Here is a 115,343-nt window from a genome sequence, read left to right on the forward strand (position 1 = left end):
CACGATCACGGCAGCCTGAGGACTGGGCACGGCCTAGTTTAACAACTGAGCCGTAATTAATGACTCAGGACACTAGCCGTTCGGAGCCAAGCTGGGTTGCACAGGAACCAGCACCGGTGGCGGAGCGGACGGCGCCACCTGTAGATCGCCGCGGGGCACGAGGCCCTCGGGAACCCGACCGGCGCCACTGGCTTCGCCCGGCGGCGCCTCGCACTTCTGCTGTCCCTCGTTCCACACCCCGCCGCTGTGCCGGCAGCAACCTTTGGTGTCGTCGATCTTCTCCTGCAGGGATTCATCGAGACCGTCGTTGAGTATCTCGGTGCAGGAGTCGAAGTCCTCAATATCCCAGACGCCGGGCTCAGCCTGCGAAATTCCGCTCGGCGTCACGGCGACGAACATGGCCGCTGCGGCGAATAAGGTTGCGCTGGAGGCCATGCGCCACGCGAAAGTGCTTGCCGGCCTTGATGCATTTGTCGTTGCTTCTGGCATTGCTGTGTCCCCAGAGGTCGGACGCCCGTGGCCGGACATGTCTCGGGCACAGGCGCATCACCTGTACTTGATGCAGATAGTGTGCGCTCGGCCCTGCGGTGGGACAACCGTGGTGGTCGCGCATGTTTGCCGTGGCAACGTTCTGGGAACCTGGAGAGGGTCGAGCTGATGCTGACTGAACATTCCCGATGGGGTCACCCAGATCTGGTCCCGGTAGTAGTCGCTTTGGCGAGAGACGGTGGCTTGACGGCCAGGGGGTCGGGATTGGCAAGTGGCAGGCCCATGAACCGTCGGGCGTTGTCGCCCATGAAGTCATACGTGCGGCGGATATCCATGCCCTCGGCGTACTTCCAGAATCCCTTTGGCTCTGCCAGACCCTCCGGATGCGGGTAATCCGAACCGAACAGCACCTTGTCCCAGCCGACCGTGTCTACCACGTCGGACACGCAGCCCTCCCAGAACGGGCTGACCCAGATATTGCGACGGAACACATCGTGGGGGTGTTCCGGAAAGTTCTGCGGCATCTTCTTGTATAGGTCGGCGAAATCGTGGAACAGCGGGAAGATCCAGCCGCTGCCGTTCTCGACGCTGGCGATCCGCAGTTTCGGAAAACGGGTCAGCGTGCCGTGGCAGATCAGGGCGGTGATCATGTCGGCGATCTCGCGGTGGCCCAGCACCATCCAGCGGAATGCGCTCTGCGCCATGAAGTTCTGGGTGTTGGCCGGTTCCCATGTGTTGACGTAGTCGTCCAGCGGGGGATAGCTGGCGTGCAGCACGATCGGCAACCCGGCTGCCTCGACGTCCCGCCAGAACGGGTCGAATTCCGGGAGTGCCGGGGAGCGCCAGCCGTGCAGACCGTTGACGGGGCCGGGCTTGATCAGCGCCACCTTGGCGCCGTTGGCCAGGACATAGTCCAGTTCACGCTGCGCGGCAGCGACTTCGGAGAGGTTGATGATCGGCGTGGAGAACACCCGGTCGTCGTAGTTGTAGGTCCAGTGTTCGAGTATCCATTCGTTGAGGGCGTGGACGATCGCCACCGTCAGCTGTGGATCATCGGCGCTGGAATGTTCGACCAAGCTGCCCAGCGTTGGGTAGTTGAGCGCCTCGCGGACTCCTTGGCGGCCAAGTTCCTTGATGCGGTCATCCGGATTGCGCGTGGCAGCGGGCGCCTCGATGGCCTTGCCCTGCATCTCGCGCAGCGTCAGCCCGTCGGAGTTCTCACCGGCGAAGAACTTCTCGTGCGCGCCGGGAGCGGCCACCCGTTCGAACGTCGGGTTCGGGATGAAGTCGGTGACCCGGTTGTTGATCACGATGCGCGTCTGCCGGCCGATCTGCGCGTACTGCACAGCGCGCCTGTAGTGCTCGGGCAGGAACTTCGTGAGCGCAGCGCCGGTTTCGTACATGTGTTGGTCGGCGTCGAAGATCGGTGCGCCGGTGAACTGTTCGGTCATGGGGTGGTCTCCCTTCCCGGCGAGCAGACACTCAGGTCCCCTTTTTCTCGCTGTGCGGGGTACCTAAGTGTCTGCTCGGCCTGAAAATCAGAGGGTTAGGACGGTGGCGGCAGCCGTGCCCGGCGCGCCGTAGAGCTGTGCGAACCCGACCTTCGGCTCACCGGGAACCTGGCGTTCCCCGGCTTGGCCACGCAATTGGCGCACCAGCTCGTGGATCTGGCGCAGCCCGGACGCGCCGATCGGCTCGCCGTTGGCGATCAGCCCGCCGTCGGTGTTGACCGGTAGCGACCCGCCGATCTCGGTGGCACCGTCGGCCAGCAGCTTCTCCTGCTCGCCGTCGGCGCAGAATCCGCATTCGGCCATGTGGATGATCTCCGCGCCGGCGTCGGTGTCCTGCAACTGCACCACGTCGACGTCCTCCGGTGCCGCCCCGGCCTTCTCGAAAGCGGCGCGTGCGGCGTACACCGTCGGGGCGGCGTCCTCCTCGACCGGGGCACAGGTGGTGTTCACCTCGTAGGCGCCATACCGGCGGGTCCGGACTTCCACCGCCTTCAGATACACCGGTTTGGCCGTGTATCGATGGGCGATGTCGGCGCGGCACATCACCACCGCGGCCGCGCCCTCATCCGGCGCGCAGAACATGTACTGCGTCAGCGGATAGTTCAGCATCGTCGAGTTGAGGATGTCGTCCTCGTCGATCGGCTTGCGGCGGAACGCATTCGGATTCAACGCGCCGTTTCGGAAGTTCTTGGCAGCCACCCTGGCCAGGGTGCGCTGGGAAATGTTGTGATCGTGCAGATACCGGTTGGCTTTCATGCCGAAGAACTGCGTGGTCAGGTACTGACCGTTCTCGGCGTACCAGCTCGGCATGCCGACCAACGCCGGATCCTCGGTGAATGCGCCACGCGGGTGCTTGTCCAGGCCCACAGCGATGCCGATGTCGTAGTCCCCGAGCCGGATCCCGTCGGCGCACACCTTTAGGGCGCTGGCCGCGGTCGCGCAAGCGTTGAACACGTTGGTGAACGGGATGCCGGACAGCCCGACCATGCCGACGATGGCGTCCGGGTTGGCCACTGTCCAGCTGCCACCTGTGGCGGCGCAGATGTCGCGCCAGTGCACACCCGCGTCAGCCACTGCCGCGAGCATGGCGTCCACACCCATCTGCATCGCGGTCTTGCCCTCGAACCGGCCGAAAGGGTGCAGGCCGACGCCGATGATGGCTACGTCATGTGTCATGTGGCGGACCCTTCCGGGGTAAAGGCGAAGGTGACCACTTCGTCGTCGTGCCACGCCGACATCTCCGGGGCGAGTGCCTTCTGCATTCCTGCGGCTCCTCCGTGTTCAGACCAAAGCTCGTAGCAACTGTAACTCTTACAGTAACCTAGACTCGATGATCGAACACCAGGTGACATTCTGCCGGATCTGTGAGCCGTTGTGCGGGATGATCGCCACTGTCGAGGACGGTCGCCTGACCGCACTCAGGCCGGACAAGGACCACCCGTTGTCGGCTGGTTTCGCCTGCCAGAAGGGCATCGCGTTCACCGAGGTCGTCAACGACCCGGACCGGGTCACCACGCCCTTGAAGCGGACTGATTACGGCTTCGAGCCGGTTACCTGGGACGAGGCGCTCGACGACATCGCCACCCGCGTCACCGAGATCCACCGGCGGCACGGCTCGGGAGCGTTCGGCTGGTACATGGGGAACCCGGCGGCCTTCAGTTACTTGCACCTGTTCGCGGCGATGGTGTTCGCCAAGGGCATCGGCGGGGCTGGTCATTTCTTCAGTTCGTCAACCCAGGACACCAGTAGCAGGCTGCTCGCCAACCAGTTTCTCTATGGTGCGCCGTTTCCGGTGCCGATCCCCGACCTCATGCGGACCGACCTGTTGGTGATGCTCGGCGCGAATCCTGTGGTGTCCCACGGTAGCTTCCTGACCGCACCGCGGATCAAGGATCGGATGCACGACATCGTCAACAGGGGAGGGCGGGTCCTGGTCGTGGATCCGCGCCGCAGCGAGACGGCCGCGCAATTCGAATGGCTGGGCATCGTTCCGGATACCGACGCCTATTTCCTGATGTCGTTGCTGCAGGTCCTGTTCGACGAGGACCTTGTCGACCCGCGGGCCAGATCTCAAGCTGACGGGCTGGACTGGTTGCGTCGGCAGTGCGCGCCGTGGCCCCCGGAGGTCACCGCGCCGGATACGGGCATCACCCCGGAGGCGGTGCGCGCCCTGGCGCATGATCTCGCGCAGACCCGACGCGCGGCGGTTTACGGCCGACTGGGGACGTGTGTCGGCCGTAGCGGCACTCTGACCGCGTATCTGATCGACGCAGTCAACCTCGTCGCGGGCAACCTGGATGTTCCCGGTGGCAGCGTCTTCAGCACACTCGGTATGCCAGGACAGCATTGGGGCAGTGTGGCGATGGGGGCCTCGCTTCGGCGCAGCTACCGGCGCAAGCGAACCCGCGTCGGCGGCTTCCGGTCGGTGATCGGGGCGGAACCCGCGGCATTGATGGCCAAGGAGATCAGCACGCCGGGGCCGCGGCAGATCAAGGCAATGTTCATCGGCGCGGGCAACCCGGTGTTGTCGGTGCCCAACGGCGACGAATTGGAAGCAGCGTTCGATCAGCTCGACCTGTTGGTCGGGCTGGATCTCTACGTCAACGAGACCACCGCACATTGTGATTACGTGCTCCCGGTCACCACGATGTACGAGCGGGACGACTTTGCGGTCACGTTCCAGATGTTCCAGGCCACGCCGTTCCGCCAAGTCACCGAGGCTGTGGTCGAACCGGTCGGCCAGGTGCGCACGGAATGGGACATCATCGACGACCTGATCAAGCGAATGTCCGTGCGCACACCGGTGTTCACCGGTTTACGGCTGGCCGGGAAGGTGGCCGCGTGGCGGGGAACCCGGCTGACTCCCCGGCCGATCATCGACCTGATGATCAGGATGTCCGACGGCGGAGACCGATTCGGGCTGCGCCGCGGGGGCCTGACGTTCCGCAAGCTGGCCCGGCAACTTCCACACGGTGTGGTTGTCAGCTCGGGTATCCGGACCGGCGTGCTGAGGAACGTGGTCGTATATCCGGGGCGCCGGGTCAAGTTGGCGCACGAGGACATTGCGGCGGAGATCGCCAACCTGTCAGCGCGCAGTCAACCCGACGGTTATCCGCTGCGGATGATCGGAATGCGCGAGCCTCGCTCGGAGAACTCATGGCTGCACAACTCACCGCTGTTGATGCGGGGCAACCGGATTCATCAGGCCTTGATGCACACCGATGACGCCGCGGCGCGGCACCTGACCGACGGCGACGAGGTGCGGGTGCGCTCGCCATACGGCCAGATTGCCCTCGCGGTGGCTCTCACCGACGACATCATGCGCGGGACCGTCGCCATCCCGCATGGCTGGGGACACAAGGGCAGCGGCGGTTGGAAGCTCGCGAACCGCGCCGGTGGAGCCAACGTGAATGAGTTGATGTCGAGCGATCCGGCCGATATCGAGGCACCGGCCGGCATGTCCTGGTTGACGGGTGTTCCGGTGCAGGTGGAACCTCATTGATCTCCCGCGAAACAGCATTCCGGCAGGCCGGTACTCGTAACTTCTCTGCTGGAATGCCGTTTCGGCGATAGAGGGCATTACTGTAACTGTTACAGTTGTCCATGTGAGTGAAGCCGTGAACAGCGTCGACATCGGGCAGCGTACGGCCGGGCGTGCCGAAAAGAGGATGCTGGTCGATGGTGAGTTGCGCGCCGCGGCATCCGGCGCTGAGTTCGACATTCTCAGTCCCGCAACGGGCCGCGTGTTGGGCACCACGGCGGCGGCGGGACCGGAGGACATGGACGCCGCCATCGGAGCCGCCCGGCGTGCATTCGACGAGTCCGACTGGGCGACCAACCGGGTGTTGCGCCTACGTGCGCTGACGCAGCTGCAAGATGCTATCGAGGCCGAAAAAGAAGATCTCCGTGAGGAATTGATCGCAGAGGTCGGCTGCCCCGTGATGACAACCCGGAATGCACAACTGGACTGGCCGCTGGCCGAGGCGTTGCGGTACCCGGCCCGGCTGATCGACGAGTTCGAATGGGAGCGCACGCTCGACGGCGGCGGGCTGTTCGGCGAGCGAAACGCGCGCACAGTCGTCAAGGAGCCGGTCGGGGTCGTCGCTGCGATCACCCCGTCGAACTTCCCGGTCGAGGTCATCCTCAATAAACTCGGGCCTGCCCTGGCCACCGGTAACACCGTGGTGCTCAAGCCCGATCCGAATACCCCGTGGAACGCCACGCGGCTGGGCAGGTTGATCGCCGAGCGCACTGACATCCCGGCAGGCGTGGTCAACGTGGTGCCGACACCGTCGAACGAGGTGGCCGGCCGGTTGGGCACCGACCCGCGGGTGGACATGGTGTCGTTCACCGGCTCGACGGCGGTGGGCAAGCACCTGATGCGTGTCGGCGCTGACACCATGAAACGCACATTCCTTGAACTCGGCGGCAAGTCCGCCATGATCGTGCTCGACGACGCCAATCCCGCCCACATCATTCCCAGCGCGATCGGAGCATGCGTGCACGCCGGGCAGGCCTGCGCAGCCAACACTCGGATGTTGGTGCACCGCAGCCTGTTCGACGAAGCGGTCGCCAACGTGACGATGACATTCGAAGGAGTGCCGGTGGGGGATCCCGCACTCGAGGCCACGTTGGTGGGGCCGCTGATCAGCGCGGCGCAGAAGCAGCGGGTGCTCGACGCATGCGACCGTGCCCGTCGTGACGGAGCCGACATCGTGGTGGGTGGAAGCGCTGTCGGAGGGTTGCCGGACCACCTGGCGGGTGGTTATTTCGTCGCGCCTACCGTCATCGTCGGGGCGGATCCGAAATCGGCCATCGTCCAGAACGAGGTGTTCGGGCCGGTGTTGGTGATGCTGCCGTTCGACGATGACGACGAGGGGGTGCGCATTGCCAACGACAGTGCGTTCGGCTTGGCCGGTGCGGTGCTGTCCAAGTCTGCCGAGCGGGCCATGGGCATCGCACGGCGGATTAGGACCGGCGCAATTGGTATTAATGGCGGGATGTACTACGGCGCCGACGCGCCGTTCGGCGGGTACAAGAACAGCGGCATCGGCCGCCAGTGCGGCATCGAAGGTTTCGCACAGTACACCGAGACGAAGACGATCGGTTGGCGGCTACCCCGGCCGCACATCTGATCCAGCGGTGCCGGTCCGTTGCTCGGCAGGATGACGGGCGGCGCGATCCAGAATGCTGTCGAGGATGTGGTCGAAGTTGGTGTCGTCGGCGACACCGATGCGGTACCCGTGGCCGGATATCGAGGCGATCATCGGCATGGTTTGGGCATCGATCACCTGTTCCCAGTACTCGCGGGAGAGCTCCGGCTGCGGCGTCCTGGTGTGAAGGCGTTGCAGCACCGACGAACTACGCACCAGTACCGCAATGGCGGTGTAGGTGTCGAACGCCTGCTGTGGTGTCAGACCGGCCTGCACCAGGGCGGCAACGGGTTGCTCGATCTTCTCCAGCGCAGCGCGGGCCCCGGGAGTGCCGCGGGTGCCGCGGATCAGGATGAGGTCGCACACAATCGGATTGCTCGTGAACATCTCACGCATCCGGTGGGCGTGCGCGCGCAGGGACTCCCGCCAGGAGCAGGCATCGATGGACAGCACGCCGAAGTCGTAGTCGAGCAGGACGCGTTCGGTCATCGCGTCGAGCAGGTCGTCCTTGCGACGGAAGTACCAGTAGATGCTGGTCACTCCCACATCGAGATGGCGGGCCAGCTGCGGCATGCTCAGGGTGTCGATCGAGGCTTCGCCGGCAATCTCGAAAGCGCCGCTGAGGATTTCGTCGACGGTGATGGACCCGCGTGGGCGACGCTGACGGCGGGGAGTGCCCGCGGCTCTGGCCATGGATCCGTCCTCTGCTCAGATGATGGGGTCGAAGGTGACCGGTATCGCGGTCGGCGACCGGAACGGCTGGCCGAAGATGTGCGGGTCGTCGTCGGTGACCAACTCGATGTCGGTGATCCGGTTGAGCAGGCATTCGACGGCCACCCGGGTTTCCATGCGAGCCAGGTGCAGTCCCATGCAGGTGTGCTCGCCCGCTGCGAAGGTGATGTGTGGAACGCGCTCGCGGAAGATGTCGAATTCGTCGGGGCGCTCCCAGCGCTTCTCGTCGCGGTTGGCCGATCCGATGCACACGTCGATCACCGCGCCTGCAGGCAGGTGCAACCCGTCGAGCTCGGTATCTTGATTGGCCGACCGCTGCACGGTGGTCAGTGGAGTCTCGTAGCGCAGACCCTCCTCGATCGCCTGGCCTATGAGCTCGTGATCCTTCTGCACGGCGGCGAACTGGTCGGGATGGGTCAGCAGCAGGTAGAGCAGGTTACCCGAGGAGCGATAGGTGGTTTCCAGTCCGGCAGGCAGCAGCAGCCGCAGAAACGAATAGATGGCTTCGTCGGTGAGCTTCTCGCCGTCGATCTCTGCGGTCACCAGATCACCGATGATGTCGTCGGTGGGCGTGGCCCGGCGCTGCTCGATCTGCTCGAGGAAATAGTCTTTCAACGCCGCAGAGGCCTCGAATGCCCGCTTGTATTTGACGGTGTAACTGATCAGTTCGATTGCACGCCGGCGAAACCAGGGCAGGTCGTCCTCGGGGAGGCCGAGCAGCCGCGAGATCACCCGTGTCGGGAATTCAACGGTGAAATCGCGGACTAGATCGGCGCTGCCCGACTCGATGAACTCATCGACCAACGCGTCACAGATCGGCCGCACGATCTCAGGTTCCCAGCGCAGCAGCGACTTTGACTTGAACGCCGCGGACACCAGGTTGCGATGCTCGCGGTGGGTTTTCCCTTCCATCGCCAGGATGGTCGGCCCGATGAACAGTCCGATGGTGCTGTCGTAGATCGTGGAGTTGAACCTTTTGCCGTCGCGGAACACGGTGTTGACGGCGTCGAAGGAGACCGCCGCGAACTGGTGCTCGGGCAGCATCGATTCCGGGGTTTTGGACCAGTCCATCACCGAGCCACGGAACACCCCGGCGGCGCCGGCGCGGTGCCGCGCGAAGATCGGGTACGGGTCACGCAACAGGTCGGCTGTGTCGCCGAACGTGGCGTCCTGCACGTGGCTTTCCACAGATCACCCCACAACTCGGAACGGTCCAAACCTTCCTGGACGATATTACTGTAAAGATTACAGTAGCGGTGACTTCCGATTCAGAGGGAGATGGGAGCTCCACTCGTCATCGCCGCGATGAACCCCGCATCCACCTGGATGTCCTGGCCGTTGATCCACCGCGCGTCCGGTGAGGCCAGGAACGCGATCACCGGTGCGATGTCGTCGACGGTGGCGTGCCTGCCCACTGTCGACCGCACCAGGTCGAGAACGTCTTTGCCCATGGTCTGTTCGAAGTCGGTCAGGATCGGTGTCTCGACAGGCCCGGGGCTTACGGTGTTGACCCGGATGCCGTACTTGGTCCACGCAGGCCCGGCGATCCGCTTGGCGAACAGGATCATCGCTTGTTTGGAGGTGGTGTACACGGGATAGTTCTGGTCCTGTCCGGCCTGCCAACGTTCCACCGCGTCGCCATCGTCGAGCTCGAGCAATCCGTCGAGTACGTCGATCCGCTGATCCCAGCCCAGGGCTGCCGTTGACGCGACGGCGACCACTGAACCGCCGGGTCGCATCAGTGGCAGCATGCCTTCGGTGATCAAGCGCATTCCGAGGTAGTTGACCTTGAGCACGTCGGCTGCCGGTGCGGTGCCGGGAACCCCGGCGACATGGGCGAGAGTGTCCCAGCCATCGCCGATCTCGGCCAGCAGCGCCTGAATGTCGGCGGCGTCGCGCAGATCGCAGGTCAGGTGTCGGGCTGCCGGTGTTTCGCCTGCGCGCAGGTCAACCGCCACGACGTGGTCGCCTCGGTGGTGAAAGTGCGCCGCCGTGGCCGCGCCGATGCCGGATCCGGCTCCGACGACGACGATTCTGCGCGGATCTGCAGACATCTACGGCCTCCAACTGACGGTACGACGGTAAGCATCACTGTAACTAACTCGGGCGAACCGGACAATCATTCTCGACGGCGGTAGACGGTGCTACCGTTAGCCTTACCGGAGGGGCTTACACGCGATGAGGAGTGCGGCCAATGACGGATGCCGTCGGGGTTATCGGGGCAGGCCGGACCGAGCATGACGGACCCGCCGCGACACTGGCCACCCAGCGACAGACGTTCCTCGCCGATGGTCCGCCGAGTGTCGCCCTGCGGCGCAACCGCATCGACCGGCTCGTGGCGATGGTTCTGGACAATGCCGAGGAATTCGTCACCGCCACTGCGGCCGACTACGGGTCGAGATCGCGTTCGGCGGCCTTCTTCGCCGAGATCCTCGGTATGGTCTCGGTCATCGAGCACACCAGATCGAATGTGCCGCAATGGATGCGATCCGCAAAGTTGATGCGGGCCGCGCGGCCGGCCGGATTGCGCGCGGAGGTGGTGCCGTCCCCGCTCGGCGTGATCGGCATCATCGGACCGTGGAACTTCCCGATCCAGCTGACCGTGTTGCCCGCTGCGGCGGCCTTCGCCGCAGGCAACCGGGTGATGATCAAGATGTCTGAGGTGACGCCACGCGCGGCCGAGCTGATGGCCGGTACTGCGCCGCGCTACTTCGACGAAAGCGAACTGGCAATCGTGACAGGCGGACCGGACGTGGCCGCCGACTTCGCCGGGCTGCCTTTCGACCACCTGTTCTTCACCGGCTCACCGGCGATCGGTGCGCTCGTGGGCCGCGCCGCCGCTCAGAACCTCGTTCCGGTGACGCTGGAACTGGGTGGCAAGAATCCGGTGGTGGTGGCACCGGACGCCGATGTCATCCGTGCGGCGACCCGAATCGCGCAGGCGCGCATGGTTAACGGTGGCCAGGTGTGCGTCTGCCCGGACTACGTGTTCGTGCCCGACGCGCACGTGGAGCTCTTCGTCGACATTGCCCGCCAGACCTTGCGTGACATGTTCCCGACCATCATCGGCAACGGTGACTACTGCTCCTCGGTGAACCAGGCGAATTTCGACCGGGTCGTCGGGCTCATCGAGGACGCGCGGGCACACGGTGCGCGGATCGACTCGGTCGGCCCCGAGGGGGAAGTGCTGCCCGATCCCGGTTCCCGCAAGATCGCACCGACCATCGTCCGCGACGTCGACGATCGGATGCGCATCGCCGAGGAGGAGGTGTTCGGGCCGGTTCTGGTGGTGCGGGGCTACTCGACGCTCAACGAGACCATCGGATATGTCAACTCTCGGCCGTCCCCATTGGTCGCGTACTGGTTCGGCCCGGACAACGCCGATTTCCGGCACTTCGTCAGCCATACCCGCAGCGGTGGTGTGGCCCGCAATGACTTTGCTGCACACATGATTCCGTCTTCGGCACCGTTCGGGGGAGTGGGGCGCAGTGGGATGGGGGCATATCACGGAAAGGCCGGATTCGACGCGTTCAGCCATTACCGCACGGTGGTAGGTAGCGATCTGCCGTTCAGCATCACCGGGCGTGCGGCGTTGCCGTTCACTGCGTCGATGCGGGTCAGCGCCGATCTCGCCCTGCGCCGGGCACGCACCCGAACCAGCAGCCGGCTCAGGAAGTTTCGCTGATCGCCTGCTCACGGGCCCAGCGGTAGTCGGCCTTGCCGGCCGGGCTGCGTTCGATGGCCGGGCGGAACACCACAGCCTTGGGCAGCTTGTAGCGGGCGATGGAGGCCTCGGCGTGCCGGATGAGTTCGTCGGCGTCGACCTGCGCATCGTCGGCAGGCGCGTCCTCGCTCAAGGCGACAATAGCGACCACCTCCTGGCCCCAACGGTCACTCGGCCGGCCCGCCACCACCACGTCGGCCACCGCCGGATGTGAGGCGATCGCCGCTTCGACTTCTTCGGCGAAGATCTTCTCGCCGCCGGAATTGATGGTGATCGAATCACGACCGAGCAGCTCGATGGTGCCGCCCTGTAGATGGCGGGCCCGGTCGCCGGGTACCGCATGGCGCTCGCCGTCGATGACCGGGAATGTCGCCGCGGTCTTTCCCGCGTCGCCTTTGTAGCCCAACGGCACGTAGCCGCGCTGCGCCAGCCAGCCCAGGCCGTCGTGGCCGGGCTCCAGCACCGCACTGAAATCCTCGGTCACCACACAGGTGTCGGGGCCCGCGTTGAACGTGCCCGTCGACACCGCACCCGGGGCCGACATGTGGCTGAGCTGGGCTCCGGTTTCCGACGAGCCGACGCCGTCCACGACGATCAGGTTGGTCTTGGAATCGATCAGCTGTTGTTTGACGTAGGGCGTGAGCTGTGCGCCGCCGTTGGCGACGACGGACAGCGTGGACACATCAGCGATACCGCTCTGGATCGCAGCGACCAGGGGCCGGGCCATGGCGTCACCCACCACGGTCGCCACCATGACACCCTCGCGCTCGATGGTCCGCACGACGTCGTCGGCGTCGAAACGGTCTACCACGCTTGGAAATACGAGGGTCTGGCCGGTGGTCATCGCCGTCATCGCGGTCCACTGCGCGGCACCGTGGATCAGCGGGGGCAGGATCAGTAGCTTGGTGCCGGGGTTGTCGGTGGCCCTGGCGACGATCTCGTCCACCGATTCGACTTTCTCACCGGTCACCATGTTCCGGCCGCCGAATGCCGTCATGAATATATCGTGCTGGCGCCACAACACACCCTTGGGCATACCGGTGGTGCCGCCTGTGTACAGGACGTACAGGTCATCGGGCGACGGTTGCACCGGCGGCGGCGCAGTGTCTCGTCCGACGATCGAGTCGTAGTCGACGGCTCCGTAGAGCAGCTCGTTGCCGGAACCGTCGGCGATCTGGATGAGGACGCGCAGCGCGGGGAGTTCGGGAAGAATCTCGGCTACCCGCGGCGCGAAGGCCGCGTGGTAGATCAACGCGCCTGCCCCGGAATCGGCCAACAGATACTGCAGTTCGTTCTTGACGTAGCGGTAGTTGACGTTGAACGGTGCCACCCTGGCCCGGAAGGAGCCCAGCATGGATTCGACGTACTCGGGTCCGTTGTAGGCGTATATGCCGAGCAGGTCCTGTCCCACCTCGTGGCCCGCCAGCGCCTCCCGCTCGGTGCGGGTACCCAGGCCCCGTGAATGCAGGTACGCGGCAAGGTGGTTCGACCGTTCGACGATCTGCCGGTAGCTGAGCTGACGTTCACCCTGTGCCACGAAGGTCCGGTCGGGAATCGCCGCGGCAACGGCGTCGGCTACTTCGGTGACAGTGAACAGCACGGGGTCTCCTAGGGTGGTGAATAGGTCGATGGTAGGCGTCACCGCTGCCAGGCGTGTAGTAGTTCGTCGGCCGTCGTGATGGTGGCCAGCAGGGACAGGGTGTTGTCGATGACGGCGTCGGCGTAGTCGGCGGGAATACCGGCGACCGCGTCGCGGGGCAACACCACGCGGTATCCCGCGTTGACCGCGTCCATCACGAGGTTGATGATCGCGACGTTCACCGAAACCCCGACCGCGACGATCGTTGACACTCCGAGGTTGCGCAACACGGGGTCGAGGTCGGTACCACCCATCGGGCCGATCCCATGCCATCGACTCAGCACCAGATCGTCTGGCTCCGGGCCCAATTCGGGTAGCAGGGCCGCGCCTGGCGTACCCGGTACGATCCCGACACCGCTGCGGCCGATGGCGAAGATCTTGGCATTGTGATTCGAGCCGAGACCATCGGGGCGGCGCTGCACCAGGCAGTGCACCACCTGAACCGAGGCGGCCCGGGCGACCGGGAGGAGTCGCTCGATGTTGGGCAGGGCCACGCGGCGTGCTTCGTCGGCGAGTGCGGCCAGGCCGGCGTCGGGACCGACGACCGCACCCTGGCATTCCTGGGTGACGATGGCGGTGTGCGCAGGGGCAACCAGCTCGGCCAGGTCGACTCTCATGCGTGCGCGGTAGCTCGGCCATCGGGGGTGGGCGGCACCTCGTAGAACTGCGTGGCCCACTTACGCATGGCCATATAGGGTTTCGCGTCGATCTTGGCCAACGGGGGATGCTCGACGTACTTCTGGTAGCGCCAGATGTCGCAGTCCTCCCACACGGTCTTGAGGAACTGCTTCTCGACCTGCGCGCGTACCTGGTCCGGTGGGATGTCGGAGGTCTCCCCGGCAAGCTTGGGCCACCAGATCGAATAGAACATGTCCGACACCTCATCGTCGACCGGGGTGCAGGCGAAGATCAGGCGATGGTTGGATGACCCTTCGAACGCGCTCATCGCGAAGCCCAGTCCGGAGAAGTGGCTGTGGATGCGAAGCGCCATCTTGTCGGGATCGTCGCTGCGGGCGTCGGGCCAGCCGGTCAGGAACCGCCATTCCTCGTCGACGTGTTCCCAGTCCAGGCACACCGGTGTCACGGTGGCGCCGTGCACATACCGGAAATGTGAACTGTCCGGGCCATTTTCGGCGACAATCTGCGGGTGCACCGGGATGGCGTCGGCACGGCTGGAGAACTCCGGGTACGGTCGGTAGTAGGCGTCCGGATCGGTGTCGAACTGCGGGAACTTGTGGAAGATGTCCGGCAGTTCCCATCGTGGTTCCAAGCCGTCGGGCTGGTGCCACACGAAGATGCAGCCGTACTGTTCCTTGACCGGATAAGAGCGGAGCCGCAGCCCGCGGTTGGGTCGGTCGGGCTGATACGGGATGTAGGTGTTGTTGCCGTCGGGGTCCCAGCGCCAGCCGTGGAACGGGCATTCGACACAGTCGCCGACGACCTTGCCGCCGTGGCCGATGTGGGCCCCGAGGTGTTTGCAGTGGGCCTCCAGGATGTGCAACTCACCGGACTCGTCGCGATAGGCCGCCAGATCCTCGCCGAAGTACTTGAGCGCACGCACTTCACCGACTTCGTACTCGGCGGACCAGCCGATCATGAACCAGCCGGTGACCTTCCAGGTGAAAGGCACTTTCATGCCAGTTGCCTCCTGCGTTCAGCGTGCCCACAACAGTACGGAAGACATTACAGTATAGGTTTCTGCAGGGGGAGCGCTTAGAACGTTTCGTGCGCGAGCAGACGCGGAGGTACCGGAAAAGTCGTCGCGACGGGTACCTCCGCGTCTGCTCGCCCGGGGGTGACGGCAGCTGTGGCCGGTACTGGCTGGAGTTCCGCTGCTGCTACACAAATGGGCAGACGCGCAATGCCACATACGCCAGGAGACGCGCGGCTGGCGAGACTGCAAGGACAGTTCTACGGCTGATTGGCTTCCAGTAGCTTGTCGGTGGTGCGCCGGATATGTGTGCACAGCAGTCCGGATGCCAGGTCCACATCGCGGGCGACGACAGCGTCGATGATCGCGCGATGCTCAGCGGCGATGTCTCGATCCCGGTCATGAAGCGGAGCCGACCAGCGTCGGTACAACTCAGCGGACTCACGTAAGGACAGTGCGGCCGTGCGGATCCGGCGGTTCGGACAGCCGTGCAGCAGGGCGTCGTGGAACGCTGCGTGCGCCTCGACCCACTGTTCGGAGAATCGAGCGGGGTCAGCTTCGTCGTACATGGGAGTTCGGTCGAGAATGTGGTGCGCGGACACTGCTTGCGCCTCCCATCCCACGTCAGCTTTGTTGATCGCGTACCGCAGTGCCAGTATTTCGATTTCACAGCGCGCATCGGTGAGGTCGGCGAGGTCTTCGGTGGAGATATCGGTGACTCGGAAGCCTTGCTGCCACTCGGTTACCACGAGCCCCTGTTCGGCGAGTCGCTGCAATGCCTCGCGGATCGCCCCGACGCTGCACCCGAATCTTGTCACCAGGCCGGCGAACGGCAGCTTGCTACCCGGCTCCAGCCTGCCGGCCAGGATGTCGCTACGAAGGTCATCGAACACGCTGGCCTTGCTGGCCCGGGCTGGAGACCGCGAGTCAAGGGCCTTGGTGGCCTTCATGTGGTGCTCTCCGTTCGTGCGGGACTGATCTGGTCTGAGATTGACAAGTACATGCCCTGATGGTTCGTCAGGCTAACACAATCAGAAAGTAGGGTGCGTTTTCGAAAACGGGGTTGACATTCGTAGATTGATGGCATGTGATGGGAACACGACAACATGTGGCGGGCGCCACAGCGCCGGTCGCAACACCAACCGATGGAGCAATCTCGTGCGTTTGATGAATTTGAATGGCCGTCTTCATGTTTCGACACCAAGCGGTGCTGTCGACGTGGCCAAGGCGTCAGACGGACGTTTCGGCCCGGACCCGCAGGCGATCTATGAGGGCTGGGACGCATTCGAGGGCTGGTATCAGACACACCGGGCCAAGCTGGCCGCGCTTCCTGCCGTCGACCTCGTGCCTGCCGAGTTGGGATCGCCGGTTCCGGCGCCGCGGCAGGTCTTCGCGGTCGGCCTCAACTACAGCGACCATGCCGCCGAGTCCGGGTTCAGCCGGCCCGAAGAGCCGGTGATCTTCACGAAGTTCACGTCTTCCATCACCGGACCGGTCACCACTGTGCCGCTACCCGCCGGGTCGGTCGACTGGGAGGTCGAGCTGGTGGTCGTCATCGGCCGCGGCGGCCGCAACATTCCGGTCGACGACGCGTGGCGGCACGTCGCCGGCCTCACGGTGGGCCAGGACCTCTCCGAACGGCAGCAACAACATTCGGGTCCGGCACCACAGTTCAGCCTCGCGAAGTCGCACCGCGGCTTCTCACCGATCGGTCCCGCCGTGGTGACCGTCGACGAGGTCGGCCACCCCGATGACCTCGAGATCCGCGCGAGCATCAATGGCGAGGTGGTGCAGGAGGGTCGAACCAGCCAGCTCATCTTCCCGGTCTCGGTATTGCTGTCGAAACTGTCGGAGACTGTCGAGTTGTATTCGGGTGACGTGGTTTTCACCGGCACTCCTGCCGGTGTTGGTGCCGGCCGGACCCCGCCGCGGTTCCTCGGCCCCGGCGATGTGCTACGCAGCTACGTCGAGGGCATCGGTGAACTCCAGCAGACATTCGTGGCTTCCGTCGAGGACGTCGCAGTGGCCGGACGCGGAGCCTGATATGGCGCTGCACCGGTTGGATTCGATCACCCTCGGTGTGCCGAATTTCGCCGCTGCCGTCGATTTCTACCGAGACTTCGGCCTCGCCGATCTCGGCGACGGTCGGTTCGCCACCGCCGACGGCGGCCACCAGTTGACGCTGACCACAGCGCCGACCCGCAGGCTGGTCACCGCGGTGTTCGCGGTCGACGATGCCGACGACCTGGCGAGGGCAAGAGCCGGTCTGGCCGCGATCGGCGTCGCGTCGACCCGGAACGATGACCGTTTGACCACCATCGAGCCCGGTACCGCGACGCCCATCGAGTTGGTGATAGCCCCGCGGCTGGAGCAGCCGCGATATGACGCACCGGCGGTGAACGGCCCGGGTCGAGCCGACCGGGTGAACGCTCGCGCCGCCGGGGTGATCTCCAGTGAACGGGCGCGGCCCCGAAGATTGGGCCACATCGTCTTGGGCAGCCCCGACTTCGATCGCTCCTACGTGTTCTTCGCCGACGCTCTGGGATTCAAGGTCAGCGACGTGGTGCGCGACGTGGGTGTGTTCCTCCGGTGCTCCACCGATCACCATAACGTCCTCGTCCAGCGTGCCCCGGTGCCGTTCATCCACCACAGCAGTTGGCAGGTCGACGACGTGGACACGATCGGCCGCGGCGCCATGGCGATGCTCGCCGAGCACCCCGAGCGTCATGTCTGGGGATTGGGTCGGCATTACGCGGGGTCGAACTTCTTCTGGTACTTCAAGGATCCTGCAGGCAACTTCGCCGAGTACCACAGCGACATGGACCACATCCCCGAGGACGCCTTGTGGACCCCCGAGATGCTCGAGGGTGCCAAGGGCCTGTTCCAGTGGGGTCCGCCCCCGCCACCGTCGTTCATCGACCCCGAAGATCTCGCTGACCTGATGATCAGCGGCCACCCCAGATAACCAGACTCACCACCTTCACCACTGAAACCGCAGACAGCGGAAAGGAATACCACCATGCCTCGAATCAAGCCCACCGATCGCAGCACCGACTCCTTCTACGCGGTGCTCGGCAATCGCCCCGAGATCGCCGATGCCTGGGCCGCCCTGGACAAGGTGCTGCTCACCGGTAACTCGTCGAAGCTATCGATCGCATTGAAAGAAGAGGTGCGCAGCGGCCTCGCGCAGGGTATCGGCTGCCAGTATTGTGCCACCGTCGGCGGCGACCACTCGACCGAGCACATCGACCCTCGGGCAAGCTTGGCGGGCGCCTTCGCCGAGCAGGTCGTCAACAACCTCGGCAGCATCGACGACTCCATGTTCGACGTGCTACGCGGCGAATTCAACGACGACGAGATCGTCGAATTGTGTGCCTGGATCTGCTTCAAGTTCGGGGCGAACGTGCTCGGTGCGCTGATGAAGCTCGATCGCGCCTCCGAGGAGCAGAGCAGCGCCTACCGGGAGCTGCTCGACGACACCGGCACGCGGTAAGGGAACTGGGTCAATGTCTTCGGTAACCGAATCGCCTGTGGCGACACAAGACCGGCCTGCTGTCGTCGCGGCGAGCATCCACCGTCAGCGGTTGCGCAAGATCGCCGATTTCAGCGCCCGGTACGGCATCCAGGTGGTCTTCTTCGTCATCCTGAGCATTCTGCTGATCAGCTCTCCGCTGTTCCGCAGCCCAGACAACCTGCTGGGTGTGCTCCAGCAGAGTTCGATCATCGGCGTCCTGTCCTGCGGGATGCTGGTGATCATCGTGGCGGGCGCGTTCGACTTGTCGTTCGGTGCGATAGGGGTCGGTGCGTCGGTCAGCGCCGCAGCGGTGATCGTCAGTACCGGCTCCATCGGCTACGGACTGCTCACCGCGGTGTTGGTGGGCCTGACCTGTGGGCTGTTCAACGGATTTCTGGTCACCCGGATCGGCATCACCCCGTTCGTTGCCACGCTAGGCAGCGGCACATTGATCACCGGGATCGTCCTCAGCCAAACCGGGGGGCGAGCCATTGCCGGCCTTCCGTTGGCGCTCAGCGAATTCGGGCTCGGACGCACGTTCGGGATACCGAATCCGGCGCTGGTGTTCGCCCTGGTCGTGCTCGTCACCTGGGTCATGCTGCACGTCACTCGATTCGGCCACTTCCTGTACGCGGTCGGTTCGAGCAAGGAACCAGCTCGCCTGGCCGGCGTACCGGTCGATCGAGTGATGGCGGGCGCCTTCGTCTTCGGCGGATTGTGCGCCGGGATCGCAGGTATCCTCCTGCTCTCGCAGACCAACGTCGGGCAGCCCACCGGGACCGAGAACTGGGCGCTGAATGCGATCGCAGCGGTGGTCGTCGGTGGGACGCCGTTGCGCGGTGGCATGGGCGGCGTGCGGTCGGTGGTGCTGGGCGCCCTGCTCCTCGGCGTGGTATCCAATGCGCTGAACCTTTACGGTGTCTCGCCGTACTGGCAGCCGGCGGTCACCGGCACCGTCATCCTGCTGGCCGTCGGCTTCGACGCCTACCAGCGCAAGTCTCGTGGCACGTCAGTATGACCGTCACAGTCCTTCTCGCAGTTAGGTATTGACATGTCTTCCAGTTGCGCACGACGACGTGTGACAGCATTTGCCACGGTACTCACCGGAGTGCTCACCGCGGGTCTCGTTGCGGCGTGCGGTCAGGGGGCGGGGGCGGTGGACGACCCGGTGCGGATCGGGGTGATGCTGTTCAACACCGACCTGCCCGCGTACGCCCCCCTGACCGCAGGAATGAAAGCCAAGGCCGACGAACTCGGTGTTGAAGTCGACATCCAGAACGGCCAGCTGGATCCGGCACGGCAAGCTCAATTGGTGCAGCAGTTCGTCACTCAGCGCAAAGACGCGATCGTGATCAGCGCCGGCGACGCCAACGCGATCGTGCCAGCCGCGCGGCAGGCCAACGCGGCCGACATCCCGATCCTTGGGGTGACCAACGATATCGGTGAAGGTGCCGAGCGGCTGACCTATGTCGGGTCAGACAATGTGGCATTCGGCGAGATCCTGGCCAAGGGCGCGCTGGAAGTCACCAAACCCGATGCCAAGGTGGCCGTGATCCTGGGTGCGCTGGGTTCAACCTCGGAGCGGCAGCGCACGGAAGGTATCGAGAAGTTCGTGGCTGCCAACCCAGGCATGCAGATCATCGCGAAGCAGACCGCCAACTGGGACAACGCCCAAGCGCTCAAGGTCGGTCAGGATCTGCTGGCGAAATACCCGCCGGGGACGCTGGACGCCATCATCTGCGAGGGACCCGAGGGGGCCACGGCAGCGAAATACGCTGCCAGCGCCGGTCGTACCGACGTCAAGTTCGTTGTCGGTGACACCTCGAAGGATGTTAAGGCGCAGTTGGAGTCGGGCACCATCGCTGCGACGGCGTTCCAGAACTTCTTCGACCAGGGCGGCACGGCGATCCAATACGCCGCCGACGCCGCTTCCGGCCGGGAGGGTGAGGTGCCCCAGCCCAACGCCTACGCCCCGATCAACTTATACACCGTCACCGACATTCAGAAGATCCCCGACAACTCCCTGTTCTGAGCGCACGTCCGGTCGACGCTGGCCAAGCACCCATCGCAGCAGTACAACCAGGAGAGCAGTCATGCCAGTCCATCGTTTCCAGCGGCGTGTGACACGCACCGCTGCAATAATTCTCGGCGCACTCACCCTGACGCTGGCCACCGCGTGCGGTCAGGCACCGGGTGGCGCCGACGACCCAATGCGGGTTGGAGTGGTGCTGTTCAACACCGATCTCCCGTCGTTCGCTCCACTCATAGCCGGGATCACGGCCAAGGGCGAGGAGCTCGGGGTCGAAGTGGACATCCAGAATGGCCAGCTGGATCCGGCTCGGCAGGCACAGTTGGTGCAGCAGTTCGTGACTCGACGCGTCGATGCGATTGTGATCAGCGCCAGTGATGCCAACGCGATTGTGCCGGCGGTGCGGCAGGCCAATGCGGCCGGCATCCCGGTGTTGGGTGTGACCAATGACATCGGCGAGGGCGGGCAGCGGCTGACCTATGTCGGGTCGGACAATGTGGCGTTCGGTGAGACCTTGGCCCGAGGTGCGTTGGTGGCGGCGAGACCGGATGCGAAGGTGGCCGTTATCCTTGGCGCGTTGGGGACGTCCTCGGAGCGGGAGCGCACTGAAGGTGTCGAGAAGTTCGTGGCCGCCCACCCGGGGATGCAGGTCATTGCCAAGCAGACCGCGAACTGGGACAACGCGCAGGCACTCAAGGTTGGTCAGGATTTGTTGGCGAAGTATCCGCCGGGGACTCTGGACGCCATCATCTGTGAAGGACCCGAGGGAGCGACTGCAGCGAAATACGCTGCCAGCGCGGGGCGTACCGACGTGAAATTCATCGTCGGTGACACATCGCAGGATGTGAAGGCGCAGTTGGAGTCGGGCAGCATCGCCGCGACGGCGTTCCAGAACTTCTTCGACCAGGGTGGCACGGCGATCCAGTACGCCGTCGACGCTGCTTCCGGCCGGGAGGGTGAGGTGCCCCAGCCCAACGCCTACGCCCCGATCGAGCTCTACACCGCGGCTGACGTCCAGAAGATCCCCGACAACTCCCTGTTCTGAGCCTGGAGAAACCGATGACGCACTCAGTGGAGCAGCGACCGCACACCGTACAGCACGAGGATGACGATCAGCCGCGCCTCGAAATGCGGTCGATCACCAAGGATTTCCCAGCCGGACGGGTACTCCATGGTGTGGACCTGACCGTCCATGCCGGCGAGGTCCACGCCCTGGTGGGGGAGAACGGTGCCGGCAAGAGCACTCTGATGAAGATCCTCGCCGGCGTACACGCCGACCACGGCGGCACCATTGCAGTGGACGGCGCCGAGCTGGAGGGCAGCTCGCCGGCAGCCATGCTGCGCGCCGGCATCGCGGTGATCTACCAGGAGTTCTCCCTGGTGCCGGACATGACTGCGGCACAGAACATCGCGCTGGGACGTGAACCTGGTGCGCCGATTCCCGGCCTGATGCGGCACCGGGTGGCTCGGCGGCGCAGCCTCGCAGAACTTGCCGAGATCGGCATAGAAATCCCTGCCGACATCCCGGTATCCGAGCTACCTGTTGGGCAGCAGCAGATGGTCGAAATCGCCAAGGCCGTGGCGCGTCGCGCCAAGATCCTGGTCATGGATGAGCCGACCGCGCGGCTCTCGGCCGCAGAGCGCGAGCGACTTTTCGGAATCATCGCGATGCTGTCTGCGCGTGGCGTGGCCATCATCTACATTTCACACTTCCTGGAAGAGATCCTGGCCGTCTGCGCGACGGTGACCGTGTTGCGGGACGGGCACCGGATCACGACCTGCGATCTCGACGGCCTGGACCAGGGCAAGATTGCCCACCTCATGGTCGGCGACAAGTTCGAGGCCATGACCGAAGGAGTCGGGCGAGGGGCACGGGCGATCGACTGCACTGACGCCGAGCCGGCACTTGAGGTGCGGGACCTTTCGGTCGAAGGTGTGCTCGCGCCGGTCACTTTGACGGTGGGCCGCGGCGAGGTGATGGGCTTCGCCGGCATTCAGGGCTCCGGCCGCACGGAACTGGCGCGTGCATTGGTGGGCGCGATCGAGGGAATCTCCGGGCAGGTCAGCATGAGCGACTACACCGGAAGGCCCAAGAATCCGCGCCACGCTGCCGATATCGGACTGTTGATGCTGCCGGGCAACCGTAAGAGCGAAGGCATCATCGAACAACGATCGATCAGAGCCAACATTGAACTGACCGCGCTTCGAGGTGCCTTCGCGCGACGCGGCTGCGTACGAACACGACACGTCAACTCCTCCGTCGAGGATCTGATGACCCGCTTCGCGGTGCATCCCAAGAACCCCGATCTGCAGATCACCGCGCTCAGCGGCGGAAACCAGCAGAAAGTCCTGTTCGCCCGGGCTGTCGCCGCGGCGCCGAAGGTCCTGATCCTCGATCAGCCCACGGCCGGAGTCGATATCGGTGCCAAGGCCGAGCTTTATGCCCAGATCGAGATGCTCGCCGACTCCGGGGTCACCGTCCTGGTGTTCAGCGATGATCTCGAGGAACTGCTCCAGCTCAGCGACCGGATCGTGCTGATGCGCAAAGGAATCGCCGCAGCACCCGCCCCAGCCGCGACGTTCGACAGGACAGCGCTGCTCGCCGCGATCACCGGAGATTCCGCATTGTCCACCAAAGCAGTTTCCTGAGAAGAGGAGAACACAGATGACAACACCCACAGCCACCGCCACCGCTCGGCTGACCGGAAAGGTTGCGATTGTGACCGGCGGCGCCGACGGTATCGGACGTGCCACCTGCCTACGGCTCGCCGAAGCCGGCGCCACGGTCGTGGTACTGGACCGGGACGGCGCCAAGGCTGCCGAAGTGGTGGCCACCATCGAAGCCGCAGGTGGTCGAGCTCTGGCCGTCATTGCCGACGTCACCGTGGAAACCGAAGTAAACAAAGCGGTTTCGGATGCCGTCGAGAAGTTCGGCCAGATCGACGTGCTGGTCAACAACGCCGCCATCCCCGGCGCGCAAAAGCCAACCCATGAAGTCACCGAGGCCGAGTTCGACGAACTGTTCGACGTCGATGTCAAGGGCGTGTTCTTCTGTACCAAACATGTCATTCCGCACATGCAGGCCGGCGGCGGCGGCAGCGTCATCCACATCTCGTCGATCAACGGCCTTGTCGGCAACAAGGATGTGCCGCTGTATCACGCCGCCAAAGGCGCGGTGCGCTTGATGGCCAAGACCGATGCCGTGGTCTACGCCGAGGACAAGATCCGTTTCAACTCTGTACATCCCGGATCGATCCGGACCGCGCTCAGCGAAAGGCTGGCCGCGGTCCACCCGGATGGACCTGATGCGTACTTCAAATGGTTGGCCGACATGCATCCGCTCGGCCATCAAGGCGAACCCGACGATATCGCTTACGGCGTCGTGTACCTGGCGTCCGATGAATCGAAATTTGTCACCGGCACAGAACTGGTGATCGACGGCGGGTACACGGCGCAGTGACGCCGCAGAACGCCGCTGACCCACAACACAAGGAGGAACTCATGTCCCACAACTTCGTTGCGCCACTGCTCGGCAAGGGGGCGGTTGTCACCGGCGCAAGTTCCGGCCACGGGCGCGCCATTGCGTTGGCGTTGGCCGCGGCCGGCGCCGGTGTGGTTTGCTCCGATATCCGCAAGTCCGCGCTGGCGGGCGGATTCGAGCCCGATCTCGACATCGACACCGACGACCTGATCCGTCAACGCGGCGGCAAGGCCGAGTACGTCCAGGCCGACGTCACCCGTGCCGAGGATCATGACGCCGCCGTCCGTGCCGCAGTGGAGGCCTTCGGCAGTCTGGACGTCTACGTCAACAACGCCGGCGCATTCCTGGGCAACTACTCGGTGGTCGACGAGCCCCGCGAAACCTGGGACAAGACCTTCGAGATCAACGTCACGGGAACGTGGTTGGGCTGTAAGGCGGCAATCCGCCAGATGGTTGTTCAGGAGGCCCGTGGCCGCTCACGCGGGAAGATCGTCAATGTCGGTTCGATTGCCGGTGACATCGGCCAGGCCGACCTGGGCGCCTATTCCGCATCCAAAGGAGCCATTCACAACCTCACCCGAGCGGTCGCCATCGAGAACGCCCCGCATCGGATCAATGTGAATGCCGTGGCGCCAGGTTACTTCCCGACGGCGATGAACCGTGCTGCCTTTGACGATCCCGAGACCCTCGCCAAGATCCAGGCCCTGCATCCCTGGCCCGAACTCGGCGTACCCGACGACGTCGCCGCAGCAGTGGCGTTCCTGGCCTCGCCCGGCGCCGACTGGATCACCGGTGTCATCCTGCCGGTCGACGGCGGGTTCCTGGCGACATGACGGTGATGTTCGTTGCACTGTCGACGTATACCAAGCCGCTCGAGAACGTCGACACCACCAGAGCACAGCACCTGGATTGGATTGCTCAACAGTATGAGTCGGGACGTCTGCTGGTGTCGGGCCGACAGAATCCGGCGGTCGGAGGAGTGATCATCGGCCGCGCCGACAGCGTCGACGCCTTTCGTGACCTGCTCGCCGACGATCCGTTCGTCCGAAGCGGTGTGGCCGAGTACCACGTCGTCGAGTTCGAACCCACCGCGGCCGCCCTGGAAACCCCCGGCTTCGCCGCGTTCGTCAACGCAGGGAGCGACAGATGAGGGCAGCAGTACTGCACGGCGCCGGGGATGTGCGCATCGAGACCGTCGCCGACCCGTCGGAGCCGCGCAACGATGAGGTGCTCATCGAAGTCATCCGCGCCGGCATCTGCGGTTCCGATGCCGCCGAATTCAGTCGCGGGCCGGTGGTCACACCTCTGGATACCCCCAATCCGCGCAGCGGTCACCACGGGCCCGTCATCCTCGGGCACGAATTTGTGGGACGCGTCGTCGCAGTCGGCGCCGGCGTCGGCTCCCTTGACATCGGACAACGGGTGGTGCCTGGGGCAGGTGTGTGGTGCGGCGCATGCTCGTGGTGCCGGCAGGGGCGTCCCAATCTGTGCGAGCGGTACTACACCCTGGGCCTGCAGACCCACGGTGGCATGGCCGAATTCGTGACCGCCCCGGCCCGCATCTGCCTCGAGGTGCCCGACGAGTTGAGTGATGACAGCGCGGCGATGACGCAGCCGTTCGCCGTGGCGCTACACGCACTGGACCGCGCCCGGCTCGCAGCGGCCGACACCGTGTGGATCAATGGCGCGGGAGGGATCGGCGGCTTCCTCGTCGCCGGAGCGGCAGCGCGCGGCTGCAGAACGATCATCGCCTCCGACATCTCACCTGAACGCCTGCAATTGGCGACGTCGCTGGGCGCCACCCATGTCCTCGACGCGACCGTCGACGATGTCGGCGCCGCGGTCAGCGAGATCACCTCGGGCGGAGTCGATGTGGCCGTCGAGGCGTCGGGCGCACCTCGCACCCTCGCCACCGTCATCGCGGCCACCCGCCGTGGGGGACGTGTGCTGCTGGTCGGGCTTCCCAAGCAACCGCCCACGGTCGATACCGCCGACATCGCATTCCGAGAGCTCGACCTGATCGGCACGGTGGCCCACATCTGTGACCGCAACATCCCCCAATCGCTCGATATCCTCCGGGCGACACCGTCGCTTGGGGGGGCCGCCGACCGCGTCATCGGCCTCGACCAGCTGGTCGACGACGGTCTGGTCCCGCTCTGCGCGGGCGCCGTCACCGGCAAGGTGCTCGTCGACGTGACCGCCAAAAGCACAGCAACAAAGGAAAAATGACGTGATACACGAAGTCATCATCATCGGATCGGGACCGGCGGGATACACCGCCGCCGTGTACGCGGCACGTGCCCAATTGGCGCCGCTGGTCTTCGAAGGAACCCAATACGGCGGCGCGTTGATGACCACCACCGAGGTGGAGAACTATCCCGGCTTCACCGACGGCATCATGGGGCCGGAACTGATGGACCAGATGCGCGAGCAGGCCATTCGATTCGGTGCGCAACTGCACACCGTCGATGTCGATGAGGTGCGGCTGGACGGTGATGTCAAAGAGGTGACTGCCGACGGTGTGACCTACCGAAGCCGCGCGGTCATCCTGGCGATGGGCGCGGCTCCGCGCTACCTCGGCGTGCCAGGGGAGCAAGAACTGCTCGGACGTGGTGTCAGCTCCTGCGCTACCTGCGATGGCTTCTTCTTCCGTGATCATGACATCGCCGTCGTCGGCGGGGGAGACTCGGCCATGGAGGAGGCCACCTTCCTCACCCGCTTCGCGCGGTCAGTCACTGTCATTCATCGCCGCAACGAATTTCGTGCCTCCAAGATCATGCTGGAGCGCGCCCGCAACGACCCGAAGTTGCGGTGGCAGACCGGTAAGGCCGTCGCCGAGGTCGTCGGTTCCGACGGTGTGACGGCGCTGCGATTGCGGGATACAGCCGACGGGAGCGAAAGCGTGATCGATGCGACGGCGATGTTCGTGGCCGTCGGACACGACCCGCGCAGCGGCCTGGTGCACGGCCAGGTGGAGGTTGACAGCGACGGGTATGTCCGCACCCGCACCAACTCGACCCACACCGACGTCGAGGGTGTGTTCGCCTGCGGCGACCTCGTCGACCGGACCTACCGGCAGGCGATCACGGCGGCGGGGTCCGGTTGCGCCGCTGCGATCGACGCCGAACGCTGGCTGGCCGGACACGCCGAGCCGGTCAGCGAGCGGGAACTGTCCGCTCTCGGTTGAGTTCGCCCTCGCCAATCACCCGAATAACCAAGGAGTTTCGTCATGACCGAATACCTGAAGTCAGCGCCGCCGACCACGACCGATGCCGAACACGCCCGTAGCGTGCGAGACACGGTGACGGCGGTGATCGCCGACGTACGGGACCGTGGTGATGCCGCGGTCCGTGACTATTCGCAGCAGTTCGACAAGTGGTCGCCGGAGAGTTTCCGCCTCAGCGAGGGGCAGATCACCGAAATCATCGACACCGTGCCTGACCAGGCGCTCGCCGACATCAAGACGGTACAGGACCGCGTGCGTACCTTCGCTGTGCACCAGAAGAACTCGCTGAGCGACTTCGAAGTGGAAACCGATCCTGGAGTGTTCCTGGGCCAGAGGAATATTCCGGTGGCCTCTGCCGGCGCCTATGTGCCCGGCGGCCGGTACCCGCTTGTCGCGTCGGCACACATGACCGTGGTGACCGCCAAAGTTGCCGGTGTCGAGCGCGTAAGCGCCTGCACGCCGCCGATCCGCGGCGAGATTCCGGCCGCAACTGTTGCGGCGCTGCACCTGGCCGGAGCTGACGAGATCTTCCTGCTCGGCGGCACGCAGGCCGTTGCGGCGCTGGCGATCGGTACCGAAACCATCGGGAAGGTGGACATGCTGGCCGGCCCGGGTAATGCCTACGTGGCCGAGGCCAAAAGGCAGCTGTTCGGTGAGGTCGGCATCGACCTGTTCGCCGGTCCCACAGAAGTGCTCGTCATCGCCGACGAGTACGCGGATCCCTTCGTCGTCGCGGTCGACCTCCTCAGCCAGGCAGAGCACGGGCCCGATTCCCCGGCCGTGCTCATCACCACGTCGGCGGCGCTCGGGCGAACCGTGATGGAAGAGATCGACAAACTCCTCGTCGACATGCCGACCGCCGACTTCGCCGAACCGGCCTGGCGCAACCACGGTGAGGTTGCCGTGGTCGAAAACCTCGACGCCGCATACGTGCTCGCTGACCGTTACGCCAGTGAGCACGTGCAGATCTTGACCCGCCACCCGCGCGAAGCGCTCGAGAAGATGCGCAACTATGGGGCGCTGTTCCTCGGGGAAGGCACGTGTGTGTCGTACGGTGACAAGGTGATCGGCACCAATCACACACTGCCGACGCGCGGCGCGGCGAACTACACCGGCGGGCTGTGGGTGGGCAAGTACCTCAAAACAGTCACTTATCAGGAGGTCACCGAACCGGGCGCCAGTGCCGCGCTCGGAACACTGTGCGGACGTGCCGCGCGTGTCGAGTCCTTCGAAGGTCACGCCCGTTCGGGTGACGTGCGCGCCCACAAATTCGGCGGCGCTGAACTCGCATGGGCGCAGCGGTGACCGGCTCAGCCTCGGGCTCGTCGGCGATCGAGGTGCTCCTGGAGTTCTACCGTGCCGAGCGGATCTACATGGCTGCCGGTGGGGTTGCCGCAGGGGTGAGTTTCGACGACATGGGTGCCGCCCTCGACCCCGAGGTGGTCCTACATCAGTCCCCGGACCTGCCGTGGGGTGGGGATTGGATCGGCTACGAGGGCTTCAAGGGCTGGTCGACAGAGATGAGCCGGCACTGGGACATGGTCGATGTGCAGGACCCGGCGTTCTTCGAGAACGGCGATCAGGTGATTGTGTCGTGCCGATTGGTGACCCGTTCACGACTGACGGGTGAGTCACTCGACTATCCGATGGCGCAGCTGGTCACCGTGCGAGAGGGCCGCATCACCGAATTCCGGGCGTTCTATTGGAACGTGCCGCACTATCGCCGCGCCTGCGGCCTCGGTGATCCGTCGTGACGGCATCGGGCGCCGGGTACGACGGTCTGAGTCTGGCGGGTAAACGCGCAGTGGTCACCGGGGCCGGCCGAGGGATCGGCCGGGCGGCGGCCGAACTGCTGGCCGCGAGAGGTGCCGAGGTCATACTGCTGGCGCGCAGCTTGCCCGAACTGCAGGAGGTGGTCGCCGGAATCATCGCTGCGGGAGGTCGGGCCGAAGCGATCGCGACCGACGTTGTCGAAGACGCCGCACTCACTGCCGCGTTCGAGAAGATCGGCACCGCCGACCTCCTGGTCAACTCAGCCGGAACGAACAGGCCGAAACCATTCGTCGACGTCACACCCGACGACCTCGACACCCTGATCGGGCTGAACCTGCGGGCAGTGTTTCGGGTGACACAATTCTTCGTTCGTCAGGCTCTGAGTCGACGGGCCCCCGGCGTGATCGTGAACATATCCAGTCAGATGGGACACGTCGGTGCACCGGATCGGAGCGTGTATTGCGCAACGAAGCACGCTGTCGAGGGAATGACCAAGGCATTGGCAGTGGAACTCGCACCACAAGGGATTCGCATCGTGTCGGTGGCACCCACATTTGTCGAAACCGCAATGACTCGCCCGTTTCTCACCAGCCCCGTCGAATCGGACGCGCTGCTCGCCAAAGTACCGATCGGACGCTTCGGCACGGTCACCGAGGTGGCCGAAGTGGTGGCGTTCCTGGTGTCACCCGCAGCGGCGCTCGTTACTGGAAGCAGCGTGCTTGTCGACGGTGGCTGGGTCGCTCAATAGCAACACAAGTAAGGAGAATCAGGCAGTGAATGACAATGCGATAGCGGTATTGCAGCGGTTCTACGAAGCAGAGACGGCATATCTGGAATCCGAACCCAAGGACTTCTCGGTTATCGCGGTGACACTGCATCCGGATTGTGTGATGCACCAGCCCGATGCTCTTCCCTATGCAGGTCAATGGCGTGGCCACCAAGGTTTTGAACAGTGGATGGCGGCATTCTCGGAAGTTTGGTCCTCGTTGACAGTCACTGCGCCCCAGTTCTTTCCGTCAGGATCGGATGTTGTCTTCGTCCGTTCGACGGTCGAAGCGACAGCACGCGCAAACGGAGCGAAGCTGACCTGGCCGCTGTTGCAAATGATCACGGTCAAGGACGGACTCATCCTGGAGATCCAGCCGTTCCACTGGGACACGGCGGCCATCGCTGCGGCGCTACGACCGCGAACATGATCGCAATTGGCCAAAGCCACCACAGTTGCCACTGAGTGGCAGTTCGTCGTGGCCGCCGTCACCAGTGCTGCAGTCTTATCTTCGAATTCGCTGATCGACCCGCAGGAACGGCGCCCGCCGGAGCACCCACCGAAACACCCTGGGCTGAAGTCAGGTTCGATATCCGACTGGTGCGAGATCAGGCAGGAGTGTCGAAGTGACACTGACCTGGCCAGCGAAACGATAGGTGCGCTGGCCAGGTGGCTTGATAGCAAGTTCAGTCGACCGATCGGGTGCCTAGTCTGGGTTCAGCCCAGGGGTGAGCAGGAGTCCGGCGTCCACAGGGAGCTCGATGCCGGTGACGTAGCGCGATTCTTCAGATGCCAGCCAGAGCACGGCATCGCTGATGTCTTGTGGATCCACCCACGGTACTGGCATCGCATTCATTCGTTCGAATGCTGTTATCGCGTCGTTGCGGTCGGCTGCGGCGAGGTCGGGCCGCAGCCGCCGATACATCGGGGTGTTGTTGATCGTCGGCGTATTGGTGTTGCCAGGCTCGACCACGTTCACCCGAATTCCGCATGGTGCAAGCTCGAGTGCGAACTGACGAACCAGGCCGAGCACGCCATGTTTCGAGGCTGTGTACGCGGTGAGACCGCGTTGCGCTCGTTGTGAACACACCGATCCGGTGCAGATAATCGATCCCGGTATCTCTTTCTGTACCATGATGCCGGCGCTGGCACGGATGGTGTTGAAGACACCGGTCAGGTTGACGGCGAGCGTATCAGCCCAGGTCGTGTCTGAGGTCTGCAGCGCCTCGGCGATAATCGTGATGCCCGCGTTGGCGACGCAGATGTCGATACTGTCGAACGTTGCCGCAGCATCGGCGGTGAACCGGTCCACTTGGGCAGAATCGCGGACGTCGACAACGGCGGCGACGCATTTTGCTCCGAGTGCTTCGACATCTCGCTGCGTCTGCCATAGCTCCGTGATGTCGCCCATCGGATATGCGACGTCATCGACGCTGCGGTCGGTATCGAGTATGGCAAGGGACGCGCCGGCGGCTGCTAGAGCCAACGCATGCGATCGGCCCTGGCCTCGGGCGGCACCGGTGACGAGGGCGACCTTTCCCTCGAGGTTTCTGACTTTCATGTGAGGTTCCCTTCAAGAGTGCCAATGCATCTCAAGCCTCATTGGCCATCTCTGATTCACCAACTGACGCCTGCCGCTCAGTGGGACGTGTGCTCAGACAGTGATGGGAACGAGGGTGGAACGTGATGCTCGACCACAACGTGTTCCGGAATGTGGCGGCTCAGTATGTGCTTGGCCTCGGCAAGCCCAACGACACGCCGCGGAAGCTATTACGGTATACATTTCCGTAACGACTGAGGGGACGCGACGTGACCGACGACATCGAGGCGATCAAGCAACTGAAGGCCCGCTACTGCCGATTTCTGGACACCAAGGACATCGACGCGTGGCGCGCGTTGTTCGCCGAGGATGTCGTCGTCACGTTGGACATGGCCGTGTCGACCGGCGGCGCCGACCCGCAGACCGCTCCGCCGCTGAACGGTTTCGAAGAATTCTTCCCCGTGGTGTGGGGCGGGGTGGAGCACGCGGCGACGGTGCACCACTGCCACACGCCCGAGATCGTGTTCACCTCCGACGCGACCGCCACGGGCATCTGGGCGATGGAGGACATGCTGTTCTTTCCCGACGGCAGCGAACTGCATGGGGCGGGCCACTACCACGAGATCTACGAAAAGCGGGACGGGGCATGGAAAATCACGAGCCTGCACCTCACCCGCACGCTATTGAAATTCAGTAAGCCCTAGACCCCTCGGACTGCGAGCACGACGAGCCCGTACGCCACGGCGAAGCGATGGCCCAGCTGCCCCCGGATGTTGCCACGCCCGACAGCGACCTGGTGGCCGAGCTGTTCGCTGACTGCGCGAACCAGTTCGTCGTCACCGGCTCCGCCGCCCACGAGCAGCACCCCGCCCGTACCGGGGGCCGCCTGCGCGATACCTCTCATCACATTGCCGCCGATGACCAACCGCTTGGCCGCGAGTCGCCAACTGCGCCATTCCGCACCGGAAAGCCGCGACGTGAACGGCAGCAGACCACTCGGCGCAGCGGTCAACAACCACCCGGTGCACCGGCCGTCGATCGGCTTGTCGAGAAACTGTCGGCGACTGTGCTCGTCCTCGATGAGCTGGACGGTGACAGCGGTGACGGCCTCCGCACGTTTCGCATATTCGGCCGCGCTTCTGGAGATGTCCAGTGCGGTGGCGGTGGCGGTGGTGAGAAGCTGCCCCGCGCCTGGCAGCACGACGCGGGAGTCCTCAGTCACGACGTCGACGGTTCCGCCTCCGACGTCCACCACGGCGACGTCGGACGTGACGCCGGGGGTGGTGAGGGCACCGACCCGGGCCGCGGCGGCTTCCGATCCGATCCGCGTCACCGGAACCCCCAGGGCGTGGCTGAGCGCATCGGTATCGGCGGGCGCTTCTTGCACGTCGCCCATTGTGGCCGTCACCAGACTGTCCACGGCGATCGACCCGCGTCGCGAGTTGGCCTGTGCGGCAATATCGGCCAGGTGGACGGTATAGGTCAGATCAGTCTCGGTGTCCGACGGCACGTCCGGCTGGGACGTCTGCCCGGGCGACGCGTCGCACAACGGTTTCGGGCTGTCGAGAGCGACCACCGCGCACGCACTGTCGAAAAGCTGATCGGCGACGACGCGGGCGTCGACACGTTCGGCATCGTCGAGGCCGAACACGTCGGCGAGCCAGAAGGGGTCGGTAAGCCGTTGCAGCGGTGTCAATCCCTGGCGCACCTCTACCGCGACCAATGTCGCCGACAGCAGGGTCGGCACGTCAATGTCATCAATGACCGGCAGGGCAGTCCGTAGTCGGTTGGAGACCAGCACGGCCTCGTCGTTGGTCGTCAGCACCGCGACCACGTTTCGGCCGTCGTCGACTGCCGCATTGACGAGCTCGGCCACCTCGCGGTACCCCTGATCTCGGCCCGCGCAGGCGACGATCGGGTTGCCGGGGTCGGCATGGCCGAGATGTTCGACGGGCACCGGAGTCCCGACACCGGCGGCATCGCCGGCGGTGGTCGCTGCCGACCGGGTGACTATGGTGAGCCGTCCGGTGTGTCGCGTCTCGAGTCGGACCTGTTGGACAGTGGAGTGGACGGGTGAGGTCGGGGCGAACGCGGCCCGTCCGATGACCAGTCCGTGCGCATCCGCCAGCCGGCGGGCGAGTTGTGCGGCTCCTTCAACGGCCCGTACCGATCCCTTGCCGCCGCGTGTCGGAGTACGGGCACTGGCCAGCACGTCGAGTCCGTCGGCCCCGCCGCATAGAACCACCTCGGTGGTGGCGTTGCCGATGTCGACTCCGGCCCAGATGGTCATCGCAACAAGCCGCGCCGCCGGTAGACCGCGGCGGCCTCACGCACGAACTCCGCGCAGATGTGTGCCTCCTGCGCGGCGAGTCGCTGTGCCAACTCCTCAAGCTCCGCGGACGTGGAACGCCCCGGTCGCAGCGCCTCATACGCCGCGAGCATGTCCTGGGAACTCAGCGCGGTCATCTCGGCTGCGCGTCGAAGGTTCAATGCCAGTTGGGCAGATCCGGTGCTCTCAGCGGTGTCTGCCTGAGTCAACAGCGTTTCCCGGCTGATTCGAATGTCGTCCAGGGTCAGGTCCCCGCCACGGGCAGCCTCGACAGTCACCTCGTCGACGCTGCGACCCGAGTGTGAAGAGGTGGTCATCGCTTGAACTCCATTTCTACGTTCGTGCCGACTTGGTCACCAGTGCGGAGGACGGACTGCTCACGCTCGATGGCAACCATCGCCACCACCTTGGTGTGGTAGCGAGCGGTGATCGCCTCTTCCGTGTAGGCGTTGCGCATCGGGGCGGGCGTGGCGCCCTTGGCATGCCGCCCGGCATTGATTCCGATCAGCCGATACATCTCCGGGGTGATCAGCGGCGCGATGCTGAGCAGTTCGAGGTTGGCCAACGGTGACAGGTCGCGGCGGTGGATGATCGTCGTGCCCTTGGCCTGCAGTCCGACCGCGATCCCGGACCCGGACAGCTGCGCCGCGGACTTCCCGATCGCGCCCAGGTCAACGCTGTCGGTGATCCGCACCAGCCGGGGCATGCACTGTTCCTCTTCCAGGCCGGCGAAGATCTGTTCCAGCACGTCGTAGATGGTCAGACCGGAGAGCGTGCGAAACAGCTTGGCCCCGAACGCGGCTGAGACGCCGACGACGACCTCGCGCGGATCCTCGCCGAGCAGCGCAGGGCCGACCACGGCCAAACGGTCCGGCTGAGCGAAAGTCGCCTGCTCTCTGACGAGGTCGGAAACCGACTGTGCCTGCCGCACGGTGTCGATCTGGGCTTGGCGCTCGGCCGACGGTCGATATCCCGTTCCCGGTCCGCGGTAGTCGTTGGGGTCCTTCAATGCCGACAACACGTTCATCTCCTCGTCGAAGATGGCGGCGATCTGCAGGTAGTCGCCGTTGACCCTGGCCCGGGCCATGCCGAGGACGCGGTCGGCGATGTCACCGAATCCGGTCTCGGCGAGCGCGCCGACCACGTCGAGCACCGTGAGCCCCGACTGCTCGATCATCCTGGCGGCGCTGAGCACCTTGACCCCGTCGGTCTCCGGAAGATCCTTCGAACCCTCGGCTCCGACAACGGCTTCCACATGTTCGTCGTCGAAATCCGCGAGGCCGAGGTACTCGAACACCGCACGGGTGGCTTCGGCGGCCTGGCGGCGCATGGACTCCAGCGTGGTCGGGTCGACCGACCGCAAGCCGCCATCGACCCCCCAGTCGCGCTGCAGCACAAGGTAGTCGTCGAGATCGGCGGCGTTGAAGTTCGATGGCCCGAACATGTTGTCGTAGGCCGCAACCGAGCCGAATCCGGAGAAGATGAAGTCCGATCCGGACAGCAGCACCGGCAACGTCCGGCTGGTCCGGCGCATCGTCGACTCGGACATCAAACTGTCGTTGCCGCTGCAGGATTCCAGGCCGCGAAGCATGACCATGAGGTTCTCGGCGATCAGTTCCCGAACACCTCCGGGCACCGATGCCGTGATGCCTGCACCGTCGATGCCGCCGTTCTGCACTCCTTGGGCGCCGATGCCCTTGGCTAGTGCTACGCACCGGGACTCCAGGTAGTTCATGGACTTTCGTTCGGCCTGGCCCATGAGCACCTCGGAGCCCGCCCCACTGGACAGCCGCATCTTGATTCCGCGCGAGGCGTAGGACGAGGTCAGGAATGCCTTCGACCATGGCGTGTCGTCGCCATCGGTGAAGACCTGCTCGGTGCCGTAGACCGACACGGTCTCGGCGTAGGAGACCAATCCGCGCACACCGAGCTCCAGCTCACGGGCTTCCTCGACCGAGCACTGGGTCAGTGCGCCGGGGGCAGGCACCTGGGAGCCGATCAGCAAACCCACGGCCACCGCAGGGGCGTCGTCCAGAACCGGGACGGTCGCCTCCAATTCGCGGAAGCCGTAGACCACGGCAGTGGCCGCATCGGCCGCTATCAGCAATGGATCGTCGAGACGATTGGTCACGTGAGCCTGGTTGGCGGGAGTCCGGCGGGCGCGCATCTTCATCATCGCCATCTGGATCTCAACGGGCTGCAACATCGCCACGACCCGGGCCATCTTGGCGGGGGTGAGTCCCGCACAGACTCGCAGCACCTGTTCGCGGGGAACGCTCGAGTCGACGATCAGCCGAGCCAGGTCGACCTCGTCCAGCGCCATCGACCGCGGCGCCTCGGTGTGGTCGATGGCATAGCGCACGACGAACTCGTCGATGGTGTCGAAGTCAGCGGCGGGGGTCGAGTCCATCTCCAGCACGGTGCCGTCGTCGGCCACTACCCAGGACGGTTCCGGGTCGTGGGGCGAAAGATGCGAGATCATTCCCAGGTCCGGGTCGGCCTCTGCGAACCCGTCGAGGTTGACGCGCTGCTCGTCCAACATCCGAATACGTCCCAGCCGGTGGTCCTGCTCGATCTCGGTGTTGCTCGGGTGCATGGCGCTCGCCGTACCTCTCTTGTTGCGTGACGGGCTCAGCATCGACTGAATGCCCGCGTCGGAACAACGAGGTGCGGGGACCTTCCAACAATCTGTTTGAGGCGGGTCCGGGTTCAGTGGGTCGGTGTGACCGGGCCTACAACAAGATGTTGGAAAGTGTCGTAGCGCTCTGGCAGATTGCTCGTCGTTCTCACAGACTTGCCCGGAACTCGACGGAGCCGGCGAACTGCGACTCCCTGGCAGAGGAGGATCAGCCACATGTCTGACGTCGTCAACGCGGACGACACAGGTGCCCGCGAAACGTCATCGGAAGGCCGTGCCGGCAAATTGCGCGGCAACCTCGGTGTCCCCGCCATCGTCCTGATGGTGGTCGCCGCTGCGGCGCCGCTTTCGACCATCGGTGGGAACGTCCCGATCGGGATGGTGCTCGGCGAGACCACGGGTATCCCGGTCGCCTTCCTGGTCGCGGGTGTCATCTTCCTGCTCTTCGCGGCCAGTTTCGTCGCGATGTCGAAATACGTCACCGACACCGGCGCCTTTTACGCCTACATCCAGAAGGGCCTTGGCCGTGCGGCCGGGGCGGGCGCGGCCGTGCTCGCGTTGCCTGCCTACATGGCGACCCTGCTCGGCGTGTCGGCCTACGACGGAGTGATCCTGGCCGGTCTCATCGAGCGATTCGACGGACCGGCGATCCCCTGGTGGGTACTCACCGGGGTGGTGCTCGCGATCGTCGGTTGGCTGGGCTACCGCGACATCGATCTCAGCGCCAAGGTGCTGGGCATCTTCCTGGTCTCTGAGGTGGCCATCCTTGTCGTCCTCGACCTGGTCATCGTCATCCAGGGAGGCGAGCAGGGCATCACCGGCGACTCCTTCACCCCACAAGGTATTGCCGGTGGGTTCGGCATCGCCCTGCTGTACGCCCTGTGGGGTTTCGTCGGTGTCGAGGCGACCGCAGTCTTCCGGGACGAGGCCAAGGACCCGGACCGCACGGTGCCGCGCGCCACCTACTGGGCTGTGGGAATCGTGGCCAGCTTCTACGCCTTCTCGAGCTGGGCCCTCATCGAGGGCAACGGCGGTCCGGACGCCGTCCAGGCGGCCAAGGACGATCCCGACAACTTCATGGTGAACACGGCGCAGCAGTACCTCGGCATGCTGGGGCGTGACCTCACCACCGGATTCTGGTTCATCAGCGTGTTTGCCTGCGCACTGGCATTTCACAACATCTGTTCGAGGTACGCGTTCGTGCTGGGGAGAAGCGGCGTCCTTCCGAAACGGTTCGGTCGTGTCCACGGGCGCCACGGTTCACCGGCGAACGCCTCGATTCTGATCAGTGTGTTGTCGTTCGTGATCATGGCCATCCTCGCGGGGCTGAAGCTGGACCCGGTATTGCAGATCTTCGGACCGCTCGGCGGCCTGGGGATCCTGGGGCTGGCGATCCTGTGGCTGCTGACGACGATCTCTGTCGTCATCTTCTTCAGCCGTCGCGGTGGTTCGCCGCGCATCGTCGTGCTGGCGTCGATCGCCACGCTGGCCCTGGCCGCGGCTCTGGTGCTGGTCGTGTCGAACCTGACCTTGGTCGTCGGTGGGAGTTTCACGCTCGCGGTGACCTTCGGGGTGCTGCCGCTGTTGCTTCTCGGACTCGGAATGTTGCTCAGTCGGCGCTCGTCGGAGGATCTGACCTCAGTATCCTGACGTTGACGCGGTCGCCGGCCGGCAACCACCTGCCCGCGCAGGTGGTTGCCGGCCAACCGTGTCTTACCGGAAGCGCTGATACCGTCGGGCCGAAATGGTCGATCAGGAGAAAGGTCCAAGATGTCTCGGGATTCGCCGCTGACCGTGGCGGCGGCCTTGACCGTTCCGCCACTGGATCAGGGTGCTGTCCTTGCCGGGCACCACGGACTGACGCGCGATGTCCTCTGGGTGGACATCATCCATGCGCCTGCCGAATCCTTTGTCCGTGCCGGCGACCTGGTGCTGACCACCGGAGTCGACGTTCATCAGCCGGGCGTGCGAGATTTCCTCACCTATCTTGTCTCCTCACCGGCGGTCGGCGTGGTGTTGAGCCCTCCACCCGGGATCGACATCCACAACCTCCTCAACTCGCTGATCCCGTTCGCCGATCGACATGGTTTTCCGGTGGTGCTGCTGCCCTGGGAGATCGCCTTCGCCGATGTCCAGAAAAGCCTGCTGCCCCTGGTTTCGCCGTCACCGCCCAGCACCACGGTCCAGATGGCCATCGGACGCCGCGAAGGTGACGACGGCAGGTGGAACGACGTCGCAGACGCCTTCGCCGACGCGCTGCACGAGTTGGCGCTGGCGACAGGCGTGACGGTCAATTCGTCTGTCACCGACGACCTCGTGATGAGTCATTTCTCGTCGGCGTTGGCGGAGTCCACGGTGTCCGGACTGGTCGAGTCAGCCCGGCAGGCCAGCGGCTTTCCGGAGCACCTCGCGAGCTGGGTGCTGCTGCCTCCCGAGCGCGGCCAGGCCGTCACCATGGCGGCGTCGGCGCCTTCGTCGGTACCGGACGGCCCGGTCGGTCCGCGTCAGTTCGCCGAGGTGCTCCGCCAGCATCCGCGAAGCATGGCGACAATCCTGCAGACGCTGCGGCCTCTCGTCGATTACGACCGGACGCGGCGCGGACAGCTCGTGCACACGTTGGAAATCCTGCTGAACGAGGCCACGAACATCAGCGCAGCTGCCCGCGCGCTCTACCTCAACCGGCACTCGTTGCTGTACCGGATAAAGCTCATCGAGGATCTCACCGGGCTTTCCCTCAAAAACCCCGCCGACCGCTTCCAACTGGAGGTGAGCGTGCGTGTTCACCAGATCAATGAGGCACGCATCGACGGCGTCCACTCGACTCCTTGACCGGCCTGCTGCAGGAAATCCGCGGGGGCCGTGGGGAGTTCAACGAGGTGATCCTGGTGGGCCTGCGTCCGGTTCGCCGTTCCGGTTAGCTACTGTAACGATTACCGTAACATCGATGGCCGAACGCGCGACGGGATGGAGCGGTAATGGTTGATCGACGCAGGGCGCTCGTCCTGGGCGCCAGTGGCAATGTGGGCGCAGCTGTCACCCGCCAGCTGGTCGAACGCGGGGACGATGTGCGGGTATTGCTTCGCCGGAGCAGTTCGACCAAAGGGATCGACGGCCTCGACGTTGAGCACTGCTTCGGGGACATCTTCGACGTCGACGCGGTGGCCGCCGCGATGGCCGACCGCGATGTGGTGTTCTACTGCGTCGTCGACACCAGGGCACACCTCGCCGATCCGGCCCCGTTGTTCGCGACCAACGTGGATGGCCTGCGCGGCGTGCTCGACATCGCACTCGAGGTGGATCTGGAACGCTTCGTGTTCCTCAGCACGATCGGAACAATCGCCATCGGGCGCGACGGCGAGACGGTCGACGAGGACACCCCGTTCAACTGGGCGGGCAAGGGTGGTCCCTACATCGAATCCCGCAGGCAGGCAGAGGATCTGGTGCTGCGCTATGCCATTGAACATGGGCTTCCTGCCGTGGCGATGTGTGTGTCCAATCCCTACGGCCCACCGGACTGGCAGCCCAAACAGGGCGCGCTGATCGCCATGGCCGCGTTTGGGAAGACGCCCGTCTACATCCGGGGTGTCGGTGCTGAAGTGGTGGGTATCGACGACGCGGCCGCGGCGCTGGTGTTGGCCGCCACGCACGGACGCAGTGGTGAGCGCTACATCGTGTCCGAAAGCTACATGTCCCAGCAGGAGATGTTCACGGTAGCTGCCCGGGCGGTCGGGGCATCCCCGCCCAGGTTCGGGGTGCCGATGGCGTTGGTCTACGCCTTCGGCTGGTTGGCGGGGTTGTCAAATCGGCTGTTCCACACTGACCTTCCGATGAACCTCACCGCGGTGCGGCTCCTGGCGCTGACCTCGCCGGCCGACCACGGCAAGGCCACGCGCGACCTCGGGTGGAAACCCGAGCCGACTGCGGAGTCGATCCGCCGCGCAGCTCGTTTCTACGTTGAACGCAAGAACCGCAACGAGAAGGTCATCGACCTGTGACGGTCGCTGCCGACTACGACGTCATCGTCATCGGTGCCGGATTCTCCGGACTGTATGCGCTGTATCGGCTCCGCGAACTCGGCCTGCGGGTGCGTGTGCTGGAGAAGGCCGACGGGGTCGGCGGGACGTGGTTGGTCAACCGATACCCGGGTGCGCGCTGCGATATCGAGAGCGTCGAATACTCCTACAGCTTCTCCGAGGAGATTCAGCAGGAGTGGGTGTGGACCGAGACCATGCCGGTCCAACCCGAGATCGAGGCCTACCTGAACTTCGTCGCGGACCGGCTTGATCTGCGTCATGACATCGGGTTGGGCGCCGAGGTGATCGCCATGGCCTTCGACCCGGACGGTGCTCGGTGGGACGTGAAAACCGTGACGGGACACGTGCTCACCGCCGCGTTCGTTGTGGCCGCCACCGGAATCCTGTCTGTACCACTGGAACCCGATATTCCCGGGATGGACGATTTCACCGGTGCATCGCTGTTCACCAGCAGCTGGCCCCGGGCGGGCTTCGATCTGCGCGGTAAGCGTGTCGGCGTCATCGGCACCGGATCCACCGGCGTGCAGCTGATACCCGTGGTGGCCCGGGAAGCCGCCCACCTGACGGTGTTTCAGCGCTCACCGGCGTTCACCCTGCCGTGGCAGGTGCGCGCGTTCGAACCCGGCGAGCTGGATCAGCTGAAGGCGAACTACGACCAGATCCGGGCCGCGCAACGGGAGCATCCGGTCGGTGCGGCACGCCTGAGTGCGTTCTCGGTGTTGCTGGACATGCTGGCCCGGCCACCGGTGAAGTCCGCGTCGCGGGCCGAGCAGCTGCGGGCCGTTGAGGAGCACGGCGTGATGGGCGCGCTCAACTGGGGAGACGTCTTCTTCGACATCGACGCCAACCGGCAGGCCACCGCGCTGTATGGCGAAGCGATCGCCCGCACCGTTGCCGACCCGCACACCGCGGCCGCCCTGGTGCCGACGCATCCGTTCGCATGCAAACGGCCGATCATCGACCAGGGCTACTACGAGACGTTCAACCGGGACAACGTCACTCTCGTCGATCTGCGCAACGGCGCGATCCGTGCGGTGACCCCTACCGGTATCGCCACTGCGCAAGGCGATGTCGACCTGGACGTCATCGTGTACGCGACCGGCTTCGACGCGATGACCGGCGCGTTGAGCCGAATTGATGTGCGCGGTCGTGACGGTATGTCGCTGGGTGACTACTGGGCCACCGAGGGGCCACTGTCGTATCTCGGCTTGGCCGTGGCGGGATTTCCGAACCTTCTCACCATCCAGGGACCCGGGAGCCCATCGGCAGAAACGAATTTCGTCGCTGCCCTGGAGCAACATGTGGAGTGGATCGCCGACTGCATCGACTACCTGCGGTCCAACAGCATCCGCACCATCGAGGCGACGGTGCAGGCCCAACGGGACTGGATCGATCACGCCACCGCGCTGGTGGCATCGACGGTGCTCGTGCATCCCAGCTGCAATTCCTGGTATAACGGCGGCAACGTGCCCGGCAAGAAACGGATGTATATGGGCTACACCGCAGGGATTCCGGAGTACCGACGCCGCTGTGACGAGATTTCGGCCGCCGGTTACACCGGGTTCATCCTTGCGTAGAGATTTTCCGGCGGACCGGCGAAGTGCGGAGTTACGGCGATGAGCAAGGGGTTTGGGCATGAGTGAACGCGTACTCGATGAGCTGGGCTACTACCTGCTGGCGGGGGCGGGGGGAGAGGGGCCGGCGACGCTGATGGACGAGGCCCGACGTGGCGAGGAACTGGGGTTCGGTACGGCCTTCATCTCCGAGCGGTGGAACGTCAAGGAGGCATCCTCACTCGTAGGGGCGGCCTGTGCGGTGACCAACCGCATGCAGATCGCCACCGCCGCAACCAATCACAACACCCGCCACCCGCTCATCACCGGATCGTGGGCCACCACGATGCATCGGCTGTCCGGCGGAAGGTTCACCCTCGGTATCGGCCGGGGCATCGCCGCCATGTACAACGCGTTCGGGGTGCCCGCGGTGACCACCGCCCAGATGGAGGATTTCGCGCAGGTCATGCGCAAGCTGTGGCACGGCGAGGTGGTCTTCAACCACGACGGCCCGATGGGCAACTACCAGGTGTTGTTTCTCGACCCCGACTTCGACGAGGACATCCGGCTGGCCATCGTGGCGTTCGGGCCGCAGACCCTGGCATTGGGCGGACGTGAATTCGACGACGTCATCCTCCACACCTACTTCACTCCGGAAACCCTGCAGCGAGCGGTGAAAACGGTGAAAGACGCCGCCGAACAAGCCGGGCGTGACCCCGACAGCGTGCGGGTGTGGTCCTGCTTCGCCACCGTTGGTGATCACCTGCCGGAGCAACTGCGGCTCAAGAAGACCGTCGCACGGCTGGCCACCTACCTGCAGGGCTACGGCGACCTCCTGGTGAGCACCAACAATTGGGATCCTGCGGTCCTGCAACGCTTCCGGGAAGACGCCGTCGTCACGTCCATCCCGGGTGGGATCGACCACAAGGCCAGTCCCGAGCAGATCGAACACATCGCGACGCTGATTCCCGACGCGTGGCTCGAACCGTCGGCGACAGGTTCGGCCCAGCAGTGCGTGGACCGGATCCGGAAGGAGTTCGACTACGGAGCGGACGCGGTGATCATGCACGGCGCCACGCCGGACGAACTAGCGCCGATCATCACCCGGTACCGCGCCACTGAGGCCTGAGCGTCGGCAGGGACGACAAAGGCAGGGTGCTTTCGTTCCCTGCCACTTTCAACATATAGCGCACCAGGGGTCTTGCCGCAAGACCCGGGTCATGCCGCACAATCTCCCAGCCGAGACCCGCACCTGCGGAATCAGGCTTGTCGAATGGGGGATTCATGATCGACGTGATCGTTGCCGGCGGTGGGCCGACCGGCCTGATGCTGGCCTGTGAGTTGCGGCTGCACGGGGTGCACACTGTCGTGCTGGAGAAGGAGACGGAGCCGACCAAGGTTGTCCGCTCACTCGGCCTGCACGCGCGCAGCATCGAGGTGCTGGATCAGCGTGGCCTGCTGGAGCGGTTTCTCGCGCTCGGCCGGCAATACCCGGTCGGCGGATTCTTCGCAGCCATCCCCAAGGCAGCCCCGGACCGGCTCGACACCGCACACCCGTACGTCCTCGGCATCCCACAGACCGTCACCGACCGCCTGCTGGCTGAGCACGCAGAAGAAGTCGGCGTTGACTTCCGGCGAGGATGCGAAGTGGTGGCGCTCAGCCAGGACGACGACGGGGTGACCGTGGAGTTGGCCGGCGGCACAGAGTTACGCGCGCACTACCTGGTCGGTTGCGATGGTGGCCGCAGCACGGTCCGCAAGCTGCTCGGCGTCGCGTTTCCCGGTGAGCCCGCAACGGTCGAGACGCTGCTGGGCGAGATGAAGGTCGGCGTGCCGCCGGAGACGATTGACGCCGTGGTGGCCGAAGTCCGCAAAACTCAGAAGCGGTTCGGCCTCGGCCTCCTCGACGACGGGGTGTACCGGGTCGTCGTGCCCGCCGACGGGCTGGCCGAGGACCGTGCCGTCGCGCCGACCCTGCAAGAAGTCCAGCAGCAGCTGCGGGCACACGCCGGTACCGACTTCGGCGTCCACTCGCCTCGGTGGCTGTCGCGTTTCGGCGACGCCACCCGGCTCGCTGAACGGTATCGGGTCGGCCGGGTACTGCTGGCCGGCGACGCGGCGCACATTCACCCGCCGACCGGCGGACAGGGGCTCAACCTCGGCATTCAGGACGCGTTCAATCTCGGCTGGAAACTGGCTGCGACGGTGAACGGCTGGGCGCCAGATGGCCTGCTGGACAGCTATCACACCGAACGACACCCGGTGGCCGCCGACGTCCTGGACAACACCCGGGCGCAGATGGAACTGATGTCTCTCGGTCCGGGTCCGCGGGCGGTGCGCCGGTTGATGTCGGAACTGATGGACTTCGAGGAGGTCAACCGGTACCTGACCGAGAAGCTGATCGCGATCGGGATTCGCTACGACTTCGGCGGGTTTCACGAACTGCTCGGGCGGAGACTCCGCGACATCACCTTGAGGCGTGGTCGCCTGTACGAGTTGATGCGCGACGGACGCGGGCTGCTGTTCGATCAGACCGGCCGGCTCGCGGTGGACGGTTGGGCGGACCGGGTCGACCACATCGTCGACGTCAGTGAGGAACTGGACGTGCCTGCGGTGCTACTGCGGCCCGACGGCCACGTGGCATGGGTCGGTCAGGATCAGGCTGACCTGATCGCCCATCTGCCAATCTGGTTCGGCGCCGCGACGCCCTGACGTTGCAGATCCGCACGCTCGCGTGGTTGGGGTTACGGCATGATCGCGGTGCGCGACACCGGCTCTGCTGCGGCCTGGCGACTGTAGATGCCCTGGTGCAGGGCGACGAGCAGGGCGTTGCGGGTTTCGGCGGGTGCGATGAGCTCGTCGAAGCCGAGGTGTCCCGCCGACCGGTACGACGCCTCGAGTTCCATGGTCTTGAGGACGTGGGCGACATCCTGGCCGGCATGCGCCGCGCGGCTCAGTGCCGCCGCGCCCATCGCGCCCATGGTTGCGCCGGGATAGGCGAACGTGGCCACCTGATCGTCGAACCCCAACAGCGACATCACCATCGACCCGAAGCCGAACGCCTTGCGCAGCGTCACGTGCAACTTCAACGTGGTCGCCGCGGTCTGGGCGACGAACATCCTCGCGCCGCTGCGCAGAACCCCGCGGTGTTCCGACTGGCTGCCCGGCAACATGCCGGGATTGTCGGCCAGGAAGACGATCGGCAGATGGAACGAATCGGCGACCGTGATGAAATGTGCGGCCTTGTCGGCGGCGTCGGCATCGATGGAACCGGCCAACACCTGTGGCTGGTTGGCCACGACCGCGACCGGGTGTCCGCCGAGATGGGCCAGCGCGCAAAGGATCGCGCGACCGAATTTGGGTTGCACCTCGAACCAGTCGGTGCGGTCGAACACCGCGTCGAGCACGGTGCGCATGTCGTAGATGCGACGGTTGTCGCGGGAGACGATGTCGAGAAGCTCCGGCGTGGCGCGGGGCTCGGCGGACTCGCTGCCCGCGGCGGCCGGGGGGTAGGACCACGCGCTGGACGGGAAGTACGACAGGTAGCGGCGGATGTCGTCGAGCACCGACTCGTCGTCCGCGCCATAGTTGTGGATCACCCCGCTGGCCAGCGCCATGCCGGGGCCACCGAGGTCCTCCTTTGAGACCTCTTCTCCCGTCGACTCTTTCACTACGGGCGGGCCCGCCGTGAAGATCGCACCGTGCGGACTCATGATGGTGAAATCGCAGACCGGGGCGACCAGTGCGCCATGCCCTGCCGAGGCGCCGAGCACTGCCGAGACCGTCGGGACCCGGCCGGAACACCGGGCCTGCGCGAGCAGGTCGGTCGGTGTGCGGCCGTAGTGCTCGCCGGCCGCCGCGCGAAAGCCCGCGCCCTCCAACAACATCACCAGCGGAATCTTGTTGCGCAGCGCCAACTCGGCCAACCGGTACCGTTTGGCATTGCCGCCCGGCCCGATGCTGCCCGCGTACGTGGTGAAGTCCTCGGCGCCGATCATCACCGGGGCGCCGTTGACCAGACCGGAACCGGTGACGATTCCGTCGGAGGCGATGTCGCCGCCCACCAGTGTCCCGAACTCCTGAAACGTCCCGGGGTCGAGTAGATGTGCCAGGCGCGCCCTGGCATCCAGCTTGCCTTTGGCGTGGTGCTTGGCGAGGCGTTCGGGACCGCCCATGCCGTACGAATTCGCGCGGCGCCGGTCGAGGTCCTCCAACGAGTCCTTCCACTCGTGGGCGTGCGTCACAGCGGCCTCCACTCCTCGAACCGGTCCACGGCTTGTAGCCTAACCCGTTGACCATACTGAATTGCTTACTGTAGCGTCGATCGGGTGACGACGACAGGCGGGCCAGGCCCCGCCGTCAAGATTGATCGCGGGATACCGAGCCAACTCCGCAGCGTTCCGGATACCGTCCGCGAGCTGGAGTTACAGGGATACGACGGGTGCTGGGCCGGGGAGATTAACCACGATCCCTTCCTGCCGCTGACGCTGGCGGCGGAGCACACCAGCCGGATCCAGATCGGGACGAGTATCGCGGTCGCGTTCGCGCGCAGCCCGATGACCGTCGCGCACCTCGGTTGGGATCTGCAGGCATATTCGCGGGGCCGTTTCATTCTCGGTCTGGGCACCCAGATCAAGCCGCACATCGAGAAGCGGTTCAGCATGCCGTGGAGTCACCCGGCACGTCGCATGCGCGAATACATTCAGGCGCTGCAATCGATCTGGTCGTGTTGGCGCGATGGCACCAGGCTGCGCTTCGAAGGCGAGTTCTACACGCACACGATCATGACACCGATGTTCGCCCCCGAACCATCACCGCAGCCGTCTCCGAAGGTGTTCGTGGCAGCCGTCGGCGAGCTGATGGCCGAGATGTGCGGCGAGGTTGCCGATGGTCTCCTGGCCCATGCCTTCACCACGCGGCGCTATCTCGACGAGGTCACTACACCGGCGCTGCAGCGGGGCATGCGGCGTTCCGGCCGTGACCGCCGCGAGCTCGAGGTGTCGTGCCCGGTATTCCTGGTGACGGGTGCCGATGAGTCGGAAATGGCCGCGGCCTCCGCGGTCATCCGCAAGCAATTGGCCTTCTACGGCTCAACGCCCGCCTACCGCCCGGTGCTTGAGCTGCACGGGTGGGGCGACCTGCACGCCGAACTGCACCGATTGTCGCTCGCCGGCGAGTGGGATGCGATGGCCGCACTGGTCGATGACGACGTCCTCGCCGCGTTTGCGGTCGTCGCGCCCATTCCGGAGCTGGCGACGGCATTGCGACGTCGCTGCGAAGGCGTGATCGACCGCGTACTACCGAGCTTTCCCGCCGCAATCTCTCCGATCACGGTGAACGCGGTGCTGCAGGAGTTCCGCGAATGCCCGCCCGTGAGGAGTGTCTTATGAGCGTCAGGACCATCGACGATGCCGCCAACGTCTTCGCCACCCCTGCGGCGTATGCCGATGAGACGAAATTCCATGCGGCGCTGACACACCTGCGGTCCAACGCACCGGTGTCGTGGGTGGACGTGCCTTCCTACAAGCCGTTCTGGGCGATCACCAAACACGCCGACATCATGGCCATCGAACGGGCCGACGACGTCTTCACCAACTCGCCACGGCCGGTGCTCATGACGGCCGAGAACGACGACAAGCAGGCCGCGGTCGGGGTCCGCACCCTCATCCACATGGACGATCCGCAGCATCGCGTGATGCGCGCTGTGGGGGCGGATTGGTTTCGCCCGAAAGCGATGCGGGCCTTGAAAATACGTGTCGATGAGTTGGCCAGGATTCACGTCGACAAGATGCTGGCGGCCGGGGGCGAGTGCGACTTCGTCCAGGAAGTCGCGGTCAATTACCCGCTGTACGTGATCATGTCGCTGCTCGGTGTGCCCGAGGCGGACTTTCCGTTGATGCTGAAGTTGACCCAGGAGCTGTTCGGCAGTGACGACGACGAATTCCAGCACGACTCCGGGGATTCCATGTCGGCGTTGCTGGAGATGTTCCAGTACTTCACCGCTCTGACCGCCTCCCGGCGGGAGAACCCCACCGAGGACCTGGCCTCGGCGATCGCCAACGCCCGCATCGACGGTGAACCGCTCAACGACATCGAGACAGTCTCCTACTATGCGATCGTGGCTGCTGCCGGTCACGACACCACCAGCGCCACCATCTCCGGCGGGATGCTGGCGCTGCTGGAAAATCCTGATCAACGGGAGCGGCTGGGCACCGATCCGGGGCTGATGGCCACCGCGACCGAGGAGATGATCCGGTGGGTCACACCGGTGAAGGCGTTCATGCGGACCGCGGCAGAAGACACTTCAGTGCGTGACGTATCCATCGCGGCAGGGGAGTCGGTGCTGCTGGCGTATCCGTCGGGCAATCGCGACGAAGAGGTCTTCGAAGACCCGTTCCGCTTCGACGTCGGCCGGGATCCGAACAAGCACGTGGCATTCGGTTACGGCGTGCACTTCTGTCTCGGCGCCGCCCTGGCCCGTATGGAGATCAACAGCTTCTTTACCGAACTGATCCCGCGACTCGACTCGATCGAGCTGGCCGGCACGCCCGAACACACCGCGACCACATTTGTCGGCGGGCTCAAGCACCTGCCTCTGCGGTATTCGCTGCGGTAGAAGTTTCTGTTCGCGGTCGAAAGTAGCTACTCGCTTTGTTCACCGGGCATGCCCCCATTCGCGACTGCCTTACCGTATGCCCAACAGTTTAGTCAGGGGTGCAGCCGATGAGCCAGGTGATGTGCGGATGCGCCAGTCAGCAGCACCGGGCGCCTGGATTGGCCTCGGTGTGGCGGTGCCGCATCTTCCAGTAGTCCCGTTCGGAGAGCACCGGCTCGCCCGGATGGGTGCGGTGGCGATGCTCCACGTACCGGCGGTAGTGGTTGTCGCCCATCAATGTCGAGAAGTACCAACTGATCTGGCGTGCTCCGCGGGCAATGCGTCCCATTGTTTCTGCACCTCCTTCTCGATGGACGTGGGGATGAGACCAGACGGCGCGAAGATCCGCGACGGCACCGGTTCGTCCTCGGTGGTCGGATGTCCCTTCCCCTGGATCGATCTCACCGCCATGATGACGCCTGCCACGAACACGATGACCACCACCAGCGCGAACAGGATCGAGAGGGTGCCCTGGATGAACGTGTTCCGGATGACGGCATCGATCTGGTCGGGATTCTTGGCGGCGCCGAACGCCGTCACACCCGCATCCCGCGCGTCGCGGTAGTTGAAGTGCTGCGTCCAGTACCCGACCCGGGAGTCGCCGGAGAAAATTTTCTGCCACGACGCGGTGAGCGTCACGACCAGGTCCCACAGCAACGGAATCGCCGGTATCCAGGCCCATTTCAGCAGGCCCTTCTTGATGACCACCACCATGACCACGGTCAGCGCGATCGCGGCCAGCAGCTGGTTGGCGATACCGAACAACGGGAAGAGGGTGTTGATCCCGCCGAGCGGATCGGTGACACCCATCAGCAGGATGCTGCCCCACCCGGCGACGACCAGCACGCTGCAGATCCACGCCCCGACGCGCCAGCTCGGGTCCTTCAACTTGCGCAGCGGGCCGCCGAGGTTGCTGACACCGTCCGACAGCATGAACCGCGCCACCCGAGTGCCGGCATCGACCGTGGTCAGGATGAACAGGGCTTCGAACATGATCGCGAAGTGATACCAGAATGCCTTGAGTCCGGCCCCGCCGAAGACCTGGTGCAGCACCTCGGAGATACCGATCGCCAGGGTGGGGGCACCACCGGTCCGGGAGACGATCGATTCCTCGCCGACGTCTTCGGCGGCCTGGGTGATCTGATCGGGTGTGATGTCCGGCCCGGACAGTCCGAGCCCGTTGACGTAGGCGGCGGCGGATTCTGCGGTGCCGCCGGTCTGGGCCGTCGGTGCGTTGAGAGTGAAATACAGGTGCTGGTTGAGGATGGCCGCGGCGATGAGCGCCATGATCGCGACGAACGACTCGGTGAGCATGCCGCCGTAGCCGATCAGCCGCATCTGGCTTTCCTTCTCCACCAGCTTGGGTGTGGTCCCCGAGGAGATCAGCGCATGGAATCCGGAGAGAGCGCCGCAGGCGATGGTGATGAACAGGAAGGGGAACAGGGATCCGGCGAACACCGGCCCGTCGCCTCGGGTGGCGAAGTCCGAAATCGCCGGCGCCTGCATCACGGGTTGGGCGATGAGGATGCCGATCGCCAGTAGTGCGATCGTGCCGACCTTCATGAACGTGGACAGATAGTCGCGGGGAGCCAGCAGTAGCCAGACCGGCAGCACAGAAGCGGCGAATCCGTAGATGATCAGGCACCAGGACAGCGCCACCTTCGACAGCGTGAACCAGTCAGCACCCCACGAGGTTTCGGCAACCCAACCGCCGGAGACGACCGCGAGAAGCAGCAGAGCGACACCGATCAGCGACACCTCCGATACCCGGCCCGGACGCAGGAAGCGCAGATACACACCCATGAAAAGGGCGATGGGGATCGTCATCGCAATGGAGAACACGCCCCACGGGCTTTCGGCCAGGGCATTGACCACCACCAGCGCCAGCACCGCCAGCAGGATCACCATGATGGCCAGCACGCCGACGATCGCGGCCGCACCGCCGATCGAGCCCAGTTCGTCACGGGCCATCTGTCCCAGGCTGCGCCCGCGGCGCCGGGTGGAGATCGCCAGCACCAGATAGTCCTGCACGCAGCCGGCGACCACCGCGCCGATGATGATCCAGATGGTGCCGGGCAGGAAACCCATCTGCATCGCCAGCACCGGCCCGACCAACGGGCCTGCGCCGGCTATCGCGGCGAAGTGGTGACCGAACAGCACCCGCCGATCGGTCGGCATGTAGTCGGTGTCATTCTCGAAAAGTTCTGCCGGCGTGGCAGTCTCGTCGCGGGGCTTGACGATCTTCATCTCGATCAGCCGCGCGTAGAACCGGAAGCCGATGACGTAGGTACAGATCGCCGCAATCACGAACCACACCGCGTTGACGGTCTCACCGCGGAAGAACGCGATCACCGCCCATGCCACCGCGCCGAGCAGCGCGATGATCGCGAAGATGACCTTGTGTTTGGTGGTGATCGGGGAACGGTCGATGATGGCGACCGGTGGCAGATCCTTGTCGGTACGGATATACGTGACGTCGCCGTCTTGCTCCTCGATGAAGTCCGCTGGTGGGGCCCCCGCTGTTGCCACGCTGTCTCCTCGCTCGGCCGATGTCGTACGCGTCGCCCCCAATCCTTGCATCGCACAAATCGGTGTGACAGCGAAACCCCGTATCGGACGTCAACCGCGGCGTTCGTCAATTGCCCCGCGCGAACCGTAGCGCCACCTCGCCGAGGTAGCGGTGGAGCCCCGGGATAGCGTCGAATGCGATGTCAAGCGGCTGTTCGGGCCAGAGCGTGACTACGCCGCCGGCGAAACGGGCAAACCCGTAGGGGTCCTGCGACGCACTCAGACTGACCGCGGACTGAATGCTGCGTGGCGTCAGTGGCTTTCGTAGAGGGCGCGGACGGTATCAACGGTATCGGCCTCGGCGGGGGTCTTGTCGTCGCGGTAGCGCAGTACCCGCGCGAAGCGCAGCGCCATGCCGCCGGGGTAGCGGGTGGAGCCCTGAATACCGTCGAAGGCGATCTCTACGACCTGCTCGGGACGGACCTGCACCACGTACCCCTCGGTGCCGTCCACCGCCAGCTCGGTGAACCGCTCGGTTTGCCAGTCCAACATGGCGTCGGTCATGCCCTTGAAGGTCTTGCCCAGCATCACGAAGCCGCCGGTGGCCGGGTCGCGGGCGCCGAGATGGATGTTGGACAGCTTGCCGGTGCGCCGGCCCGAACCCCACTCGACGGCGAGCACCACCAGATCCAGCGTGTGCACCGGTTTGACCTTCAGCCACCCTGAGCCGCGCCGGCCCGCCTCGTATGGTGCCGCAGGCGATTTCGCCATCACGCCCTCGTGCCCGGCGGCCAGGGTGCGGTTCAGGAATTCCGCGGCGGCGCCGGGATCTGCCGTGGACAGGCGATCGACGCGCGCAGCGGCAGGCACGATCGCGTCGAGTGCGGCGAACCGTTCGGAGGTGGGCAGGTCCAGCAGATCCCGGCCGTCGACGTGCAGCAGGTCGAAGAAGAACACGGACAGATCCTCGACGTCGGTGAGGTTTTTGCGGCCGAACCGCGCTGCGGTGACCTGGAACCGGTGCGGCCGACCGTCCGGGCGCAGTGCGATGGCTTCGGCGTCGGCGATCAGATCGGTGGCGGGCAGGGCAAGCGTTGCCGCGACCACCTCCGGCAGGCGTGCCGTGACGTCGTCGAGACTGCGGGTGTAGATCGACACCGCCGATCCCGAGCGATGGATCTGAACCCGGGCTCCATCGAGCTTGGCCTCCAGAATCGCTGTGCCACCGAGACGTTCGAGCGCATCCGATACGCTGGTCGCGGTCTGGGCCAGCATCGGCCCGACAGGCCGGCCCACCTGTAGCCGGAACTCGGCCAACGCGCTGCTGCCACCGATCAGGGCCGCGGCGGCCACCGACGGCAGGTCCCCGGCGAGCATCGCCGCGCGCCGAATCTCGGCGGCAGGCACCCCGGCGGACTTGGCCACGGCGTCGGCCATCACCCCGACCAGCGCGCCCTGGCGTAGCTCACCACCGAGGAGCCTGCGCAGGAACGTCTGCTCGCCGGCGGTTGCCGTGCTGAACAGCTCTGCAACCAGCCCCGCGCGCAGTGCCTGCGAACCCTTCCCGGCGACCTGCCCGATGCGGGTGAAGCGCGCATCGACCTCGGCGATGGTCAACGTCGCGGTGGACGCGGGTGGCGGCAGGGACCGCAACGCCGCCCAGCCGACGCCGATTTGGCGTTGTGGCAGCTCACCCGAGAGCCAGGACACCGTCACTGCGACCGACCGCGCGTCGTCGGCGACAGCGCTCAGCAGCGTGGCGATCCGGTTGATCTTGGCCAGGCGCGCGGACGTCGCGGCGACCTCCGCGGAGGCGGCGGCGACATCTGCAAGCAACACGCTCTCAGCGTGCCATGAGGTGCCGACACCAGGATCCCAGATGCGCCCCTACTCAGGTGGCGAGGATCTCCCGCGCTGCGCGTTCGCCGCTGCGAATCGCCCCCTCCATGTTGTTACCCGGCTGACGCGCATTCTGGCGCCGCTGTTGGCCCCTGGCTGATCAGCCGGGCGCCACGGCGCTCAGGCGTCGCGGAGCGCCTGGGTCAGCACCGCGGCCTGGGACCGCAGGTCGGATGCCCGCACGTGGTAGCCGTTGGCGACGTATTCGTCTGCCGCGTCGAGCCGTTCGTCGACCTCAGTCTGGATCAGGTCGCGTATCTGCGTGTCGGAGAGCACACGCCGCGCGACTTCGGTCGTGCCCAGCCCGCTCACGGCAGCGGCGATCGGCCCGTCCGGCAGCGTGGCGAGTGTGACGGCATGCGGCGTCTCGGCGTTGTCGATCGCGCTCAACGCCGACCGCAGTGCTGCGACGCGTGCGGTGTCGCGCAGTTTGCGCGCCGACAGCAGGGAACGGCGCAGAGTGTCGCGCCAATGCTGTGCGGGGGTCATGGCACACCAACCTATTCGGTTGCAGTCGATTCGTCGAAGGGATTTCTGCGCTTGCTGGGCAGGCAAGGTGTCAGGCAACGACGAACGACACACTGTGCCAACCGCTGGCGCCGTCGGGAACCGGATCGGCGCGCTCGGCTGTCTGCACGGCGCCGGTGTTGTCGGTGGCGCGCACCGTGATGGTGTGCACTCCATCGGTGGTGGGCGTCCAGTCGATGCTCCACAGCCGCCAGGTGTCGTTGGAATAGCTCGCGCCGAGTTGTGCTGGTAGCCAGTCACCTTGCTTGTCCGGGCCGTCCACCCGGACCTCGACGGCGCGCACCCCGCGGTTCTGCGCCCACGCGACGCCGCCGAAGCGCACCGGGCCGCGAGTGAGCTGTTGCCCTTCGCTCGGGACGTCGATGCGGGACTCGGTCTTGATCGTCCCGCGCGCGGACCAGCCGAGCCTGGTCCAGTACGCCTCGGCGCGGTCGAATCGGGTCAACTCGAGGTCGACGACCCACTTGGTGGCCGATACGTACCCGTACAGGCCCGGCACCACCAACCGCGCCGGGTAGCCGTGGGCGGTGGGCAGCGGTTCGCCGTTCATGCCGACCGCGAGCAGTGCGTCCCGGCCGTCGGTGAGCGCGGCGATCGGTGTGCCCGCGGTGAAGCCGTCCGTCGATGTCGAGAGCACCATGTCGGCATCGGGTGACACACCTACCTCGGCGAGCAGATCCCGAACCCGGTAGCCCGTCCAGGTGGCGTTGGATATCAGGTCGCCGCCCACCGGGTTTGACACACAGGCCAGCGTCACCACCTTCTCGATGACCTCGAAGCGGTCGAGGTCATCGAAGTGGTAGGTGACCTCGCGGTCGGTCATTCCGTGGATCCGCAACTGCCATTCGGCACGGCTGACCTGCGGCACGCTCAGCGCGGTGTCGATCCGGTAGAAGTCGGCGTTCGGTGTCACAAACGGCGGCAGCGTGACATTGGCCGGTTGCACCTCAGGCGGGATCGGCGCCGCGGCGACGGCGGGGCGGGGTAACACCAGCGCGGTCCGGTCGTCGGAGACCGAGGCGGCCAGCCGGGACAGCACTGCGCCCGCCACCCCGGTGACTGCTCCGGCGGCAAACAGCCCGAACGCGACCAACGACAGTCGCTTGCCCCGGTCGACACCGTCCTCGGTCGCAGGGGCATCGGAAAACCGGCCGGAGACCAACAGCCGCAGAACCGCGATACCGCACAGTGTTCCCGCGACGGTCGGCAGGATCGCCCACCACGTCGCGCCGGCGCGGGACAGCACCGCGGCGCAGCCGAGCAGGCCTGCGAACCCGATCGCGATACTGCCGATCGGCCTGGTCCGGGTTTCCACGGCAGCGCTGAGCGTGGCGATCAGCGCGATCACCGCCAGCACCAGAATCGACAGAAACAGTTTGTCGGCGGTGCCGAATGTGGTGATCGCCCATTCCTTGACCGGACCGGGCGTCAGATCGATCACCGCCGAACCCACGGCCGTGCGCGCGTCGGCCGCCGGGCCAAACGGAACGGCGAGTATCTCGGTCACACCGACGGCGACGGCCGCGGCCGCGAGCCCGGCCAGCGCGGGTGGTCGGGCGCGATCCTCCATGGGGAAAACCTACCGGCTGAACAGCCCGGTGGATCTTACGAAGCCGTGACGAAGTGAGATCGCCCGCTAACCGACAGGGGAGCTTCGGGAGGCCGCTTCATCGGATAGGTTACTTTACGAATTCGGTCGTTTTTGGAAAGGAAGCTAATGGAGATCGAGGGCAAGAAGGCCGTCGTCGTCGGCGGCGCGTCGGGCTTCGGCCGGGCCACCGCTGAGGCCCTGGCCAAGCGGGGCGCCAGCGTGGCGGTACTGGACCGGCCGCAGTCCAAGGGCAAGGACGTGGCAGCGGAGATCGGCGGCTCGTTCTTCGAGGTCGACGTCACCGACTTCGACGGCACCGAACAGGTACTGCAAAAGGCCGTAGACAGTTTGGGCGCACTTCATATCGCGGTCACCACGGCCGGCGGCGGCATCGGCGAGCGCACCATCAAGAAGGACGGCCCGCACAGCCTCGATTCCTTCCGCGCCAGTATCGACCTGAATCTCATCGGCACGTTCAACATCAGTCGCCTGGCCGCGTGGCACATGAGCAAGAACGCACCGGTCGACGCGGAGGCCGAAGAACGTGGCGTGATCATCAACACCGCCTCGATCGCCGCGTTCGAGGGCCAGATCGGTCAGATCGCCTACACCGCATCGAAGGCCGCGATCGCCGGCATGTGCCTGACCATGGCGCGCGACCTGGGCAGCCTCGGGATCCGAGCCCTGGCGATCGCGCCGAGCCTGTTCGCCACCGGTCTCACCGAGGGAATCCCGGACGAGTTCGCCGCAGTCCTGACCAAGGATGCCGCCTTTCCTAAGCGCCTGGGCCGCCCGGAGGAGTACGCCAAGCTCGCTGTGGCCATTGTGGAGAACGCCATGCTCAACGGTCAGTGCATCCGGTTGGACGCCGGCCAGCGGTTCGCCCCCAAGTAGAGTGACTTCGGCGTGATCGGTTCCGCTCAGCGCAACCGATCACGCCGAATTCGCACAACCGGGAGGCGCGATGGCCACGATTGCAGATCACGTCATTGACGCGCTGACGGTCAGCGGGGTGCGCCGGGTGTACGGCCTGCCCGGCGACAGTCTCAACGGATTCACCGACGCCATCCGCCGTAGCGGCGACCTCCGGTGGGAGCACGTCCGGCACGAGGAAACCGCCGCCTTCGCCGCCGCCGCGGACGCCGCATTGACCGGGCAACTGGCGGTCTGCGCCGGTAGTTGCGGCCCAGGCAACCTGCACCTCATCAACGGGCTGTTCGATGCGCAACGCAGCCGGGTCCCGGTTCTTGCGATCGCTGCGCACATTCCGCGCACCGAGATCGGCTCGGAGTACTTCCAGGAGACCCACCCGCAGGACCTGTTCCGCGAGTGCAGTGTGTACTGCGAACTTGTCAGCACCCCCGAGATGGCGCCACGCATCCTGGAGATGGCCATGCGCGCGGCCGTTGAGGAGAACGGCGTCGCGGTCGTCGTCATCCCCGGCGAGATCTTCCTGCAGCGCATGACCGGCGCGTGGACCGCACGGCCGGTGTTGCCGACGCAGTCAGTGCTGCGGCCCGACGACGAATCCCTGCAGCGGGCAGCGGAGATTCTCAACGGCTGCGAGCGCGTGACCATCCTCGGTGGGGCCGGCGTCGCCGGATCACACGACGCATTGCTCCAGTTGGCCGCGACGTTGCAGGCGCCGATCGTTCATGCGTTGCGCGGCAAGGAATTCATCGAGTACGACAACCCGTTCGACGTCGGGATGACCGGGCTGCTCGGGTTCGCGTCCGGATACAAGGCCATCAAAGAGGCCGAGACCTTGCTGATGCTGGGCACCGACTTTCCCTATCAGCAGTTCTATCCCGAGGCCGCCACGGTCATCCAGGTCGATATCCGCGGCCGCAACCTCGGCCGGCGGACCCCGGTCGACCTCGGGCTGCGGGGCACGGTCAAGGACACTCTGGCCACGCTGCAGCCGCTGCTGCGACCCAAACAGCAGCGTGAGCACCTCGACCGGTCGCTGCGCCACTATGCCAAGACACGCAAGTCGATGGACGCGTTGGCCGTCAACGATCGCGACCGCAGCCCGATCAGGCCGGAATATGTTGCTGCTCTTGCCGATCGGATCGCCACCGACGACGCGGTGTTCACCTGCGATGTCGGATCCCCGGTGGTGTGGGCGGCGCGGTACCTGAAAATGAACGGCCGGCGCAGGCTCATCGGATCGTTCAACCACGGCACCATGGCGTGTGCGCTGCCGCATGCCATCGGAGCGCAGACCGCATTCCCGGGCCGACAGGTGGTCGCGCTGGCCGGCGACGGTGGACTGACCATGTTGTTCGGCGAACTGGTGACGCTGATCCAGAACCGGCTGCCGGTCAAGGTGATCGTGTTCAACAATTCGTCGCTGAACTTCGTCGAGCTGGAGATGAAGGCCGCCGGGATCGTCACCTTCGGAACCGATCTGGTGAACCCGGACTTCGCCGCGGTGGCACAGGCGATGGGAGTGTTCGGGCGGCGTGTGGAGCAGCCGGGGGAGTTGGATCAGGCGCTGACCGATGCCTTCGCCTACGACGGGCCCGCTGTCGTCGATGTCGTCACCGCGCGTCAGGAACTGTCCATCCCGCCGGCGATCACCGTCGAGCAGGCGAAAGGTTTTTCGCTGTACGCGATCCGGACCATCTTGGCCGGCCGGGCCGACGAGCTGCTCGACCTCGTCACCACCAACGTGGCGCGCCGGATCCTCGACTGAGCGTGCTCAGGCCGGGCGGGCGATGAGTGCGGCCGGGCTCTGGCCGATCAACCTCGGGATCGCTCGCCGCATCTCGGCGGGACCCGACAGTGCGACGCTGCCGTCGAGCACGGCATGGGGCCATCCCACGTCGCCCCGCCAGATGCGGGTCAGTGTGCGCAGGCTGGTCTCGACCGTGCCTGCCGCCTCGTAGCCCGGGTCGACATCGCATACGTCGGCCTGTCCTTCGGCGACCACCAGCCACCACCGCGACGCCCTGGCCGCGACACCGTCGAGCACGAATGCCAGCGTGGTCCGCGACCGCGGCCAGAGATCAATGGGGATCGTGCGACGGATATCCCACATCAGTAGATGGGGATCGAGATCCTCATCGCCGAGTTCACCGACCCAACGAGCCCCCCATGCCCCCAGCGCTGTCACCACCCCGGCCAGTTCCTGACCGCACTCGGTCAGAGAATACGTTGCCCGGCCGTCGATTTCGATACGGTCGACGACGCAGGCACGGGTCAGTGACTTCAGCCGCTTGGACAGCAGTGCCGGCGACATCCGGGGCACTCCGCGACGGAGGTCGTTGAAATGGGTACTGCCCAGCAGCAACTCCCGGATCACCAGCAGCGTCCACCGCTCGTCGAGCAACTCCATGGCCTTGGCCATCGGGCAGAACTGTCCGTAACTCGACATGGTGATACCTCCGGCGAGAAGCGCTGTGCACAAGTAGACGCCTGTTGGTGCCAAGACGCCAGTACAGATCGTGTACTGGATCGGCCAGGCCGGCGGCGCGACGATGGTCGCAGCCTGCTCGAAAGGAGCCGTCCATGAACGCCGTCATCGCAGACCGCGAGCTTGAGGCCAAACACCGGGCCCTGTGGGCTCTCGGTGACTACTCGGCGATAGCCGCCCACATAGTCGCGCCGCTGGGGTCCATCCTCGTCGACGCCTGTGGCATCGGACCCGCTGACCGGGTGCTCGACGTGGCCGCAGGTACGGGCAATGTCGCGATCCCCGCGGCGGCCACCGGAGCGCGGGTCACCGCCAGTGACCTGTGTCCGGAACTGGTCGAGCAGGGTCGGCGACTGGCCGCCGAACGTGGTGTCACACTGGACTGGGAAGAGGCCAATGCCGAAGCATTACCGTTCGGTGACAACGAGTTCGACGTCGTCGTGTCCTGCATCGGCGTCATGTTCGCGCCACACCACCAGCAGTCCGCCGACGAACTGGTCCGGGTGACTCGCCCGGGAGGACGGATCGGGCTGATCAGTTGGACCCCGGAAGGTTTCATCGGCCGGCTGTTCGCCACGATGAAGCCCTACGTCCCTGCGCCACCGCCGGGAGTGTCGCCGCCGCCGTTGTGGGGCGACGAGGAACACCTGTGCTCGCTGCTGGCCGATCGGGTGGGCGACGTCGTCGCGCGGCGGCGCACCCTGGCGGTCGACATGTTCGACGACGGCGCCGCGTTCCGCGACTACTTCAAGGCGAACTACGGGCCGACGATTTCGGCTTACCGGGCGATCGAAGGCGATGCCGATCGCGTCGCGGCGCTCGATGCCGACATCGCCGCGCTCGGGGACCGGTACCTGACCGGATCTTCGATGGAGTGGGAGTACCTGCTGACTGTTGCGCGTAAGAGGTGATCACGGCTGGCACCATGACTGCATGTCCGATGACGTGCAGCAGCTGCCAACACTCAGTGATGCCGATCAAGCCGCGCTGCAGCGGTGGATACGGAGTCAGGGGATCGGTTCGACCCTCACCGATGTGGCGCCGTTGACCGGTGGAACGCAGAACATCGTGGTGGGCCTGCGTGTCGACGGGCGTCCCATGGTGCTGCGGCGTCCCCCCGCCCATCCCCGGCCGACCAGCGACAAGACGATGCTGCGTGAGATCGCGGTATTGCGCACGTTGGCCGGATCTCCGGTGCCTCATCCCGGCTTCATCGCCGGATGTCCCGACCTCGATGTCCTCGGGGTGGTGTTCTACCTGATGGAACTCGTCGACGGATTCAATCCGGGCACCGAGGTGGCGCCGGCGTATCAGGACGCCGATCTACGGCACCGGGTGGGACTGTCGTATGCAGGCAGCCTGGCCCAACTCGGCAACGTCGCCTGGGAAGACAGTGAGCTGGCTGCCATCCGGGCGCCCGGATCCTTTCTGGCGCGCCAGGTTCCGCAGTTCCTACGGCTGTTGGAGAGCTACCGGCACGAGAACTACGCGCCCGAATCGCTGCCCGCAGTAGGAGAGTTGGCGCAATGGCTGGAGACGAACCGCCCGCCCGAGAGTGAACCCGGCATCATGCACGGCGATGCGCATCTCAACAATGTGCTGCTGCGGCGGGAGACCCCGGAGTTGGCCGCGTTCATCGACTGGGAGATGTGCACGATCGGTGACCCGTTGCTGGATCTGGGCTGGATGCTGGTGTGCTGGCCCGACGAGCCCAATCCGATCAACGCGGGCTCGGCACTGGCCGAACTCGGCGGGCTGGCCAGCCGGAGTGAGTTACTGGAGGCCTATCGCGACGCCGGCGGGCGTGAGACGTCGACACTGCCCTGGTACCTCGCGCTGGCGTGCTTCAAGCTCGGCATCGTGATCGAGGGCACCTGGTCGCGCTATCTGGCGGGACGGGCGAGCCGGGAAGCAGGCGAGCAGTTGCATGCCTCGGCGGCGAACCTGATCGAACTCGGCACCCGGGTCACCAAAGGAGATAACCCCTTCGCCTGACGCCCTTCTTCTCACGCCGAGCAGACAGCTAGGTACCCCGCCGCGCTGGATTTTGGGTGCAGAAGTGTCTGCTCGCGGGGGGTCAGTAGGTGTCGACGGCCAGCTTGACCGCCAGCGCCACCCCGGCCACACCGATGAGCACCCGCAGCGGCGTGGCGGGTGCGTGGCGGACCACGATCGGGCCCAGCCGGGAGCCGATCAGGCATCCGAGTGCCAGCGGTATGACGGCGGGCCAGTACACCGGCGCGAAGACCACGAACGCCGCGGCGGCCACCGCGTTGGCGACACCGAGGATGACGTTCTTGCCGGCGTTGGCGTGGGCGAGCGTCGTGCCACTCGCACGCAACATCAGGGCCAGCAGCAGCACCCCGGCGGCTGCACCGAAATAGCCGCCGTAGATCGTGATCACGAAAATCGCGACGGCTTCGAGCGTGACCCGGATGGTGTGATCGCGATGCCTGGCGACCCTGGCCTCGCGGTGTTCCCTGCGGGGCAACAGGATTGCCACCGACGCGAATGCCAGCAGGATCGGCACCACCCGCTCGAATCCCTCGGCCGGCGTGGACAGCAGCAGCGCTGCACCGACCGCACCACCCAGCACGGCAACCGGGATGATGCGCTTGATCCACGGGCCCTGACCGGCCAGTTCTGGCCGCGAGCCCCATACCGATCCGACGCCGTTGAACACCACGGCAACGGTGTTGGTCACGTTGGCCGTCACGGGCGGCAGGCCGACCAACAGCAGCGCGGGATAGGTGGCCACCGAGGCCAGGCCGGCGATACTTCCGGTGAGTCCGCCGACGATCCCGGCGACGAAGAGCAGCGCAATGTCCCAGAAGGTCATGCGGCGTCCACGCCGCCGAGGTTACTGAGCGAAAGTGTTTGCCTAACCGTCGGGGGAGCGTCTAGCATCACCAACGTGCCGAGGCGACTCGTAGTAGCAACCCGCAGCGGGGTCTGATCAGGACCGACCCCTCGCTGTGGGTCTTGTGCTACCTCGTCGGTCAATCCCTCTGATCAAGAGAAGACCGGCACATGCACACCTCTTCGGCCACACAATCCGCGTCATTCGCCGCCAGCTTTGCCATGCCGCTGCCACGCGGGCTCCGCGAGGCAGGGCAGGTGACCTCCTGGGACGGGTTTCTCGCCACGTACGCACCCTGCTCTGGACCGTTGCGGCTGGGCAACTGGACCTGCACCGACGGTCAGGGCCCGGCCCGTCGGCTGGGACCGCAGGTCCGCAACTATCAGGCCACCCTGGCCATCGGTGACACCATCTGCACCTCGAGTGCCGCAGCCAGCGGTCCGGTGGGCGCACTCACCGCGATGCTCCATGAGCGCGGGATCGCGGTGGAAACCACGTCGTTCCACCAACTTCCGACCGGCGGGCAGACCGCCACATTTCTGCGGGGATCCGACGGCACGCGCACCGAGTGGGCGATGGGACTTGACGGCGATCCGGTGCAATCAGCGCTGCGCGCCGTCATCGCCTGCGCCAACCGGTTGATGTCCACCGCCGGAACCGCATTCCCGGTCGTCAATCGTCTGGATTAACGACCGGGAATGCAGTTCCGCGGAAGCGGCGGCGGCAGAAGTCGCGGGCCTCAGCGCAACGGGCGCAGCACCAACGGCATCCCGTCCATCGGCACGGGCATGCCGCCGTAGTCCCACCGCGGCTGGTAGCCCGGTCGGGCCAGTTCCAAGCGGTACTGGCGCAGCAGACGGTGCATCACGGTCTTGACTTCCAGCTGGCCGAACACCATGCCGATGCACTTGTGGGCGCCGCCGCCGAACGGGGCGAACGCATAACGGTGCTTCTTGTGCTCGTTGCGGGGTTCGGCGAACCGGGCCGGATCGAATTTGTCCGGGTCCGTCCACAGCTCGGGCAGCCGGTGATTCAGCCCCGGCCAGATCACCACATTGGTGCCGGCAGGCACGTAGTAGCCGAGCAGGTCGGTGTCACGCACCGTCTGGCGCATGTTGAACGGCAACGGCGTCACCATTCGCAGTGACTCGTTCATCACCAGGTCGAGGGTCTCCAACTTCTCCAGCGCTTCGATGTCCAGCGGTCCGTCGCCGAGCCGGTCGGACTCGTCGCGGCAGCGTTCCTGCCACTCCGGGTTGGCGGCCAGGTTGTAGGCCATGGTGGTGACGGTCGACGTGGTGGTGTCGTGGGCGGCCATCATCAGGAAGATCATGTGGTTGACGATGTCCTCGTCGGTGAAGCTGTTGCCGTCCTCGTCGGCGGTGTGACACAACACCGTGAGCATGTCGGTGCCCTCGGCCTTGCGACGTTCCCGCACACGCTCTTCGAAGTAGTCTTCGAGCACCTTGCGTGCCCGCAGGCCCTGCCACCATTTGAACGGGGGCACCGAGGCCCGGATGATCGCGCCGCCGGAACGGGTTGTGGTGGCGAAGGCCTGGTTGATCTTGGTGACCAGATCATGGTCGGTGCCAGGCTCGTGGCCCATGAACACCACCGACGCGATGTCGAGCGTCAGCTCCTTCATCGCGGGGTGGAACAGGAATCGGGGATCGTTGGCGACCCAGTCGTTGTTCACGACGTCGGTGGCGACCCGGTCGATGTGCTCGACGTAACCGGTCAGCCGGGTGCGGGTGAACGCCTCCTGCATGATGCGCCGATGGAACATGTGTTCCTCGAAGTCGAGCATCATCAGCCCGCGGTTGAAGAACGGGCCGATGACCGGATGCCAGCCCTTCTGCGAGTAATCCTTGTTCCGGTTGGAGAACACGGTCTGGGTGGCGTCGGGACCGAGCGCGACGATCGAGGGCAGCACCGGCGAATCGGCGAACGCCACCGGCCCGCGCGTTTCGTACAGGTGGCGCACGAACTCGGGGCCGCCGCGGAACAGTTCGATGATGTGTCCGAGCACCGGCAGGCCGGAATCACCCATGATCGGTTTGAGGCCGCTGCCGGCGGGCGGCTGGGCCAGCGCATGTTGCTTCCAGTCGTGCGCCAGCAACCTTTTCTCGATCGCGGCCATGCCCGGAATCGTGTTCACCGTCGGGGTGAACCGCCTCTTGGCCTGGTCGACCAGATAGTGCGGGGTGCTGATGGTGGCCATGTACCGCTCCTGACGCCGTCGGACTGCAAGTCTGTGGTGAACGTCACCTGACCCCATCCTGGATGGCAGACTTGACGCATGTCAAGTTTTGATCTGGCGGGCCGCGGTGCAAAGGTTTAACCCCATGACCGCCGAATCCGTACCGGAGGGCAGCCACCGCAGCGCCGGCTCGAGCGCACCTGCCCAGGAACGTCGCAGCCGCGGCGACCGTCAACGCGATGCCATCGTCACCGCGGTGCGGGAACTGCTGGAAGAGCGGTCATTCGCCGACTTGTCGGTCAGCGCCATCAGTGAGCGGGCCGGGGTCGCCCGCTCGGGCTTCTACTTCTACTTCGACACCAAATACGCCGTGCTGGCGGTGATCGTGGCCGAAGCGATGGAGCAACTCGACGCGCTGACCCACAACTTCGCACCCCGCGAGCCGGGCGAGTCGCCGGCGACGTTTGCCAAACGCATGGTCGGCAGCGCAGCCGCGGTGTTCGCCACCAACGATCCGATCATGTCGGCCTGCACCATCGCGCAGAACACCGACGCGGCGATCCGGGATCTGATGAACGACTACGAGGATGCGGTGATCGCCAAGATCGTCGGCGTGGTGGAGCAGGACGACGGCGCCCAACCGATCTCCGAGGACATCCCCGCGCTTGTCCGTACCCTGACCGCGACGACCGCCATGACGCTGTCGCATGACTCCGCATTCGTCGGCCGCGGTGATGACCCGCTACGCGCCATCGACGTGTTGGAGCGGCTCTGGCTCAACGCGCTGTGGGGTGGGGCGCCGACGGTACGGTAAGGTACCGCCATGGCGCAGGGGAGCGACTTCCAGGGGAAACGCTGTTTCATCACCGGTGCGGCCAGCGGCATCGGACGCGCCACGGCGCTGGCCCTGGCGGCTCAAGGCGCCGAACTGTATCTGACCGACCGCGACGCCGAGGGGCTCACCCAGACCGTCGCCGACGCCAGGGCGCTCGGCGCGCAGGTGCCTGAACACCGCGTGCTCGACATCTCCGACTATGACGCGGTGGCCGCTTTCGCCGCCGACATCCATGCCGCGCATCCCGCAATGGATGTGGTGCTCAACATCGCCGGGGTATCGGCCTGGGGCACCGTCGACAAACTCACCCACCAGCACTGGCGCTCGATGATCGACATCAACCTCATGGGCCCGATCCACGTGATCGAGACCTTTCTGCCGCCGATGGTCGAGGCGCGCCGGGGTGGACACCTGGTGAATGTGTCCTCGGCGGCCGGGATCGTCGCGCTGCCATGGCACAGTGCCTACAGCGCAAGCAAATACGGCCTGCGCGGGCTCAGCGAGGTACTGCGCTTCGATTTGGCCCGCCATCGCATCGGGGTGTCGGTGGTGGTGCCGGGTGCGGTGAAAACCGGTCTGGTGCAGACTGTTCAGATCGCCGGAGTGGACCGTGACGATCCACATGTGCAGAAGTGGGTGGACCGCTTCGCCGGGCACGCCGTCTCGCCGGAGAAAGCGGCCGCCAAGATTTTGGCGGGCGTTCGGCGCAACCGCTTCCTGATCTACACCTCGGTGGACATTCGCGCGCTGTATGCGTTCAAACGCGTCGCGTGGTGGCCCTACAGCGTGGCGATGCGGCAGGTGAACGTCCTGTTCACCCGGGCGTTACGGCCCAAATCTGCACGACGCTAACGCTTCCCCCAGTTCCAGGCCGGAGTGGACAGCATGCCCAGGCCGGTCACCCTGGTTTCACCCCACTGCTTGTACAGTTCCACCTCCACCGCGCTGCCACGGTCTTCGTCGGCCACCGGTGTGGTGTTCAGGAACTCCAACAGCGCGCGCGAATGCGTGACCACCAGGACCTGCGTGTGGGCTGCGGCGGTGCCGATCAGCGTGGCCAGTGGCCGGACGAGATCCGGATGCAGCGAGGTCTCCGGCTCGTTGAGCACCATGAACGACGGTGGCCGGGGACTCAGCAGGGCCGCCGCCCACAGCAGGAACCGCAGTGTGCCGTCGGATAATTCGGCAGCGCGTAACGAACGCAGCATGCCGCGCTGGCGCAACTGCAGGTCGAACAGGCCGTCGTTGACCGCGACCGAGACGGTGGCGCCGTCGAATGCCTCTGCCACCGCCCGGGGCAGATCGTCTCGTCCGGTCTCGATGATGGTCTGCACGGCCGCAGCGATGTCGGCGCCATCGTCGGAGAGCACCGGGGTGCGGGTGCCCACCTGCGGCCGGCGGGCCGGCGCGCCGGCATCGACGCGGAAGCCGTCGTAGAAGCGCCAGGCCCGCAACCGGTCAGAGACCGTCGACAGTTCCGGAAGAGCTTGCGGGTGCGCGTATTCGGCGAGCACGCTGCGGTACGACGGCAGCGACCGGCTCAGCTCGTCGAACCCGCGCCCCGATTCCGAGGCGGACTCGGCGAATTCTCTGGTGCGGCGCACCAAGGTTGAGCTGGGACGCAGCACCGGCCCGGCGAACACCACTTCACGTTTGATCTCCGGATCATGGGCGAAGGCCGACGGTTCGCCGCCCGAGCCGGCCATCTGCGGCAGACCCAGGTCCACCAGGTAGCCGAAATCATCACCGGCGAAGCCGAGTTCGAGTGACACCGGCCGAGTCCGGGTGGTGCCCTGCGCCTCGTCCGAGGGTTGTTCCGGCCCGGCCCACAGCACCGACTGCAGGCCGCCTTCCCCGGCGAGCGATCCGATCACCTGCCCACGGCCGCAGTCGGCCAGCAGTCGCAGCCCGCGGTAGAGCGAAGACTTGCCGGTGCCGTTGGCGCCGGTGACGACGGTGAGGTCGGTCAACGGCAGGATCAGCTCACGCAGGGAGCGATACCCGCGGATGGCGACGGTCTGCAGCATGGAGCGATGCTATTGGCCCGCGGTGACAACGGGGCCGGTGGTATCCGCCTGGTCCATCGCCAGCTCGAGCCGCACACCGAGCAACCGGATGGGCCGGTCGAGTTCGAAGAGGTCGAGCACGGCCAGCGCGGTATCGGTGATCAGTTCGGTATCGGTGCTGGGCGCGGGCAGCTTACGGATCTTGGTACGGGTGTAGAAGGTGTTGGTGCGTACGGTCACCGCGACCCGGGTCACGATGCGATTCTGTTCGACCACCTCGGCGAGGGTCTGATGCGCCAGTTCCCGGACCGCGGCATCGATCTCGGCGCGTTCGGTGAGGTCCCGGGCGAACGTGATGACGTGACTGCGCGACCGCGGCACCCACGGCTGTGCGCTCACCTCTGTATCGCCACCGCCTTTGGCCAACAACAGGATCCACAACCCGGTGCTGGGCCCGAACGTGGCGGTCAACGTGGTGGCGTCGGTGGCGGCGAGATCGGCCACCGTGGTGATTCCCAGCGACGCAAGATTTTTGGTGGTCTTGGGCCCGATGCCCCACAGGGCGTCGGTGGGCCGGTCGCCCATCACGGTCATCCAGTTCGCCTCGGTGAGCACGTACACACCTGGGGTTTTATCTGCTCCTCGCGTGCGCGCCGGTTCATCTGCTCCTCGCGTGCGCGCCGGCTTTGCCAGGCCGGTCGCCACCTTGGCGCGTTGTTTGTTGTCGCTGATGCCCACAGAACACGACAATCCGGTCTCGGCGGCCACCACGGTGCGGATCCGTTCGGCCAACTCGACCGGGTCGGCGACGTCGGCGCCGAGATAGGCCTCATCCCATCCCCACACCTCGAGCGGATGTCCGAGATCGCGCAGCAGACCCATCACCTGCTCGGACGCGGCGTCATAGGCGGCCGGATCCGATGGCAGAAAGGTGGCGTCGGGGCAGCGTCGTGCCGCGCTGCGCAGCGGCATGCCTGCGTGCACGCCGAACTCCCTGGCCTCATAGGAGGCGCAGGTCACCACCTTGCGGGGCTCGGTGGGATCGCCGTTGCCGCCGACGATGACCGGCAGGCCTTCGAGTTCGGGCCGGCGCCGCAGTTCCACCGAGGCCAGGAACTGGTCGAGGTCGACGTGCAGCACCCAGGCCGTCACGGGTCACCGACCACACAGCTTGCAGGCGGTGTCCGCCCATGCGGTGTCCAGTTCGTCGAGAGTGCGGCCGCGGTCGATGAGCTGGTGCGCAACATAATCGGCGTCCAGCAGTGCGGTTAGGGCGTCGGCCTGGGCGTCGAGATCGCCGGTGGTGCCCGCCGCGTGCAGCAGCATGCGCACGTGCGACCGGTGCAGTAACGCCGGACCGGAGAACCGCGTCTGCGGGTCGCGCCCGGCATCGGACAGCAGTGCGTGGTGGCAGTGGACGAATCGCAACCGGGCGCGACCGTAGGCCAGGAGGCGCTCCAGGGGCGGCGCGCCAGGGCCCAGGGGAGGAGGGCCGAACATGAACGCTTCCTGGTGAGCGTGCTCGTCCTCGTCGAGCAGCACCATCATCAGGGCGGCACGGCTGCCGAAGCGGCGGAACAATGTGCCTTTGCCGACGCCTGCAGCGACCGCGATATCGTCGGTGCTGACCGCGTCGGGGCCACGTTCGGCGATGAGCCGGCGTGCGGCATCGAGTAGAAGTAGACGGTTACGCGCTGCGTCGCCGCGCTCTGGTGGCCCCGAGTCGGTGACCGCGAGCTTGGCGGGGCGGTCGGAGGCTGCCACCCCTGCACTTTAGCTCAGCCGGAATTAATCGGACCACGGTCCGGTTGATTCGTGAGACCATCGCCTCCGACGAAAGGGATTGTGAACATGGCCGAGACCAAGGTGCTGGTACTGGTGGGGAGCCTGCGCGCAGCGTCGATCAACCGACAACTCGCCGAGCTCGCCGTGGAGGCGGCACCCGACGGCGTGGATCTGCGGATCTTCGACGGACTGGGAAATCTGCCGTTCTACAACGAGGACATCGATACCGAGGATGTGGCCGACTCGGTGCGCGCGCTGCGGGAGGCGGCTGCCGGAGCTGACGCGACGCTCGTGGTCACCCCTGAATACAACGGCAGCATCCCGGCCGTGTTGAAGAACGCCATCGACTGGCTGTCGCGGCCGTTCGGCAACAGTGCGCTCAAGGACAAGCCGCTGGCGGTCATCGGTGCCGCGCTGGGCCAGTACGGCGGTGTCTGGGCCCATGACGAGACCCGCAAATCGTTCGGCATCGCGGGGCCCCGGGTGGTGGAGGATCTCAAGCTGTCCATCCCGTCCAAGATCCTCGACGGTGCTCATCCGCGTGAGCACGCCGAGGTTACGGCCAGCGTGCGCGACGTCGTCGGCAAGCTCGCCGCCGAGGTTGGCTGAGAATTGTTCCTGAGGCCGCCGGCCGAGTCGAATTGGACTCAGCCGGCGGCCTTTGCTATTGGGCCGGCGCGGTCCGCGGGGACGGCAAGGTTGTCGGTGGCTGGTGGTAGACCTGGGAGTACATCGCGACACGCGCTCGGATGTGGCCTGCGACACGCCGGAGGCGGGGTCTCCGGCAAGCTTACGACCTGGGAATTTCAAAAATGTTATTCAGAACATCTTGTATGGCTTTAGCCCCCGGGGCACTAGGTGTAGTGTCTTGGAGACCGACAGGCCACCAGAGTTCGGAAGCCCGCCGGAGCGCAGCGAATCCGGCGAAGTCGGTTTCAGGACCGGTCGGGGAGCAGCCTCTCGGGTACGGGAATTTTGGCGGTCTGACGGTCGCTGAACCACAGCGATGCTCCAAGTCCGACCAGTTGCCAGTCAGTGTCTAGATTTCTTCACTTACCGCAAGAGGAGCCGTGCCGAGATGACAGTCACCGTGTACACCAAGCCCGCATGCGTGCAGTGCAACGCCACCTACAAGGCGCTGGACAAGCAGGGCATCGCCTACGAGAAGGTCGATATCAGCCTGGACGCCGAGGCCCGCGACTATGTCATGGCGCTCGGTTACCTGCAGGCTCCTGTGGTGGTGGCCGGTAACGAACACTGGTCGGGCTTCCGTCCCGATCGCATCAAGGCGCTCAGCGCGGTTTCGGTCAGCGCCTAGCGGGGGTCAACCGCGCCGGATAGGGGGCACGAATGAGCCATCTCGTCTACTTCTCCAGCGTCTCGGAGAACACCCATCGCTTCGTCGAGAAGCTCGGACTCCCCGCTACCCGGATCCCGTTGCACGGCCGTATCGAGGTGGATGAGCCCTACGTCCTCATCCTGCCGACCTACGGCGGCGGGCGGGCCACGCCGAACATCAATGACGGCGGCTATGTCCCGAAACAGGTCATCGCGTTTCTGAACAATGAACACAACCGGTCGTTGATCCGCGGCGTCATCGCCGCGGGCAACAACAATTTCGGTGCCGAGTTCGCCTATGCGGGCGATGTCGTCTCCCGCAAATGTGGCGTGCCCTACCTGTATCGCTTGGAACTCATGGGAACCCCGGACGACGTGGAAGCCGTCCGAGCGGGTTTGAAAGACTTTTGGAAGGACCAGACGTGCCACCAACCGTCACAGCTGCAGAGCCTGTAACCACCGGCGCGCACGCGCTGCCGGGGGAGACGGACTACCACGCGCTCAACGCGATGCTGAACCTGTACGACGCCGACGGCAAGATCCAGTTCGACAAGGACCGGGAAGCCGCCAACCAATACTTCCTGCAGCACGTCAACCAGAACACGGTGTTCTTCCACAGCCAGGACGAGAAGCTCGACTACCTGATCGAGAAGAATTACTACGAGCGTGAGGTGCTCGACCAGTACAGCCGCAACTTCGTCAAGTCGCTGCTGGATCGGGCCTACGCCAAGAAGTTCCGGTTCCCGACGTTCCTCGGTGCATTCAAGTACTACACGTCCTACACGCTGAAGACGTTCGACGGGAAGCGCTACCTGGAGCGCTTCGAGGACCGTGTGGTCATGGTCGCGCTGACGCTGGCCGCCGGGGACACCATCCTGGCCGAGCAGCTCGTCGACGAGATCATCGACGGCAGGTTCCAGCCGGCCACCCCCACCTTCCTCAACTCGGGCAAGAAGCAGCGCGGTGAGCCGGTGTCGTGCTTCCTGCTGCGCATCGAGGACAACATGGAGTCCATCGGGCGCTCCATCAACTCCGCTCTGCAGCTGTCCAAGCGTGGTGGCGGAGTCGCCTTGCTGCTGACCAATATTCGTGAGCACGGCGCGCCGATCAAGAACATCGAGAACCAGTCATCCGGCGTCATCCCAATCATGAAGCTGCTGGAGGACTCGTTCTCCTACGCCAACCAGCTCGGTGCACGTCAGGGTGCCGGCGCGGTGTACCTGCATGCCCATCACCCCGACATCTACCGGTTCCTGGACACCAAGCGCGAGAACGCCGACGAGAAGATCCGGATCAAGACGCTCTCGCTGGGTGTGGTGATCCCGGACATCACGTTCGAGTTGGCGAAGAAGAACGAGGACATGTACCTGTTCTCGCCGTACGACGTCGAGCGCGTCTACGGCGTTCCGTTCGCCGACATCTCGGTGACCGAGAAGTACCACGAGATGGTCAACGACGGCCGGATCCGCAAGACCAAGATCAAGGCGCGCGAGTTCTTCCAGACGCTGGCCGAGCTGCAGTTCGAGTCCGGCTATCCGTACATCATGTACGAGGACACGGTGAACCGGGCGAACCCGATCCACGGCAAGATCACGCACTCCAACCTGTGCTCGGAGATCCTGCAGGTCTCCACACCCTCGGTGTTCAACGAGGATCTGTCCTACGCCCAGGTGGGCAAGGACATCTCGTGCAACCTCGGTTCGCTGAACATCGCCAAGACCATGGATTCGCCGGACTTCGCGCAGACCATCGAGGTGGCGATCCGAGGGCTGACCGCGGTCAGCGATCAGACGCACATCTGGTCGGTGCCGTCAATCGAGCAGGGCAACAACGACTCCCACGCCATCGGGCTGGGACAGATGAACCTGCACGGCTATCTGGCTCGCGAGCGCATCCATTACGGCTCCGAAGAGGGCATCGACTTCACCAACATCTACTTCTACTGCGTGCTGTACCAGGCGTTGCGGGCATCCAACCGCATTGCGATGGAACGCGGTACGCAGTTCAAGGGGTTCGAGAAGTCCAAGTACGCCTCGGGTGAATTCTTCGACAAGTACACCGACCAGGCGTGGGAGCCGGCAACCGACAAGGTGCGGCAGATCTTCGCCGATGCCGACATTCGCATTCCGACGCAGGATGACTGGAAGCAGTTGAAGGAGTCGGTGCAGACGCACGGCATCTACAACCAGAACCTGCAGGCGGTGCCGCCGACCGGCTCGATCAGCTACATCAACCACTCGACATCGTCGATCCACCCGGTGGCGAGCAAGATCGAGATCCGCAAGGAAGGCAAGATCGGCCGCGTCTACTACCCGGCGCCGTTCCTCACCAACGACAACCTGGAGTACTACCAGGACGCGTACGAGATCGGTTACGAGAAGATCATCGACACCTACGCCGCGGCCACCCAGCATGTGGATCAGGGCCTGAGCCTGACGCTGTTCTTCAAGGACACCGCCAGCACGCGCGACGTCAACAGGGCGCAGATCTACGCCTGGCGTAAGGGCATCAAGACCCTGTACTACATCCGGCTGCGCCAGATGGCGCTGGAGGGTACTGAGGTGGAGGGTTGCGTCAGCTGCATGTTGTGATGCAGCCGCAGAATCACTGCTTGCGGGCCTGCTCCGCGCGCAGCGCCTTCAGGCGTCGCTCCTCGCGCAGGACGCTCTGGTAGCTCTCGCGTTCTGCGACCAGCCATTCCGGCTTCTCCTCGAGCAGCTGATCGATCTGCTCGGTGGTGAGCGCATCCCCGACCCCGCCGCGCGCGAGTCCGGCGATCGAGATGCTCAGCTTGGCTGCCACGAGGTTCTTCGGGTGCGGCCCGTTCTTGCGGAGGTCCTTGAGCCACTGCGGCGGGTCGGCCTGCAGGGCGGCGAGTTCGCCGCGGGTGATCGGGTTCTCCTGGAACTCCGCGGGCGTCGCCGGCAGGTACACGTCCAGCTTCTTCGCCGCGGTGGCGGGTTTCATGGACTGTGCGTTCGGCCTGCTCATGGCTTGAGCTTATCGATGAGGCCCGACGGTAGCCTGAGGCGGTGACCCCGCTCCGCCTCACCGTCGGGTACGTGCCCGGCGTGACGCCCGCGAAGTGGGCCCGGATCTGGGCGGAGCGCCACCCCGAGGTGCCGCTGCAGTTGTGCGCCGTCGCCGCGGCAGACGCGTCCGACGCAGTGCGGGCAGGCAACGTCGATGTCGCGTTGCTCCGGCTGCCGACCGACACGGCCGGGCTGGCCGCCATCCCCCTCTACGAGGAGACGACGGTGGCCGTGGTGCCGGCCGAGCACCTTCTCACTGCAGTCGACACGATTACCGCCGCGGACCTCGAGGGCGAGCCGATGTTGCACCCACTCGACCGCGTCATCGTCTGGGCGGACGCTCCCGGCGCCCCGGTCGATCACCGACCCGAAACCACCCAGGATGCAATAGAACTCGTCGCCGCAGGGATCGGCGCACTGATCGTTCCGCAGTCACTGGCGCGGTTGTATCACCGCAAAGATCTGACGTACCGCCCGATCGCCGACGCGCCCACCTGCCCCGTCGCGCTGGCCTTCCCGGAAGGCCCGCAGCCCGCACTGGTCGAGGAGTTCATCGGGGTTGTGCGGGGCCGCAAACCCGGTTCGTCCCGGGGACAGGCCCAGTCGGCACCGAAACGCACCGCACGGGAGAAGACCCTCGCGAAGCAGGCCGCCCGCGCCGCTGCGGGCAAGGTCGCCCGCAAGCCCGGGCGGACGCAGCGCGGTCGACGCTGACGCAAGTACGCAGGGCGGCGGCCGCGCGTCCGGCCCGTAGCAAAACCCACCGTGTTAGCGGTGCGTTTTGGACCCTGAGCCTGCGCGTATTGAAATCTATGAAACGTTTCAAAGCGGCCCCGGTTTCGCTAGTCTCCTTCGAGGAATCGCTCCAGGTGAGCCCGGCCACAGGCCGCGCTCGGAAGTGACGCTCGCGGTGGCAGCACGAGCGTCGTCCAGGTAATGAAAGGTCCGGGATGACAGCTGTGTCCACCGCGCTGACCACTGCGCCGTTTTTCAGCCGCGAACGCATCGTGGCACCGCCGGGCTGGAGCCGGTGGTTGGTGCCGCCCGCGGCGCTGTCGATCCATCTGTCGGTCGGCGCGGCCTATTCGTGGAGCGTGTTCAAGAAACCCCTCGAAGGGGCACTCGACATCTCCGGCACGCTCAGTGCCCTGCCGTTCACCATCGGCATCGTCATGCTCGGCCTGTCGGCCGCGGTGTTCGGCACCTGGGTCGATCGCAACGGTCCCCGGATGGCGATGTTCGTGGCGATGTGTTGCTTCTGCGGCGGCTGGCTTGTCGGCGCGGTCGGGTTGGCCACGGGTCAGTACTGGCTGGTGCTGCTGGGTTACGGGGTGCTGGGTGGGATCGGCTGGGGGATCGGTTACATCTCACCGGTATCCACCCTGATGAAGTGGTTCCCCGACAAGCCGGGGATGGCGACCGGGCTGGCCATCATGGGCTTCGGTGGCGGCGCCCTGATCGCGTCACCGTGGTCGACGGCGATGCTCAGCGCCTTCGGCACCGACACTGCAGGCATCGCGAAGACGTTCCTGGTGCACGGGTTGGTGTACGCGCTGTTCATGTCGCTGGGCTGGCTCCTCGTCCGAGTGCCCCGGCCCGATTGGAAGCCGCAGGGATGGACGCCGCCGCCGCTGCAGGCGAATTCGATCATCACGGGCGGACAGGTGTCGGCCGGGAATGCGATCAAAACCCCGCAGTTCTGGTTGCTCTGGGTCGTCTTGTGCTTCAACGTGACCGCGGGCATCGGCATCCTGGAGAAGGCCTCACCCATCTTCCAGGACTACTTCCCGGCGGCGGGGGTGGCGGCGGGCGCGTTGGCCGCCGCGGCTGCCGGATACGTTGCGATGCTGTCGCTGGGCAACATGCTCGGCCGTATCGGTTGGTCGAGCCTGTCGGATGTGATCGGCCGCAAGAACGCCTACCGGCTCTACCTGGGTGTCGGTGCGCTGCTGTATTTGACGATCACCTTGATGGCGAACTCCAACAAGCTGGTGTTCATGATCGCGACCATCGTGATCCTGTCGTTCTACGGTGCCGGCTTCGCCACCGCGCCCGCCTACCTGCGTGACCTGTTCGGCACCTTCCAGGTGGGCGCCATCCACGGCAGGCTGCTCACCGCGTGGTCGGCAGCGGGCATCCTCGGCCCGATCATCGTCAACGCGGTCGCCGACAGCGAGGAATCGGCGGGTAAGAGCGGTCCGGCGCTGTACACGTTGTCGTTCTCCATCATGATCGCCCTGTTGGTGATAGCGCTGGTGTGTAATGAGCTGATCCGCCCGGTCTCATCGAAATGGCATGAGCCCGCTACTGATTCATCCGAGCGCATCGCAGAAGGGGCCAACCGGTGACCGAGGTGTCTGTCGAGGACCAGGACTACGCGCCGACGGTGCCGAAGGGCTACATCGCGCTCGCATGGCTGTGGGTCGTGGTGCCGTTCGGCTACGGCGCCTACGAGCTGCTGCTCAAGGTCGGCCAGCTGTTCGGCTGAGGCCGGCGACGAGCAGATCGACCATCTGGCGCGCGTCGTACCGCGAGTCGCCGTCTGCGCCGACGCAGAGGTTTCCGATCGCCCGCATGAATCCGTAAGGATCTGTGCCGGAACGAATCTCGCCCGCCTTGGCCGCCGCTTCGAGAAGCTGCGCGGACACCGGCAACAGTCGGTCCAAGAAGTAGGTGTGTAGCGCCTCGAAGCGAGCGTGGTCGGACTGCAGGGCCGCGGCGAGTCCGTGCTTGGTGACGAGGAAGTCGACGAAGAGATCGATCCATTTCCTCAGCGCGGTGTACGGCGGATCGCTGTGCAGCAGGGCAGGTCCGGCCTCAGCGCAGGCGTCGACCTGGTGCCGGTAGACGGCGATGACGAGATCCGCCCGGGTGGGGAAGTGGCGGTAGATGGTGCCCACCCCGACGCCGGCCCTGGCGGCGATGTCCCGCACGGGTACCTCCACGCCGGAGGTGAGGAACGCGGCGGCGGCAGCGGCGAGCAGCGTCTGCTCGTTGCGCCGCGCGTCGGCCCGTTTCGGCGCCGCTGTGCCCTCGTTGTCCACCACTGAACCTCCTTGCGTGTTGCTAAACGGAACATTGCTCCGTATCGTAAATGGAGCGTCGTTCCGTTTGTTTATCATGCCAGGTTGGCGAGAGGAGTTGGAGCTCATGGCCCCACCGCAGTTCGGAATCATGACGGCCCCGATGCAGGTGGGTTACTCCGATCTGCAGAGGGTATGGAAGGAGGCCGACGCCATCCCCGAGATCGGGCACGCGTGGCTGTTCGATCACCTGATGCCGATCGAGGGCGACCTCAACGGGCCGATTTTCGAAGGCTGGACACTACTTTCTGCCCTCGCCGCACAAACCGAACGGCTACGCCTCGGGCTGTTGGTGACCAGCAATCGATTTCGACCGCCGGCGATGCTCGCCAAGATCGCGACGACCGTGGACATCGTCTCCGGCGGCCGGCTGGAATTCGGCATCGGGGCAGGGTCACGGCCAAGCCACCCGATCGCCCGCCGCGAATATGAGGCACATGGATTGCCGTACGACGATGCCGACGCTGCGGTGGAAAGCCTCGACGAGGCCTGCACGATCATCCGCCGGTGGTGGACTGAAGAGGCACCGTTTGATTTCGAGGGCAGCCATCATCGGTTGACCGGAGCGTTCGGAAGCCCGAAACCCGTCCAGCAACCGCATCCGCCGATCGTCATCGGAGGCCGGGCCAAAGCGACATTGCGGGTGGTCGCCGAGCATGCCGACGTGTGGAACATTCCAGGCGGAGACGTCGACGATGCCGTCAGCCGCAGTGCACTACTGGACCGGTATTGCGCCGAGATCGGGCGCGCACCAGGGGAGATCACCCGATCCATGGCACTGCCGGTTTCCTATGACCAGCCCGGTCAGACGCGGGATGCGATCGCCGAAGCCGTCGACGCCGGATTCCAGCACTTTGTCCTGATCCTGCCGGCGCCGTACCCGCGCAACGTCGCGCGCTGGGTTGCCGACGAATTCATCAACGGGTACGCCTAACCGCGAGCGTGCAATGTCTGCGAAAAATCACGCGATTTTTCGCAGACGTTTCACGCTCGCGGTGCAGTCCTATGACGGTGCGGCTACTTGGCGATGTGCTGCGGGCCCTGGGCCTTCTTGTACAGCGCCTTGAGCATCCGGTCGCGGAACGCGGCGTTGTCGATCAGCTTGACGCCGGCGTTCGCGAGCCTCGGCTGACCGATCAGCTTGTGCATGTAGCGCCCCCGCCGGTACTCCCGACCCCATGCGGCTTCCATGCGCTGCGCGTAGTTGGTGAAGTCGTCCGGCCCGCCGTTCTGCAGCGCCGCGACCGCGCATTCGCCTGCGGCCAGCCCGGATTCGAGCGCCTTGGAGATCCCCGCACCCGACGCCGGCTTGCCCGCACCCAGGGAGTCACCGGTGAACAGCACACCCGGACGCCATGGCGGCCAGGCCGTGAAACCCATCGGCAACCGCCACGCCCGCACGCTCTTGTTCTTCTTGAGTTCTTCGATCGGAGGCAGTTCCCACTCGGGAGGAAGCGTCCGAAGGAACTCGCCGAGGAACTGGGTGGCGTTGATGGACTGCCAGTTCTTATATGAGTTGACGTAACCGAGGCCGATGTTGAACCGGCCGCCGCCCATCGGGAACACCCAGCCGTAACCGGGTAACTGGTCGCCCTGGAACACCAGCTTCAGGTAGATGTCCAGCGAGTCGGAGTCCGCCCGGTTCGCGTTCATCTCGGAGCGGATGGCGATCGCGGAGTAACCGTTGTGCTCGGAGTCGATCTTCAGCGCCCGCTTGATCGGGGAGTAGGCACCGTCGGCGGCGATGACCGCATCACCGTAGACCTTCTCGCCACCCTTGAGCGTGACCCCGACCACCCGGCCGTTGGCGTCGAACTCCGGTCCGGCCACCTCGGCGCCCTGGCGCACCTCGGCGCCTGCCGACTCGGCGTGCTTGAGCAACACCGTGTCGAGGTGGGTGCGGCTGACGGTATGTCCGTGATCGGGCATACCGGGTCGCCGTGGGAACGACAGTTCCCACGCGCTCGGACTGAACACGGTCACCCGATTGACCCGGTGATAGGTGGCGACCTCGTCGGCCAGGCCCATCTTCTGCAGGTAGCTCACCGCGCGGGCGGTCAGCCCGTCACCGCACGGTTTGTCGCGGGGGAACTCCGCTTTGTCCAGAACGACCACCTTGGCGCCGGTCTGGGCCGCCTGCCATGCGGCGGCCGACCCTGAGGGGCCACCACCCGCTATGACCAGGTCGTATCGCTGCGTCATGAGCCTCGTCTCGTTGGTTGACTGTCGCAGTGATAGTACCGAAGTCGACGGTGCTCAGCGCGACGGGCGAACACCGTACCCATCGCGGCGATGGCGTGTTGCGGCGCGGTCTGGGCAGGTCAGCACTACCAGGGCGAGTACAGTATTGCCGTGCGACGAGCGTCGAGATCACATTCCAGCGGCGAAGCGGACGTCAAAGTTGACGCCCGCAGCGAGCGCTGGCGGGAGCACCGCAAGAAGGTGCGCTCGGAGATTGTCGACGCCGCATTCCGGGCCATCGACCGCCTCGGACCCGAGCTGAGCCTGCGTGAGATCGCCGAGGAAGCCGGCACCGCCAAGCCGAAGATCTACCGACATTTCGCCGACAAATCCGACCTGTTCCAGGCGATCGGTGAGCGCCTGCGCGACATCTTGTGGGCCGCCATTTTCCCGTCGATCAACCTTGCCGCCGACCCGGCGCGGGAAGTGATCCGCCGCAGCGTCGAGCAATATGTGAGCCTCGTCGATCAGCACCCGAACGTGCTGCGGTTCCTGATCCAGGGCCGGTTCGCCGAACAGAGTGAATCGACCATGCGGGCGCTCAACGAAGGCCGAGGGATCACCCTGGCGATGGCCGACATGTTCTCCAACGAGCTGCGCGAGATGGAGCTCGACGGCGCGGCGATCGAACTGGCCGCATTCGCCACGTTCGGGGCGGCGGCCTCGGCAACCGACTGGTGGCTGGGTTCCAAAGAGGACAGCCCCCGGCGCATGCCGACGGAGGAGTTCGTCGCGCACCTCACCACCATCATGGTCGGTTCCATCAACGGCACCTGCGAGCTCCTCGGCATCTGGATCGACCCTGACCTGCCGTTACATGAGGGTGTGCAGCGTCGCGAAGCGGTCAGCTGATCGTCTCGTTGACAGCCGCACCCTGGGCCCGGAGACTGGCAAATATCCGGTACCGGCGTTCCCAGAAAAGGATCTGACACCATGACGGCTGCTGAGCCCACGCAGAACCAGCAACCCGTGCGGACCCGTGCGCTGATCATCGGCAGCGGCTTTTCCGGCCTCGGTATGGCGATCGAATTGCAACGCCGTGGCGTCGAATTCCTGATCCTGGAGAAGGCCGACGAAATCGGCGGCACCTGGCGCGACAACACCTATCCGGGCTGCGCGTGTGACATCCCGTCGCACATGTACTCGTTCTCGTTCGAGCCCAAGGCCGACTGGCGCCACATGTGGTCGTTCCAGCCGGAGATCCAGGACTACCTGCTCGGGGTGACGGCCAAATACGGTCTACGTCGTTACGTGCAGTTCAACACGCACGTGGACCGCGCACATTGGGACGACGACGAGCTGCGCTGGCACGTCTTCACCGACACCGGCCAGGAGTACATCGCCCAGTTCCTGGTGTCCGGCGCCGGTGGTCTGCACATCCCGCTCATCCCCGACATCGAGGGTCTCGACGAATTCGCCGGTGTCTCTTTCCATTCCGCGCAGTGGGACCACAGCGTCGACATCACCGGTAAGCGCGTCGCGGTGATCGGCACCGGTGCCAGCGCAATCCAGATCGTGCCGGAGATCGTCAAAGACGTCGCCGAGCTGCACCTCTTCCAGCGCACCCCGGCCTGGGTGATGCCCCGGCCCAACAACGCATTCCCGCAGTGGATGCGTCGGGTGTTCAGCTACGTGCCAGGCACCAGGGCGCTGATGCGCGCGGGCATCTACTGGATCCATGAGGGTGTCGGGTTCGCGATGACCCAGCAGCCGCGGCTGCTCAAGATCGGCGAGCTGATGGGCAAGTGGAACATCAACCGCAGCATCAAAGATCCCGAGTTGCGCCGCAAGCTCACGCCGGACTACCGCGCCGGCTGTAAACGAATCCTCAACTCCGACACCTACTACCGCGGGATCGCCAACCCCAAGACCCAGGTCATCACCGAACGGATCCAGCGGATGACCCCCGGCGGCATCGTCACCGCCGACGGGGTGGAGCACCCGGTCGATGTGGTGGTGTTCGCCACCGGCTTCCACGTCACCGACTCCTATACCTACGTCGACATCAAGGGCGCCGGGGGTGAGGATCTGGTCGACCGGTGGAACCGCGAGGGCATCCAGGCGCACCGCGGCATCGCCGTCGCGGGCATGCCCAACCTGTTCTTCCTGCTGGGTCCCAACACGGCGCTCGGGCACAACTCGGTGGTGTTCATGATCGAGCAGCAGATCCGTTATGTCGGTCAGGCGATCGCCGCCGTCGACAAGGCCGGGGCCGACGCGCTGGCGCCCAGTCGGCGCGCCCAGGACGAATTCAACGCCGAGTTGCAGCACGACCTGGCCGGCACGGTGTGGAGCACCGGAGGTTGCCACAGTTGGTACATGGACGACCACGGCGTCAATCGCACCTTATGGAGCGGTATGACCTGGCAGTACTGGCTGGCAACGCGGTCCCTGGAGCCGTCTGAGTTCGATTTTCTGCACGCCGAGCACGACACGACAACACAAGGTGTTGCGGTCACCGCGGGTGGTTAACCCCAGGGGTAGTGTCGGTGGGACCGTCTGGCAAACACGACAACCTGGTGAAGTGGGGTTCTGGTGAGCGAAGGCATGAAATTGATCGACCGCGTCTCGGCGATCAACTGGAACCGGGTGCAGGATGAGAAGGACGCCGAGGTCTGGGACCGGCTGACCGGAAACTTCTGGTTGCCGGAGAAGGTTCCGGTGTCCAACGACATCCCCTCGTGGGGAACGCTGACGGCCCACGAGAAGCAGCTGACGATGCGGGTGTTCACGGGGCTGACGCTGCTAGACACCATCCAGGGCACCGTCGGTGCGGTCAGCCTGATTCCCGACGCGCTGACCCCGCACGAGGAAGCCGTCTACACGAACATCGCGTTCATGGAGTCCGTGCACGCGCGCAGCTACAGCAACATCTTCTCCACGCTGTGCTCGACCAACGAGATCGACGACGCGTTCCGCTGGTCGGAGGAGAATCCGAACCTGCAGCGCAAAGCCGAGATCGTCATGCAGTACTACAAGGGTGACGAGCCGCTGAAGCGCAAGGTGGCCTCCACACTGCTGGAGAGCTTCCTGTTCTACTCGGGCTTCTACCTGCCGATGTACTGGAGCAGCCGGGCCAAGCTCACCAACACCGCCGACATGATCCGGCTGATCATCCGCGACGAGGCCGTACACGGCTACTACATCGGCTACAAGTTCCAGAAGGGCCTGGCCCAGCACGACGAGGCGACCAGACAGGAACTCAAGGACTACACCTACGAGTTGCTCTTCGAGCTCTACGACAACGAGGTGGAGTACACCCAGGATCTCTACGACGAGGTCGGCCTGACCGAGGACGTCAAGAAGTTCCTGCGCTACAACGCCAACAAAGCGCTGATGAACCTCGGCTACGAGGCGCTGTTCCCCAGGGACGAGACCGACGTGAACCCGGCGATCCTGTCCGCGCTGAGCCCCAACGCCGACGAGAACCACGACTTCTTCTCCGGCTCGGGCAGCTCTTACGTCATCGGCAAGGCTGTCAACACAGAAGACGAGGACTGGGACTTCTAACGCCCGCGGTGACCGTTCAGCGAGTTGCCAGTTGGCGTTGATATGACATGAGCTGATGCACCAGCTCATTGCCCGGATCTCGCTGACCCACGGCTGGTTTCCAGTTGTCGCCCAGGTGAGTGCGGCAGTGCTGCTGGGGCTTGCGGTGGGTTGGCGCTCGCCCCGTTGGCGTCGTCGGATGCTGCCGGTCCTGGTCGCCGCGGCGGCGGTGCTGGCAGCGGTGACGTACTGGTACATCGACTCGATCGGGGTGGCCGGCAACGCCGGGCCGCCGCAGTTGTGGGCCTGGATCGCATCCACCGTGCTGGCTGTCGGTGTCGCAGTGCTGGGCTGGATGAGTGCCCGATGGTGGCGACGCATGGCCTCGGTGGCGGCGGTGGGTGCGTGCGCGCTGGCCTGCGCGCTGACGCTGAACGTCTGGGTCGGCTATTTCCCGACCGTGCATGCCATGTGGAATCAGCTCACCTCAGGCCCGCTGCCTGGACAGACGGACCGCCTGACCGTGACGAAGATGCAGCTGGCCCACGTCAGGCCGGCGAACGGTGTCCTGGTCCCGGTGACCATCGAGTCCGTATCAGGTTTCAGCCACCGCGGTGAACTCGTCTACCTCCCGCCGGCCTGGTTCGCCAGCAGTCCGCCCCCCGAACTTCCGGCGATCATGATGATCGGCTCGCAATTGAACACCCCGGCCGATTGGCTGCGCGCAGGCAACGTGCTGGGAATTGTCGACGGATTCGCGGCCGCGCACGGTGGCAACGCGCCGGTGCTGGTATTCGTCGATGCCACCGGCTCCTTTACCAACGACACCGAGTGTGTCAACGGCGTCCGAGGCAATGCGGCTGATCACCTGACCAAAGATGTTGTTCCGTACCTGATCTCGGACTTTGGGGTGCGCTCCGATCGCGATGGGTGGGGGATCGCGGGGTGGTCGATGGGCGGCACGTGCGCAGTGGACCTGACGTTGATGCATCCCGACATGTTCCGCTCATTCGTTGACATCGCGGGCGACCTGCGCCCGAACACCGGGGACAAGACGCAGACGATCAGCCGGCTCTTCGGCGGTGACGCCGACGCCTGGGCGGCCTACGATCCGATCACCATCATGGGTCGGCATGGCCCGTATCGCGATGTCACCGCGTGGTTCGAGGTTCCCACTGCTCAGCGTGGCCGTACGACACACGATCCAGCGGTCAACCCCGAGGCGCAGGACGTGGCGGCGACCACGCTGTGCGATGCGGCCAGGGCCGTGGCGATTGCCTGCTCGGTGCAGACCGCGCCGGGCCGCCACGACTGGGTGTTCGCCGCCAACGCATTTGCCAGCGCCTTGCCGTGGCTGGCCGGCCAGTTGCACACCCCAGGCGTGGACCGGACCCTGCTGCCGACGTCGACGTTGAGTCAGACCGCGTCAGTTCAGGCCGCGCCGCACTAGAAATCTCCCGCGAGCAGACGCGGAGGTACCCAAAATGCCACATTTTCGGGTACCGCCGCGTCTGCTCGGCGAGGTTTAGCGACCCCGCGCGGGCTGGGCGGCAATCGAGGCCGAGGAGGACGGCAGCGTCGACGGACGCTCGATGATCGTCGAGTTGGGACCTCCCACAAGGTAACTGGCACCGCGGTGCTCGTCGGCCAGACGATCGCCACGGCCCAACAACTTGTTGCGCAGACTGCCCGGCGCATAGCTCGACTGATAGGCGCCACGTTCGGTCAGAACCGGGACGACGTACTCGATGAAATCGGCAAAGGAGCCGGGCGTGATCGCATAGGCCAGGTTGAAACCGTCGACATCGGTCTCCTCAACCCACTCCTGCAGCGTGTCGGCAACATGCACACCGGATCCGACGATGCGTGGTCCCATGCCGCCGATCTCGCCCCATTCGGCGATATCGCGGACATTCCACTCACCGCCCTTGTCCGTTGCGGACTGAAATGCCTTGACCGCCGAGAGAATAGCGTTGGAATCGACGTTGCCGATCGGCTCGTCAAGGCCGTAACGCGCCAGGTCCACGCCCATCCAACCGGACATGAACACCAGCGCGCCCTCGGGATCGCCGTAGGCCAGGTACTCGGCGTGTTTGGCGTGGGCCGCGTCGTCGGTGTCGCCGGTGATGATCGTGGTCAGATTGAAGATCTTGGCTGAGTACGGATCGCGTCCGGCCAGCTCAAGCTCAGCGCGGATCGTGGAAACCGTCTCGCGCAGCAGGGCTTTGGTGGGGGCGGCGGTAAAGATCGCCTCGGCGTTCTCCGCGGCGAAACGGACTCCGCGCGGAGAGGACCCGGCCTGGTATATGACCGGTGTGCGCTGCGGCGAGGGTTCGGCCAGGTGTACACCCGGCACGCTGAAGTGGGTCCCGGAATGGCCGATGTGGTGCACCTTGGCCGGGTCGGTGAACACCCCGCGTTCGGCGTCGCGCACGACCGCGTCGTCCTCCCAGGAGCCTTCCCACAACTTGTAGAGCACCTCGAGGTATTCATCGGCGTGGTCGTAGCGTGCATCGTGCGCCGGCTGGTCGGTCTGACCCATGTTGCATGCCGCGGCAGGCAGATAGCCGGTGACGATGTTCCAGCCGATCCGGCCGTTGGTCAGATGGTCCAGCGTCGACATCCGCCGGGCGAACGGATACGGATGCTCGAATCCGGTGCCGGTGGTGATGCCGAAGCCCAGGTCCTCGGTGACCAGTGCCATCGCCGATACCAGCAGCATGGGATCGCCCACCGGGATCTGTGCGGCCTGGCGGACCGCCGCCTCATCGCTGGCCCCGTAAACGTCGTAGGTGCCCAGCACGTCGGCGATGAACAACCCGTCAAAACGCCCGTGCTCCAACAACTTCGCCAGTTCGGTCCAGTAGGTGATGTCCTTGTAGCGCCAGGACTGGTCTGAAGGATGGCGCCACAGGCCCGGCGACTGGTGGGCGACGCAGTTCATGTCGAAGGCGTTGAAGCGGATCACGCGGGTCACCGGGCCGAGGATGCCGGGACGGCGGCCGGTGGTCACCGGTTGCGTTCAGCGGGATTGTATCCGGGGAGGGAACCGTCGAGACTGGTCGATGTGACCGCCCAGTCTCTGTTGAGTTCCATTCTGAACTGGCTGCGCGCCGGCTACCCGGAGGGTGTGCCCGGCACCGACCGCGTGCCGTTGCTGGCGCTGCTGCGTTCCACGCCATTGACCGAGGACCAGATCAAAGAGGTGGTCGGCAAGATCGCCGAAGTGGCTGCGCCCGCCGATGTGGAGGACCCGATCACCCGCGATGTGATCGAGGCGTTCATCTCCGAGGTGACCCAGCATGATGCCGGGCCGGAGAATATCGCCCGGGTGGCGGCCAGGCTGGCCGCGGTCGGTTGGCCGCTGGCCGACTTCACCGGGCAATAGCCGTCAACGGCGCGGTTTCGGCCGTGGATCCTCGGCCCACGGCCGCTCGTTGCTGAGGCGTCGCTGCCTCTCCTCGTCGCGCTCGGCCGCCCAGAACTCCTCGAACCGCTGACCGGGGTGCACGTTGGGCGCGTGGTTCATGATGCCGCTCAGCCACTTCGGTGGCTGCGACGGCTCCCACTGGGGTAGCCCGAAACTCAACGCCGACAGGCTCTTGAGCACGACGAAAACCCCGAAGAAGGTGTGGGGCGCGCCGGTGACGGCGATCCCGACGAAACCGATGAGCAGGGTCAGGTGGATGACCATGACGCGCCCGATGGCCCGATTGGCAGTCTGTTCGAGTTGCCAGAACGACCACTGGCGCAGGCTGGTCAGGTCCACCAGGAAGTCGATGGCCAGAAACGCCAGGACATACACGCAGCCGAAACCGACACTGCACCAATCTATCTCGGCGAGATTTCCGACACCGTTGTGGTTGAGCATGAACAGGATGGTCCCGAGGAACACGCCGTGTGCGGCGCAGAAACTCAGGCTGATGAGGGCGAAACCGGCCGCAAACGACTGCTGCGAACCCCGGCGTCCTGCCCCCTTCATCTTGCGGGTGAACTGCGTTCCGTCGGGACCCGGTGCGTTGTACCGGAAATGCCCGCGGCGGGGAGACCACCGCTGATGAATGGCGATGCGCGCCAGGATGAACAGACATGCCGCGACCGTCTCGAACCAGTACACCGCGAGCGTGGTGGCCCCGGACCAGTCCTGGGTAAACCACCCGAGGGCCGGTACCGCGATGACCGCCAACGTGGTCAGTGCATGGACAATCCGTGTCACGTCGCGATAACTGCATCAAGTGGGCGCACGGCATGATCGTCGCACCTCGGGGGACGCTGCGGAGGCGGAAGCAGACAACATCGGGCGGCCGCTCGATCGCGGCCGCCCGATGTTGTTGTCGCTGGTTGTGGCTAGGCCCGCAACGAGGCCGTGTCGATGACGAACCGGTACCGGACATCACTGGCCAGCACGCGCTCGTAGGCCTCGTTGATGTACTCCGGTGCGATGACCTCGATCTCGGGCAGCACATCGTGCTCGGCGCAGAAGTCCAGCATCTCCTGGGTCTCGGCGATACCGCCGATCATGGAACCGGACAGGCTGCGGCGCAGACCGGCGAGGGGGAAGAACGGCACCACCAGAGGCTTCTCCGGAGCGCCGAGTTCGACGAGCGTTCCGTCGACCTTGAGCAGGCTCAGGTAGGCGCCCATATCGAGATTGGCCGACACAGTGTTGAGGATCAGATCGAACTGACCGGCCAACTGACGGAAGGTGTCCGGGTCGGAGGTCGCATAGTAGTGGCTTGCGCCCAGCCGAAGGCCGTCCTCCATCTTCTTGAGCGACTGACTCAGCACGGTGACGTCGGCGCCCATCGCTTTGGCCAGCTTCACGCCCACGTGGCCGAGACCGCCGAGACCGATCACGGCGACCTTCTTGCCGGGGCCTGCGTTCCAGTGCCGCAGCGGGGAGTAGGTGGTGATGCCGGCGCACAGCAGGGGAGCGGCGGCGTCGAGCGGAATGCTGTCGGGGATGCGCAGCACGTAGTTCTCGTCAACGACGATCGCGCCGCTGTAGCCACCGTGGGTGGGGGTGCCGTCGCGCTCGGTGGCGTTGTAGGTGCCGATCATGCCGCTGCCGGTGCAGTACTGCTCCAACCCGGCCTTGCAGTTGTCACACTCGCGGCAGGAGTCGACGAAACAGCCGACCCCGACGTGATCACCAACCTTGTACTTGGTGACATCCGAACCGACCTCGGTCACCACGCCGGCGATCTCGTGGCCGGGGACCACGGGATAGTTCGGCTGACCCCACTCGGCCTTGACGGTGTGGATGTCGGAATGGCAGATGCCGGCGAAATGGATGTCGAACGCCACGTCGTGCGGCCCTACCGCGCGGCGGGTGATGGTGGTCTTGGTCAGCGGCTCTGTTGCCGAGTTCGCGGCATACGCGGAAATGGTGCTCATGTCAGTCCTCTTTGTCGTCGTCAGGGCATGCTTGTGACTTCGGTCGACGGGCAAATTGAAGTTGCCGCACCGGGCAGCCCCACGGCACTTCAACTACATATGCGTCGACCTTAATCCCACAATCGACTGTGACCTTGCTTCCTGGGAATCCCCTGGGCGTAGGGGGCCATGTCCCCTGGCGATCAGGGGGCCGCCGGTCGGGAACCCCGGCGACCGGCCGACAGTATGCGGCCCGATGACCAGTGACAACCGATACCCGTCACATGGCAGACACACGTGACCCACGTTGTTAACGGCCTGACCGCGATCGGTTACACGGGGGCAACCACGGAAATGTCGTGATCCCGAAAACTGTCACTCGACAGAAATCAATCCGCCGAACGGCATCGTGACATCGGGAGACGTGTGACCAGCGACTTGACGAGCGGGACCGCCAACACCGCGGGAGCAAAGGCCCATGCGCGCGCGCAGCACGGTCGCACCACCGACTTCATGCGCCATGTGCCGGCGTCCGCCGGCCCCACGGCGCCCGACGGTGTGTCCGCCGATCGCCTCGTGTGGTCGGAGACCGTTGCGGCAGGCGGATACACCACGGCGGTACTCGCGCGGGGAACGCGGATCCGGCTGACCGACCTGGACGGCGATGCGTGTGCCCACCTCCTGCTGCACCGTGCCGATGGACCTCACGAGCGGCTGAACGTGGCCGACACCGTCAAGGTGCCGTGGCAGGCGTATCTCGGGACCGGGCATCCGCTGCTCAGTGGTTTCGGCCGCGTCCTGGCGACGATCGTCGCCGACACGTCGACGGTCCACGATGCGCTCACGGGCACCACCACCCGTTCGGGAAACGAGGCGAAGTACGGGGCCGCGGGGCCCCAGTCGGCGTCGCCCGCCGGGCGTGACCTGCTGTTACTGGGGGCGCTCAAACACGGCCTCGGACCACGTGATCTGCCACCCTCGCCGTCGCTTTTCAAGGGTGTGCGGGTCGCTTCCGACGGCACGCTGACGTGGATCGGATCTGCCGGGCCCGGCGCGATGGTCGACCTGCTGCTGCACCTGGACGTGATCGTGCTGCTCGCGAACACTGCGCACCCCTTGGATCCACGGCCCGACTTCACCTGTTCACCCCTTCGGGTGCACGCCTGGGCTGCCGCCGACGAACTCGATGCGCTGGTCGCGGGCGATCTCGTCGGACCACTCGGCCCCGAACACCGCCAGGCCATCGCCAACACCGACGCCGATCTTGCAGCCAGAGGAGTTCTGTGACCATCTCCGCGCTCGTCCCCGGCACCGTGTTGCTCGACCAGACCGTCGCAGCACGTGCCCCTTGGTCGGCCGTCGTCAGCCGCGGCGACGTCCTCACAATCGTCGATCTCGCCGGCAACCAGGCCGTCGACTGCCTGCTCTATTCGGCCGATGACACCGCCCTGCGTTACTCCGCTTCCGAGACCATCGGTCGGCAGGGCCGGATCGCCCTCACCACCGGATCAGTACTGCGCGCCGACACCGGGCTGGCACTGATGACGGTGATCGCCGACGAAGTCGGTGTCCACGACACGCTCGGCGGCGCGTGTTCGAAGGAGTCGAACACGCTGCGCTACGGGCAGCACACCCGGGCTCAGCACGGATGTATGGAGAACTTCCTCATCGAGGGGGTGAGACACGGGCTCGGTGTGCGCGATCTGGCCAGCAACATCAACTGGTTCATGAACGTGCCCGTCGACCCCGACGGCGCGCTCGGAATCGTCGACGGACTATCGGGGCCCGGCAAACGGGTCGCGTTGCACGCCGAGGTCGACACGCTGGTCCTGCTATCCAACTGTCCACAGATCAACAACCCGTGCAACGCTTTCGACCCGACGCCGGTCCGCGTTATCGTCAGCCGTCCCGACGAGGCCTCGTGACAGACACCGTCCTCGTCGCCAATCGCGGCGAGATCGCCGTTCGACTCGTGCGCGCTGCAAAGATTCTGGGGATACGCACCGTGGCCGTCTTCTCCGACGCCGACCGTGGCGCACCGCATGTGCACCTGGCCGACGAGGCCGTCAGGTTAGGGCCCGCCGCGCCGAGCGAGAGCTACCTGCGCATCGATAAGATCGTGGCCGCGGCAGTGGCGACGGGCGCGGGGATGATCCATCCCGGATACGGATTCCTCTCCGAGGACGCCGAATTCGCCGAGTCCATCGAGCGCGCCGGCATCACGTTCGTCGGCCCGACCCCGCATCAACTGCGCGTGTTCGGCACCAAGCACACGGCACGTGCCGCAGCAATGGCGGCCGGAGTACCGGTGTTCCCCGGGTCCGGCCTGCTGGACAGTGCCTCCGAGGCGGTGGCCGCGGCCGACGCGATCGGATATCCCGTGATGCTCAAGGCGACCGGTGGCGGCGGGGGAATCGGTATGCAGGTCTGCCGCGACGGTAACGAACTGCGGGTTGCTTTCGACCGCGTGGCGCGACTTGCCGAGCGCAGCTTCGGCTCCGCCGGGGTGTTCGTCGAGCGCTTCGTCGATCACGCCCGCCACGTGGAAGTTCAGATCTTCGGTGACGGCGCCGGCCGCGTCGTCTCCCTCGGGGACCGCGACTGTTCGCTGCAGCGCCGCAACCAGAAGGTGATGGAGGAGGCGCCCGCGCCCGCACTGCCGGAACACGTTCGGATGCAGTTGCACTCGTCGTCACGTGAGCTTGCCTCGTCGATCTCCTACCGCTCAGCGGGCACCGTGGAGTTCGTCTACGACCCGAGCCGGGAAGAAGCGTCGTTCCTCGAGGTCAATGCACGACTGCAGGTCGAGCATCCGGTGACCGAGGCCGTCACCGGGATCGACCTGGCCGGCTGGATGTTCCGACTCGCCCGTGGCGAGAACGATGTGCTGGGAGCGCATCTCGATGCCGGTATGCGCACCGGAGAGGTGCCGGTACGGGGTCACGCTGTCGAGGCGCGGATCTACGCGGAGGACCCGTCACGGGACTACCGCCCGAGTGCCGGCACGCTGACCGCCGTCAGATTCCCCGACGACGGTCATATCCGCGTCGACACCTGGATCGAGGAGGGCACCGAGGTCTCGGCGTCCTATGATCCGCTGCTCGCCAAGGTGATCACCGCCGGCACGGACCGCGACGAGGCGTTCGACCTGCTGGGCTCGGCGCTCGACGCAACGGTACTGCACGGTATCGAGGTCAACGTCGGCATGCTCCGCGCAGCGGTCGATCGTCCCGACGTACGCAGCGCCAGCCACAGCACCGCCACGCTCGCCGACATCGACGACCCGCGGCCACGGTTCACCGTCGAACGCGCGGGACTGATGACCACGGTCCAGGATCTGCCCGGCCGGGTGGGGCTGTGGGACGTCGGAGTCCCGCCGAGCGGACCCATGGACGACCTGTCGTTTCGGCTGGGCAACCGGGCACTGGGCAACCCCGAGGGGGCGCCGGGGCTCGAGTGCACCGCTTCTGGACCCGCACTGCGCACGAGCCACCCGATCACGGTGTGCGTCACAGGTGCGGAATGCCTTGTCACGGTGAATGATTCGCCCGTACCGATGTGGGAGCCGATCACCGTCCCCGCAGGCGCACTGCTCGACGTCGGGGCGGCCGAGACGACCGGCCTGCGGACCTATGTCCTTGTCGCCGGAGGGTTCGACGTGCCTGGGTATCTCGGCAGCGCATCGACATTCACGCTGGGCCGCTTCGGTGGCCACGGCGGTCGTCCGCTGGTGGTCGGTGACGTACTGCGGGCAGTGCCAACGACGGGCGCCGTGGGTGTGCCCAGCCCGGTCCCGTGGGATCAGCGCCCGGCGATGCCGTCGAACTGGGAGCTGGCGGTCACCGAAGGTCCGCACGGTGCACCGGAGTTTTTCACCCGCGCCGACATCGACACGCTGTACGGGGCGAGCTACCGCGTGCACTTCAACTCCGCACGCACGGGTGTGCGGCTCGAGGGGCCGAGGCCAGGATGGGCCCGTCCAGACGGTGGGGACGCCGGCCTGCATCCGTCGAACATCCATGACACCGCCTACTCCGTCGGCGCACTCGACTTCACCGGCGACACCCCGATCCTGCTCGGACCCGACGGGCCCAGTCTCGGCGGTTTCGTGTGCCCGGTGACCGTCGTCTCGGCCGACAGGTGGAAGCTCGGGCAACTGCGTCCGGGTGACACGGTCCGGTTCGTCGCTGTGCGCGCGGCAGAAGCGCCGTCGCGCAACCTTTTCGGCACCAGCCGCGGTGCGGCGAAACCCGTGCCGCGCACCGGAGGAGATCTCGACGACGGCGTCCTGGCCCGCCGCGACGGCATCCCCACCGTCACCTACCGGCGCAATGGCGACGACAACGTGCTGGTCGAGTACGGCGACATGGTGCTCGACCTGGCGCTGCGGGCGCGCGTGCACGCACTGCACCGAAGGCTGCAGGCTGACCAGCTCGACGGCATCCTCGACCTGACGCCGGGCATCCGGTCGCTGCAGGTCCATGTGGACCCTGACCGACTGCCGATCGACCGGCTGCTGGGCCTCCTGTTCGAACTGGAAGGCGACTTGCCCGCGATGTCCGACCTCCTCGTACCGAGCAGGTCGGTCCGGCTGCCGCTGTCGTGGGACGACCCCGCGACCAGAGAGGCCATTGCGCGCTACACCTCGGGTGTCCGCGACGACGCTCCGTGGTGTCCCTCCAACATCGAGTTCATCAGGCGAGTGAACGGTCTCGCGTCGCAGTCCGACGTGATGGACATAGTGTTCTCTGCGGAGTACCTCACGCTGGGTCTGGGCGACGTCTACCTCGGAGCGCCCGTCGCGACCCCCCTGGACCCGCGGCACCGGCTCGTCACGACGAAGTACAACCCCGCCCGCACGTGGACAGCCGAGAACTCTGTCGGCATCGGTGGCGCGTACCTGTGCATCTACGGGATGGAGGGTCCCGGCGGCTATCAGTTCGTGGGCCGCACGACTCAGGTGTGGAGCCGCTACCGGCACACGACTCCGTTCGAGCCGGGTAGTCCGTGGCTGCTGCGCTTCTTCGACCGGATCTCGTGGTACCCCGTGTCGGCCGACGAATTACTGGACCTGCGTGCGGATCTCGCCGCCGGGCGAGGGGCCGTCGACATCACCGAGGGCACCTTCTCGCTCGCCGAACACGAACGCTTCCTCGCGGACAACGCCGCATCGATTACGGACTTCCGCGCCCGTCAGACGGCGGCTTTCGATGCCGAGCGCACCGCATGGGAATCGGCGGGGGAGTTCGACCGCGCCGAGCGGGCGGAGTCCAGGGCCGCGACGGTGATCGCCGATCTCGTTCTCGACGAAGGAGATCAACGGGTGGACGCGCCGTTCGCATCCAGCGTATGGAAGGTCGAAGTCGAGGTGGGTGAGAGCGTGGTTGCCGGCCAGTCGTTGCTCGCGTTGGAGGCGATGAAGATGGAGACCGTGGTCACCGCACCGACCGATGGGATCGTCACCCAGGTGCTCGTCGAGGCGGGTAACCAGGTGGAGCCCGGCACGGCACTGGTCGTGGTGGGTCCGGCCGACGGCCGCGACGTGACTGGAATTCCGGCGTGACGGCCGTCGAGCGGGTCCGGGCCGCCTACGCCGCGATCGCCGAGGTGGATCGGCCCGAGATCTGGATCTTTCTGCGCCCCTTGGCCGATGCGCTCGCCGACGCCGAGAGCGTCGACGTCGCGGTCGCGGCGGGCGCCGACATGCCGCTGGCCGGACTCACAGCGGCGGTGAAGAACAACGTCGATGTCGCGGGTCTGCCCACCACCGCCGGATGTCCGTCCTATGCGTCGACTCCCGCGGTCACCGACGCACCGGTCGTCACACTTCTGCGGGCCGCGGGTGCGGTCGTGATCGGTGCCACCAATCTCGATCAGTTCGCCACCGGTCTGGTCGGGACGCGCAGCCCCCACGGTGCGGTACGCGATGCCCGGCGGCCCGACCGGATCTCGGGCGGATCGAGCGCCGGGTCGGCCGTGGCGGTGGCCCTCGGCCTGGTGGACGTCGCCATCGGTACCGACACCGCCGGATCGGGTCGCGTGCCCGCGGCATTGCAGGGCATCGTGGGAATCAAACCGACCTACGGTGTGGTGTCGACCGGCGGCGTCGTCCCCGCGTGCCGCTCCTATGACTGCGTCACGGTCTTCGCCCGCGACCTCGACACGGCCGATGCCGCGATGGGGGTGATGGCGGGCCCCGGTGCGCGACCGTTCCCGCCCGACGCGCCACTGGGTGCACCAGAGCGACCCGTGGTGGCGGTTCCGCGCGACCTGCCTGGTCTCTCGCAAGCGTGGCGGACGGGGTTTCTGAGGGCGTGCGACAGGCTCGCGGATCGCGATGTGACGCTCAGGGAGATCGATCTGACGCCGTTCCTCGAGGCAGCCCGGCTGCTGTACGACGGTGGTCTGGTGGCCGAGAGATATGACGCCGTAGGCGAGTTCATCGATGCCCACCGCGGTGAGGTCGACTCCACCGTGGGAGAGATCGTGTCGGCGGCCGGGACAGTGTCGGCGGCGACATTACTGCGTGACCGCAGGCGGCTCGATGAACTCACCGTGATGGCACTGGCGGCACTCGACGGGTGCGACGCCCTGCTCCTTCCGACGACGACCGAGCATCCGGGAATCGCCGACGTCGCAGGCGACCCGATCGCGGTGAACTCCCGGCTCGGCACATACACCAACTTCTGCAATCTGATGGATCTGTGTGCGGTGGCCGTGCCGTCGGGTATGGCGGGCGATGATCAGTTCGGGGTGTCGGTCATCGCACGTTCCGGCGCGGACGCGGTTGCGATGGACGTCGCGCGGCTCGTTACGGCACCGTCAGACCCGGTGGCCGCTGCGGGGGCCGTCACCTTGGCGGGACATTCCTGCGGAGTGCCGTGGCCGGCCCGCGCCGGCATCTCGACGACGGCACTGCTGGTGGTGGGTGCACACCTGAGGGGTCAGCCACTGGCCTGGCAGCTGACCGGCCGCGGCGCGCGGTGGGCCGGCCCAGCACTCACCGCACCGCTGTACCGCCTCACCCGCCTGGACACCACGCCGCCCAAGCCCGGGTTGATGCGCGTCGGGCCCGACGACGGTGTCGCGATCGGCGGCGAACTGTGGCTGGTGGGCACCGCGATGCTCGGCGATTTCCTTGCCGCCCTACCTGATCCGATGGCCCTGGGCCCGGTGACGCTGTCAGAAGGTACCCAGGTCGTCGGGTTCACCTGCGCGCTCGACGCGTGGCGCGACGGTGTGGACATATCCCGGCACGGAGACTGGCCGACTTACCTGCGCCACGCGGACTCTGCGGTGTCTGACACACCGTCGGCCGAGGCGCGAGCGTAACGGTCCACCTCCGTGCGACTGCGTGCGCGGACGGCCGGGATCTCGTCGCCTGCGATGCCGAGCACGCGCATACCGGCGTCGGCCACATGCACGGGCAGCGCGGACCGCTCGGAGCCCGGCGGCACAGACCACATGTTGACCAGCGACTCGACGAGGCGGAACGGCAGGTCGGCAGCGGCGTCGTCGACGCCGGTTTGAACAGTGACAGCTCGGCTCAACGCCAGATAGTGCAGTCGCAGCCGCTCGCGGTCCGACCAGAACGGCTCCAGCTTGGCGTCGCGCAGCTCGGGCATCAGATACAGCGCACCGAGATTCCAACGGCCGCTGAGTAACTGGTCACCGTCGAATGCCGCCAACGCGTGCAGGTGCTCGGCCGCGGTGAGGGCCGGTTGGGCGCCGAGCAGGCTCGGGATGAACGACAACGTCGGGGTCACCGTCTGGCTGAGGAGGGCGCAGAGGATGTCGTCTTTGGTCTTGAAGTAGTGGTACAGCGACGCCTGACGGATGCCGACTGCGTCCGCGATCATCCGGGTCGAAGTGCCCGTGCAGCCGAGTGTGGTGAACAATTCTCCTGCAGCATCCAGGATTTCGTCACGTGCACTGGTTCCCGGACGCCGTTGATCGTGCAGGCGCGGTCGTCCTGCTCTGGCGAGCGGCATGGTCCCATCGTGGACCATGGCGGGCTCCCAGCGGTAGCCATCCGGTTTCTGTCACACGATAGAAACGCGCGATACGAGTCGGTTACCTGCGCAGTCAATTGGTTACGCCGGCGACACCTGTCAGGCTCGCGGCCCGTGAAAACTGTCAACTGACAGGCCAGCGGGCACACCGACGTGCCGCGGTATCTCCAATCGGACCCTGGGAGCACATCGATGGGCATCGCCGTCTCCACAGTCGACGTTCCCACCGTGCATGCTGCGGTGCCGCCGATTCCAGATCCGGTCGCGGCCGTTGGCGACCTTCGAGTCACCTTCCGCCGCAACGGCCACGACGTGGCTGCCCTGCGCGGAGTATCGCTCACCATCGCACCGGGGGAGATCCTTGGGCTGGTCGGCGAATCCGGTTCCGGGAAGAGCGTGCTGGGGTTCACCCTTCTCGGGCTGCTGCCCAAACAGGCCAGGGTCGACGGGACCGTGCGCGTCACCGGTTCGGACATGGTCAACGGCGACGCCAAGTCACTGCGCAAGGTCCGCAGGCTCGACCTCGGCGCGGTGTTCCAGGATCCGATGACGTCACTGAACCCGACCATGCGGATCGGCCGTCAGGTCGCCGAGGCCGCAGGCAGCGAGGAGGAGGCGCTGCGTCTGCTCACCGCGGTCGGCATCCCGGACCCCAAGCGCCGCCTGCGGGCCTTTCCTCACGAATTGTCCGGCGGCCTGCGGCAACGCGTGATGATCGCCATCGCCATCGCGGGCGATCCGGAGCTGATCATCGCCGACGAGCCGACTACCGCGCTGGATGTGACGGTGCAGGCTCAGGTATTGCGGCTGTTGCGCCGACTGCGCGACGAACTTGGTTGCAGCATCGTGCTGATCACCCACGACCTCGGTGTGGCCGCTCAGATCTCCGACCGGATCGCTGTGCTCTACGCGGGTCGCATCGCCGAGACCGGCCCCACCGTCGACGTACTCGCCGCACCTGCTCACCCATACACCCACGGGCTGCTGCGCTCCCGCCTCACCCTTGGCACGGCCCGCGACCGCCACCTTGCCGCGCTCACCGGCTCGGTGCCCAGCCCGACGGCGCCACTGCCGGGATGCGCGTTCGCACCGCGGTGCGCACTGGCCACCGACGACTGCGCCAAGGCGCCGCCAGATCCGATCATGGTCGCGCTCGATCGGACGAGTGCCTGCATGATGCCGTTCGGCCAGGTCGCGGGCGCGCTCGGCGCCGCGTCGACCAATACGTCAGAGCCGTTTCCGACCGCCGTCGAGCGGACACCCCAACCGCCGTCGGTGCTGCTGAAAAACGTGTCCAAGAGTTTCACCGTTGCGCGACGGTGGCTGGACGGCTCAGCGGGCCAACGCGGCAAACTGCATGCGTTGCACAGGGTGTCGCTGAGCGTCGGCCACGGAGAGTCGGTCGCACTGGTGGGGGAGAGTGGGTCGGGCAAGTCCACGCTCCTGCGCATCATCGCCGGCCTGGAGACGCCGACCTCGGGAGCCGTCGAACTGACGGGCGGCGAACGCCCACAGATGGTGTTTCAGGACGCAGGCGCATCGCTGACACCGTGGCTGTCGGTCGGAGAGCTGATCGCCGAACGCCTCCGCGGCAACAAGTCGACCCGAACACAGCGCCGGGAAGCCGTCATCGAGGTACTGGAGCGCGTCGGCCTGCCCGCCGACATCGCGAAGTCCCGTGCCGGGGAGTTGTCGGGTGGTCAGCGGCAGCGGGTTTCGCTGGCCCGTGCCACGGTGGTGCCGCCTTCGGTGTTGTTGTGTGACGAGCCGACCAGCGCGCTGGATGTGTCGCTGGCCGCATCGGTGCTCAACCTCATCGGCGATCTGCGCCGCACCCTCGACATGTCGGTGGTGTTCGTCACCCACGATCTGTCGGTGGCGCGCGTGGTCGCCGACCGGATCGCGGTCATGTACCTGGGCCGCATCGTCGAGATCGGTCCCGCTGAACGGGTGATCGGCGACTCCGCCCACCCCTACACCCAGGCACTGGTCGACTCGGTTCCCGACCTGGGACGCGAATCCCGGGTACTGGCAGGTGAACCCGCGAGCCCGCTGTCACCCCCCACCGGCTGCACGTTTCACCCGCGATGTCCCGTCGCCATCGACACGTGTGGTGACGCGGAACTCGACGTCCGCTTGGAGGGTATCGCCGGCAACCCGCACCAAGTGGCGTGTATCGAGAGGCAGGCGGACTGATGGCGATTGCCGTACCTGCCACCGCCACAGCCCTGCCGCGCCGCCGGAAGGGCCGATTGGTGGCGCTCCCGCAGCCGAGTTCCACCGTCGTGAACTCGATCGGCGTCTCTCTGGTGATCGTCGTGACGCTGATCGTCATCGCGGTACCAGTGCTTGCGCCGCACGACCCCCTGCTGCCGGTCGGGATGCCGCTACAGGCCCCCGGTGAGAGCGGCTTCCTGCTCGGCAGTGACAGCGTCGGCCGCGATGTGTTGTCCCGCGTGCTCTACGGCGCGCGCTCCAGCTGGTTCGCGGCCCTGGTCGTGGTGGCGGTCGGTCTGCTCATCGGTGGCCTCATCGGTTTGATCGCCGGCGCGACGGGCGGCTGGGTGGACACGGTCCTGATGCGTATCACCGATGCGTTCCTGTCGCTGCCCGCACCGGTTCTCGCCATCGCGGTGGTCGCCGCCCTCGGCCCCAGCTTCGTGCACACGCTCATCGCGGTGTCGATCGTATGGTGGCCGTTCTACGGACGACTGGTCCGCGGTGAGGTGGCCAGGCTGGCCGCGCGTCCGCACGTGGAGGCCGCGAAACTCGCCGGGGTGAGCCGGTTCCGGCTCGCCGGACGGCACCTGATGCCGGGAGCGGTACCGAATGCGCTGGTGGCCGCAAGTCTCGATATCGGCACGCTCATCCTCACTCTCGCGGCGCTGTCGTTCCTGGGACTGGGGCAGGCCGCACCCGCGCCTGAACTGGGCGCCGACTCCGCGCGCAACCTCAGCTACTTCTTGCAGCAGTGGTGGATCCCCGTCATGCCGGGTCTCGGCGTGCTGGTGCTGGCCCTGATCGGAAACGTCGCGGGGGACTGTCTGCGCAACCTGATGAAGACGGGTGGCCGATGAGCACAAGCAAGGGGCAGCAGCGATGAAGACCTTCGTGGCGATCCGACTTGGCGCGATGGCGGCGATCCTGATCGCCCTGACCGGGGTGATGTTCGTCCTTCAGCACATCTCGCCGCTGGACCCTGTCAAGGCGCAGTTGGGGGCACAGGCCTCGGCTGATGCTGTGGCCGCGCGCCGGGACGCCCTCGGGTTGAACGAGCCGGTGCTGGTGCAGTTCTGGAACTACCTGACCGGCGCGGTGACCGGCGATCTCGGCACGTCCTATCGCACCCGACACCCGGTCCTGTCCGATCTCGGCGATTTCCTGCCCGCCACACTGGAACTCGCGCTGTACGGGCTGGCCATCGCGATCCTGCTGGCGGGTCTCCTGGCATTCAGCACGACTTTGCGGTGGCGTGGCGCAAACCTGTTGCGGGCGGTACTGTTCGCGGGTTCGTCGGCACCGATGTTCCTGCTCGGGATCCTCGGCCTGATCGTGTTCTACCAGATGTTGGGCTGGGTTCCGGCCAACGGGCGCACCGGAATACCGAATGCGACCGACGGGCCGACCGGGCTGCTGACCGTCGACGGACTGCTGCATGGCCGCCTCGATGTCGTCGGTGACGCGCTGCACCATCTGTTGCTGCCCGCGTTCGTCATCGCGATCGGGCCCGCCGTGGCGATCGGCAGAGTGCTGCGCAGCAGCCTGCTCGGTGACATCGACAGCGACTACGCCCGCACCGCCCGTGCCAAGGGGCTCTCCGAGGGCCGGATCCTGGCACGGCATGTACTGCGGAACTCCGTCGGCGCCGCACTCTCGATGACCGGTCTCCAGGTGGGCCTGATGTTCTCGGGTGTCCTGGTGATCGAGCAGGTCTTCGGCTGGCCGGGAATCGGCCAGTACATCGCGCAGAGTATCCCGGTCGCCGACTTCCCGGCGATCGCCGGCGTCACCCTGATGCTCGGCGCTCTCTACGTCTTCATCAACACCGCCGTGGACCTACTCCAGGCGGCCGCCGACCCACGCATCGCAGCAATAGGAGGATAGGTGCCCAAACAGCCACTCATCGTGGACAATCCCGTTCTGGTCGTCGTCGACATGCAGGAGTCAGGCGGTATGCCTGTCGACGAGGTGGGTATTCCTCACATGCCCGGCTACGACGAGCGGATCGAGCGCGCGCAACGGCTGATCGCCGCGGCTCGGGCTGCCGGGGTGCCGATCGTGTTCTTCCAGGAAGTGCACCGCGCCAGTGGAATCGACTTCGGTCGCGAACTGGACGGCACCGAGGGCGTGCATTGCATCGACGGCAGGCCCGGGACGGCACTTCATCCGGCGCTGCTCCCTGAACTGGACGGGCCGAACCAGGAGTTCCACATCGTCAAGCGCCGTTATTCGGGCTTCATCGGCACTGAGTTCGAGATCGTGCTATCTGGACTCAAGGCATCCACGCTGATCCTTGTCGGCGGACTGACGGACGTGTGTGTCCACTACACCTTCGCCGACGCCCACCAGCGCGACTTTTACGTCCGGGTGGTCTCCGACTGCGTGGGCGGCTCGTCTCAGTACCGCCACGACGCCGCACTCGATGCGATGGAGTACCTGCAGGCCGGCGCCCTGCGTACCACCGAAGAGATTCTTACCGCATTCCGCCAACTCAGCACCCCGATCCTCGAGGGAGTCGCACGATGACCAGGAGACTCCGCTCGCTGGCCGCGCTCAGCGCAGCTGCTGTACTTGCGTTGAGTGCGTGTGGAGGTTCTGATTCCGGCGGCGGCACACCGAACGCCGCGCCGACCGACAAGGTTCTGCACGTCTCGTTCCTGCAGGACCCCGGGCAGCCACCGGACCCCGACATCTTCTACGCCGGTCAGGGTCTGCTGCTGACCACCAACATTTACGAGGGTCTGCTGCAGTACAAGTCGGGCACTGACAAGCCGGAGATCGAACCGCTGCTCGCCACCGAGTGGACCGAGTCACCCGACCACCGCGTCTTCACGTTCAAACTGCGCGAGGGTGTCGTGTTCCACGACGGAACCCCGTTCACCTCGGCCGCGGTAAAGGCATCCTTCGACCGCCGGGCGGCAGTGAACCAGGGCCCCGCCTATATGGTCAAGGACGTCGAATCGGTGACTGCGCAGGGTGATTACGACGTCACGATCACGCTCAAGGCGCCCAACTCGGCGTTCCTCGACTACCTTGCGGCTCCATACGGGCCCAGGATGCTCAGCCCCGAGGGTTTGGCGAAGAACGCGGGTGGCGACAACACACAGACCTACCTGACCAACCACGATCTCGGGACCGGTCCGTACACACTGACCGCCGCGGAGATCGGATCCCGCTACGCGCTCGCGGCCTACCCCCAATACTGGGGTGAGAAGCCATACTTCGAGAAGGTAGAGATCCCGGTCATCACCGACGTCTCGGCACAACAGCTGCAGTTCAACAACGGTCAGATCGCCGCGATCATGCACGACCTTCCGTCCTCGGCGGTCGAGCAATATCTCAACGACGACAAGTTCGCCAATTACTCGTTGCCGACGATGATGTCGAACTACCTCTACCTCAACCCGCGCAAGGGCATGCTGACCGATGTCGCGAACCGAAACGCCGTCGTGGCGGCCATCGACGTCGACGCCCTGGTCAAGCAGACCTACTTCGGCCGCGGCAAGAAGGCCGAGCAGGTCTACCCGCCCAACATGATGGCACCGGAGTTCGCCAAACAGTCCGTCACACACGATCCGTCGGTGCTGACCAAGCTCGCCGCGAGCCTGCCCGCCGACCAGAAGTCGATCACCATCGGATACGACTCGTCCAACCCGGACAACCAGCTGATCAGTAATCTGATCCAGACCCAGCTCGCCGCGGCGGGGCTCACCGCCAAGGTGCAGAGCTATCCGACGTCGGAGATCTACGGCTGGATCGGCACCGACGGGCAGTCGGCGCCGGAGATCTACTCGGGGACCGGCTGGCCGGATGCCCCCTCGCCTTACACGTGGGGACACATCTCCTTCGACCCCGACGGCGGCCTGAACTATCTGGGCTGCTCTGCGCCGCCGATCACCACAGCTCTGGCCGAGGGATTGGCCACCGGTGAACCACAACCGTTCTCGACCGCGGCCGAGGAGGCAGTCAGGACGGGATGCTGGCTGAACATGGCCGACGTGGACGACTTCGTGGTCGCCCAGCCCTGGTTGAAGGGCGTCGAGCAGGCGCACGTGGTCACGAATCCGAACTCGCTCCGGCTGTTCAACCTCTCGGTCGGCTGATGTCGACCCTCATCCGCAAGGGCGGCGTGCGGCGGATCATCCTGCTGACACTGGGCTGGGAGGAACTGCCGAAGTCGGTGTCGGTGTACGGGGCGCCCGTCGAGGAACGCATGCGCGAACCGGTGCCCGGTGTACTGCTGCAGACCGACGGTGGTTGGGTGCTGCTCGACACCGGGTTCAACACCGCGCTGGTACGGGATCCCGCGCTGTACCGGCGGTTCTTCCCGACCGTCGAGTACCGGCCGGTGCTGCCCGGTCCTGGCGAGCCGATCGAGCAGCGGCTGGCCGAGGTCGGAGTTGACTTCGACGATATTCACACCGTCGCAGTGAGCCATTTACATCACGACCACGCGGGCGGACTGAAGCTGTTCGCGGGAAAGGTGCCGGTGCACGCCCAGCGTCGCGAGTTGGAGTACGGGCTGTCCAATCACCCCGAGCCGGAGCGCAACGCGATAGTCCGCGTCGACTTCGATGACCCCAACATCGAGTGGCGTCTCGCCGATGGCGAGGCCGAGATCGCACCGGGAATTACAGCGGTGCCGACGTACGGTCACACGCCGGGGCATCAGAGCTTCGTCGTTGAACTCGACCAGTCCGTTGGCGGTGACGGATTCGTGTTTGCGTTCGACGCCGCCGATCTGACCGAGAACATCGAACACGAACTGGCGATCGGCGGATTCATCGACGTCGAGCCCGAAGAGACGATCGAGCCCATCCGCAAGCTCAAGAAGCTGGCAGGCGACAAGGGTTATGAGTTGATCCCCGGCCACGATCCGCACGTCTGGCCGCAGCTGACGCAACACTTCCACGACCGGTTCGGAAACCCGTAGTGGATACCGTGACATCCGACCGCGCAGGGATGTGGCGGCGGACGCTTCTGGTCGACGCCGACGGCTCCCGGGACACGGGAACCGACGTCACCTGGTTGCAGGGCCCGACGGCCTACGTCGACTCCCGCGGATTCGCGGGCAGGCTGGGTGTGCGCGGCGACGTGTTCGAATGGCATCGCGACGTTGACCTGCAAGAGCCGGGTCCGTTTCCGGACGCGGGCAGGATGCATTGGGACGGTGAGACGTTGGTCGAGACGGGCATCCACGAGCAGTACGTGGAGCACTGGGTTCGCGAACCCGGGCCGACGACACCGTGCGGCGCCACGTTTGTGCGAGGGCCTGGCGGCGCATCCGGACTTCTGGTACGCGTCGGTGCGCGCTTCGGTTGGGGTGGTGGCGGAGTGGTCGTGATCGGCAATGTCGGCGGGTCGAGGTGGCGGGCGCTCGGGATCGGGTGCTCCGGAGGTCAGATCCAGACCAACGGCGTGCGCTGGACAGTCGAACATACCGAAGGGGAATTGAATCTATGAGTGGCACAACAGCATTCACATCGGTGCCGATCGTCGACATCAGTGGGCTGCGGTCTGCCGACCGGGTCGAGCGTGAGCGCGTCGCCGCCGAGATCGGACGCGCGGCAAGCGATGTCGGCTTCTTTTACATCAGCGGATCTGGTGTCGACGAGTCCGTGTTCGACCGGATGCTCGGGGCGACCAAGGCATTCTTCGCGCTACCGGCGGAGGAGAAGATGCGCACCTACATCGGCCTGTCGCGGTGCCACCGCGGCTACGTGCCGGTCGGCGAGGAGGGGATGGAGACCGGCCCGCCCGACCTGAAGGAAGCGTTCGACACGGCACTGGACCTGCCCGCCGACGACCCCGATCACCTGGCAGGCAATCCGATGCTCGGCCCGAACACATGGCCGGATCTGCCAGGTTTCGCAGCTGCGGTGACGGCCTACTACCAGGCTGTCCTCGGAGTGGGCCGGCAGCTGCTATGGGCGTTTGCGGTGGCACTCGGCGAGGACACCGACGTGTTCTCCAGGCACGCCACCAAGACGCCGAGCCAGTTGCGTTTGATCCACTACCCGTACAACCCCGACGCCGAGGACGCACTCGGCATCGGCGCCCACACCGATTACGAATGCTTCACGCTGCTCAAACCCACCGCACCCGGGCTCGAGGTCATGAACGGCGAGGGCGAGTGGATCGACGTGCCTCCGGTGCCAGGCACCTTCGTCGTCAACATCGGCGACCTGCTCGAACTGTGGACCAACGGCGCCTACGTCGCCACGAGTCACCGGGTCCGCAAGGTGCGTGAGGAGCGGTACTCCTTCCCGCTGTTCTTCAACGTCGACTACGACACCGAGGTGAAACCGCTGCCACAGTTCACCCCGGCCGACGGGGTGCAGCGGCCGTCGCTACGCGCGGGGGAACACCTGTTCGCGCAGACCGCGCAGACGTTCGCGTACCTGCGCAGGCGAATCGACAGCGGTGATCTGGTGCTGCCCGACGGCGCGCTGGCGGTGGGTCAGTTCGGCCGGCAGGCACTGCAGGAGGTCGGCTCCGCCGACCGGCTGTGATTCAGTTGATGGGCGCGTTGACCCAGCGCAGGTCCGCCAGGATGCCACGGGCCGCCACGATGTTCTGACCGGTCTGCCACACCTCGTTGTTGACCACGAACACCCGGTTGTCCTTCGTCGCAGACAGGGCCCGCCAGGCGTCGCTGTCAAGGATCTCGGTGGCATGGTCGCGGGCCGCCGGTGAAGCGAACGACACGTAGACGATGTCACCTTCAGCGATCGAGTAGTCGGCGTCGGCGGTGCCCAGCTCGATGTAGGGCTTGTCGGTGAACCGTTGTGCCGCAGGGCGGTCCAGCCCAACCGTGGCCAGCACGCTGGCCGGGAAGTTGTCGGCGCCGAAGACCCGCACGGTGTTCTCGGTCAGCTGCACCACCGAAGCCTGGAAGTGGGGTGCGTCGTTGTCGGCACCCGCCCGGCGGGCGTCCTGGTCGAACGTGTCGAGCAGTTCGGAGGCCGCATTATTGCGACCCGCCGCGGCGGCCACCGTGCGCAGCGTGTCCTGCCACCCGGCACCGGGAGCCCCGGTGAACACGGTCGGCGCGATCGCCGACAGCGCGCCGAAGGCCTCGGGCGTCAGCGCAGAGGAGCCCAGGATCAAGTCTGGTTGCGCGCGCTCGATCGCCGCCAGGTCCGGGGCGCTGCGACTTCCCGCAGGAGCCGCGTCATGGATGACCGTGCCCAGATATGACGGCTGGCCCGCGGCGCCGTCGGGCAGGGCGGCCGCGACGATGCGTGACTGCAGGCCCAATGCGCACAGGGCGTCGAGCTGATCGCCCGAGAGCACCACGATGCGCTGCGGGTCACCCCGAACCTCGGTGGTCTCCGGAACATCAGCGCCATCGACGCGCGCATTACGCACCTCGCGGGCCGCTTCATCGGCGGGGGCGGGGTCGGCCGCGCAGGATTCGTCGGGCCTGCGGTCATTGCCCAGGACACCCGCGTCGGCGATCTTGGTGACGCTCGTCGACATCGGCGGCGCCGTTGCAGGCGTCGCGCCGTCGGAACCGCACCCGGCGGCCAGCGTCGCGACCGCGACAATCAGCACTGCGCTCGCCAGCGGTCGGGTGATCAGCACGGGCCTGACGGTAACATTCGGCTGCTTCCTGGCTGGTCAGCGCGCCGCACGGCGAAGTTGCGCGCCATTTACGACACTTTGTAGGACCCAGGGGCGCCCAGGGTCCGGGGAGCGATAGGATTCAGTCCGATAAGCGGGAGTTTCCCGACGAATCTTTGGAGGATCTCTTGGTAGCCGAAGCGCCCCCAATCGGAGAACTCGAGGCACGTCGTCCGTTTCCGGAACGCATGGGCCCTAAAGGCAACCTGATCTACAACCTGATCACGACGACCGATCACAAGCTGATCGGCATCATGTACTGCGTCGCCTGCTTCGCGTTCTTCGGAATCGGCGGATTGATGGCGCTGTTCATGCGGACAGAGTTGGCGATGCCTGGTCTGCAGTTCTTGTCGAACGAGCAGTTCAACCAGCTGTTCACGATGCACGGCACAGTGATGCTGCTGTTCTACGCCACCCCGATCGTGTTCGGGTTCGCCAACCTGGTCCTGCCGCTGCAGATCGGCGCCCCCGACGTGGCGTTCCCGCGCCTCAACGCGTTCTCGTTCTGGCTGTTCCTGTTCGGCGCGCTGATCGCCCTGGCCGGCTTCATCACCCCCGGTGGTGCGGCCGACTTCGGCTGGACGGCCTACTCGCCGCTGACCGACGCCATCCACTCGCCCGGCGCGGGCGGTGACCTGTGGATCATGGGTCTGGCCGTCGGTGGTCTCGGCACCATCCTCGGTGGCGTCAACATGATCACCACCGTGGTCTGCATGCGGGCACCGGGTATGACGATGTTCCGGATGCCGGTGTTCACCTGGAACATCCTGGTGACCTCGATCCTGGTGCTGATCGCCTTCCCGCTGCTGACCGCGGCACTGTTCGGCCTGGCCGCCGACCGGCACCTGGGCGCCCACATATACGACCCATCCAATGGTGGCGTGTTGTTGTGGCAGCACTTGTTCTGGTTCTTCGGACACCCCGAGGTGTACATCATCGCGTTGCCGTTCTTCGGCATCGTCAGTGAGATCTTCCCGGTGTTCAGCCGTAAGCCGATCTTCGGTTACACGACGCTGATCTACGCCACCATCAGCATCGCGGCCCTGTCGATCGCGGTGTGGGCACACCACATGTACGCCACCGGCGCGGTGCTGCTGCCGTTCTTCTCGTTCATGACGTTCCTGATCGCCGTTCCGACGGGCATCAAGTTCTTCAACTGGATCGGCACCATGTGGAAGGGCCAGTTGACGTTCGAGACGCCGATGCTGTTCTCGGTCGGCTTCCTCATCACGTTCCTGCTCGGCGGCCTGTCGGGTGTGCTGCTGGCCAGCCCGCCCATCGACTTCCACGTCACCGACAGCTACTTCGTGATCGCGCACTTCCACTACGTGCTGTTCGGCACCATCGTGTTCGCCACCTACGCGGGCATCTACTTCTGGTTCCCCAAGATGACCGGACGGCTGCTCGACGAACGCCTGGGCAAGCTGCACTTCTGGCTGACGTTCATCGGGTTCCACACCACCTTCCTGGTGCAGCACTGGGTCGGTGACGAAGGCATGCCGCGCCGCTACGCCGACTACCTGCCGTCCGACGGGTTCACCACGCTCAACGTGATCTCGACCATCGGGGCGTTCATCCTGGGCATCTCCACGCTGCCGTTCGTCTGGAACATCTTCAAGAGCTGGCGCTATGGCGAGCCGGTCACCGTCGATGACCCGTGGGGCTACGGCAACTCCCTGGAGTGGGCCACGAGCTGCCCCCCGCCGCGGCACAACTTCACCGAACTGCCCCGGATCCGTTCCGAGCGACCGGCATTCGAGCTGCACTACCCGCACATGGTCGAACGCATGCGCGCTGAAGCCCACGTCGGCCGTGCGCACCATCCGGAGCTCGAGCCGGTGGACCAATCCAGTTGATGGTCGGCAACATTCGGGGAGTGCGTCGAAGGTGACTTGTTGATGAGCTCCTCGAACGAGCGCTCATCGCTCTTGATCACGGTCACCGGGGTCGACCAACCCGGCGTCACCTCAGCCCTGTTCGAGGTGTTGTCCCGGCACAAGGTTGATCTGCGCAACGTCGAACAGGTCGTCATCCGCGGCCGGCTGACGCTGGGCGTGCTGGTCGCGGCCTCGCGGGAGGCGATCGACGGCCCGTTGGGCGCCGACGTGGAGGCGGCGATCCATGGCGTGGGCCTGGACGTCACGATCGAGCGCAGTGATGACCTGCCGGTCATGCGGGAGCCGTCTACGCACACGATCGTGGTGCTGGGCCGGCCGATCACCGCGGAGTCGTTCGGTGTGGTGGCGCGCGCGGTCGCCGAGCTGGGCGTCAACATCGACTTCATCCGCGGCGTCTCCGACTATCCGGTGACCGGTTTGGAGTTGCGGGTTTCAGTCCCCGCCGGAGCGGCCTACGGCCAACTCCAGTCAGCATTGGCCCAGGTGGCGGTCAGCGAAGCGGTCGACATCGCGCTGGAGGACTACAGCCTGGCCCGACGTGCCAAGCGGCTGATCGTCTTTGACGTGGATTCCACGCTCATCCAGGGCGAGGTGATCGAGATGCTGGCGGCCCGGGTCGGCGCCGAGGCGGCCGTTGCCGAGGTGACCGAGGCCGCCATGCGCGGCGAACTGGACTTCGCCGAGTCACTGCACCGGCGGGTGGCGACGCTGGCCGGGCTGCCTGCCGAAGTGCTCGACGAGGTCGCCGAGCAATTGGAGCTGACGCCCGGCGCGCGCACCACCATTCGCACCCTGCGCCGTCTTGGCTTTCACTGCGGGGTGGTGTCCGGCGGCTTCCGCCAGGTGATCGAGCCGCTGGCGGCTGAGTTGATGCTCGACTACGTGGCGGCCAACCATCTGGAGATCGTCGACGGCAAGCTCACCGGCCGGGTGATCGGTCCCATCATCGACCGGCCGGGCAAGGCCAAGGCGCTGCGCGATTTCGCCAGCCAGGCCGGGGTTCCGATGGAACAGACCGTCGCGGTCGGCGACGGCGCCAATGACATCGACATGCTCGCCGCGGCGGGGCTCGGGGTGGCGTTCAACGCCAAGCCCGCATTGCGTGAAGTCGCGGATGCCTCGTTGAGCCATCCGTATCTGGATACCGTGCTGTTCATCCTCGGCATCACGCGCGGCGAGATCGAGGCCGCCGACGCGGTGGACGGTACCTTGCGCCGTGTCGACATCCCAGACGGCTGACCAGTTTCGCGCGCCGGGTGCCCTCACGTAGGGTGTGGGAATGGCTAAGGCGAGGCACGCAGTTCTGATCGGCGGCTTTGCGGTCGTTGCGGTTCTAGGGCAGCTGTCTGTCGCCGCGCCGGCCGAGGCGAAACGATGCCCGTCGGGCACGGTGCAGTCCAAGTTCGAAGGGGTCTGCGTCAAAGGCGCAGCCAGCGGTGTCGCGCCGCCGGTGCTGACACCCAATGCGGGTGGCAACGGCGCACAGATCGTCAATCAGCCGGGCCAGCTCCCGACGGTGAACGGCATCCCCTGCACCATCGAGCATTACGGCACCTGCCTGGCGATGAGCCAACAGCCCTAGCACCGGCTAGATGACGACTGCGTGCGCTTCGGGCGCCGTCGTCCCAGTGATCGAGTGCCACGCGCGCACCAGGAGCTCCACGGCCTCCTCCAGTTGAGGTTCGGGCAGCGCGTAGGGCAATCGGATGAAGCGCTCAAGGGTGCCGTCCACCCCGAACCGCGGGCCGGCGGGCAGATCCAGTCCGAGTCGTGACGCGGCCGCCGACAAAGCCGTGCTCATCGGCGCAGGCAGTTGCACCCACAGTGACATTCCGCCCCGGCCGGGCCCGGGCCGCCAGTCGGGTAGCTCGCGGGCCAGGAGCGAAACCAGAAACTCCCTGCGTGTTCGAATCAGCTCACGGCGCTCGGGAAGCACGGTGTCGCGTACCTCGAGAAGTCTTGCGGCGGCTAGTTGCTCGAGGATCGGGGTACCGAGATCCAGTGACGGACGGATGGCGGCGATCGCGGCCAAGGTGGCAGGCTCGGCCCGGATCCAGCCCACCCGCAGGCCACCCCAGAACGACTTCGACGTCGAGCCGATGGTCAGCACCAGGTCGCCACGTGGCACCGACGCGGCCAGTGGCGCGGGCGGCGCTTCATCCATCCACATGTCCATGATCGATTCGTCGACGATGGTGCGGGTGCGTGTCTCGGAGATGATCTGTCCCAACCGTTTCCGATCCGCGGTCGCCATCGTGAATCCCGTCGGGTTGTGACTGTCGGGCACCAGGTAGGCCAGGCTCGGCGCAAGTTGGCGCAGCGCGGCGTGGACGGCGTCGATCTCCCAGCCGTCTGTGGCGAGTGACACCGGCACCGCACGGGCGCCTGCGGTCGAGATCGCCGACAGCGCACCGTGGTACGTGGGCTGTTCGACGAGGACGCGGTCGCCGGGCTGAGTGTGGGTGGCCAGGATCAAACCGATGGCGTGTTGGGCTCCGCTGGTGATCATGACCTGGTTCGGACTGGTCGGCAGCCCTCGTCGGCAGTACCGTTCGGCGACCGCTGCACGCAGAGCGCCGACGCCCATCAGCTCGTGTCCGGGCTGCTGGAGATACGGGGCGATGTCGCGGGTGGCCTCGGCGAACGCCTCCAAGACGGCGGCACACGGCGCGGACAGGGCCGCGGCAGCCAGGCTGGCGCTCGGAGTGCGGCCCTCCACGATGGCCTCCGCGGGGCGTAAGGGCAGCGCGGCGATCCCGCGGGCGCCGCGGCGCGCGTTGAGGTAGCCGTCCTCGCGCAGCTGGGTGAACGCCGCGGTGACGGTGGTGCGGGACACGCGCAGTGCATCTGCCAGGGCCCGCTCACTGGGCAGTCGTGAGCCGACCGGTACGCGGCCGTCGACGATGAGAAGCCGAATCGCGTCGGCCAACCCGAGATAGGCGGGGCCGCTGAGACTGGATGTGCGCCAGTTGCCAAGTTCGCGGGCCAAAAGGTCCACATCGAGTGCGCGTGCCGCCATGTCGGTACTCATATTGATGCCAGTATCCGTCAACTGGCTATTGATGAGCAAGCCAGATGTCACGATTATCGAGTCATGCGGACAAATTGGATATCTCGCCTCGCTGATTCGCTCGCCGAAGCGTTCACCTGGAGAGCGCCTAGTAGCGGTTTCGACTACGTCGATCGGGACGAGGAACGCATACGTCGGGAACTCGAACTCATCCGGTTGCGCTTCCAGCACCATTCATGACCAGCGCGTTGCTTCGCGGCGCGATGCTGCTGGGCGGCTACGGCTCGTCCATGGCGATGATGGTGCGGGCCGGGCTGGGACTGGACCCCTGGGACGTGTTCCATCAGGGATTGACCCGGCACACTCCGATGACGATCGGCGCGGCCTCGGCCGTGGTCGGTGTGGTCGTTCTGCTGGCCTGGATCCCGCTGCGGAACCGGCCGGGTATCGGCACGGTCGCCAATGTGATCGTCATCGCCATCACCGTCGATGCCGTACTGGGAGTGCTGCCCGCGCCGTCGGCACTGCCGGTACGGATCGCGATGATGGTGGGTGCTGTGGTGCTCAATGCCATCAGCACGGTGCTCTATATCGGCGCCGGATTGGGGCCTGGCCCGCGCGACGGACTGATGACCGGCCTGGTGGCCCGCACGGGACTGTCGGTCCGACTGGTGCGCACCGGCATCGAAGCCGTCGTGCTCCTGGTCGGCTGGGTGCTCGGCGGAACGGTCGGCGTCGGGACCGTGCTCTACGCGTTCGGTATCGGTCCGCTCGTACAGCTGTTCCTTCGACTCACCCCGCGTTCCATGCTGTTCCACGATTTCGGGAACGGACGCGACCGAGCGCGCCAGGATCGCATCACTACGATGAGCGGGTGCCCGCAACCGGAGACGAAGCACCCGACCCCGACCTCCTGATCGACTTCGCCAGGGTCACCCTTCGACGTGGCGGCAACACCCTCGTCGGACCCGTCACCTGGGCCGTCGAACTCGACGAACGCTGGGTGGTCATCGGGCCCAACGGTGCAGGCAAGACCTCGCTGCTGCGGATCGCCGCGGCCACCGAACACCCGTCCTCCGGCACCGCCTATGTACTCGGCGAACGACTGGGCCGCACCGACATGTCCGAACTGCGGTCCAGAGTGGGGCTGAGCAGCTCAGCGCTGTCGCAGCGGATACCCGAGGACGAGGTGGTGCGCGATCTCGTGGTGTCGGCCGGATATGCGGTGCTGGGCCGGTGGCGGGAGAGCTACGAGGACGTCGACTACGCCCAAGCCGTCGACATGCTGGAAAGCGTCGGCGCCGAACACCTGGCCGAGCGCACCTACGGCACGCTGTCCGAAGGCGAACGCAAGAGGGTGCTGATCGCACGGTCGTTGATGACAGATCCGGAACTGCTGCTACTGGATGAGCCCGCCGCCGGACTCGATCTCGGCGGTCGTGAGGAGTTGGTGGCGCGGTTGTCCGACCTGGCCGCCGATCCGGACGCCCCGGCGATGGTGCTGGTCACCCATCACGTCGAGGAGATTCCGCTGGGCTTCAGCCACGGGTTGATCCTGTCCGAGGGGCACGTCGTCGCGGGAGGCCTCCTGGCCGACGTGCTGACCGCGGAGAATCTGTCGAAGGCCTTCGGGCAGGCGATCGCCTTGGACGTGATCGACGGGCGGTACTTCGCGCGGAGAATGAGAAGCCGTGCAGCGCACAGGAGGCGAGCATGACCGAGCCGAACGCCCCGGATCCGGTGGCGCCCTTGGCGCCCCGGCCTGCTGCGACGGTGATGTTGGTCCGTGACACTCCGGCAGGCATCAAGGTGTTCCTGATGCGCAGGCACGCGGCGATGGAGTTCGTCGCCGGTGTCATGGTGTTCCCGGGTGGCGGTGTCGACGATCGCGACCGCAACGCCGACATCGGCTGGTTCGGACCTGCCCCGTCCTGGTGGGCGGACCGGCTCGGCGTGGACACGGGCCTGGCCGAGGCCCTGGTGTGTGCCGCGGCACGCGAGACCTTCGAGGAGTCCGGGGTGCTGTTCGCCGGACCGGTCAATGATCCGGACGGCATCGTCAGCGACGCGTCGGTGTACGGCGATGCGCGTGCCGCGCTGGCCAGCAATTCACTGTCGTTCGCCGACTTCCTGCGGGATGAGAAGCTCGTGCTGCGAGCGGATCTGCTGCGGCCGTGGGCGAACTGGGTGACGCCCAAGGAGGAGCGCACCCGCCGCTACGACACCTACTTCTTCGTCGGTGCGCTGCCGGCCGGGCAACGGGCCGACGGTGAGAACACCGAGGCCGACCAGGCGTTCTGGAGCACGCCGCAGGAAGGGCTCGACGACTTCGCGGCAGGGCGGAGCTTTCTGCTCCCACCGACCTGGACTCAGCTGGAGTCGCTGAACGGGCGCACTGTCGCCGAGGTGCTGTCGGTTGAGCGCAAGATCGTCCCGATCGAGCCGAATCTCGCTGTCGGAGAAGGTAACTGGGATATCGAGTTCTTCGACAGTGAACGCTACAACGCGGCGCGCAATCATCGGGGACCATGATGATGACCGGTCACGAATTCGTCAGCGTCGTCACCAACGACGATGCGCCGGGCATCGCCACGTTGCTGTTGTCCCGGCCGCCGACCAACGCACTGACCCGGCAGGTGTACCGGGAGATCACCGCGGCCGCCGCGGAGCTTGCCGGCCGCCCCGACATCAAGGTCGTGATCCTGTTCGGTGGACACGAGATCTTCTGCGCGGGGGATGACGTGCCGGGCTTGCGCACGCTGAACGCCGAGGAGACCGCCGCGGCCGACCTGATGCTGCGGCAGTGCGTCGCGGCGCTGGCCGACATCCCCAAGCCCACCGTCGCGGCCATCACCGGCTATGCGCTGGGCAGCGGGCTGACCCTGGCGCTGGGCGCGGACTGGCGGGTCAGCGGTGACAACGTCAAGTTCGGATCGACCGAGATCCTTGCCGGTCTGGCACCGCGTGGGGGCGGCGGTTCCAGGCTGGCCGGCGCCATCGGGGCGAGCAAGGCCAAGGAGCTGGTGTTCAGCGGACGTTTCGTCGGGGCCGAAGAGGCGCTGACGCTGGGGCTGATCGATGAGATGGTGGCCCCTGACCACGTGTACGACGCCGCACTGGCTTGGGCCCGGCGTTTCGCCGATCAGCCGGTGGAGGTGCTGGCCGCCGCCAAGGCTGCTGTCGACCGGCCGTGACGAGCACCGGACGGCGGCCATTAGGCTGCCCTTCATGACGGATATCAAGGACGCCGAGCAGCCGGCTCCGAACCCGCACGCGACGGCCGAACAGGTCGAGGCTGCCCGCCACGACACCAAGCTGGCCCAGGTGCTCTACCACGACTGGGAGGCCGAGTCCTACGACGACAAGTGGTCGATCTCCTACGACCAGCGTTGTATCGACTATGCCCGCGGCCGGTTCGACGCCATCGTGCCTGACGAAGAGCAGCGGGACCTGCCCTACGACCGGGCCCTGGAGCTCGGCTGCGGTACCGGGTTCTTCCTGCTCAATCTGGTGCAGTCCGGGGTGGCGCGACGCGGATCGGTGACCGACCTCTCACCGGGCATGGTCAAGGTGGCCACGCGCAATGGGCAGTCGCTCGGCCTGGACATCGACGGGCGGGTTGCCGACGCCGAAGGCATTCCGTACGACGACAACACCTTCGACCTGGTCGTCGGCCATGCCGTGCTGCATCACATTCCCGACGTCGAGCTGTCGTTGCGTGAGGTGGTCCGGGTGCTGAAGCCGGGCGGCAGGTTCGTGTTCGCCGGTGAACCCACCAAGGTGGGTAACACCTATGCCCGCGCCCTGGCCGACCTGACCTGGAAAACGACCGTTCAGGCGATGAAGCTGCCCGGTCTGGGCAGCTGGCGGCGCCCCCAGGAGGAGCTGGACGAGAATTCGCGGGCGGCCGCGCTGGAGTGGATCGTCGACCTGCACACCTTCGAGCCCGCCGATCTGGAGAAGATGGCCGGCAACGCGGGCGCTGTCGAGGTACGCACCGCCAGCGAGGAGTTCACCGCCGCGATGCTGGGCTGGCCGGTGCGGACGTTCGAGTCGACCGTGCCTCCTGGGAAACTCGGCTGGGGCTGGGCGAAGTTCGCTTTCGGTAGCTGGACCACGCTGAGTTGGGTGGACGCCAACGTGTGGCGACGCGTGGTCCCGAAGGGCTGGTTCTACAACGTGATGGTCACCGGAGTGAAGCCGGCGGGAGAATAAGGCCCACGCTGTTCGATATTGGAGCCGTCGCCTATCTGCGTTCCGAGGCGGGGGCGCAGGCCCTGCGCGAGGTTGGCCGGTACCGGTTGGCCGGAGCCAGCCTGGTCAGTGACATCGCCTCGGTGCGAACGCAATTCGGGGACCGGGCCCCGGTGCTGGTGGAGACCGTGCAGCTGCGCCGTCGGGCCACCGCCAAGTTCGCCGACCCGTCGTCCTGGTTGTTCACCGACGAGGCGCTGCAACAGGCCACGGCCGCGCCGGTCGCCGCGCACCGTGCCCGCCGGCTGACCGGGGCAAGGGTTCACGACGCCACCTGCTCGATCGGCAGTGAGCTTGCCGCACTGCGTGCTTCGGCGGCCGATCTGGTGGGCAGCGATATCGATCCGGTGCGGTTGGCGATGGCGGCCAACAACCTCGACGGCGGCCGTGTGGTGCCGCTGTGCCGGGCGGACGCACTGCGCCCCATCACCGGTGACGCCGTGGTGATCCTGGACCCGGCGCGTCGCCAGGGCGGCAGGCGCCGGTTCGATCCGCGTGCGTTCACGCCGGCCCTTGACGCGCTGTTCGATGTCTACCGGGATCGGGACATCGTCGTGAAGTGCGCTCCCGGAATCGATTTCGATGCGTTGGCGCGGATGGGCTTCGACGGTGAAATCGAGGTGACATCACTTGCCGGGGGAGTGCGGGAGGCCTGCCTGTGGTCAGCGGGCCTCGCCGGTGCGGGGGTGCGCCGACGGGCCACCCTGCTCGACCGCGGCGAGCAGATCACCGACGCAGACCCCGACGACTGCCCGGTGGCGCCGGCAGGCCGGTGGATCGTCGACCCCGACGGTGCGGTGGTGCGGGCGGGGCTGGTGCGGCACTATGCGGCGCGGCACGGACTGTGGCAACTCGACCCCGACATCGCCTATCTGTCCGGCGACGAGTTGCCGGCCGGACTGCGCGGCTTCGAGGTATTGGAGCAACTCAGCTATCACGAGCGGCGGTTGCGCACCGCGCTGGCCGCCCGCGACGTGGGCGCGGTGGAAATCCTGATCCGTGGGGTCGACGTGGACCCCGATGTACTGCGGCCACGGCTGCGGTTGCGTGGATCACAGCAATTGACGGTGGTCATCACGCGGCTCGGATCCGGGGCACAAAGCCGTGCAACGGCATTCATTTGTCGGCCGTCCCGGTGACCGGCACGTACCCTGACAGTGATGCGCCGGCGTTCGAGCCGGCGCGAATTCATCGCCTGCGAGGACGACTGACGATGCGAATCTCCACAGTGACAGCGCTGCTGGCGGCCGGAGTGCTGGTCGCCTGGATGGGTACCACGGTCGCGACCGCGCAACCGGCATGTGCGGAGCTCGACGGCACCGTCGACGCCGACCAGACCTGCCAGGTCCACACCGCCAACGCGGCCTACACCCTGGACTACAACTTCCCGGTCGGTTATCCCGACCAGCAGGCCGTGGCCGGCTACCTCACCCAGACCCGCGACGGGTTCATCAACGTCTCGGAGATGCCGGGGTTGCGTGACCAGCCTTACGTGCTGGACGCCAAGGGCACCGAGTACACCTCCGGCACGCCTCCGCGCACCCAGAGCCTGGTGTTCGAGGTGTACCAGGATGTCGGCGGCGCCCACCCGCAGACCTGGTACAAGGCGTTCAACTACAACCTGGCCACCCGGGCACCGATCACCTATGACACCTACTTCAAACCGGGTGCCAAGCCGCTGGACGTCATCTTCCCGA

105 protein-coding genes (1 of these 105 running past the window's edge) are annotated in these 115,343 nt (G+C 65.8%); 70 read left to right on the forward strand and 35 right to left on the reverse strand.

All coding sequences use genetic code 11. The annotated features are described in order from the left end of the window. Positions 1-72 precede the first annotated feature (72 nt). From M1247_RS18910 to M1247_RS18920, 3 genes are all read right to left on the reverse strand, one after another. The gene (locus M1247_RS18910) at positions 73-435 is read right to left on the reverse strand and encodes a hypothetical protein (protein WP_317157921.1); all 363 of its coding nucleotides are present in this window, start codon (positions 433-435) and stop codon (positions 73-75) included. Between the two features lie 248 nt (positions 436-683). Continuing rightward, a complete protein-coding gene (locus tag M1247_RS18915) occupies positions 684-1,940 on the reverse strand; it encodes an amidohydrolase family protein (protein WP_317157922.1) in 1,257 nt (418 codons plus the stop codon). Positions 1,941-2,027: 87 nt separating this feature from the next. Then, positions 2,028-3,176 carry a thiolase family protein gene (locus M1247_RS18920; protein WP_317157923.1) on the reverse strand — a complete coding sequence of 383 codons (1,149 nt, stop codon included), beginning with the start codon at positions 3,174-3,176 and terminating at the stop codon, positions 2,028-2,030. Between the two features lie 154 nt (positions 3,177-3,330). Between M1247_RS18920 and M1247_RS18925 the strand changes: the two genes are divergently transcribed. Together M1247_RS18925 and M1247_RS18930 are read left to right on the forward strand one after the other, a co-directional pair. Further along, a complete protein-coding gene (locus M1247_RS18925; RefSeq protein ID WP_317157924.1) occupies positions 3,331-5,502 on the forward strand; it encodes a molybdopterin-containing oxidoreductase family protein in 2,172 nt (723 codons plus the stop codon). Between the two features lie 166 nt (positions 5,503-5,668). Next, positions 5,669-7,135 (forward strand): aldehyde dehydrogenase family protein, encoded by a 1,467-nt coding sequence (locus M1247_RS18930; RefSeq protein ID WP_317158268.1) that lies wholly within the window; start codon positions 5,669-5,671, stop codon positions 7,133-7,135. Here the strand turns inward: M1247_RS18930 and M1247_RS18935 are convergent. The 3 genes from M1247_RS18935 to M1247_RS18945 all read right to left on the reverse strand — a co-directional run bounded on the left by M1247_RS18935 (position 7,115) and on the right by M1247_RS18945 (position 9,939). Beyond that, positions 7,115-7,846 carry a TetR/AcrR family transcriptional regulator gene (locus tag M1247_RS18935; RefSeq protein WP_317157925.1) on the reverse strand — a complete coding sequence of 244 codons (732 nt, stop codon included), beginning with the start codon at positions 7,844-7,846 and terminating at the stop codon, positions 7,115-7,117. The genes M1247_RS18930 and M1247_RS18935 overlap by 21 nt on opposite strands. Positions 7,847-7,861: 15 nt before the next feature. Next, a complete protein-coding gene (locus M1247_RS18940) occupies positions 7,862-9,073 on the reverse strand; it encodes a cytochrome P450 (protein ID WP_317157926.1) in 1,212 nt (403 codons plus the stop codon). An 80-nt stretch (positions 9,074-9,153) separates the two neighbouring features. Continuing rightward, on the reverse strand, positions 9,154-9,939 hold the full coding sequence (locus M1247_RS18945) for a coniferyl-alcohol dehydrogenase (RefSeq protein WP_317157927.1): 786 nt from the start codon (positions 9,937-9,939) through the stop codon (positions 9,154-9,156). A 140-nt stretch (positions 9,940-10,079) separates the two neighbouring features. On the opposite strand from M1247_RS18945, the gene M1247_RS18950 reads away from it, so the two are divergent. After that, entirely contained in the window at positions 10,080-11,570 is a 1,491-nt protein-coding gene (locus M1247_RS18950; protein WP_317157928.1) for an aldehyde dehydrogenase family protein, read from the forward strand. Here the strand turns inward: M1247_RS18950 and M1247_RS18955 are convergent. The 4 genes from M1247_RS18955 to M1247_RS18970 form a co-directional block, all read right to left on the reverse strand. Beyond that, positions 11,554-13,209, reverse strand: coding sequence for a medium-chain acyl-CoA ligase Mig (locus tag M1247_RS18955; protein WP_317157929.1), 1,656 nt, complete (start codon positions 13,207-13,209; stop codon positions 11,554-11,556). The two genes, M1247_RS18950 and M1247_RS18955, sit on opposite strands and share 17 nt — an antisense overlap. 38 nt (positions 13,210-13,247) lie before the next feature. Next, the gene (locus M1247_RS18960) at positions 13,248-13,865 is read right to left on the reverse strand and encodes a cysteine hydrolase family protein (protein ID WP_317157930.1); all 618 of its coding nucleotides are present in this window, start codon (positions 13,863-13,865) and stop codon (positions 13,248-13,250) included. Beyond that, positions 13,862-14,884, reverse strand: a complete 1,023-nt coding sequence (locus M1247_RS18965; protein ID WP_317157931.1) for a Rieske 2Fe-2S domain-containing protein — start codon at positions 14,882-14,884, stop codon at positions 13,862-13,864. The genes M1247_RS18960 and M1247_RS18965 overlap by 4 nt, the downstream gene beginning before the upstream one ends. A gap of 275 nt (positions 14,885-15,159) precedes the next feature. Continuing rightward, positions 15,160-15,849 (reverse strand): GntR family transcriptional regulator, encoded by a 690-nt coding sequence (locus tag M1247_RS18970; RefSeq protein ID WP_317157932.1) that lies wholly within the window; start codon positions 15,847-15,849, stop codon positions 15,160-15,162. A gap of 208 nt (positions 15,850-16,057) precedes the next feature. Between M1247_RS18970 and M1247_RS18975 the strand changes: the two genes are divergently transcribed. The 16 genes from M1247_RS18975 (at position 16,058) to M1247_RS19050 (ending at position 30,118) form a co-directional block, all read left to right on the forward strand. After that, positions 16,058-16,942: a fumarylacetoacetate hydrolase family protein gene (locus tag M1247_RS18975; RefSeq protein WP_317157933.1), complete on the forward strand. Its 885-nt coding sequence runs from the start codon at positions 16,058-16,060 to the stop codon at positions 16,940-16,942. A gap of 1 nt (position 16,943) precedes the next feature. Next, positions 16,944-17,864 (forward strand): VOC family protein, encoded by a 921-nt coding sequence (locus tag M1247_RS18980; RefSeq protein ID WP_317157934.1) that lies wholly within the window; start codon positions 16,944-16,946, stop codon positions 17,862-17,864. A 54-nt stretch (positions 17,865-17,918) separates the two neighbouring features. Then, positions 17,919-18,392: a carboxymuconolactone decarboxylase family protein gene (locus tag M1247_RS18985; protein WP_317157935.1), complete on the forward strand. Its 474-nt coding sequence runs from the start codon at positions 17,919-17,921 to the stop codon at positions 18,390-18,392. A gap of 37 nt (positions 18,393-18,429) precedes the next feature. Continuing rightward, positions 18,430-19,431, forward strand: coding sequence for an ABC transporter permease (locus tag M1247_RS18990; protein WP_317157936.1), 1,002 nt, complete (start codon positions 18,430-18,432; stop codon positions 19,429-19,431). A 60-nt stretch (positions 19,432-19,491) separates the two neighbouring features. Continuing rightward, the gene (locus M1247_RS18995) at positions 19,492-20,445 is read left to right on the forward strand and encodes a sugar ABC transporter substrate-binding protein (protein WP_317157937.1); all 954 of its coding nucleotides are present in this window, start codon (positions 19,492-19,494) and stop codon (positions 20,443-20,445) included. A gap of 61 nt (positions 20,446-20,506) precedes the next feature. Next, entirely contained in the window at positions 20,507-21,487 is a 981-nt protein-coding gene (locus M1247_RS19000) for a sugar ABC transporter substrate-binding protein (RefSeq protein WP_317157938.1), read from the forward strand. A 14-nt stretch (positions 21,488-21,501) separates the two neighbouring features. Next, positions 21,502-23,091: a sugar ABC transporter ATP-binding protein gene (locus M1247_RS19005; protein ID WP_317157939.1), complete on the forward strand. Its 1,590-nt coding sequence runs from the start codon at positions 21,502-21,504 to the stop codon at positions 23,089-23,091. Between the two features lie 16 nt (positions 23,092-23,107). Further along, a complete protein-coding gene (locus M1247_RS19010) occupies positions 23,108-23,902 on the forward strand; it encodes an SDR family NAD(P)-dependent oxidoreductase (RefSeq protein WP_317157940.1) in 795 nt (264 codons plus the stop codon). Between the two features lie 41 nt (positions 23,903-23,943). Next, positions 23,944-24,756, forward strand: coding sequence for an SDR family NAD(P)-dependent oxidoreductase (locus tag M1247_RS19015; protein ID WP_317157941.1), 813 nt, complete (start codon positions 23,944-23,946; stop codon positions 24,754-24,756). Beyond that, positions 24,753-25,073: a YciI family protein gene (locus M1247_RS19020; protein WP_317157942.1), complete on the forward strand. Its 321-nt coding sequence runs from the start codon at positions 24,753-24,755 to the stop codon at positions 25,071-25,073. Before M1247_RS19015 ends, M1247_RS19020 begins: the two co-directional genes overlap by 4 nt. Then, entirely contained in the window at positions 25,070-26,152 is a 1,083-nt protein-coding gene (locus tag M1247_RS19025; protein ID WP_317157943.1) for a zinc-dependent alcohol dehydrogenase, read from the forward strand. The genes M1247_RS19020 and M1247_RS19025 overlap by 4 nt, the downstream gene beginning before the upstream one ends. A 1-nt stretch (position 26,153) precedes the next feature. Then, positions 26,154-27,110 (forward strand): thioredoxin-disulfide reductase, encoded by a 957-nt coding sequence (gene trxB / locus M1247_RS19030; RefSeq protein WP_317157944.1) that lies wholly within the window; start codon positions 26,154-26,156, stop codon positions 27,108-27,110. Positions 27,111-27,152: 42 nt separating this feature from the next. Then, the gene (gene hisD, locus M1247_RS19035) at positions 27,153-28,454 is read left to right on the forward strand and encodes a histidinol dehydrogenase (protein ID WP_317157945.1); all 1,302 of its coding nucleotides are present in this window, start codon (positions 27,153-27,155) and stop codon (positions 28,452-28,454) included. Next, positions 28,451-28,903 (forward strand): nuclear transport factor 2 family protein, encoded by a 453-nt coding sequence (locus M1247_RS19040; RefSeq protein ID WP_317157946.1) that lies wholly within the window; start codon positions 28,451-28,453, stop codon positions 28,901-28,903. The genes hisD and M1247_RS19040 overlap by 4 nt, the downstream gene beginning before the upstream one ends. Continuing rightward, a complete protein-coding gene (locus M1247_RS19045; protein ID WP_317157947.1) occupies positions 28,900-29,670 on the forward strand; it encodes an SDR family NAD(P)-dependent oxidoreductase in 771 nt (256 codons plus the stop codon). Before M1247_RS19040 ends, M1247_RS19045 begins: the two co-directional genes overlap by 4 nt. A 25-nt stretch (positions 29,671-29,695) precedes the next feature. Continuing rightward, positions 29,696-30,118 (forward strand): nuclear transport factor 2 family protein, encoded by a 423-nt coding sequence (locus tag M1247_RS19050; protein WP_317157948.1) that lies wholly within the window; start codon positions 29,696-29,698, stop codon positions 30,116-30,118. A gap of 276 nt (positions 30,119-30,394) precedes the next feature. Here M1247_RS19050 and M1247_RS19055 read toward each other — a convergent pair whose 3' ends face one another. Beyond that, entirely contained in the window at positions 30,395-31,249 is an 855-nt protein-coding gene (locus M1247_RS19055; RefSeq protein ID WP_317157949.1) for a mycofactocin-coupled SDR family oxidoreductase, read from the reverse strand. 248 nt (positions 31,250-31,497) lie between these two features. Here M1247_RS19055 and M1247_RS19060 point away from each other — a divergent pair, with 248 nt between their 5' ends. Next, on the forward strand, positions 31,498-31,932 hold the full coding sequence (locus M1247_RS19060; RefSeq protein WP_317157950.1) for a nuclear transport factor 2 family protein: 435 nt from the start codon (positions 31,498-31,500) through the stop codon (positions 31,930-31,932). Here the strand turns inward: M1247_RS19060 and M1247_RS19065 are convergent. Genes M1247_RS19065 through M1247_RS19075 form a run of 3 tightly spaced genes read right to left on the reverse strand, consistent with a single transcriptional unit; the run spans position 31,929 to position 36,153 of the window. Then, entirely contained in the window at positions 31,929-33,518 is a 1,590-nt protein-coding gene (locus M1247_RS19065; protein WP_317157951.1) for a diol dehydratase reactivase ATPase-like domain-containing protein, read from the reverse strand. The two genes, M1247_RS19060 and M1247_RS19065, sit on opposite strands and share 4 nt — an antisense overlap. Next, positions 33,515-33,874: a diol dehydratase small subunit gene (locus M1247_RS19070; RefSeq protein WP_317157952.1), complete on the reverse strand. Its 360-nt coding sequence runs from the start codon at positions 33,872-33,874 to the stop codon at positions 33,515-33,517. Before M1247_RS19070 ends, M1247_RS19065 begins: the two co-directional genes overlap by 4 nt. Next, a complete protein-coding gene (locus M1247_RS19075) occupies positions 33,871-36,153 on the reverse strand; it encodes a propanediol/glycerol family dehydratase large subunit (protein ID WP_317157953.1) in 2,283 nt (760 codons plus the stop codon). The genes M1247_RS19070 and M1247_RS19075 overlap by 4 nt, the downstream gene beginning before the upstream one ends. A 258-nt stretch (positions 36,154-36,411) precedes the next feature. On the opposite strand from M1247_RS19075, the gene M1247_RS19080 reads away from it, so the two are divergent. The 6 genes from M1247_RS19080 (at position 36,412) to rox (ending at position 44,494) form a co-directional block, all read left to right on the forward strand. Beyond that, the gene (locus tag M1247_RS19080) at positions 36,412-37,845 is read left to right on the forward strand and encodes an APC family permease (protein WP_317157954.1); all 1,434 of its coding nucleotides are present in this window, start codon (positions 36,412-36,414) and stop codon (positions 37,843-37,845) included. Between the two features lie 120 nt (positions 37,846-37,965). Further along, positions 37,966-39,024, forward strand: coding sequence for a PucR family transcriptional regulator (locus M1247_RS19085; RefSeq protein ID WP_317157955.1), 1,059 nt, complete (start codon positions 37,966-37,968; stop codon positions 39,022-39,024). Between the two features lie 146 nt (positions 39,025-39,170). Next, the gene (locus M1247_RS19090; RefSeq protein WP_317157956.1) at positions 39,171-40,190 is read left to right on the forward strand and encodes an NAD-dependent epimerase/dehydratase family protein; all 1,020 of its coding nucleotides are present in this window, start codon (positions 39,171-39,173) and stop codon (positions 40,188-40,190) included. Further along, the gene (locus M1247_RS19095) at positions 40,187-41,806 is read left to right on the forward strand and encodes a flavin-containing monooxygenase (protein ID WP_317157957.1); all 1,620 of its coding nucleotides are present in this window, start codon (positions 40,187-40,189) and stop codon (positions 41,804-41,806) included. Before M1247_RS19090 ends, M1247_RS19095 begins: the two co-directional genes overlap by 4 nt. Positions 41,807-41,864: 58 nt before the next feature. Next, positions 41,865-42,911 (forward strand): TIGR03857 family LLM class F420-dependent oxidoreductase, encoded by a 1,047-nt coding sequence (locus tag M1247_RS19100; RefSeq protein ID WP_317157958.1) that lies wholly within the window; start codon positions 41,865-41,867, stop codon positions 42,909-42,911. Between the two features lie 155 nt (positions 42,912-43,066). Beyond that, positions 43,067-44,494, forward strand: a complete 1,428-nt coding sequence (gene rox, locus M1247_RS19105; protein WP_317157959.1) for a rifampin monooxygenase — start codon at positions 43,067-43,069, stop codon at positions 44,492-44,494. A 32-nt stretch (positions 44,495-44,526) separates the two neighbouring features. On the opposite strand, the gene M1247_RS19110 is transcribed toward rox, so the two are convergent. Next, positions 44,527-46,026 (reverse strand): acyl-CoA carboxylase subunit beta, encoded by a 1,500-nt coding sequence (locus M1247_RS19110; protein WP_317157960.1) that lies wholly within the window; start codon positions 46,024-46,026, stop codon positions 44,527-44,529. Positions 46,027-46,110: 84 nt separating this feature from the next. Here M1247_RS19110 and M1247_RS19115 point away from each other — a divergent pair, with 84 nt between their 5' ends. Together M1247_RS19115 and M1247_RS19120 are read left to right on the forward strand one after the other, a co-directional pair. Next, on the forward strand, positions 46,111-47,172 hold the full coding sequence (locus M1247_RS19115) for an LLM class F420-dependent oxidoreductase (protein ID WP_317157961.1): 1,062 nt from the start codon (positions 46,111-46,113) through the stop codon (positions 47,170-47,172). Next, positions 47,169-48,398 carry a cytochrome P450 gene (locus M1247_RS19120; RefSeq protein ID WP_317157962.1) on the forward strand — a complete coding sequence of 410 codons (1,230 nt, stop codon included), beginning with the start codon at positions 47,169-47,171 and terminating at the stop codon, positions 48,396-48,398. The genes M1247_RS19115 and M1247_RS19120 overlap by 4 nt, the downstream gene beginning before the upstream one ends. Before the next feature lie 136 nt (positions 48,399-48,534). Here the strand turns inward: M1247_RS19120 and M1247_RS19125 are convergent, their stop codons facing one another. The 5 genes from M1247_RS19125 to M1247_RS19145 all read right to left on the reverse strand — a co-directional run bounded on the left by M1247_RS19125 (position 48,535) and on the right by M1247_RS19145 (position 54,942). Continuing rightward, on the reverse strand, positions 48,535-48,726 hold the full coding sequence (locus M1247_RS19125; protein ID WP_317157963.1) for a YbdD/YjiX family protein: 192 nt from the start codon (positions 48,724-48,726) through the stop codon (positions 48,535-48,537). Beyond that, complete coding sequence (locus tag M1247_RS19130; RefSeq protein WP_317157964.1) at positions 48,672-50,966, reverse strand: carbon starvation CstA family protein; 2,295 nt, start codon at positions 50,964-50,966, stop codon at positions 48,672-48,674. Before M1247_RS19130 ends, M1247_RS19125 begins: the two co-directional genes overlap by 55 nt. A 291-nt stretch (positions 50,967-51,257) precedes the next feature. Then, positions 51,258-52,784, reverse strand: a complete 1,527-nt coding sequence (locus tag M1247_RS19135) for an ATP-dependent DNA ligase (RefSeq protein WP_317157965.1) — start codon at positions 52,782-52,784, stop codon at positions 51,258-51,260. 180 nt (positions 52,785-52,964) lie between these two features. Further along, positions 52,965-53,333 (reverse strand): GatB/YqeY domain-containing protein, encoded by a 369-nt coding sequence (locus M1247_RS19140; RefSeq protein ID WP_317157966.1) that lies wholly within the window; start codon positions 53,331-53,333, stop codon positions 52,965-52,967. A 70-nt stretch (positions 53,334-53,403) separates the two neighbouring features. Further along, on the reverse strand, positions 53,404-54,942 hold the full coding sequence (locus tag M1247_RS19145; RefSeq protein WP_317157967.1) for a molybdopterin-dependent oxidoreductase: 1,539 nt from the start codon (positions 54,940-54,942) through the stop codon (positions 53,404-53,406). Between the two features lie 147 nt (positions 54,943-55,089). Here M1247_RS19145 and M1247_RS19150 point away from each other — a divergent pair, with 147 nt between their 5' ends. Together M1247_RS19150 and poxB are read left to right on the forward strand one after the other, a co-directional pair. Further along, positions 55,090-55,857 (forward strand): SDR family NAD(P)-dependent oxidoreductase, encoded by a 768-nt coding sequence (locus M1247_RS19150; RefSeq protein WP_317157968.1) that lies wholly within the window; start codon positions 55,090-55,092, stop codon positions 55,855-55,857. A gap of 70 nt (positions 55,858-55,927) precedes the next feature. After that, the gene (poxB, locus tag M1247_RS19155; RefSeq protein WP_317157969.1) at positions 55,928-57,661 is read left to right on the forward strand and encodes a ubiquinone-dependent pyruvate dehydrogenase; all 1,734 of its coding nucleotides are present in this window, start codon (positions 55,928-55,930) and stop codon (positions 57,659-57,661) included. Between the two features lie 6 nt (positions 57,662-57,667). On the opposite strand, the gene M1247_RS19160 is transcribed toward poxB, so the two are convergent. Further along, entirely contained in the window at positions 57,668-58,342 is a 675-nt protein-coding gene (locus M1247_RS19160) for a winged helix-turn-helix transcriptional regulator (RefSeq protein WP_317157970.1), read from the reverse strand. Between the two features lie 134 nt (positions 58,343-58,476). On the opposite strand from M1247_RS19160, the gene M1247_RS19165 reads away from it, so the two are divergent. Further along, entirely contained in the window at positions 58,477-59,292 is an 816-nt protein-coding gene (locus tag M1247_RS19165; RefSeq protein ID WP_317157971.1) for a class I SAM-dependent methyltransferase, read from the forward strand. 22 nt (positions 59,293-59,314) lie between these two features. Then, positions 59,315-60,376 (forward strand): phosphotransferase family protein, encoded by a 1,062-nt coding sequence (locus tag M1247_RS19170; RefSeq protein WP_317157972.1) that lies wholly within the window; start codon positions 59,315-59,317, stop codon positions 60,374-60,376. An 82-nt stretch (positions 60,377-60,458) separates the two neighbouring features. On the opposite strand, the gene M1247_RS19175 is transcribed toward M1247_RS19170, so the two are convergent. Then, a complete protein-coding gene (locus M1247_RS19175; protein ID WP_317157973.1) occupies positions 60,459-61,220 on the reverse strand; it encodes a sulfite exporter TauE/SafE family protein in 762 nt (253 codons plus the stop codon). A 191-nt stretch (positions 61,221-61,411) separates the two neighbouring features. On the opposite strand from M1247_RS19175, the gene M1247_RS19180 reads away from it, so the two are divergent. After that, positions 61,412-61,930, forward strand: coding sequence for a 2-isopropylmalate synthase (locus tag M1247_RS19180; protein WP_317157974.1), 519 nt, complete (start codon positions 61,412-61,414; stop codon positions 61,928-61,930). Positions 61,931-61,980: 50 nt separating this feature from the next. On the opposite strand, the gene M1247_RS19185 is transcribed toward M1247_RS19180, so the two are convergent. Next, positions 61,981-63,462: a cytochrome P450 gene (locus M1247_RS19185; protein WP_317157975.1), complete on the reverse strand. Its 1,482-nt coding sequence runs from the start codon at positions 63,460-63,462 to the stop codon at positions 61,981-61,983. 124 nt (positions 63,463-63,586) lie between these two features. Here M1247_RS19185 and M1247_RS19190 point away from each other — a divergent pair, with 124 nt between their 5' ends. Both M1247_RS19190 and M1247_RS19195 read left to right on the forward strand, forming a co-directional pair. Then, a complete protein-coding gene (locus tag M1247_RS19190) occupies positions 63,587-64,255 on the forward strand; it encodes a TetR/AcrR family transcriptional regulator (RefSeq protein WP_317157976.1) in 669 nt (222 codons plus the stop codon). A gap of 9 nt (positions 64,256-64,264) precedes the next feature. Beyond that, the gene (locus tag M1247_RS19195; RefSeq protein ID WP_317157977.1) at positions 64,265-65,128 is read left to right on the forward strand and encodes an SDR family oxidoreductase; all 864 of its coding nucleotides are present in this window, start codon (positions 64,265-64,267) and stop codon (positions 65,126-65,128) included. Here the strand turns inward: M1247_RS19195 and M1247_RS19200 are convergent. From M1247_RS19200 to M1247_RS19210, 3 genes are read right to left on the reverse strand one after another with little or no spacing between them, the layout of a single operon-like run. Continuing rightward, positions 65,125-66,303 (reverse strand): AAA family ATPase, encoded by a 1,179-nt coding sequence (locus tag M1247_RS19200; RefSeq protein WP_317157978.1) that lies wholly within the window; start codon positions 66,301-66,303, stop codon positions 65,125-65,127. The genes M1247_RS19195 and M1247_RS19200 overlap by 4 nt on opposite strands. 9 nt (positions 66,304-66,312) lie before the next feature. Then, positions 66,313-67,434: a DNA polymerase IV gene (locus tag M1247_RS19205; RefSeq protein ID WP_317157979.1), complete on the reverse strand. Its 1,122-nt coding sequence runs from the start codon at positions 67,432-67,434 to the stop codon at positions 66,313-66,315. Positions 67,435-67,437: 3 nt separating this feature from the next. Next, the gene (locus tag M1247_RS19210) at positions 67,438-68,046 is read right to left on the reverse strand and encodes a TetR/AcrR family transcriptional regulator (RefSeq protein ID WP_317157980.1); all 609 of its coding nucleotides are present in this window, start codon (positions 68,044-68,046) and stop codon (positions 67,438-67,440) included. 87 nt (positions 68,047-68,133) lie between these two features. On the opposite strand from M1247_RS19210, the gene M1247_RS19215 reads away from it, so the two are divergent. From M1247_RS19215 to nrdE, 4 genes are all read left to right on the forward strand, one after another. Continuing rightward, the gene (locus M1247_RS19215) at positions 68,134-68,676 is read left to right on the forward strand and encodes an NADPH-dependent FMN reductase (RefSeq protein WP_317157981.1); all 543 of its coding nucleotides are present in this window, start codon (positions 68,134-68,136) and stop codon (positions 68,674-68,676) included. A 469-nt stretch (positions 68,677-69,145) separates the two neighbouring features. Then, positions 69,146-69,385: a redoxin NrdH gene (locus tag M1247_RS19220; protein ID WP_317157982.1), complete on the forward strand. Its 240-nt coding sequence runs from the start codon at positions 69,146-69,148 to the stop codon at positions 69,383-69,385. A 32-nt stretch (positions 69,386-69,417) separates the two neighbouring features. Further along, positions 69,418-69,861: a class Ib ribonucleoside-diphosphate reductase assembly flavoprotein NrdI gene (gene nrdI, locus M1247_RS19225; RefSeq protein ID WP_317157983.1), complete on the forward strand. Its 444-nt coding sequence runs from the start codon at positions 69,418-69,420 to the stop codon at positions 69,859-69,861. After that, positions 69,828-71,996, forward strand: coding sequence for a class 1b ribonucleoside-diphosphate reductase subunit alpha (nrdE, locus tag M1247_RS19230; protein ID WP_317157984.1), 2,169 nt, complete (start codon positions 69,828-69,830; stop codon positions 71,994-71,996). Before nrdI ends, nrdE begins: the two co-directional genes overlap by 34 nt. A 13-nt stretch (positions 71,997-72,009) precedes the next feature. Here the strand turns inward: nrdE and M1247_RS19235 are convergent, their stop codons facing one another. After that, a complete protein-coding gene (locus M1247_RS19235; protein ID WP_317157985.1) occupies positions 72,010-72,396 on the reverse strand; it encodes a DUF5997 family protein in 387 nt (128 codons plus the stop codon). Between the two features lie 41 nt (positions 72,397-72,437). Between M1247_RS19235 and M1247_RS19240 the strand changes: the two genes are divergently transcribed. The 3 genes from M1247_RS19240 to M1247_RS19250 all read left to right on the forward strand — a co-directional run bounded on the left by M1247_RS19240 (position 72,438) and on the right by M1247_RS19250 (position 74,925). Then, positions 72,438-73,151, forward strand: a complete 714-nt coding sequence (locus M1247_RS19240) for a LysR family substrate-binding domain-containing protein (protein WP_317157986.1) — start codon at positions 72,438-72,440, stop codon at positions 73,149-73,151. Between the two features lie 236 nt (positions 73,152-73,387). Continuing rightward, positions 73,388-74,785 carry an OFA family MFS transporter gene (locus M1247_RS19245; protein WP_317157987.1) on the forward strand — a complete coding sequence of 466 codons (1,398 nt, stop codon included), beginning with the start codon at positions 73,388-73,390 and terminating at the stop codon, positions 74,783-74,785. After that, positions 74,782-74,925, forward strand: a complete 144-nt coding sequence (locus M1247_RS19250) for an MFS transporter small subunit (protein WP_317157988.1) — start codon at positions 74,782-74,784, stop codon at positions 74,923-74,925. Before M1247_RS19245 ends, M1247_RS19250 begins: the two co-directional genes overlap by 4 nt. Here M1247_RS19250 and M1247_RS19255 read toward each other — a convergent pair. Further along, the gene (locus M1247_RS19255) at positions 74,900-75,481 is read right to left on the reverse strand and encodes a TetR/AcrR family transcriptional regulator (protein WP_317158269.1); all 582 of its coding nucleotides are present in this window, start codon (positions 75,479-75,481) and stop codon (positions 74,900-74,902) included. The genes M1247_RS19250 and M1247_RS19255 overlap by 26 nt on opposite strands. Positions 75,482-75,587: 106 nt before the next feature. Between M1247_RS19255 and M1247_RS19260 the strand changes: the two genes are divergently transcribed. After that, positions 75,588-76,454: an LLM class flavin-dependent oxidoreductase gene (locus M1247_RS19260; RefSeq protein ID WP_317157989.1), complete on the forward strand. Its 867-nt coding sequence runs from the start codon at positions 75,588-75,590 to the stop codon at positions 76,452-76,454. 83 nt (positions 76,455-76,537) lie between these two features. On the opposite strand, the gene M1247_RS19265 is transcribed toward M1247_RS19260, so the two are convergent. Beyond that, entirely contained in the window at positions 76,538-77,722 is a 1,185-nt protein-coding gene (locus M1247_RS19265) for an NAD(P)/FAD-dependent oxidoreductase (RefSeq protein ID WP_317157990.1), read from the reverse strand. 150 nt (positions 77,723-77,872) lie between these two features. Between M1247_RS19265 and M1247_RS19270 the strand changes: the two genes are divergently transcribed. The 4 genes from M1247_RS19270 (at position 77,873) to M1247_RS19285 (ending at position 82,700) form a co-directional block, all read left to right on the forward strand. Then, positions 77,873-78,613: a TetR/AcrR family transcriptional regulator gene (locus M1247_RS19270; RefSeq protein WP_317157991.1), complete on the forward strand. Its 741-nt coding sequence runs from the start codon at positions 77,873-77,875 to the stop codon at positions 78,611-78,613. A gap of 81 nt (positions 78,614-78,694) precedes the next feature. Then, complete coding sequence (locus tag M1247_RS19275; protein WP_317157992.1) at positions 78,695-80,233, forward strand: flavin-containing monooxygenase; 1,539 nt, start codon at positions 78,695-78,697, stop codon at positions 80,231-80,233. 75 nt (positions 80,234-80,308) lie between these two features. Next, positions 80,309-81,271 carry a class 1b ribonucleoside-diphosphate reductase subunit beta gene (nrdF, locus tag M1247_RS19280; RefSeq protein ID WP_410506903.1) on the forward strand — a complete coding sequence of 321 codons (963 nt, stop codon included), beginning with the start codon at positions 80,309-80,311 and terminating at the stop codon, positions 81,269-81,271. Between the two features lie 55 nt (positions 81,272-81,326). Then, entirely contained in the window at positions 81,327-82,700 is a 1,374-nt protein-coding gene (locus M1247_RS19285; protein WP_317157994.1) for an alpha/beta hydrolase, read from the forward strand. Between the two features lie 75 nt (positions 82,701-82,775). Here M1247_RS19285 and M1247_RS19290 read toward each other — a convergent pair whose 3' ends face one another. Next, entirely contained in the window at positions 82,776-84,227 is a 1,452-nt protein-coding gene (locus M1247_RS19290; protein WP_317157995.1) for an LLM class flavin-dependent oxidoreductase, read from the reverse strand. 90 nt (positions 84,228-84,317) lie between these two features. On the opposite strand from M1247_RS19290, the gene M1247_RS19295 reads away from it, so the two are divergent. Further along, the gene (locus M1247_RS19295; RefSeq protein ID WP_317157996.1) at positions 84,318-84,638 is read left to right on the forward strand and encodes a DUF3349 domain-containing protein; all 321 of its coding nucleotides are present in this window, start codon (positions 84,318-84,320) and stop codon (positions 84,636-84,638) included. A 3-nt stretch (positions 84,639-84,641) separates the two neighbouring features. On the opposite strand, the gene M1247_RS19300 is transcribed toward M1247_RS19295, so the two are convergent. Together M1247_RS19300 and M1247_RS19305 are read right to left on the reverse strand one after the other, a co-directional pair. After that, the gene (locus M1247_RS19300; protein WP_317157997.1) at positions 84,642-85,466 is read right to left on the reverse strand and encodes a DUF6498-containing protein; all 825 of its coding nucleotides are present in this window, start codon (positions 85,464-85,466) and stop codon (positions 84,642-84,644) included. A 131-nt stretch (positions 85,467-85,597) separates the two neighbouring features. Continuing rightward, positions 85,598-86,647 carry an NAD(P)-dependent alcohol dehydrogenase gene (locus M1247_RS19305; protein WP_317157998.1) on the reverse strand — a complete coding sequence of 350 codons (1,050 nt, stop codon included), beginning with the start codon at positions 86,645-86,647 and terminating at the stop codon, positions 85,598-85,600. Positions 86,648-87,052: 405 nt separating this feature from the next. On the opposite strand from M1247_RS19305, the gene M1247_RS19310 reads away from it, so the two are divergent. From M1247_RS19310 to atzF, 4 genes are read left to right on the forward strand one after another with little or no spacing between them, the layout of a single operon-like run. After that, a complete protein-coding gene (locus M1247_RS19310) occupies positions 87,053-87,913 on the forward strand; it encodes an urea amidolyase associated protein UAAP1 (protein WP_317157999.1) in 861 nt (286 codons plus the stop codon). 2 nt (positions 87,914-87,915) lie between these two features. Beyond that, entirely contained in the window at positions 87,916-88,551 is a 636-nt protein-coding gene (locus M1247_RS19315; protein ID WP_317158270.1) for an urea amidolyase associated protein UAAP2, read from the forward strand. Beyond that, positions 88,548-92,189 carry an urea carboxylase gene (gene uca, locus M1247_RS19320; protein WP_317158000.1) on the forward strand — a complete coding sequence of 1,214 codons (3,642 nt, stop codon included), beginning with the start codon at positions 88,548-88,550 and terminating at the stop codon, positions 92,187-92,189. The genes M1247_RS19315 and uca overlap by 4 nt, the downstream gene beginning before the upstream one ends. Continuing rightward, the gene (atzF, locus tag M1247_RS19325; RefSeq protein WP_317158001.1) at positions 92,186-93,958 is read left to right on the forward strand and encodes an allophanate hydrolase; all 1,773 of its coding nucleotides are present in this window, start codon (positions 92,186-92,188) and stop codon (positions 93,956-93,958) included. The genes uca and atzF overlap by 4 nt, the downstream gene beginning before the upstream one ends. Here atzF and M1247_RS19330 read toward each other — a convergent pair. Beyond that, positions 93,898-94,617, reverse strand: a complete 720-nt coding sequence (locus M1247_RS19330; protein ID WP_317158002.1) for a TetR/AcrR family transcriptional regulator — start codon at positions 94,615-94,617, stop codon at positions 93,898-93,900. The two genes, atzF and M1247_RS19330, sit on opposite strands and share 61 nt — an antisense overlap. 213 nt (positions 94,618-94,830) lie before the next feature. Here M1247_RS19330 and M1247_RS19335 point away from each other — a divergent pair, with 213 nt between their 5' ends. Genes M1247_RS19335 through M1247_RS19370 form a run of 8 tightly spaced genes read left to right on the forward strand, consistent with a single transcriptional unit; the run spans position 94,831 to position 103,370 of the window. Next, entirely contained in the window at positions 94,831-96,834 is a 2,004-nt protein-coding gene (locus tag M1247_RS19335) for a dipeptide ABC transporter ATP-binding protein (RefSeq protein ID WP_317158003.1), read from the forward strand. Further along, positions 96,834-97,715, forward strand: a complete 882-nt coding sequence (locus M1247_RS19340) for an ABC transporter permease (RefSeq protein ID WP_317158004.1) — start codon at positions 96,834-96,836, stop codon at positions 97,713-97,715. The genes M1247_RS19335 and M1247_RS19340 overlap by 1 nt, the downstream gene beginning before the upstream one ends. Positions 97,716-97,737: 22 nt before the next feature. Next, positions 97,738-98,742, forward strand: coding sequence for an ABC transporter permease (locus M1247_RS19345; RefSeq protein WP_317158005.1), 1,005 nt, complete (start codon positions 97,738-97,740; stop codon positions 98,740-98,742). After that, positions 98,743-99,384 (forward strand): cysteine hydrolase family protein, encoded by a 642-nt coding sequence (locus M1247_RS19350; protein WP_317158006.1) that lies wholly within the window; start codon positions 98,743-98,745, stop codon positions 99,382-99,384. Beyond that, positions 99,381-100,961 (forward strand): ABC transporter substrate-binding protein, encoded by a 1,581-nt coding sequence (locus tag M1247_RS19355; RefSeq protein ID WP_317158007.1) that lies wholly within the window; start codon positions 99,381-99,383, stop codon positions 100,959-100,961. The genes M1247_RS19350 and M1247_RS19355 overlap by 4 nt, the downstream gene beginning before the upstream one ends. Continuing rightward, a complete protein-coding gene (locus M1247_RS19360) occupies positions 100,961-101,791 on the forward strand; it encodes an N-acyl homoserine lactonase family protein (RefSeq protein ID WP_317158008.1) in 831 nt (276 codons plus the stop codon). The genes M1247_RS19355 and M1247_RS19360 overlap by 1 nt, the downstream gene beginning before the upstream one ends. An 8-nt stretch (positions 101,792-101,799) precedes the next feature. After that, positions 101,800-102,321 (forward strand): hypothetical protein, encoded by a 522-nt coding sequence (locus M1247_RS19365; protein WP_317158009.1) that lies wholly within the window; start codon positions 101,800-101,802, stop codon positions 102,319-102,321. Beyond that, positions 102,318-103,370 (forward strand): isopenicillin N synthase family dioxygenase, encoded by a 1,053-nt coding sequence (locus tag M1247_RS19370; protein ID WP_317158010.1) that lies wholly within the window; start codon positions 102,318-102,320, stop codon positions 103,368-103,370. Before M1247_RS19365 ends, M1247_RS19370 begins: the two co-directional genes overlap by 4 nt. A gap of 1 nt (position 103,371) precedes the next feature. On the opposite strand, the gene M1247_RS19375 is transcribed toward M1247_RS19370, so the two are convergent. Next, positions 103,372-104,445 (reverse strand): ABC transporter substrate-binding protein, encoded by a 1,074-nt coding sequence (locus M1247_RS19375; RefSeq protein WP_317158011.1) that lies wholly within the window; start codon positions 104,443-104,445, stop codon positions 103,372-103,374. Between the two features lie 167 nt (positions 104,446-104,612). On the opposite strand from M1247_RS19375, the gene ctaD reads away from it, so the two are divergent. The 3 genes from ctaD to M1247_RS19390 are packed head-to-tail and all read left to right on the forward strand — an operon-like array spanning position 104,613 to position 107,964. Beyond that, the gene (gene ctaD, locus M1247_RS19380) at positions 104,613-106,340 is read left to right on the forward strand and encodes an aa3-type cytochrome oxidase subunit I (protein ID WP_317158012.1); all 1,728 of its coding nucleotides are present in this window, start codon (positions 104,613-104,615) and stop codon (positions 106,338-106,340) included. Between the two features lie 42 nt (positions 106,341-106,382). Next, complete coding sequence (serB, locus tag M1247_RS19385) at positions 106,383-107,621, forward strand: phosphoserine phosphatase SerB (RefSeq protein ID WP_317158013.1); 1,239 nt, start codon at positions 106,383-106,385, stop codon at positions 107,619-107,621. A gap of 40 nt (positions 107,622-107,661) precedes the next feature. Then, positions 107,662-107,964: a hypothetical protein gene (locus M1247_RS19390; protein ID WP_317158014.1), complete on the forward strand. Its 303-nt coding sequence runs from the start codon at positions 107,662-107,664 to the stop codon at positions 107,962-107,964. Between the two features lie 6 nt (positions 107,965-107,970). Here M1247_RS19390 and yczR read toward each other — a convergent pair whose 3' ends face one another. Then, complete coding sequence (gene yczR, locus M1247_RS19395; RefSeq protein WP_317158015.1) at positions 107,971-109,413, reverse strand: MocR-like transcription factor YczR; 1,443 nt, start codon at positions 109,411-109,413, stop codon at positions 107,971-107,973. 215 nt (positions 109,414-109,628) lie between these two features. Here yczR and yczE point away from each other — a divergent pair, with 215 nt between their 5' ends. The 7 genes from yczE to M1247_RS19430 form a co-directional block, all read left to right on the forward strand. After that, positions 109,629-110,309 carry a membrane protein YczE gene (yczE, locus tag M1247_RS19400; protein WP_317158016.1) on the forward strand — a complete coding sequence of 227 codons (681 nt, stop codon included), beginning with the start codon at positions 109,629-109,631 and terminating at the stop codon, positions 110,307-110,309. After that, the gene (locus tag M1247_RS19405) at positions 110,267-111,109 is read left to right on the forward strand and encodes an ABC transporter ATP-binding protein (protein ID WP_317158017.1); all 843 of its coding nucleotides are present in this window, start codon (positions 110,267-110,269) and stop codon (positions 111,107-111,109) included. The genes yczE and M1247_RS19405 overlap by 43 nt, the downstream gene beginning before the upstream one ends. Then, the gene (locus tag M1247_RS19410; RefSeq protein ID WP_317158018.1) at positions 111,106-111,924 is read left to right on the forward strand and encodes an NUDIX hydrolase; all 819 of its coding nucleotides are present in this window, start codon (positions 111,106-111,108) and stop codon (positions 111,922-111,924) included. Before M1247_RS19405 ends, M1247_RS19410 begins: the two co-directional genes overlap by 4 nt. Before the next feature lie 2 nt (positions 111,925-111,926). Then, complete coding sequence (locus M1247_RS19415; RefSeq protein ID WP_317158271.1) at positions 111,927-112,586, forward strand: enoyl-CoA hydratase; 660 nt, start codon at positions 111,927-111,929, stop codon at positions 112,584-112,586. 34 nt (positions 112,587-112,620) lie between these two features. Beyond that, positions 112,621-113,607 carry a class I SAM-dependent methyltransferase gene (locus tag M1247_RS19420; RefSeq protein WP_317158019.1) on the forward strand — a complete coding sequence of 329 codons (987 nt, stop codon included), beginning with the start codon at positions 112,621-112,623 and terminating at the stop codon, positions 113,605-113,607. Positions 113,608-113,615: 8 nt separating this feature from the next. Further along, positions 113,616-114,785, forward strand: coding sequence for a class I SAM-dependent methyltransferase (locus tag M1247_RS19425; protein ID WP_410506908.1), 1,170 nt, complete (start codon positions 113,616-113,618; stop codon positions 114,783-114,785). Positions 114,786-114,859: 74 nt separating this feature from the next. Further along, on the forward strand, positions 114,860-115,343 hold the 5' portion of the coding sequence (locus tag M1247_RS19430; RefSeq protein WP_317158021.1) for an esterase. 206 nt of this gene lie beyond the right edge of the window; the window shows 484 of its 690 coding nt (coding positions 1-484); its start codon is at positions 114,860-114,862; its stop codon lies beyond the right edge, outside the window.

It is taken from the genome of Mycobacterium appelbergii, assembly GCF_032883035.1.
Taxonomy (GTDB): domain Bacteria; phylum Actinomycetota; class Actinomycetes; order Mycobacteriales; family Mycobacteriaceae; genus Mycobacterium; species Mycobacterium appelbergii.

Bases quoted from the DNA above. Each gene is read 5' to 3' on its own strand.
- M1247_RS18910 (WP_317157921.1), bottom strand. From the start codon at position 435: ATGGCCTCCAGCGCAACCTTATTCGCCGCAGCGGCCATGTTCGTCGCC.
- M1247_RS18915 (WP_317157922.1), bottom strand. From the start codon at position 1,940: ATGACCGAACAGTTCACCGGCGCACCGATCTTCGACGCCGACCAACAC.
- M1247_RS18920 (WP_317157923.1), bottom strand. From the start codon at position 3,176: ATGACACATGACGTAGCCATCATCGGCGTCGGCCTGCACCCTTTCGGC.
- M1247_RS18925 (WP_317157924.1), top strand. From the start codon at position 3,331: ATGATCGAACACCAGGTGACATTCTGCCGGATCTGTGAGCCGTTGTGC.
- M1247_RS18930 (WP_317158268.1), top strand. From the start codon at position 5,669: ATGCTGGTCGATGGTGAGTTGCGCGCCGCGGCATCCGGCGCTGAGTTC.
- M1247_RS18935 (WP_317157925.1), bottom strand. From the start codon at position 7,846: ATGGCCAGAGCCGCGGGCACTCCCCGCCGTCAGCGTCGCCCACGCGGG.
- M1247_RS18945 (WP_317157927.1), bottom strand. From the start codon at position 9,939: ATGTCTGCAGATCCGCGCAGAATCGTCGTCGTCGGAGCCGGATCCGGC.
- M1247_RS18950 (WP_317157928.1), top strand. From the start codon at position 10,080: ATGACGGATGCCGTCGGGGTTATCGGGGCAGGCCGGACCGAGCATGAC.
- M1247_RS18960 (WP_317157930.1), bottom strand. From the start codon at position 13,865: ATGAGAGTCGACCTGGCCGAGCTGGTTGCCCCTGCGCACACCGCCATC.
- M1247_RS18965 (WP_317157931.1), bottom strand. From the start codon at position 14,884: ATGAAAGTGCCTTTCACCTGGAAGGTCACCGGCTGGTTCATGATCGGC.
- M1247_RS18970 (WP_317157932.1), bottom strand. From the start codon at position 15,849: ATGAAGGCCACCAAGGCCCTTGACTCGCGGTCTCCAGCCCGGGCCAGC.
- M1247_RS18980 (WP_317157934.1), top strand. From the start codon at position 16,944: ATGGCGCTGCACCGGTTGGATTCGATCACCCTCGGTGTGCCGAATTTC.
- M1247_RS18985 (WP_317157935.1), top strand. From the start codon at position 17,919: ATGCCTCGAATCAAGCCCACCGATCGCAGCACCGACTCCTTCTACGCG.
- M1247_RS19000 (WP_317157938.1), top strand. From the start codon at position 20,507: ATGCCAGTCCATCGTTTCCAGCGGCGTGTGACACGCACCGCTGCAATA.
- M1247_RS19005 (WP_317157939.1), top strand. From the start codon at position 21,502: ATGACGCACTCAGTGGAGCAGCGACCGCACACCGTACAGCACGAGGAT.
- M1247_RS19010 (WP_317157940.1), top strand. From the start codon at position 23,108: ATGACAACACCCACAGCCACCGCCACCGCTCGGCTGACCGGAAAGGTT.
- M1247_RS19015 (WP_317157941.1), top strand. From the start codon at position 23,944: ATGTCCCACAACTTCGTTGCGCCACTGCTCGGCAAGGGGGCGGTTGTC.
- M1247_RS19020 (WP_317157942.1), top strand. From the start codon at position 24,753: ATGACGGTGATGTTCGTTGCACTGTCGACGTATACCAAGCCGCTCGAG.
- M1247_RS19025 (WP_317157943.1), top strand. From the start codon at position 25,070: ATGAGGGCAGCAGTACTGCACGGCGCCGGGGATGTGCGCATCGAGACC.
- hisD (WP_317157945.1), top strand. From the start codon at position 27,153: ATGACCGAATACCTGAAGTCAGCGCCGCCGACCACGACCGATGCCGAA.
- M1247_RS19055 (WP_317157949.1), bottom strand. From the start codon at position 31,249: ATGAAAGTCAGAAACCTCGAGGGAAAGGTCGCCCTCGTCACCGGTGCC.
- M1247_RS19065 (WP_317157951.1), bottom strand. From the start codon at position 33,518: ATGACCATCTGGGCCGGAGTCGACATCGGCAACGCCACCACCGAGGTG.
- M1247_RS19070 (WP_317157952.1), bottom strand. From the start codon at position 33,874: ATGACCACCTCTTCACACTCGGGTCGCAGCGTCGACGAGGTGACTGTC.
- M1247_RS19075 (WP_317157953.1), bottom strand. From the start codon at position 36,153: ATGCACCCGAGCAACACCGAGATCGAGCAGGACCACCGGCTGGGACGT.
- M1247_RS19080 (WP_317157954.1), top strand. From the start codon at position 36,412: ATGTCTGACGTCGTCAACGCGGACGACACAGGTGCCCGCGAAACGTCA.
- M1247_RS19085 (WP_317157955.1), top strand. From the start codon at position 37,966: ATGTCTCGGGATTCGCCGCTGACCGTGGCGGCGGCCTTGACCGTTCCG.
- M1247_RS19090 (WP_317157956.1), top strand. From the start codon at position 39,171: ATGGTTGATCGACGCAGGGCGCTCGTCCTGGGCGCCAGTGGCAATGTG.
- M1247_RS19100 (WP_317157958.1), top strand. From the start codon at position 41,865: ATGAGTGAACGCGTACTCGATGAGCTGGGCTACTACCTGCTGGCGGGG.
- rox (WP_317157959.1), top strand. From the start codon at position 43,067: ATGATCGACGTGATCGTTGCCGGCGGTGGGCCGACCGGCCTGATGCTG.
- M1247_RS19120 (WP_317157962.1), top strand. From the start codon at position 47,169: ATGAGCGTCAGGACCATCGACGATGCCGCCAACGTCTTCGCCACCCCT.
- M1247_RS19125 (WP_317157963.1), bottom strand. From the start codon at position 48,726: ATGGGACGCATTGCCCGCGGAGCACGCCAGATCAGTTGGTACTTCTCG.
- M1247_RS19140 (WP_317157966.1), bottom strand. From the start codon at position 53,333: ATGACCCCCGCACAGCATTGGCGCGACACTCTGCGCCGTTCCCTGCTG.
- M1247_RS19145 (WP_317157967.1), bottom strand. From the start codon at position 54,942: ATGGAGGATCGCGCCCGACCACCCGCGCTGGCCGGGCTCGCGGCCGCG.
- M1247_RS19150 (WP_317157968.1), top strand. From the start codon at position 55,090: ATGGAGATCGAGGGCAAGAAGGCCGTCGTCGTCGGCGGCGCGTCGGGC.
- poxB (WP_317157969.1), top strand. From the start codon at position 55,928: ATGGCCACGATTGCAGATCACGTCATTGACGCGCTGACGGTCAGCGGG.
- M1247_RS19160 (WP_317157970.1), bottom strand. From the start codon at position 58,342: ATGTCGAGTTACGGACAGTTCTGCCCGATGGCCAAGGCCATGGAGTTG.
- M1247_RS19165 (WP_317157971.1), top strand. From the start codon at position 58,477: ATGAACGCCGTCATCGCAGACCGCGAGCTTGAGGCCAAACACCGGGCC.
- M1247_RS19170 (WP_317157972.1), top strand. From the start codon at position 59,315: ATGTCCGATGACGTGCAGCAGCTGCCAACACTCAGTGATGCCGATCAA.
- M1247_RS19175 (WP_317157973.1), bottom strand. From the start codon at position 61,220: ATGACCTTCTGGGACATTGCGCTGCTCTTCGTCGCCGGGATCGTCGGC.
- M1247_RS19180 (WP_317157974.1), top strand. From the start codon at position 61,412: ATGCACACCTCTTCGGCCACACAATCCGCGTCATTCGCCGCCAGCTTT.
- M1247_RS19185 (WP_317157975.1), bottom strand. From the start codon at position 63,462: ATGGCCACCATCAGCACCCCGCACTATCTGGTCGACCAGGCCAAGAGG.
- M1247_RS19190 (WP_317157976.1), top strand. From the start codon at position 63,587: ATGACCGCCGAATCCGTACCGGAGGGCAGCCACCGCAGCGCCGGCTCG.
- M1247_RS19195 (WP_317157977.1), top strand. From the start codon at position 64,265: ATGGCGCAGGGGAGCGACTTCCAGGGGAAACGCTGTTTCATCACCGGT.
- M1247_RS19200 (WP_317157978.1), bottom strand. From the start codon at position 66,303: ATGCTGCAGACCGTCGCCATCCGCGGGTATCGCTCCCTGCGTGAGCTG.
- M1247_RS19215 (WP_317157981.1), top strand. From the start codon at position 68,134: ATGGCCGAGACCAAGGTGCTGGTACTGGTGGGGAGCCTGCGCGCAGCG.
- M1247_RS19220 (WP_317157982.1), top strand. From the start codon at position 69,146: ATGACAGTCACCGTGTACACCAAGCCCGCATGCGTGCAGTGCAACGCC.
- nrdI (WP_317157983.1), top strand. From the start codon at position 69,418: ATGAGCCATCTCGTCTACTTCTCCAGCGTCTCGGAGAACACCCATCGC.
- M1247_RS19235 (WP_317157985.1), bottom strand. From the start codon at position 72,396: ATGAGCAGGCCGAACGCACAGTCCATGAAACCCGCCACCGCGGCGAAG.
- M1247_RS19245 (WP_317157987.1), top strand. From the start codon at position 73,388: ATGACAGCTGTGTCCACCGCGCTGACCACTGCGCCGTTTTTCAGCCGC.
- M1247_RS19260 (WP_317157989.1), top strand. From the start codon at position 75,588: ATGGCCCCACCGCAGTTCGGAATCATGACGGCCCCGATGCAGGTGGGT.
- M1247_RS19265 (WP_317157990.1), bottom strand. From the start codon at position 77,722: ATGACGCAGCGATACGACCTGGTCATAGCGGGTGGTGGCCCCTCAGGG.
- M1247_RS19275 (WP_317157992.1), top strand. From the start codon at position 78,695: ATGACGGCTGCTGAGCCCACGCAGAACCAGCAACCCGTGCGGACCCGT.
- nrdF (WP_410506903.1), top strand. From the start codon at position 80,309: ATGAAATTGATCGACCGCGTCTCGGCGATCAACTGGAACCGGGTGCAG.
- M1247_RS19285 (WP_317157994.1), top strand. From the start codon at position 81,327: ATGCACCAGCTCATTGCCCGGATCTCGCTGACCCACGGCTGGTTTCCA.
- M1247_RS19305 (WP_317157998.1), bottom strand. From the start codon at position 86,647: ATGAGCACCATTTCCGCGTATGCCGCGAACTCGGCAACAGAGCCGCTG.
- M1247_RS19330 (WP_317158002.1), bottom strand. From the start codon at position 94,617: ATGCCGCTCGCCAGAGCAGGACGACCGCGCCTGCACGATCAACGGCGT.
- M1247_RS19335 (WP_317158003.1), top strand. From the start codon at position 94,831: ATGGGCATCGCCGTCTCCACAGTCGACGTTCCCACCGTGCATGCTGCG.
- M1247_RS19340 (WP_317158004.1), top strand. From the start codon at position 96,834: ATGGCGATTGCCGTACCTGCCACCGCCACAGCCCTGCCGCGCCGCCGG.
- M1247_RS19345 (WP_317158005.1), top strand. From the start codon at position 97,738: ATGAAGACCTTCGTGGCGATCCGACTTGGCGCGATGGCGGCGATCCTG.
- M1247_RS19355 (WP_317158007.1), top strand. From the start codon at position 99,381: ATGACCAGGAGACTCCGCTCGCTGGCCGCGCTCAGCGCAGCTGCTGTA.
- M1247_RS19360 (WP_317158008.1), top strand. From the start codon at position 100,961: ATGTCGACCCTCATCCGCAAGGGCGGCGTGCGGCGGATCATCCTGCTG.
- M1247_RS19370 (WP_317158010.1), top strand. From the start codon at position 102,318: ATGAGTGGCACAACAGCATTCACATCGGTGCCGATCGTCGACATCAGT.
- serB (WP_317158013.1), top strand. From the start codon at position 106,383: ATGAGCTCCTCGAACGAGCGCTCATCGCTCTTGATCACGGTCACCGGG.
- M1247_RS19390 (WP_317158014.1), top strand. From the start codon at position 107,662: ATGGCTAAGGCGAGGCACGCAGTTCTGATCGGCGGCTTTGCGGTCGTT.
- yczR (WP_317158015.1), bottom strand. From the start codon at position 109,413: ATGAGTACCGACATGGCGGCACGCGCACTCGATGTGGACCTTTTGGCC.
- yczE (WP_317158016.1), top strand. From the start codon at position 109,629: ATGACCAGCGCGTTGCTTCGCGGCGCGATGCTGCTGGGCGGCTACGGC.
- M1247_RS19410 (WP_317158018.1), top strand. From the start codon at position 111,106: ATGACCGAGCCGAACGCCCCGGATCCGGTGGCGCCCTTGGCGCCCCGG.
- M1247_RS19415 (WP_317158271.1), top strand. From the start codon at position 111,927: ATGACCGGTCACGAATTCGTCAGCGTCGTCACCAACGACGATGCGCCG.
- M1247_RS19420 (WP_317158019.1), top strand. From the start codon at position 112,621: ATGACGGATATCAAGGACGCCGAGCAGCCGGCTCCGAACCCGCACGCG.